Annotated in this window: 116 protein-coding genes (2 of these 116 cut by a window edge); 49 read left to right on the forward strand and 67 right to left on the reverse strand. The window is 60.1% G+C overall.

The genetic code is table 11. The features are described from left to right. The 5 genes from topA to Q0792_RS16130 form a co-directional block, all read left to right on the forward strand. Positions 1–2031, forward strand: the 3' portion of a protein-coding gene (topA, locus tag Q0792_RS16110) for a type I DNA topoisomerase (protein WP_298843052.1). It extends 552 nt beyond the left edge of the window; the window shows 2031 of its 2583 coding nt (coding positions 553–2583); its start codon lies beyond the left edge, outside the window; the stop codon is at positions 2029–2031. Between the two features lie 157 nt (positions 2032–2188). Beyond that, on the forward strand, positions 2189–2884 hold the full coding sequence (locus tag Q0792_RS16115; RefSeq protein WP_298843054.1) for a CoA transferase subunit A: 696 nt from the start codon (positions 2189–2191) through the stop codon (positions 2882–2884). Between the two features lie 14 nt (positions 2885–2898). After that, a complete protein-coding gene (locus Q0792_RS16120; protein ID WP_298843056.1) occupies positions 2899–3945 on the forward strand; it encodes a PAS domain-containing protein in 1047 nt (348 codons plus the stop codon). Positions 3946–3953: 8 nt separating this feature from the next. Then, positions 3954–4580: a 3-oxoacid CoA-transferase subunit B gene (locus tag Q0792_RS16125; RefSeq protein ID WP_298843059.1), complete on the forward strand. Its 627-nt coding sequence runs from the start codon at positions 3954–3956 to the stop codon at positions 4578–4580. Beyond that, positions 4573–4863, forward strand: a complete 291-nt coding sequence (locus Q0792_RS16130; RefSeq protein ID WP_298843062.1) for a GNAT family N-acetyltransferase — start codon at positions 4573–4575, stop codon at positions 4861–4863. The genes Q0792_RS16125 and Q0792_RS16130 overlap by 8 nt, the downstream gene beginning before the upstream one ends. Positions 4864–4865: 2 nt before the next feature. Here Q0792_RS16130 and Q0792_RS16135 read toward each other — a convergent pair whose 3' ends face one another. After that, positions 4866–5675 carry a lytic transglycosylase domain-containing protein gene (locus tag Q0792_RS16135; RefSeq protein WP_298843065.1) on the reverse strand — a complete coding sequence of 270 codons (810 nt, stop codon included), beginning with the start codon at positions 5673–5675 and terminating at the stop codon, positions 4866–4868. Positions 5676–6029: 354 nt separating this feature from the next. On the opposite strand from Q0792_RS16135, the gene Q0792_RS16140 reads away from it, so the two are divergent. The 17 genes from Q0792_RS16140 (at position 6030) to Q0792_RS16220 (ending at position 22481) form a co-directional block, all read left to right on the forward strand. Then, positions 6030–6296: a hypothetical protein gene (locus Q0792_RS16140; protein WP_298843069.1), complete on the forward strand. Its 267-nt coding sequence runs from the start codon at positions 6030–6032 to the stop codon at positions 6294–6296. A 121-nt stretch (positions 6297–6417) separates the two neighbouring features. After that, positions 6418–6597 carry a hypothetical protein gene (locus tag Q0792_RS16145; RefSeq protein ID WP_298843074.1) on the forward strand — a complete coding sequence of 60 codons (180 nt, stop codon included), beginning with the start codon at positions 6418–6420 and terminating at the stop codon, positions 6595–6597. A gap of 248 nt (positions 6598–6845) precedes the next feature. After that, the gene (cpaB, locus tag Q0792_RS16150; protein WP_298843077.1) at positions 6846–7697 is read left to right on the forward strand and encodes a Flp pilus assembly protein CpaB; all 852 of its coding nucleotides are present in this window, start codon (positions 6846–6848) and stop codon (positions 7695–7697) included. A 196-nt stretch (positions 7698–7893) separates the two neighbouring features. Then, positions 7894–9327 carry a type II and III secretion system protein family protein gene (locus Q0792_RS16155; protein WP_298843080.1) on the forward strand — a complete coding sequence of 478 codons (1434 nt, stop codon included), beginning with the start codon at positions 7894–7896 and terminating at the stop codon, positions 9325–9327. A 4-nt stretch (positions 9328–9331) separates the two neighbouring features. Further along, positions 9332–9685, forward strand: a complete 354-nt coding sequence (locus Q0792_RS16160; RefSeq protein ID WP_298843083.1) for a hypothetical protein — start codon at positions 9332–9334, stop codon at positions 9683–9685. A gap of 305 nt (positions 9686–9990) precedes the next feature. After that, positions 9991–11223, forward strand: coding sequence for an AAA family ATPase (locus tag Q0792_RS16165; protein WP_298843086.1), 1233 nt, complete (start codon positions 9991–9993; stop codon positions 11221–11223). 20 nt (positions 11224–11243) lie between these two features. Next, positions 11244–12695 carry a CpaF family protein gene (locus Q0792_RS16170; RefSeq protein WP_298843089.1) on the forward strand — a complete coding sequence of 484 codons (1452 nt, stop codon included), beginning with the start codon at positions 11244–11246 and terminating at the stop codon, positions 12693–12695. Positions 12696–12706: 11 nt separating this feature from the next. Continuing rightward, positions 12707–13669, forward strand: a complete 963-nt coding sequence (locus Q0792_RS16175; protein ID WP_298843092.1) for a type II secretion system F family protein — start codon at positions 12707–12709, stop codon at positions 13667–13669. Between the two features lie 12 nt (positions 13670–13681). Then, entirely contained in the window at positions 13682–14665 is a 984-nt protein-coding gene (locus Q0792_RS16180) for a type II secretion system F family protein (protein ID WP_298843095.1), read from the forward strand. Continuing rightward, the gene (locus tag Q0792_RS16185) at positions 14665–15252 is read left to right on the forward strand and encodes a tetratricopeptide repeat protein (RefSeq protein WP_298843098.1); all 588 of its coding nucleotides are present in this window, start codon (positions 14665–14667) and stop codon (positions 15250–15252) included. The genes Q0792_RS16180 and Q0792_RS16185 overlap by 1 nt, the downstream gene beginning before the upstream one ends. Before the next feature lie 30 nt (positions 15253–15282). Beyond that, positions 15283–16143, forward strand: coding sequence for a tetratricopeptide repeat protein (locus Q0792_RS16190; protein WP_298843101.1), 861 nt, complete (start codon positions 15283–15285; stop codon positions 16141–16143). Between the two features lie 4 nt (positions 16144–16147). Beyond that, on the forward strand, positions 16148–16645 hold the full coding sequence (locus Q0792_RS16195; RefSeq protein ID WP_298843104.1) for a prepilin peptidase: 498 nt from the start codon (positions 16148–16150) through the stop codon (positions 16643–16645). Positions 16646–16726: 81 nt separating this feature from the next. Then, entirely contained in the window at positions 16727–18034 is a 1308-nt protein-coding gene (locus Q0792_RS16200; protein WP_298843107.1) for an ATPase, read from the forward strand. After that, positions 18031–18816 (forward strand): NAD(P)-binding domain-containing protein, encoded by a 786-nt coding sequence (locus Q0792_RS16205; RefSeq protein WP_298843110.1) that lies wholly within the window; start codon positions 18031–18033, stop codon positions 18814–18816. Before Q0792_RS16200 ends, Q0792_RS16205 begins: the two co-directional genes overlap by 4 nt. Before the next feature lie 72 nt (positions 18817–18888). Next, positions 18889–21342, forward strand: coding sequence for a ligase-associated DNA damage response DEXH box helicase (locus Q0792_RS16210; protein ID WP_298843113.1), 2454 nt, complete (start codon positions 18889–18891; stop codon positions 21340–21342). A gap of 39 nt (positions 21343–21381) precedes the next feature. Beyond that, entirely contained in the window at positions 21382–22065 is a 684-nt protein-coding gene (gene pdeM, locus Q0792_RS16215; protein WP_298843116.1) for a ligase-associated DNA damage response endonuclease PdeM, read from the forward strand. Beyond that, the gene (locus Q0792_RS16220) at positions 22062–22481 is read left to right on the forward strand and encodes a PaaI family thioesterase (protein WP_298843119.1); all 420 of its coding nucleotides are present in this window, start codon (positions 22062–22064) and stop codon (positions 22479–22481) included. The genes pdeM and Q0792_RS16220 overlap by 4 nt, the downstream gene beginning before the upstream one ends. 12 nt (positions 22482–22493) lie before the next feature. On the opposite strand, the gene folD is transcribed toward Q0792_RS16220, so the two are convergent. The 17 genes from folD to ruvC all read right to left on the reverse strand — a co-directional run bounded on the left by folD (position 22494) and on the right by ruvC (position 38261). After that, entirely contained in the window at positions 22494–23396 is a 903-nt protein-coding gene (gene folD / locus Q0792_RS16225) for a bifunctional methylenetetrahydrofolate dehydrogenase/methenyltetrahydrofolate cyclohydrolase FolD (protein ID WP_298843122.1), read from the reverse strand. A gap of 13 nt (positions 23397–23409) precedes the next feature. After that, positions 23410–23880, reverse strand: coding sequence for a hypothetical protein (locus tag Q0792_RS16230; RefSeq protein ID WP_298843125.1), 471 nt, complete (start codon positions 23878–23880; stop codon positions 23410–23412). Between the two features lie 98 nt (positions 23881–23978). Further along, positions 23979–25655 (reverse strand): formate--tetrahydrofolate ligase, encoded by a 1677-nt coding sequence (locus Q0792_RS16235; protein WP_298843128.1) that lies wholly within the window; start codon positions 25653–25655, stop codon positions 23979–23981. Positions 25656–25804: 149 nt separating this feature from the next. Next, the gene (locus tag Q0792_RS16240) at positions 25805–26401 is read right to left on the reverse strand and encodes an MOSC domain-containing protein (protein WP_298843130.1); all 597 of its coding nucleotides are present in this window, start codon (positions 26399–26401) and stop codon (positions 25805–25807) included. A 118-nt stretch (positions 26402–26519) separates the two neighbouring features. Then, on the reverse strand, positions 26520–28445 hold the full coding sequence (gene ftsH / locus Q0792_RS16245) for an ATP-dependent zinc metalloprotease FtsH (RefSeq protein ID WP_298843133.1): 1926 nt from the start codon (positions 28443–28445) through the stop codon (positions 26520–26522). Between the two features lie 81 nt (positions 28446–28526). Then, positions 28527–29774 (reverse strand): tRNA lysidine(34) synthetase TilS, encoded by a 1248-nt coding sequence (gene tilS, locus Q0792_RS16250; protein WP_298843136.1) that lies wholly within the window; start codon positions 29772–29774, stop codon positions 28527–28529. Positions 29775–29778: 4 nt separating this feature from the next. Continuing rightward, the gene (ybgF, locus tag Q0792_RS16255; RefSeq protein WP_298843140.1) at positions 29779–30615 is read right to left on the reverse strand and encodes a tol-pal system protein YbgF; all 837 of its coding nucleotides are present in this window, start codon (positions 30613–30615) and stop codon (positions 29779–29781) included. A gap of 4 nt (positions 30616–30619) precedes the next feature. After that, on the reverse strand, positions 30620–31141 hold the full coding sequence (gene pal, locus Q0792_RS16260) for a peptidoglycan-associated lipoprotein Pal (protein ID WP_298843143.1): 522 nt from the start codon (positions 31139–31141) through the stop codon (positions 30620–30622). A gap of 85 nt (positions 31142–31226) precedes the next feature. Then, entirely contained in the window at positions 31227–32492 is a 1266-nt protein-coding gene (gene tolB, locus Q0792_RS16265; RefSeq protein WP_298843838.1) for a Tol-Pal system beta propeller repeat protein TolB, read from the reverse strand. Between the two features lie 62 nt (positions 32493–32554). Further along, a complete protein-coding gene (locus tag Q0792_RS16270) occupies positions 32555–33655 on the reverse strand; it encodes an energy transducer TonB (protein ID WP_298843145.1) in 1101 nt (366 codons plus the stop codon). A gap of 9 nt (positions 33656–33664) precedes the next feature. Beyond that, the gene (gene tolR, locus Q0792_RS16275) at positions 33665–34159 is read right to left on the reverse strand and encodes a protein TolR (protein WP_298843148.1); all 495 of its coding nucleotides are present in this window, start codon (positions 34157–34159) and stop codon (positions 33665–33667) included. Between the two features lie 3 nt (positions 34160–34162). Continuing rightward, a complete protein-coding gene (gene tolQ / locus Q0792_RS16280; protein WP_298843151.1) occupies positions 34163–34858 on the reverse strand; it encodes a protein TolQ in 696 nt (231 codons plus the stop codon). Positions 34859–34958: 100 nt separating this feature from the next. Continuing rightward, on the reverse strand, positions 34959–35354 hold the full coding sequence (ybgC, locus tag Q0792_RS16285) for a tol-pal system-associated acyl-CoA thioesterase (RefSeq protein WP_298843154.1): 396 nt from the start codon (positions 35352–35354) through the stop codon (positions 34959–34961). A 1-nt stretch (position 35355) separates the two neighbouring features. After that, positions 35356–35988 (reverse strand): hypothetical protein, encoded by a 633-nt coding sequence (locus Q0792_RS16290; RefSeq protein WP_298843841.1) that lies wholly within the window; start codon positions 35986–35988, stop codon positions 35356–35358. A 53-nt stretch (positions 35989–36041) separates the two neighbouring features. Continuing rightward, positions 36042–37064 (reverse strand): Holliday junction branch migration DNA helicase RuvB, encoded by a 1023-nt coding sequence (ruvB, locus tag Q0792_RS16295; RefSeq protein ID WP_298843157.1) that lies wholly within the window; start codon positions 37062–37064, stop codon positions 36042–36044. 28 nt (positions 37065–37092) lie between these two features. Beyond that, a complete protein-coding gene (gene ruvA / locus Q0792_RS16300) occupies positions 37093–37758 on the reverse strand; it encodes a Holliday junction branch migration protein RuvA (protein WP_298843160.1) in 666 nt (221 codons plus the stop codon). Beyond that, positions 37755–38261, reverse strand: coding sequence for a crossover junction endodeoxyribonuclease RuvC (gene ruvC, locus Q0792_RS16305; RefSeq protein WP_298843163.1), 507 nt, complete (start codon positions 38259–38261; stop codon positions 37755–37757). The genes ruvA and ruvC overlap by 4 nt, the downstream gene beginning before the upstream one ends. 343 nt (positions 38262–38604) lie before the next feature. On the opposite strand from ruvC, the gene Q0792_RS16310 reads away from it, so the two are divergent. Further along, complete coding sequence (locus tag Q0792_RS16310) at positions 38605–38823, forward strand: DUF1127 domain-containing protein (protein ID WP_298843166.1); 219 nt, start codon at positions 38605–38607, stop codon at positions 38821–38823. Between the two features lie 164 nt (positions 38824–38987). Here the strand turns inward: Q0792_RS16310 and Q0792_RS16315 are convergent, their stop codons facing one another. The 5 genes from Q0792_RS16315 to Q0792_RS16335 all read right to left on the reverse strand — a co-directional run bounded on the left by Q0792_RS16315 (position 38988) and on the right by Q0792_RS16335 (position 45316). Continuing rightward, positions 38988–39332 (reverse strand): hypothetical protein, encoded by a 345-nt coding sequence (locus tag Q0792_RS16315; RefSeq protein WP_298843169.1) that lies wholly within the window; start codon positions 39330–39332, stop codon positions 38988–38990. 103 nt (positions 39333–39435) lie between these two features. Continuing rightward, the gene (locus Q0792_RS16320) at positions 39436–40311 is read right to left on the reverse strand and encodes a 50S ribosomal protein L11 methyltransferase (RefSeq protein WP_298843172.1); all 876 of its coding nucleotides are present in this window, start codon (positions 40309–40311) and stop codon (positions 39436–39438) included. Then, positions 40311–41702: an MATE family efflux transporter gene (locus tag Q0792_RS16325; protein ID WP_298843175.1), complete on the reverse strand. Its 1392-nt coding sequence runs from the start codon at positions 41700–41702 to the stop codon at positions 40311–40313. The genes Q0792_RS16320 and Q0792_RS16325 overlap by 1 nt, the downstream gene beginning before the upstream one ends. After that, positions 41699–42931: an MFS transporter gene (locus Q0792_RS16330; protein ID WP_298843179.1), complete on the reverse strand. Its 1233-nt coding sequence runs from the start codon at positions 42929–42931 to the stop codon at positions 41699–41701. The genes Q0792_RS16325 and Q0792_RS16330 overlap by 4 nt, the downstream gene beginning before the upstream one ends. A 147-nt stretch (positions 42932–43078) precedes the next feature. Next, entirely contained in the window at positions 43079–45316 is a 2238-nt protein-coding gene (locus tag Q0792_RS16335) for a primosomal protein N' (protein ID WP_298843182.1), read from the reverse strand. 75 nt (positions 45317–45391) lie between these two features. On the opposite strand from Q0792_RS16335, the gene fsa reads away from it, so the two are divergent. From fsa to Q0792_RS16360, 5 genes are all read left to right on the forward strand, one after another. Further along, positions 45392–46045 (forward strand): fructose-6-phosphate aldolase, encoded by a 654-nt coding sequence (gene fsa, locus Q0792_RS16340; RefSeq protein WP_298843185.1) that lies wholly within the window; start codon positions 45392–45394, stop codon positions 46043–46045. Between the two features lie 128 nt (positions 46046–46173). Further along, a complete protein-coding gene (locus Q0792_RS16345) occupies positions 46174–46881 on the forward strand; it encodes a DUF484 family protein (RefSeq protein ID WP_298843187.1) in 708 nt (235 codons plus the stop codon). Continuing rightward, entirely contained in the window at positions 46878–47798 is a 921-nt protein-coding gene (locus tag Q0792_RS16350; protein ID WP_298843189.1) for a tyrosine recombinase XerC, read from the forward strand. Before Q0792_RS16345 ends, Q0792_RS16350 begins: the two co-directional genes overlap by 4 nt. A 108-nt stretch (positions 47799–47906) precedes the next feature. Beyond that, a complete protein-coding gene (locus Q0792_RS16355; protein ID WP_298843191.1) occupies positions 47907–48491 on the forward strand; it encodes a cytochrome P460 family protein in 585 nt (194 codons plus the stop codon). A gap of 91 nt (positions 48492–48582) precedes the next feature. Continuing rightward, positions 48583–49278, forward strand: coding sequence for a CDP-alcohol phosphatidyltransferase family protein (locus Q0792_RS16360; protein ID WP_298843193.1), 696 nt, complete (start codon positions 48583–48585; stop codon positions 49276–49278). A 6-nt stretch (positions 49279–49284) separates the two neighbouring features. Here Q0792_RS16360 and Q0792_RS16365 read toward each other — a convergent pair whose 3' ends face one another. Then, complete coding sequence (locus Q0792_RS16365) at positions 49285–49740, reverse strand: methylated-DNA--[protein]-cysteine S-methyltransferase (protein WP_298843195.1); 456 nt, start codon at positions 49738–49740, stop codon at positions 49285–49287. 132 nt (positions 49741–49872) lie between these two features. Between Q0792_RS16365 and Q0792_RS16370 the strand changes: the two genes are divergently transcribed. Together Q0792_RS16370 and Q0792_RS16375 are read left to right on the forward strand one after the other, a co-directional pair. Further along, the gene (locus Q0792_RS16370; protein WP_298843198.1) at positions 49873–50253 is read left to right on the forward strand and encodes a nuclear transport factor 2 family protein; all 381 of its coding nucleotides are present in this window, start codon (positions 49873–49875) and stop codon (positions 50251–50253) included. A gap of 91 nt (positions 50254–50344) precedes the next feature. Beyond that, positions 50345–50809: a hypothetical protein gene (locus Q0792_RS16375; RefSeq protein WP_298843200.1), complete on the forward strand. Its 465-nt coding sequence runs from the start codon at positions 50345–50347 to the stop codon at positions 50807–50809. A gap of 22 nt (positions 50810–50831) precedes the next feature. Here the strand turns inward: Q0792_RS16375 and Q0792_RS16380 are convergent, their stop codons facing one another. The 6 genes from Q0792_RS16380 to Q0792_RS16405 form a co-directional block, all read right to left on the reverse strand. Further along, positions 50832–51101, reverse strand: coding sequence for a hypothetical protein (locus Q0792_RS16380; RefSeq protein WP_298843203.1), 270 nt, complete (start codon positions 51099–51101; stop codon positions 50832–50834). Continuing rightward, positions 51098–54013 (reverse strand): isoleucine--tRNA ligase, encoded by a 2916-nt coding sequence (gene ileS, locus Q0792_RS16385; RefSeq protein WP_298843206.1) that lies wholly within the window; start codon positions 54011–54013, stop codon positions 51098–51100. The genes Q0792_RS16380 and ileS overlap by 4 nt, the downstream gene beginning before the upstream one ends. A gap of 246 nt (positions 54014–54259) precedes the next feature. Beyond that, complete coding sequence (locus Q0792_RS16390) at positions 54260–55876, reverse strand: cyclic nucleotide-binding domain-containing thioredoxin-disulfide reductase (RefSeq protein WP_298843209.1); 1617 nt, start codon at positions 55874–55876, stop codon at positions 54260–54262. A gap of 31 nt (positions 55877–55907) precedes the next feature. Then, positions 55908–56909, reverse strand: coding sequence for a YcjF family protein (locus tag Q0792_RS16395; protein ID WP_298843212.1), 1002 nt, complete (start codon positions 56907–56909; stop codon positions 55908–55910). After that, the gene (locus Q0792_RS16400; RefSeq protein WP_298843217.1) at positions 56909–57358 is read right to left on the reverse strand and encodes a GNAT family N-acetyltransferase; all 450 of its coding nucleotides are present in this window, start codon (positions 57356–57358) and stop codon (positions 56909–56911) included. The genes Q0792_RS16395 and Q0792_RS16400 overlap by 1 nt, the downstream gene beginning before the upstream one ends. Further along, positions 57355–58770: a YcjX family protein gene (locus tag Q0792_RS16405; RefSeq protein WP_298843220.1), complete on the reverse strand. Its 1416-nt coding sequence runs from the start codon at positions 58768–58770 to the stop codon at positions 57355–57357. The genes Q0792_RS16400 and Q0792_RS16405 overlap by 4 nt, the downstream gene beginning before the upstream one ends. 112 nt (positions 58771–58882) lie before the next feature. Between Q0792_RS16405 and truA the strand changes: the two genes are divergently transcribed. Further along, positions 58883–59653 (forward strand): tRNA pseudouridine(38-40) synthase TruA, encoded by a 771-nt coding sequence (gene truA, locus Q0792_RS16410; RefSeq protein WP_298843223.1) that lies wholly within the window; start codon positions 58883–58885, stop codon positions 59651–59653. 11 nt (positions 59654–59664) lie between these two features. Here truA and Q0792_RS16415 read toward each other — a convergent pair whose 3' ends face one another. The 6 genes from Q0792_RS16415 to Q0792_RS16440 all read right to left on the reverse strand — a co-directional run bounded on the left by Q0792_RS16415 (position 59665) and on the right by Q0792_RS16440 (position 65679). Continuing rightward, positions 59665–60156 carry a DUF3726 domain-containing protein gene (locus Q0792_RS16415; RefSeq protein ID WP_298843226.1) on the reverse strand — a complete coding sequence of 164 codons (492 nt, stop codon included), beginning with the start codon at positions 60154–60156 and terminating at the stop codon, positions 59665–59667. Continuing rightward, the gene (locus Q0792_RS16420; RefSeq protein WP_298843229.1) at positions 60153–61805 is read right to left on the reverse strand and encodes a hypothetical protein; all 1653 of its coding nucleotides are present in this window, start codon (positions 61803–61805) and stop codon (positions 60153–60155) included. Before Q0792_RS16420 ends, Q0792_RS16415 begins: the two co-directional genes overlap by 4 nt. Further along, complete coding sequence (locus Q0792_RS16425; RefSeq protein WP_298843232.1) at positions 61802–62782, reverse strand: membrane dipeptidase; 981 nt, start codon at positions 62780–62782, stop codon at positions 61802–61804. Before Q0792_RS16425 ends, Q0792_RS16420 begins: the two co-directional genes overlap by 4 nt. A 344-nt stretch (positions 62783–63126) precedes the next feature. Further along, complete coding sequence (locus Q0792_RS16430) at positions 63127–63837, reverse strand: anti-sigma factor (RefSeq protein WP_298843235.1); 711 nt, start codon at positions 63835–63837, stop codon at positions 63127–63129. Next, positions 63834–64376 carry a sigma-70 family RNA polymerase sigma factor gene (locus tag Q0792_RS16435; protein ID WP_298843238.1) on the reverse strand — a complete coding sequence of 181 codons (543 nt, stop codon included), beginning with the start codon at positions 64374–64376 and terminating at the stop codon, positions 63834–63836. The genes Q0792_RS16430 and Q0792_RS16435 overlap by 4 nt, the downstream gene beginning before the upstream one ends. A gap of 67 nt (positions 64377–64443) precedes the next feature. Further along, on the reverse strand, positions 64444–65679 hold the full coding sequence (locus tag Q0792_RS16440) for an acyl-CoA dehydrogenase family protein (protein ID WP_298843240.1): 1236 nt from the start codon (positions 65677–65679) through the stop codon (positions 64444–64446). Positions 65680–65774: 95 nt separating this feature from the next. On the opposite strand from Q0792_RS16440, the gene Q0792_RS16445 reads away from it, so the two are divergent. From Q0792_RS16445 to hutG, 5 genes are all read left to right on the forward strand, one after another. Then, positions 65775–66812: a phosphotransferase family protein gene (locus tag Q0792_RS16445; protein ID WP_298843242.1), complete on the forward strand. Its 1038-nt coding sequence runs from the start codon at positions 65775–65777 to the stop codon at positions 66810–66812. Further along, positions 66799–67410, forward strand: a complete 612-nt coding sequence (locus tag Q0792_RS16450; RefSeq protein ID WP_298843245.1) for a 2-hydroxychromene-2-carboxylate isomerase — start codon at positions 66799–66801, stop codon at positions 67408–67410. Before Q0792_RS16445 ends, Q0792_RS16450 begins: the two co-directional genes overlap by 14 nt. Before the next feature lie 71 nt (positions 67411–67481). Next, a complete protein-coding gene (locus Q0792_RS16455; RefSeq protein ID WP_298843248.1) occupies positions 67482–68675 on the forward strand; it encodes an FAD-binding oxidoreductase in 1194 nt (397 codons plus the stop codon). A gap of 20 nt (positions 68676–68695) precedes the next feature. Further along, positions 68696–69529 (forward strand): NAD(P)-dependent oxidoreductase, encoded by an 834-nt coding sequence (locus Q0792_RS16460; RefSeq protein ID WP_298843251.1) that lies wholly within the window; start codon positions 68696–68698, stop codon positions 69527–69529. A gap of 42 nt (positions 69530–69571) precedes the next feature. Next, complete coding sequence (gene hutG, locus Q0792_RS16465; RefSeq protein ID WP_298843256.1) at positions 69572–70360, forward strand: N-formylglutamate deformylase; 789 nt, start codon at positions 69572–69574, stop codon at positions 70358–70360. Positions 70361–70396: 36 nt separating this feature from the next. On the opposite strand, the gene Q0792_RS16470 is transcribed toward hutG, so the two are convergent. Then, entirely contained in the window at positions 70397–71665 is a 1269-nt protein-coding gene (locus Q0792_RS16470) for a tetratricopeptide repeat protein (protein WP_298843259.1), read from the reverse strand. Between the two features lie 59 nt (positions 71666–71724). Next, on the reverse strand, positions 71725–73095 hold the full coding sequence (locus tag Q0792_RS16475; RefSeq protein ID WP_298843262.1) for an MATE family efflux transporter: 1371 nt from the start codon (positions 73093–73095) through the stop codon (positions 71725–71727). A 221-nt stretch (positions 73096–73316) separates the two neighbouring features. Between Q0792_RS16475 and Q0792_RS16480 the strand changes: the two genes are divergently transcribed. Both Q0792_RS16480 and Q0792_RS16485 read left to right on the forward strand, forming a co-directional pair. Further along, positions 73317–74600, forward strand: coding sequence for an alpha/beta fold hydrolase (locus tag Q0792_RS16480; RefSeq protein WP_298843265.1), 1284 nt, complete (start codon positions 73317–73319; stop codon positions 74598–74600). Positions 74601–74757: 157 nt separating this feature from the next. Then, on the forward strand, positions 74758–75045 hold the full coding sequence (locus Q0792_RS16485) for a hypothetical protein (protein ID WP_298843267.1): 288 nt from the start codon (positions 74758–74760) through the stop codon (positions 75043–75045). Here the strand turns inward: Q0792_RS16485 and Q0792_RS16490 are convergent. Further along, positions 75042–75650, reverse strand: coding sequence for a carboxymuconolactone decarboxylase family protein (locus Q0792_RS16490; protein WP_298843270.1), 609 nt, complete (start codon positions 75648–75650; stop codon positions 75042–75044). The genes Q0792_RS16485 and Q0792_RS16490 overlap by 4 nt on opposite strands. A 132-nt stretch (positions 75651–75782) precedes the next feature. On the opposite strand from Q0792_RS16490, the gene parE reads away from it, so the two are divergent. Then, complete coding sequence (gene parE, locus Q0792_RS16495; protein WP_298843272.1) at positions 75783–77741, forward strand: DNA topoisomerase IV subunit B; 1959 nt, start codon at positions 75783–75785, stop codon at positions 77739–77741. Positions 77742–77896: 155 nt separating this feature from the next. Continuing rightward, positions 77897–78376 (forward strand): hypothetical protein, encoded by a 480-nt coding sequence (locus Q0792_RS16500; RefSeq protein WP_298843275.1) that lies wholly within the window; start codon positions 77897–77899, stop codon positions 78374–78376. 858 nt (positions 78377–79234) lie between these two features. Here the strand turns inward: Q0792_RS16500 and Q0792_RS16505 are convergent. Then, positions 79235–79633: a cytochrome c gene (locus Q0792_RS16505; protein WP_298843278.1), complete on the reverse strand. Its 399-nt coding sequence runs from the start codon at positions 79631–79633 to the stop codon at positions 79235–79237. A gap of 151 nt (positions 79634–79784) precedes the next feature. On the opposite strand from Q0792_RS16505, the gene Q0792_RS16510 reads away from it, so the two are divergent. Further along, positions 79785–80465 carry a hypothetical protein gene (locus Q0792_RS16510; protein WP_298843281.1) on the forward strand — a complete coding sequence of 227 codons (681 nt, stop codon included), beginning with the start codon at positions 79785–79787 and terminating at the stop codon, positions 80463–80465. Here Q0792_RS16510 and Q0792_RS16515 read toward each other — a convergent pair whose 3' ends face one another. Further along, positions 80466–80867 (reverse strand): c-type cytochrome, encoded by a 402-nt coding sequence (locus Q0792_RS16515; RefSeq protein WP_298843284.1) that lies wholly within the window; start codon positions 80865–80867, stop codon positions 80466–80468. A gap of 100 nt (positions 80868–80967) precedes the next feature. Here Q0792_RS16515 and Q0792_RS16520 point away from each other — a divergent pair, with 100 nt between their 5' ends. Then, a complete protein-coding gene (locus Q0792_RS16520; protein ID WP_298843286.1) occupies positions 80968–81402 on the forward strand; it encodes a DMT family transporter in 435 nt (144 codons plus the stop codon). On the opposite strand, the gene Q0792_RS16525 is transcribed toward Q0792_RS16520, so the two are convergent. The 5 genes from Q0792_RS16525 to proS all read right to left on the reverse strand — a co-directional run bounded on the left by Q0792_RS16525 (position 81386) and on the right by proS (position 86433). Then, a complete protein-coding gene (locus Q0792_RS16525; RefSeq protein WP_298843288.1) occupies positions 81386–82381 on the reverse strand; it encodes an Ldh family oxidoreductase in 996 nt (331 codons plus the stop codon). The two genes, Q0792_RS16520 and Q0792_RS16525, sit on opposite strands and share 17 nt — an antisense overlap. Positions 82382–82457: 76 nt before the next feature. Further along, the gene (locus Q0792_RS16530; RefSeq protein ID WP_298843291.1) at positions 82458–83135 is read right to left on the reverse strand and encodes an ABC transporter ATP-binding protein; all 678 of its coding nucleotides are present in this window, start codon (positions 83133–83135) and stop codon (positions 82458–82460) included. Next, positions 83128–84414 carry a lipoprotein-releasing ABC transporter permease subunit gene (locus Q0792_RS16535; protein WP_298843293.1) on the reverse strand — a complete coding sequence of 429 codons (1287 nt, stop codon included), beginning with the start codon at positions 84412–84414 and terminating at the stop codon, positions 83128–83130. Before Q0792_RS16535 ends, Q0792_RS16530 begins: the two co-directional genes overlap by 8 nt. 54 nt (positions 84415–84468) lie before the next feature. Further along, a complete protein-coding gene (locus Q0792_RS16540) occupies positions 84469–84969 on the reverse strand; it encodes a DUF2937 family protein (RefSeq protein ID WP_298843296.1) in 501 nt (166 codons plus the stop codon). Between the two features lie 69 nt (positions 84970–85038). Beyond that, positions 85039–86433, reverse strand: a complete 1395-nt coding sequence (gene proS / locus Q0792_RS16545) for a proline--tRNA ligase (protein WP_298843299.1) — start codon at positions 86431–86433, stop codon at positions 85039–85041. Positions 86434–86595: 162 nt separating this feature from the next. On the opposite strand from proS, the gene Q0792_RS16550 reads away from it, so the two are divergent. From Q0792_RS16550 to Q0792_RS16565, 4 genes are all read left to right on the forward strand, one after another. Continuing rightward, on the forward strand, positions 86596–87663 hold the full coding sequence (locus Q0792_RS16550) for an AI-2E family transporter (RefSeq protein WP_298843302.1): 1068 nt from the start codon (positions 86596–86598) through the stop codon (positions 87661–87663). Between the two features lies 1 nt (position 87664). Next, complete coding sequence (locus Q0792_RS16555; protein WP_298843304.1) at positions 87665–88345, forward strand: DnaA/Hda family protein; 681 nt, start codon at positions 87665–87667, stop codon at positions 88343–88345. 43 nt (positions 88346–88388) lie between these two features. After that, entirely contained in the window at positions 88389–90563 is a 2175-nt protein-coding gene (locus Q0792_RS16560; RefSeq protein WP_298843307.1) for an RNA degradosome polyphosphate kinase, read from the forward strand. 84 nt (positions 90564–90647) lie between these two features. Continuing rightward, a complete protein-coding gene (locus Q0792_RS16565; protein ID WP_298843310.1) occupies positions 90648–92216 on the forward strand; it encodes a Ppx/GppA family phosphatase in 1569 nt (522 codons plus the stop codon). On the opposite strand, the gene Q0792_RS16570 is transcribed toward Q0792_RS16565, so the two are convergent. From Q0792_RS16570 to Q0792_RS16600, 7 genes are read right to left on the reverse strand one after another with little or no spacing between them, the layout of a single operon-like run. Continuing rightward, positions 92213–92569 carry a hypothetical protein gene (locus Q0792_RS16570; RefSeq protein WP_298843312.1) on the reverse strand — a complete coding sequence of 119 codons (357 nt, stop codon included), beginning with the start codon at positions 92567–92569 and terminating at the stop codon, positions 92213–92215. The genes Q0792_RS16565 and Q0792_RS16570 overlap by 4 nt on opposite strands. A gap of 19 nt (positions 92570–92588) precedes the next feature. Beyond that, positions 92589–93596 (reverse strand): endonuclease/exonuclease/phosphatase family protein, encoded by a 1008-nt coding sequence (locus tag Q0792_RS16575; protein ID WP_298843314.1) that lies wholly within the window; start codon positions 93594–93596, stop codon positions 92589–92591. Next, the gene (locus Q0792_RS16580) at positions 93596–94273 is read right to left on the reverse strand and encodes a molecular chaperone DjiA (protein ID WP_298843317.1); all 678 of its coding nucleotides are present in this window, start codon (positions 94271–94273) and stop codon (positions 93596–93598) included. The genes Q0792_RS16575 and Q0792_RS16580 overlap by 1 nt, the downstream gene beginning before the upstream one ends. Before the next feature lie 46 nt (positions 94274–94319). Then, on the reverse strand, positions 94320–94802 hold the full coding sequence (locus Q0792_RS16585) for a GNAT family N-acetyltransferase (protein ID WP_298843320.1): 483 nt from the start codon (positions 94800–94802) through the stop codon (positions 94320–94322). Continuing rightward, positions 94799–95413: a VOC family protein gene (locus Q0792_RS16590; RefSeq protein ID WP_298843323.1), complete on the reverse strand. Its 615-nt coding sequence runs from the start codon at positions 95411–95413 to the stop codon at positions 94799–94801. Before Q0792_RS16590 ends, Q0792_RS16585 begins: the two co-directional genes overlap by 4 nt. Positions 95414–95422: 9 nt before the next feature. Beyond that, positions 95423–97552, reverse strand: coding sequence for a methylmalonyl-CoA mutase (gene scpA, locus Q0792_RS16595; RefSeq protein WP_298843326.1), 2130 nt, complete (start codon positions 97550–97552; stop codon positions 95423–95425). Beyond that, complete coding sequence (locus Q0792_RS16600; RefSeq protein ID WP_298843329.1) at positions 97515–98450, reverse strand: hypothetical protein; 936 nt, start codon at positions 98448–98450, stop codon at positions 97515–97517. Before Q0792_RS16600 ends, scpA begins: the two co-directional genes overlap by 38 nt. A gap of 164 nt (positions 98451–98614) precedes the next feature. Between Q0792_RS16600 and Q0792_RS16605 the strand changes: the two genes are divergently transcribed. Then, positions 98615–99064, forward strand: coding sequence for a DUF4174 domain-containing protein (locus Q0792_RS16605; protein WP_298843331.1), 450 nt, complete (start codon positions 98615–98617; stop codon positions 99062–99064). A 56-nt stretch (positions 99065–99120) separates the two neighbouring features. On the opposite strand, the gene Q0792_RS16610 is transcribed toward Q0792_RS16605, so the two are convergent. The 8 genes from Q0792_RS16610 to Q0792_RS16645 form a co-directional block, all read right to left on the reverse strand. Continuing rightward, positions 99121–101166: an acetyl/propionyl/methylcrotonyl-CoA carboxylase subunit alpha gene (locus tag Q0792_RS16610; protein WP_298843336.1), complete on the reverse strand. Its 2046-nt coding sequence runs from the start codon at positions 101164–101166 to the stop codon at positions 99121–99123. 120 nt (positions 101167–101286) lie between these two features. Continuing rightward, a complete protein-coding gene (locus tag Q0792_RS16615; RefSeq protein ID WP_298843339.1) occupies positions 101287–101493 on the reverse strand; it encodes a hypothetical protein in 207 nt (68 codons plus the stop codon). Positions 101494–101794: 301 nt separating this feature from the next. After that, positions 101795–102151 carry a hypothetical protein gene (locus tag Q0792_RS16620; RefSeq protein WP_298843341.1) on the reverse strand — a complete coding sequence of 119 codons (357 nt, stop codon included), beginning with the start codon at positions 102149–102151 and terminating at the stop codon, positions 101795–101797. 63 nt (positions 102152–102214) lie between these two features. Beyond that, positions 102215–102355 (reverse strand): hypothetical protein, encoded by a 141-nt coding sequence (locus tag Q0792_RS16625; RefSeq protein WP_298843344.1) that lies wholly within the window; start codon positions 102353–102355, stop codon positions 102215–102217. Positions 102356–102566: 211 nt separating this feature from the next. After that, on the reverse strand, positions 102567–102956 hold the full coding sequence (locus Q0792_RS16630) for a DUF6497 family protein (protein WP_298843347.1): 390 nt from the start codon (positions 102954–102956) through the stop codon (positions 102567–102569). Continuing rightward, positions 102953–103351 carry a cupin domain-containing protein gene (locus Q0792_RS16635; RefSeq protein ID WP_298843350.1) on the reverse strand — a complete coding sequence of 133 codons (399 nt, stop codon included), beginning with the start codon at positions 103349–103351 and terminating at the stop codon, positions 102953–102955. The genes Q0792_RS16630 and Q0792_RS16635 overlap by 4 nt, the downstream gene beginning before the upstream one ends. Beyond that, entirely contained in the window at positions 103348–103743 is a 396-nt protein-coding gene (locus Q0792_RS16640) for a RidA family protein (RefSeq protein ID WP_298843352.1), read from the reverse strand. Before Q0792_RS16640 ends, Q0792_RS16635 begins: the two co-directional genes overlap by 4 nt. Next, a complete protein-coding gene (locus tag Q0792_RS16645) occupies positions 103740–105272 on the reverse strand; it encodes an acyl-CoA carboxylase subunit beta (protein WP_298843355.1) in 1533 nt (510 codons plus the stop codon). The genes Q0792_RS16640 and Q0792_RS16645 overlap by 4 nt, the downstream gene beginning before the upstream one ends. Positions 105273–105454: 182 nt before the next feature. On the opposite strand from Q0792_RS16645, the gene Q0792_RS16650 reads away from it, so the two are divergent. Continuing rightward, positions 105455–106675: a multidrug effflux MFS transporter gene (locus Q0792_RS16650; RefSeq protein WP_298843358.1), complete on the forward strand. Its 1221-nt coding sequence runs from the start codon at positions 105455–105457 to the stop codon at positions 106673–106675. Between the two features lie 116 nt (positions 106676–106791). Beyond that, positions 106792–108192, forward strand: coding sequence for a short-chain fatty acyl-CoA regulator family protein (locus tag Q0792_RS16655; protein ID WP_298843361.1), 1401 nt, complete (start codon positions 106792–106794; stop codon positions 108190–108192). A 77-nt stretch (positions 108193–108269) separates the two neighbouring features. Here the strand turns inward: Q0792_RS16655 and Q0792_RS16660 are convergent, their stop codons facing one another. From Q0792_RS16660 to Q0792_RS16685, 6 genes are all read right to left on the reverse strand, one after another. Further along, positions 108270–108929 (reverse strand): thermonuclease family protein, encoded by a 660-nt coding sequence (locus Q0792_RS16660; RefSeq protein ID WP_367276780.1) that lies wholly within the window; start codon positions 108927–108929, stop codon positions 108270–108272. Between the two features lie 91 nt (positions 108930–109020). After that, positions 109021–110679, reverse strand: a complete 1659-nt coding sequence (gene betA, locus Q0792_RS16665) for a choline dehydrogenase (protein WP_298843847.1) — start codon at positions 110677–110679, stop codon at positions 109021–109023. 116 nt (positions 110680–110795) lie between these two features. Further along, entirely contained in the window at positions 110796–112304 is a 1509-nt protein-coding gene (gene betC / locus Q0792_RS16670; RefSeq protein WP_298843364.1) for a choline-sulfatase, read from the reverse strand. Further along, positions 112301–112876: a transcriptional regulator BetI gene (gene betI / locus Q0792_RS16675; RefSeq protein ID WP_298843370.1), complete on the reverse strand. Its 576-nt coding sequence runs from the start codon at positions 112874–112876 to the stop codon at positions 112301–112303. Before betI ends, betC begins: the two co-directional genes overlap by 4 nt. A 69-nt stretch (positions 112877–112945) precedes the next feature. Then, positions 112946–113851: a DMT family transporter gene (locus Q0792_RS16680; protein WP_298843372.1), complete on the reverse strand. Its 906-nt coding sequence runs from the start codon at positions 113849–113851 to the stop codon at positions 112946–112948. A 39-nt stretch (positions 113852–113890) separates the two neighbouring features. After that, a protein-coding gene (locus Q0792_RS16685; protein WP_298843850.1) for a LysE/ArgO family amino acid transporter crosses the window boundary here: on the reverse strand, positions 113891–114212 show its 3' portion. Its footprint extends 278 nt past the window's final position; the window shows 322 of its 600 coding nt (coding positions 279–600); the start codon falls outside the window, past its right edge — the gene reads right to left on this strand; its stop codon occupies positions 113891–113893.

Genomic DNA, 114212 nt, shown 5'->3' on the forward strand with positions numbered 1-114212 from the left:
ATCGAGGCCTTTCGCAACCGCGAGTACTGGTCCGTCAAAGCCCTGCTTGCGACACCGCGTGGTCAGGAATTTGAGGCAAGGCTGACGGTTCTTGCCGGCAAAAAGCTCGAACGGTTCGACATCGAGAACGAAACCCAGGCTGAAATGGCAGTCCAGGCGATCAGCAGCCGCGATATGACGGTCCGTTCTGTGGAGGCGAAACCTGCCAACCGCAATCCTGCGGCCCCGTTCATGACGTCGACCCTGCAACAGGAAGCCAGCCGCAAATTCGGCATGGGTGCCCGTCAGACCATGAGCACGGCACAGCGGCTGTATGAAGCGGGCTACATTACCTACATGCGGACCGATGGCATCGACATGGCGCCCGAAGCTGTGACTGCAGCCCGTGACGCCATCAAAAGGCTTTATGGTGCAGAATATGTGCCGTCTTCCCCGCGCATGTATAAAAACAAGGCCAAAAACGCCCAGGAAGCGCACGAATGTGTGCGGCCAACGGACATGATGGTCAAAGCGACAGATCTCAAGACGTCCGACGCTGATCAGCGCAGGCTCTATGATCTGATCTGGAAGCGCACCCTGGCCTGCCAGATGGAAGCTGCACGTATGGAACGTACAACCGTCGACGTCGGAAGCGATGACGGGCAGGTCGTTCTGCGGGCCACCGGTCAGGTTGTTCTTTTTGACGGGTTCCTGCGCGTCTACGAGGAAGGCCGCGACGATGTGGTCGATGAGGATGACAAGCGCCTGCCTCAGATCGACGAAGGTGACCGCATGGAAAAGCGCGCGGTCACGCCCGAGCAGCATTTCACTCAGCCGCCACCCCGCTATACCGAAGCGACGCTGGTCAAGCGTATGGAAGAACTGGGGATCGGGCGCCCTTCGACCTATGCCAGTATCGTCACCACCATCCAGGACCGCGAATATGTCCGCAAGGACAAGAACCGGCTGATCCCAGAGGACAAAGGGCGCCTGGTGACGGCTTTCCTTGAAAATTACTTCCGCAAATATGTGGGCTACGGCTTTACGGCTGATCTCGAGGACCAGCTTGACAATGTCAGTGCCGGGGACGCGGATTATAAAGAAGTGCTCACCCGCTTCTGGCGCGATTTTTCAGCAGCCATTGCCGAAACATCTGATCTGCGCATTACGGAGGTGCTGGAAAAGATCAACGAAGTGCTTGAGCCGCACCTCTTTCCGCCCAATGAAGAAGGCACTGACCCGCGTCTGTGCCCCAACTGCGGTGCAGGCCGGTTGTCGATGCGCACCGCGCGGTCCGGTGGTGCGTTCATCGGATGCTCGAACTACCCTGAATGCCGGTATACCCGCGCATTTGGCCCGCCCGGCGAGGAAGACGACAGCGGAATTCCGCCCGAAGGTAAGGTTCTGGGCGAGGACGCCGGGGATAAAATTTATGCGTTCAAAGGTCGTTTTGGCCCCTACGTCCAGCGCGGCGAGGTTACCGAAGAAGACAAAAAGCCACCGCGCCAGTCGATCCCCAAGGACTGGCCGCCAGAGCAGGTCGACCTGCCGCAGGCCGTCCAGCTGCTGTCACTGCCGCGCGAAATCGGCCCCCACCCTGAAGATGGCGTGCCGGTCTGGGCGAATATCGGACGGTATGGTCCTTACATCAAACACGCGGCATCAACGTCCGAACGCGGCGGCACCAATGCAAACCTTGAAAGCATTGATGAAGTCTGGACCGTTGGCATGAACCGCGCGGTGCAGCTGCTGGCGGAAAAGGTTGCCAGCCGGGGTGGGCGCGGTGCACCGGCAAAAACCCTGCGCGATCTGGGCGAACATCCCGACCAGGGCGGCCAGATCAGCATCATGGAAGGCAAATACGGCCCTTACGTGAAGTGGGACAAGGTGAATGCAACGCTGCCCAAAGACAGTGAGCCCGATTCTGTCACCATCGAACAGGCGGTTCTGCTGATCGACGAAAAGGCCGCCAAAAAGGGCACGCGCCGCCGAAAAGCTGCACCGAAAAAGAAAGCCGCTGCGAAAAAAACGACTGCCAAAAAGGCCGGGTGACACCGGGATAAGACCCGCGCGGCGGGCCACTGCCCGAAAGAGCTTTGCGCCCCGCGTGCCCTCGGCTATACTCAGAGTTGAACCTGTCAGTTATAATTGACAGCGGATCAACATCACTGCACAAATCGGGCCAGCCACCCGGACTTAAGGAAGCAAGATGAAGAAAGTGTACGGATCAGCGTCGGAGGCGCTGGATGGAGTATTGCACGACGGTATGACGATTGCCGCCGGCGGGTTTGGTCTGTGCGGCATTCCCGAACTGCTGCTGGCGGCGATCCGCGATGCAGGCACCAAGGACCTGACGTTTGCCTCCAACAATGCGGGCGTGGACGACTTTGGCATCGGTATTCTGCTGCAGACGCGGCAGGTTAAAAAGATGATCAGCTCCTACGTTGGCGAGAACGCGGAGTTTATGCGCCAGTACCTATCGGGCGAGCTTGAGCTGGAGTTTAACCCGCAGGGCACGCTGGCCGAGCGGATGCGCGCAGCCGGCTGTGGCATTCCGGGTTTCTATACGAAGACCGGCGTAGGGACCGTGATCGCCGAGGGCAAGGAACACAAGGACTTCGACGGCGAGACCTATATTCTGGAACGCGGTATTTTCGCGGATCTCAGCATCGTCAAAGCCTGGAAAGCGGATGCCACCGGCAACCTGGTGTTCCGTAAAACAGCCAGAAACTTCAATCCACCGGCTGCGATGTGCGGCAGGGTCTGTGTTGCTGAGGTCGAGGAAATAGTGCCCACCGGTTCACTTGATCCCGATGCAATACACCTGCCCGGTATCTACGTGCACCGCCTGATCCAGGGCGAACATGAAAAGCGCATCGAACAACGTACAACGCGGGCAGCCTGAGACGGGTAGCTGACATGGCAGACACGATTTACAGATCCAATGACGCCGATGAGGACCTGGCGTTCGACGACCGTGGCTTTGAGGGCTTCTCGCGGGCGCAGGTCTCGATGATCATCACTAATCCAAATCTCGAAGACAACCCGATCGTCTATGTCAATGACGCGTTCACGCGGGTATCCGGATACGCCCGAAGTGCCGTAATCGGCCGCAACTGCCGCTTTCTGCAGGGCGAAGATACGGACAAGGCCGCAGTAGATATGCTGCGGGCGGGCATTGAGGCCGAAGACACCGTGTCAGTGGACATCCTGAATTACCGCGCAAATGGTGCCCCGTTTATCAACAGACTGGTTGTATCTCCGATCGTTGATGCAGATGGAACCACTCAGTACTTTATCGGCATCCAGAAAGAGCTGCGTCGCGGCGAGCGCAATCCCGACGCAGACGCCGTAAATGACCAGCTGATGGAAGTGCAGAACCGGGTACAGTCAGATCTGTCTATGATCATCAGCATGATCCGCCAGCAATCGGGCGCCACCTCGGTCCCGGATGATTTCGCAGCACTCAGCCGCCGGATCGAAACACTGCAGCTTCTTTACGAAGAAATGAAGCTGTCAGACACACAGTCCAACCGCGGCACCATTCAGATGGGCAGTTTCATTTCCCGTCTCGCCTGTGCCATCGCCCACACGATGGGGCGTTCCGGTGTGCGCATGAACATGCATATTGAACAGTCAGAAGTGCCGATCGAAGTGGCGACACGTGTCGGGCTGGTAGTGTCCGAACTGCTGACAAATTCGTTTCAGCATGCGTTTGACAGGCTGGACATGGGGCTTGTGGACATACGCATGTCCCAGCTCAGCGCAGGTGGACTGCGTGTGACTGTGTCAGACGACGGCACCGGTATCCCGCGTGATATGCAGTGGCCGTCCGACACGACCGTTGGCGGGCGCATCATCAACGGCCTGATCGAAGGCCTTGAAGGAACGCTTCAGCTGGGCCGCGGTGCTGCAGGAAGCTTTGTCACAATTGACGTGCCGGCAGGCGCATCTCTTTCAGAATAGGACCCGTAATGCCCTGGGATCGCAATCAGATGGCGGCGCGTGCCGCCCAGGAACTTGAAGACGGCTGGTATGTCAATCTCGGGATCGGTATTCCGACACTGGTCAGCAACTACATCCCCGAAGGGATCGAAGTTACCCTGCAGTCCGAAAACGGCATGCTGGGCATGGGCCCCTTCCCGGTCGAAGGCACAGAAGACGCCGACCTGATCAATGCAGGCAAGCAGACGATCACGGAACTGCCCCAGACGGCCTATTTTGATTCTGCTCAGAGCTTTGGCATGATCCGCGGCGGCAAGATTGCCATGGCCATTCTGGGCGCCATGGAAGTGGCCGAGAATGGTGACCTCGCCAACTGGATGATCCCCGGCAAGCTGGTCAAGGGCATGGGAGGTGCGATGGACCTCGTCGCAGGCGTTGGCCGTGTGGTCGTGGTGATGGACCACACGAACAAGCACGGTGACAGCAAGGTACTGCCCGAATGCACCCTGCCCCTGACCGGCAAAGGCGTCGTGGACCGCATTATCACCAACCTTGGTGTGCTGGATGTGGTCGAAGGCGGCCTCCGGATCGTTGAGACCGCCGAGGGGGTATCAGAAGAAGAACTGCGCGCGGCGACACTGGCAACGATTGTCTGATTTCGACATCACCCGTAAACAGGACGGCAGCAAAGGCCGTTATGTGCTGATATCTGACGGTCACGAGGCTGACCTGACCTATTCGGTACTGTCGCCGCAAACGGTCATCGCCGACCACACAGGAGTACCGGACGAACTACGGGGCACCGGCGCCGGGCTGGCGCTGGTGACAAGGCTTGTGGAAGATGCGCGGGCAGAAGGTTTCCGGATCGTGCCACTCTGTCCTTTTGTGAATGCGCAGCGGCGGCGTCATCCGGAATGGGCAGATGCCTTTAACGTCTGATCTCAGTTCAGCCCGGCAAAGACACAGCCGTCAGACACGAGCTCGGGCGGTGTAAGACATAACCCTCTGGCAACCTGAAATGCCGCCAGCACTTTCGGCACGTAATTCCGGGTTTCTGCGTAGGGTGGGACACCGGCGTGTTTGCGCACCGCCCCCTCCCCCGCATTATACCCGGCCAGGACCAGAATCGGATCCCCGCCGAATTCAGACATCAGCCAGTCAAGGTATCTGACCCCACCTTCGATGTTCTGTGAGGGCACCAGTCGGTCTTTGACGCCAAAACGCTCTGCTGTGGCCGGCATCAACTGCATCAGCCCCTGCGCCCCCGCATGGCTCTCTGCATCCGTGCGCCCGGACGATTCCACGGAGATCAGGGCAAGCACCAGAGCCGGCGATACCTGCGTCCCTACCGTGGACTTGAGAATGTCGATACCATTGGAACGCGCGATGGCCTGAAGATGCTGCAAACGGGGTTGGGGAACACCGCCCGTACCCTCAATGATATTCATCGCCATTTCCAGACGACCTGGACCGGCCGCGAAAATCTCAGGCGACACCCGGTCCCAGAACCAGCTGTAGGCGCCCACAGGCTCCTGCGCCCTTGGTACGGGCTCTCCCTCGGGTATCGGCGGTGGTGGCGGCGCAAAGAACTGTTCGGCCGGATCTATCTGCACTGTGATGCGGCGCGCACCCGCTTTGGGCACGCCAACCCGTTTTGCCTCGAATTCAGGAAAAGGTGCCGGCCCTTCGGCGGCAACGGGTGCTCCCGCAAGAACGGCAGCCGCAAGGCTGCATAGGATCATATATTTCATAAGTACTGCCCGGCGGTTGTTTTACCGTATTCTTTGCAGACACTCTCGCAGAGATATGATCATTAAACCAGAGAATCCGGGCCGGTATCGCGGCGATTTCGCCACATTCGGGAGCGTAAAGGCCCCCTGGAACAAGCTAACAAAAAATTAAATTGTTTATTTTCATGATGTTATAATTTTCCTGCTAATTTTTTGCCGGACGGATGCAAAAGTCACATTTGCGGTCAAATTCATGCCCCAATCCCTGGGCTTTATAGCTGCATACCAAGTCGGACAGACCACATGAGAGAAACGGTCACGAGGACGGCGCGGTTTAAACAGTAAAATCTCAATGATCCTTTGGAGGGACATGCCATGATGAAATTTATCAAAAACTTCCGCAAAGACGAAGACGGTGCCGTGACAGTTGACTGGGTTGTTCTGACAGCCGCAGTTGTGGGTCTGGCGATCGCTGCCTATCAGTCCATCGAAGATGGTGCGACAAACCTGACAGAGAACACCGGTTCTTTCCTTGAAGAGCAGGACCCTGGCCTGGCGGCTGGCGGCACCATTCAGGGTGACGCAGGCGGCGACGCTGGTGGCGACGCTGGTGGCGGCGACGCAGGCGCTGTAACTGACTGATCAGACACTGGTCTGACTGGACAACGGTTTTCGGTCTGACCTGACCAAACAGGGCCGCGTTCTGCACGCAGAAGGCGGCCCTTTTTTTGCCCGACCAAATTAGAACAGAAAGCGTCATACAATGTTTAAAGCATTGAGAAAATTCAAGAAGGACGAGGCCGGGGCTGTAACTGTTGACTGGGTTGTTCTGACTGCCGCCGTAGTGGGACTTTCCGTTGCGCTGGTTGTAGAACTGAGAGGCGGGTCTGCGGGCCTGACCGAAAAAACTGAGGAATATCTGACGGATTACGAACCGGGGTGATCCGGACTGCGTCAGACTATGAGAATGCAGAGCGGCACAGGGATGTGCCGCTTTTTTATGTGCCCCGCCCGGTGCTGCAGTGCCAGGACCTGATTATCCACCAGCCCCGATTGTTGCCTGATCAGGCAAAACGCCCCGTCCTGGACATGCGCTGATCCTGAAATTGCCACAATCGGACGTCAGAAACAGATCAGGAATCTTCACACCTGCCACGCGGCAAGGGCGAATAGGAATGACGAGGTAACACAATGCGATTGATTTTCGGTTTAGTACTTCTTGCCGGCCTTGGGCTAGCTGGTGGTGCTGTGTACATGGCAAAGGGCTACATCGGTCAGTATCAGGCCGAGCTGGCAGCTGCCAGAGACAAGCAGCGGCAGATTGTGCCTACAAGCATAGTCTATGTGGCCAAGAATAAGCTGAGCTACGGTGACGTGCTCAAAAAGTCAGACGTGCGCAGCGTGCGCTGGCCGACGAATGCAATTCCGAAAGGCTCATTCACGGACGTGAACGTTCTTTTCCCCGAAGGGGTTGAAGAGCCGAGGCTGATCGTGCGGGCCATGGAACCAGGCGAAGCTCTGATGAAGGTCAAGATCACCGAGCCGGGCGAAGATATCGGCCTGACCACTCGTCTCGAAAAAGGCATGCGCGCCTTTGCGATCCGTGTTGACGTTGCCAGCGGTGTTTCGGGCTTTCTGCGTCCGGGCGACAAAGTTGACGTATACTGGACAGGCTCTGTGGATGTTGGCGGCGGTCGCGAAGAGATCACCCGCCTGATCGAAACCAAGGTCCGGCTGATTGCCGTCGACCAGATCGATGACGAACTGCGCGGCGGTGCCCGCATCGCCCGCACTGTGACCGTTCAGGCGACGCCCGAACAGGTGGCTGCCCTCGCGCAGGCGCAATCGACAGGTAACCTGTCGCTGTCGCTTGTCGGTGCCGGCGACGACACCGAAGTGTCGGAAATCGAAGTCGACCAGGTTTCACTGCTGGGTCTGACAGTGGCAGCACCCAAGGTTGCAGCCCCCGCACCCAAGGTATGCTCGATCCGTACCCGTCGCGGCGCAGAAGTGGTTTCGATCCAGATTCCCTGCACAAACTAAAGCAAATCCAAGTACTTAAACGGGCGCCGCACACCAGTGCGGCGCCCGTTTCTTTTTGGCCTGTTGTAAATTACCCACATAAAGAGACATACAGAACCCGTTGATTATTGAAAAAAAATCAAAATGCGCGCACAGTTATACCCACGCGGGCGATAAAGACCCGGAAACGAGGCGTGATCATACAAGGGCAGGTCACATGAAAATGTATGGAATATTGAAAGCGGCCCTTCTGGGGCTGACGATCAGTGTTAGCCCGCTGGCATTTACTGTGCCGGCGACCGCTAATGCTGAAACGCTCCGTGTGGTGGCGAAAGAGACCAATTCTACTCTTAACGTGCCAATGAACCGCGCGGTTGTGGTTGAAAGCGAAATCCCCTTTGCCGAACTCAGCATTGCCAACCCCGGTATTGCTGACATCTCGTCTTTGTCGGACCGCAGCATATACGTTCTGGGCAAATCGCCCGGAATGACGACGCTGACCCTGCTTGATGCAGCCGGTCAGCTGATTACAAACGTAGAGGTCCGGGTCGCCCCGGATGTCACCGAGTTCAAAGAGCGTCTGCAGCAGATCCTGCCAGGCGAGCGCATCGAAGTCCGCACCGCGAACGACGGCATTGTTCTGTCCGGTACGGTCTCCAGCGCGCAGAAACTGTCACGGGCTCTCGAACTTGCCGCACGCTATGCGCCTGAGCGGGTATCAAACCTCATGTCAGTGGGCGGTGTTCAGCAGGTCATGCTGAAAGTTCGTTTTGCCGAAATGAACCGGTCTGTTTCGAAATCACTGAGTGCATCGCTTGCTGTGAACGACGGTGGCAGCAACCCAAATCAGGCAGCAACCGGTTCCGGTCTTCTGGCTGGTGGTGTTGCGGGTATCATCGGCGGTGTTGTACCGACCGGTGGTGAATCCCAGGGTGCGGTCACTTTCGGCTTCAACCTTGGCTCCACACAGGTCGGCCTGCTGCTTGAGGCACTCGAGCGTAAGGGTGCTGTGCGGTTCCTCGCAGAACCCAATCTTGTTGCCCTGTCCGGTCAGGAAGCAAACTTCCTTGCTGGCGGTGAGTATCCGGTGCCGGTGGCACAGGACAGCGACACAATCAGTGTTGATTTCAAACCCTTTGGTATCGAACTCAACTTTGTGCCGCGTGTTGTTGACGGCGACCTGATCAACCTTCAGCTCTCCGCGGCCGTGTCCTCGCTGGACACAGCGAACGGTGTATCGCTGGGCGGTGGCATTGAAATTGATGCCTTTACCCGTCGCGAGACACAGACCACTGTCGAGATGCGCGACGGCGAGAGCTTTGCCATTGCCGGACTTCTGCAGGACGACTTTACCGACGCAAACAGCCAGGTTCCGTGGCTGGGTGATGTACCGGTGCTGGGTGCCCTCTTCCGCTCATCCGAGTATCAGCGCAGCCAGACGGAACTGGTGATCATTGTAACCGCCCATCTGGTAACACCGACACGCGGCGAGGCCCTGGCCCTGCCGACAGACCGGATCCGTCCGCCAAGTGAGAAGGATCTGTTCCTGAATGGTCAGGTCGTTCAGAACGCCAACGCACCGACCAGAGGTGCCGCGGGTGAAGTCGCCAAGCAGGACTTCAGCGGTTCCTACGGCTACGTGATGGAGTGATCAGATGACAATCAGCATTCAGAAAACACGCACTGTTCTCCTGGGTCTGAGCCTCGTGGCCGTAGCGGCCTGCTCTGACGAACCGGTTGGCAGCGAGCTGAACGGCGGAAATTTCGGTAACGCGACCCTGCACAACCAGCTTGTTCAGACCTGTAAATCCTCAGGTGGCGGCAAGTACGGTGGCGCGGCAAGGGATCCGCTTGTGGTTCTCGATCCGTCCAGCACACCGGCAACACCCGTTTACCGGGTGCACTGCAGCGGTCAGCTTGATGGCAAGTATGCCCTCATCAACTACCGTGAGTACATTGCCAGTGCGACACAGAAAGGCACCACCGAAGAGGCCCAGGCGGCCCAGTAACTACCTCGTATATCGCACGTCGGGGGCGGACCTTTACGGTCCGCCCTTTTTTTGTGGACGGTCCGGTACCCGGTCGCACTCATCTTCACAAAACCCCGCCCAGAAGGGCCATTGTCTCCTGATACCCAACAATTGGGCGGATTAAGCCCTAATCTCGCCCAGATTGCCTGCGACTTTAGTCTCAATGGGACACGTATGCCCGGTGATTTCACCAGGTCGGGCTGTCGCAGAGACCAGTGGGTGGGCTGATTTTGCCCCCTCTCCGTTGCTCTGCCGGCCCTTGGAATGAAGAGGACGACAAGGCAATGAGCAGTACAATGCCACAACCCGATACATCGCTTATCGTGGCCTGCACGGTCAGCCGGGATGTACAGAACTTCGATCTTCTGATCGAAGACATGGAAATGGCGCTGGGTGAAAACTGGGGCGACCTGGGGTTTGCCGAGGCTCTGGCGTTTTTCGGACAGCCCGAAGCGCAGGCTCTTGAATTTATTGCCCTCGCAATGGACGAGACGGACGAGGATAACCTCCCGCTCATGGGGGAAATCATCACCCAGGCCAAAGCACGCAATATCAAAGTTATTCTGATCGCAGAGGATGTGACGCCTGCGTCGCTGCATTCGCTCCTGCGTCAGGGCGCGGATGAGTTTGTCCCCTATCCGCTGCCCGAAAATGAACTGGCCGAAGCGATTGAACGCGTCCGGGCGGCCGAAGAGCTGGCCGCCGCCGGCGCGACACATGCCCTTAAATCCGACAACCACAAGGAAGGCGCGGTGATCGTCGTGCACGGCCTGGCCGGCGGCACCGGCGCAACCACACTGGGCGTAAATCTTGCCTGGGAGCTGGCCACAGCGCAGAAAGAAGACGGGCCAAGCGTATGTCTGCTGGACCTCGATCTTCAGTATGGTGCGGTTGCCACCTATCTCGACCTGCCCCGCCGCGAAGTCGTATATGATATGCTTTCCGACACCGAAGGAATGGACGACGAAATCTTTGGGCAGTCACTGCTGACATTCCAGGACAAGCTCCAGGTGCTTACCGCGCCGACGGACATGCTGCCGCTCGACCTGATGTCCTCTGACGATATCAACCGTATCCTGACAATGGCACGCCGGCACTTTGACTATGTGGTCATTGATATGCCGTCGACACTGGTCACATGGACCGAGGCGGTTCTCAACGCCGCACACGTCTATTTTGCCTCCATCGAAATGGACATGCGCTCTGCGCAGAACACGTTACGTTTCAAGCGCGCGCTCCAGTCCGAGGACCTTCCCATTGAAAAGCTGCGCTACGTCATGAACCGCGCACCAAAATTCACCGATCTTTCCGGCAAAAGCCGCGTCAAGCGTATGGCAGAATCGCTGGGCATCTCGATCGACCTGCTGATGCCGGATGGTGGAAGCCCGATTGTTCAGGCAGCCGACCATGGCATGCCACTTGCAAGCTCAGCGCCCAAGAACCCGCTGCGCAAAGAAATTTCCAAACTGGCCATCTCAATCCTCGAACTGGGATCTGCCGATGTTCAGGCAGCCTGATCCTTTAAAGGAATACGCGCATGTTTTCTAAGTACAAAAAGCCCTCTGCGGCAGCTCCGGCAAGTCAGGTAAATCCGGACGACAAGGTAACCAATATCGTGCCTGCATCTCAGGCTGCAACGACGGCGCCCGCGATCACGCGAAAGGCGCCTCAGGCCGCTCCGGCCCAGGTCGCGCCCGCAGACAAGGAACGCAAGCGCAAGGAACGGATGGGCGAGATCAAACTCGACCTGCACCGCGTGTTGCTGGAAAACCTGAACCTATCGGCACTGGAACACGCGACCGAACAGGATCTGCGCCAGGAAATCAGCGCCATTGCCAGCGAATTCCTTGAAGAACGCAGCATTGTTCTGAACCGCGAGGACCGTCAGACACTGACATCCGAACTCTACGACGAAGTGACGGGTCTTGGCCCGTTGGAAACGCTTCTCAAGGATGAGACGGTCAACGATATTCTGGTTAACGGCCCGCAACAGATTTTTGTGGAACGCGAAGGCAAGCTGGAACTTACCGACATCAATTTTAAGGACGAACGCCACCTGCTCCGGATCATCGACAAGATCGTTTCCGCTGTGGGTCGCCGCGTTGATGAATCAAACCCGTATGTTGACGCCCGGCTCAAGGATGGCTCGCGTTTCAACGCAATGGTCCCGCCCGTTGCGGTTGACGGATCGCTGGTATCAATCCGGAAGTTCAAAAAGGACAAGCTGGGTATTGATGATCTGGTCAGTTTTGGCGCTTTTACCGAAGAGATGGCTGCATATCTGCAAGCTGCTGTGGCCACACGACTTAACATTATCGTCTCTGGCGGTACCGGTTCGGGTAAAACGACAACGCTCAACGCGCTGAGTTCCTTTATCGACAACTCCGAGCGCATCCTGACGATCGAGGATACCGCGGAACTCCAGCTGCAACAGACCCATGTCGGACGGATGGAAAGCCGCCCGCCCAATGTTGAGGGCAAAGGCGAGGTCTCTCCCCGCGATTGTCTGAAGAACGCCCTGCGGATGCGGCCTGACCGGATCATCGTGGGCGAGACCCGTGGCGAGGAAGTGATCGACATGCTCCAGGCCATGAACACCGGTCACGACGGTTCGATGACCACAATTCACGCCAACTCTGCCCGCGATGGTGTCTCCCGTCTGGAGAATATGATTGCCATGGCAGGGATTGAGATGCCGCTGAAAGCGGTACGCTCGCAGATCTCATCTGCTGTGAACCTGATCGTGCAGGCCTCGCGTCTGCAGGACGGGTCGCGTCGCATGACCTCGATCACAGAAGTGACAGGCATGGAAGGAGAGGTGATCTCTATGCAGGAGATCTTCCGGTATCAGCGTGTGGGCCTCACACCTGACAACAAAATCATTGGCCATTTCACTGCCACGGGTGTGCGTTCTGCCTATGCCGAACGCTTCCGCATGTGGGGCTATGATCTGCCGCCGACCATCTATGAACCTGTTGCTGCCGAATAAGGATCAGGAAAATGTCTGCAGAACCAATTATTTATGGCTTGATCTTTATCGGCGTACTTGTACTCGTCGAAGGTCTCTATCTCGTAACCTTCGGGAAATCCATCTCGCTCAACAGTCGGGTGAATCGCCGGCTGGAGATGCTCGACAAAGGCGCGGGCCGCGAAGAAGTGCTCGAAAAGCTGCGCAAGGAAATGCAGCAGCACATGAAGAGCCGTTCCATTCCGCTCTACTCCATGCTGGGCGAAAAGGCGCAGAAAGCTGCGATTGCCTTTACCCCGCAACAGCTCATCGTGATCATGGCCGGTCTTGCGGTCGTCGCTTTCCTGGGGCTGACCGTCGGCACGGCAACATCGTTGCCCGTGCGGATCGTCATGGCCGTGGGGATCGGTGTGGGTGCTGTTTTTTTCTGGGTATCCAGCAAGGCGAACAAACGCCTTGGCATGATCGAGGAGCAGCTGCCTGACGCAGTGGAACTGATGGTGCGCTCACTGCGTGTGGGTCACCCGTTCTCGTCCGCGATCCAGATCGTTTCCAAGGAAATTCAGGATCCTCTGGCCTCGGAATTCGGCATGATCGCCGATGAAGCTGCTTATGGCCGGGATGTCGGTGATGCCCTCAAGGAAATGGCGGAACGCCTCGATATGCAGGATCTGCGCTTTCTGGCGGTGGCTGTGACCATCCAGCAGACTTCCGGTGGTAACCTTGCGGAAATCCTGGCCGGTCTGGCCAAGGTAATCCGGGCGCGCTTCCGCCTTTTCAGACGCGTAAAGGCGATCACGGCCGAGGCCAAATGGTCCGGCAAGTTCCTTTCCGCCTTCCCTATCGTGGCGCTGATCGTGATCAACGTGACCGACCCGCACTACTATGACGAGGTCCGGGATCATGCACTGTTCATTCCGGCCTGTTTCTTTGTGGGGATTTTCCTCGCCGTCAACCTGCTGGTCATGCGCGTACTGACCGACATCAAGGTGTAAGGAGCCGGAACGATGGAAATGTTTGCTACTCTGAACGAGAAGATCATCGACATTCTCGGCCCGCTGGGACCGATGATCCTGCTCGGCACTGTCGGTCTGGTCATGGTGGTTATCACCGTTGCGATGATGCTGTCACAACCCGAAGACCCGATGGAAAAGCTCAAACGGTCTGTGCAGAATCCGAATTCTGACAAGGCGCCCGAAAAGCGCCTGCGCCAGGGCGAACGCAACGAACAGCTGCAGAAATTCGCTTCGTTTCTTGAGCCCAAGGATGTCGCAGAGCTCAGCAAGAAACAGCTGCAGCTGCGCCAGGCGGGATATCAGAGCAAGGACGCGGTGCGTTTCTTCCACTTTGCACAGTTCGCCCTTGGTATTCTGGGACTCATCCTCGCGTTTGTGTACCTTAATCTGCTGGGCGGAGGCGAAGGTTTCAGCACCCAGAAGATGATGGTCTATACGATCATCCCCGGCGCCATTGGCTATTATATTCCGACCTACTGGGTGACGCGCCGCGTGGAGACCCGCAAGGAGGAAATCACTCGTGGTTTCCCGGACAGCCTCGACATGATGCTCGTCTGCGTCGAAGCCGGCCAGTCGCTGGATCAGTGTATTGTCCGGGTGGCCCGCGAACTGCATGCATCCTACCCGGCGCTGGCCCAGGAGTTTGACGTGGTCGCGTACGAGATGAAGGCGGGCAAGGACAAGACCACCGTGCTGAACGATATGGGCGAGCGCTGCGGAGTGCAGGATGTTTCGTCCTTTGTCACCGTGCTGATCCAGTCCGCAACCTTTGGTACCTCCATCGCCGAAGCTCTGCGGGTCTACGCAGCGGAGATGCGTGACAAGCGCGTGATGCGTGCCGAAGAAGCCGCAAACAAGTTGCCAACAAAGATGACCCTTGCCACTATGATGCTGACCGTGCCGCCACTTCTGATCATTCTGGTCGGGCCCTCGGTACACGGCATCACGCAACTGGGGAATATGGGCGTCAACTGATGAACCCAAGGCTCTGGCGGGCCGTTGCGTCCGCCGCCATTGTCACCGCAAGCCTCGGACTTGCCGCCTGTACCACGGGCGGCTTTTCCGCACCTGAGGATCCGGTTTTCGCGCCAGGCGTTGACTACTCGGCTGATGCTGTTGACGGTGTTGAGGTGGGCAACAGGCTGCTTGCGGCCGGTCAGTATGAACTGGCAATAAAATCCTTTAACCGCGCGGCACTGGACCGCGGTGGCATCGACACCGAAATCCTGTCCGGTCTCGGCACAGCCAATCTCGGGCTTGGGCGTCTGGCACAGGCTGAAACGCTTCTGCGGCGCGCAGCGGAGCGTGAGGACGCCCAGCCCTCTGACCTCAACAACCTTGGTGTTGTGCTGATGGAAGCGGGAAAGACCGCCGAAGCCGAACAGTTTTTCCGAAGAGCCTTTGCGCTGGACAATGGCGAAAGTGCCGCAATCCGGGACAATCTGCGCTTAGCACTCGCAAATTCGGAAATTTCTGCTACAAATAATCCACAGGCAAATAATAATGACTACACATTGGTGCGACAGGGCAGAAGCGAATTCACCATCCAGTCGACACCATGACCGAGGCAAGAGCAGGAAAAGGACGCAAAAATGCGCCGACCAGTATATCTGTCCGCCACTCTGGCGGGCGTTATTGCCGTAGCTGCATGTGCACCTACCGGTGATGAAACAGTTGAGCGGGCCTTTCAGGACGTCAACGTAATCGACGAAACCGATCTTTCCGACGTAATGCTGACGGTGGCTGACCCCAACGAGGCCGTCGCGTATTTCAGCCGCACCATCAGGGAAAACCCCGACCGGATCGATATCCGCCGCGGGCTTGCGGTTTCCTATGTGCGCGCCAAACGGTATACCGAAGCTGCGGGCGCATGGAAGCTGGTCACAGAACACCCGGACACTGTGCCGGAAGACAGCGTTAACCGGGCTGACAGCCTGATCCGCTCCGGCGACTGGGCAACAGCCGAAACGGTTCTCGACACGATACCGCCAACCCATGAAACCTTTGGCCGATACCGGCTCGAGGCGATGGTTGCCGACAGCAACGAAGAATGGGACCGGGCTGACAGTTTTTACGAAATCGCAACCGGTCTGACCACAACACCAGCTAACGTGCTGAATAACTGGGGCTATTCCAAGCTGACACGCGGAGATCTGCGTGATGCTGAACGTCTGTTTGGTGAAGCGATCCGCCAGGATGACACGCTCTTTACGGCAAAAAACAATCTGGTGCTCGCCCGCGGCGCGCGCGGTGATTACAGCCTGCCGGTCATTCCGATGACACAGATCGAACGGGCGCAGCTGCTGCACACGATGGGCCTGTCAGCGATAAAACGCGGCGATGTGACCACGGGCAAAGGCCTGCTGCGCGATGCGATAGACACCCATCCGCAGTATTTCGAGCCCGCGGTACGCGCCCTTGAGGCTCTGGATAACAAGACCGCCTCCGGCTGATAAGATGGCACTGTCATCCTTTGCTGCATGGTGGTTCCTGCCATTTGTTGTGCCTGTCTGCCTCTACGTGGCGTGGACGGATCTTGCCCGCATGAAAATCACCAACAAGGCGGTGATGGTGCTCACAGGCATTTTTGTGGTGCTGGGTCCCTTTGTGATGGCAGATCTGCCCCAGTACGGCTGGCAGCTGGGGCAACTGGCGATCATGCTGGTGCTTGGCATTGTACTGAACGCCGCAGGCGCTATGGGTGCAGGCGACGCCAAATTTATCGCGGCATCCGCCCCCTACGTGGCCCTCGGTGACCTTCGGCTGGTCCTGGCGCTTTTCGCGGCAATGCTCCTCGCGGCCTGGTGTACACATCGCATCGCACGCGCAACACCGCTGCGACGCCTGGCACCTGACTGGGACAGCTGGGAGACAGGAAAGCGCTTTCCAATGGGGCTCGCTCTTGGCCCCACGCTTGCCCTCTACTTGTGCCTCGCCGCACTCAATGGTGCCTGAATTAAGCCATTTTTTCCCTTTAGGTGACAGTGTAACGCCCGGTTCCCGCCGGGGAATGGCCTGACGCGAGGGATGACACAGATGAATATGCAGACCGCGAATGTAATGTCGCCACCGCCCCCCCGGACGCTGGACGAAATGCGCCTGCCGACCGTGATGATGCGTGACATTGTGCTCAAAACGATGTTCCGCAAAAACATCGACATGGTCAGTGATCTCAGCAAAGCGATCTGCCTGCCGATCCCTGTGACCCAGGAACTGGTGGACATGGCCCGCACCCAGCGGCTTCTCGAGGCAACGGGAACGCTCAACGCCAACAACGGCAATGAGATGGGCTATCAGCTGACAGAACAGGGCAAGGCGCGTGCGCTCGATGCGCTGGCACAGTCAGAATATTTCGGGGCAATGCCGGTACCGCTGGATGTGTACCGTGAACAGGTCAAGCGGCAGTCGGTGCGCAACCTGCAGGTCACCCGTGACCAGCTGACCGGGGCCATGGGCCACCTCGTTCTGCCCGACAGTCTGCTGGGCCATCTGGGGCCTGCTGTCTCAGCGGGACGGTCGATCCTGATGTACGGCCCGCCAGGAAACGGTAAGTCTTCGATTTCAAATGGTATCCGCGATGCACTGGGGGACAAGGTATATGTCCCGCGCGCGATCGAATACGCGGGTCAGGTGATCACTGTCTATGACCCGATCGTGCATTCGGCCGCCGAAGAGCTGGCTGACAACCCCAACTCCCTGCGCCGTGCAACACCTTATGACATGCGCTATGTAAAGTGCGAGCGACCGACTGTAATCACCGGTGGTGAACTGTCTCTCGACATGCTCGACCTGGTCTATAACCCGACAGCCCGGACCTATCAGGCCCCGCTTCAGCTGAAATCTACCGGCGGTATCTTTATCGTCGATGACCTTGGGCGCCAGAAAGAGCCTCCGCAAAGCATCGTTAACCGCTGGATCGTCCCGCTCGAAGAGAGCAAAGACATCCTGGCGCTGCAGTCCGGTGAGAAATTTGAAGTTCCTTTTGATACGCTGGTAATTTTCTCGACCAACTTCCACCCGAACGAGATCTTTGACCAGGCCGCCCTGCGCCGGATCTTTTTCAAGATCAAGATCGACGGGCCAAGCCAGGAAAACTTCCTGAAGATTTTCGCAATGGTCGCCAAAAAACGGAAAATGCCGCTTGATGAGGCGACGCTGGTTCACCTTCTCAAAGTACGCTACCCGGAAATCGACAACGTCTATGCCAACTACCAGCCGATCTTCCTGATCGATCAGATGATTTCCATCTGCGAATTCGAAGGGATCCCCTACCAGATGTCCCCCGATCTGGTGGATCGGGCATGGGCCAACATGTTCGTCAAGGACGAACACATCGTGAAATGATCGGGGTCGCCGGATGCGGCCGGATGGGCGGTCCGATGCTGACCGCCCTGCGGGCGTCGGGTTTTGACGCGCGCGGCTTTGACATCCGACCACTTGCACTGCCCGGAACCACAACCAGCGCGGCGGAGTTTTCCAGAGGTCTGAAGACACTGATCACCGTCGTCAGGGATATTCCGCAGACCCACAACGTTCTTTTTGGAGAGCAGGCCTTTGCTGCCGTTCCGGGCCTTGAACGCATCCTGATCTGCTCCACTCTCAGCCCGGTTTATGTGGCCGGCTTGCGCGACCTGATCCCATCGCATGTCACTTTGGTTGATGCGCCCATGTCCGGCGCTCAGATCGCAGCTGAGGAAGCGCGCCTGACATTCATGCTGGGTGGGGATACAGCTGAAATCGACGCGGTCCGTCCGATGCTGAATGCGATGGGATCAGCCATTCACGTTATGGGTGCCTTTGGTGCCGGTATGCAGGCGAAGGTACTCAACAACCTGCTCGCGGCCTCCAGCACCGCCATGACGCGTCTGGTGCTCGACTGGGCAGAGAAAAGCGGCCTTGACCCTGAACGCCTTCTGGCCCTCATACATACGTCTTCCGGTCAGAACTGGTTCGCTTCGGGTGGCACAGACATAGAATTCTTCAACGACGGCATGGATGCGGAAAACACCATCGGGATTCTTGTGAAAGACATCGAAAGTGCGCTTGATGCCGCGCCAGCCGGCGCCAACACCGCCCTGCCCCGATGTGTCCGCGACACCATCCGGACACTCAGACCACGCGGCTGAACCCTTCAGGCCGATACACTCCGGGCGCTTTCGGGGCTGGTCCCCAACCCGGCATGCGCTATCGTCCGCCTCATGCACCTGCTCCCCGATACATTCAGAAACTGGTTCAGCAAACGTGGCTGGACAGTTCACCCCCACCAGATGGCAATGCTCGAACGTGCAGACGACCCTGCGCTGCTGCTGATTGCGCCGACCGGTGGCGGCAAGACCCTCGCGGGTTTTCTGCCCACGCTCACCGATCTGTCCGCAACCCCGCACGAGGGGCTGCACACGCTTTACATTTCTCCGCTCAAGGCACTCGCAGCTGATATCAAACGCAACCTGACCACGCCGGTGACCGAGCTGGGGTTACCGATCCGCATTGAGGACCGCACCGGAGACACGCCCGCGAGCCGGAAAAAACGCCAGCGCGCAGACCCGCCGCACATTCTGCTGACGACCCCCGAAAGTCTGGCACTGCTCACAAGTTACGAGGACGCGCCAAGGATGTTTGCCGGGCTTAAGCGCGTCGTGGTGGATGAAATTCACGCTCTGGCAGAGTCCAAGCGCGGCGACCAGTTGATGCTCGCACTGGGGCGCCTGCAGCGCCTGTGCCCGGATCTGCGCCGCGTCGGGCTGTCGGCCACGGTCGATGATCCGCAGGCCATCGCCAGGATGCTCGCCCGTCATCCGGACCCCTGCGAGATCCTGCTGGCAGATCCCGGCCCCGCGCCGGACATCGCCATGCTGACCACGGATGAAGCCCCGCCCTGGGCAGGCGGAAACGCGGCCTATTCGATCCCGGCGGTCCTGGAAGAAGTTCGCAGGCACAAGACGACACTGATTTTTCACAATACCCGCGCACAGGCTGAAATTTTCTTCCACAATCTGTGGCTTGCCAACGATGATGGGTTGCCGATCGGCATCCATCACGGCTCGCTTGACCGCCAGCAACGCGAAAAAGTCGAGGCGGCAATGGTCCGCGGTGATCTGCGCGCCATTGTCTGCACCGGCAGTCTGGATCTTGGCATTGACTGGGGCGACGTGGATCTGGTGATCCAGATTGGCGCTCCCAAAAACGTCAAACGCCTGGTCCAGCGGATCGGCCGTGCCAATCACCGCTATAACGCCCCTTCAAAAGCGCTGCTGGTCCCTGCCAACCGTTTTGAGGTTGTCGAATGTGTTGCAGCTCTTGATGCGGTGCGCGAAGGCGCCCTGGACGGCGAGCCACGTGGTCCGGGGCCGCGTGACGTGCTCTGCCAGCACATCCTTATTACCGCCTGTGCGGGGCCGTTCAGCGCATCCGACCTTTTTGATGAGGTCACCTCGGTCGGGGCATATGCAGATCTGACACGGGACGCGTTCGACAGGTGTCTCGATTTCTGTGCCACCGGCGGCTATGCACTGCGGGTCTATGACCAGTGGCAGAGGCTGTTGCAGAACGCCGACGGGACATGGCAGCTACGCGACCCGCGCGCCGCCCGGCAGATCCGCATGAACATCGGCACCATCCAGGACACAGACACGCTCAAGGTGCGTTTGCGGCGCAGCCGGGGCGGAAAACCACTGGGAGAGATCGAGGAAGGGTTTGCCGCCTCCCTGACACCGGGCGACACCTTCCTGATCGGCGGGCAGATCGTGCGGTACGAAGGCCTGCGCGAAATGACGGTCGAGGTCAGCCGCAATGCTGCAAAAAAGCCAAAGGTCGCCACATTTGCCGGCACAAAGTTCGCAACCTCCACACAACTGAGCGCGCGCGTGATTGACATGTTCCAGCAGCAGGACTGGCCGGACCTGCCCGCGCACACAGCGGACTGGCTGGCTTTGCAGCGGCAGGTCAGCGCCCTTCCCGCCCCCGGACGTCTGCTGATAGAAAGCTTTGCCCATGACGGGCGCGAACAAACGGTTGTCTATGGGTTTGCCGGGCGCAACGGCCAGCAAACCCTGGGTCTGCTGCTGACAAAACGTATGGAGGACGCGGGCCTGAACCCGCTGGGCTTTGTCGCCACGGATTATGCCACACTGATCTGGGGCCTGGACCGTGTAACCGACCCGGCCCCGCTGTTTGAGCTGAACACGCTGCAGGACGGGCTTGAGACCTGGCTTGCGGGTAATGCGGTGATGAAACGCACATTCAGAGCAAGTGCTACAATTGCGGGTCTGATCCAGCGCAATACGCCATCGGCGCGTAAAAACGGGCGACAGGCGACGTTCAGCTCCGACATTCTGTATGACACGCTCCAGAAATATGATCCGGAACACCTGCTGCTCGACATCACGCGCCAGGAAGCATTGCGGGGCCTTGTCGATTTTGGCCGGATCGAGGAAATGGCCGAACGGGTTGCAGGTCGCATCGACCACAGGGAACTGGACCGGGTCAGCCCGCTGGCTGCACCCTTGTTCCTCGAGATGGGTCGGGTGCCGGTCAGGGGCGCCGCAGAGGAACGCCTTCTCGCCGAGGAAGCAGAACGTCTGATGGAGAGTTCAGGGCTCGCACAGATCACGCCGCCACCCGCGGATAAACCCAAATGGCGGATGGGCTACTGACAGCTTGCGCAACAGCTTTAACTGCGGCATGAACAAAGCATGAACTATCACGACATCTCCTTTTCCGGTGCTGCGCTGAAGGCGCTTGGATCAGGGGCGCTCTGGTGGCCGGATCAGGCGCTGCTGTGCGTATCAGACCTGCATCTTGGTAAGTCAGAACGCGTCGCGCGCCGCGGCGGCCAGTCGCTCCCCCCCTATGAGACGCGGGATACGCTCACCCGTCTCGGCGAAGACCTCGCCTTTGCCAATGCGCGTCAGGTGGTCTGCCTTGGCGACAGCTTCGACGATCTGGCCGCCGCTGATGCAATGCCTGACGACGAACGCCTGTGGATCACCAGACTGCAGGCCGGTCGCCGGTGGATCTGGATCGAAGGGAACCATGACCCGGGTCCGGTTGAGTTCGGTGGCACGCACCTGCAGGATCTGACCCTTGGGCCACTGACTTTCAGGCACATCGCGCAGACCGGCACACACGGCGAAATCTCCGGACATTACCACCCTAAAGCATCTGTGCAGACGCGGGGACGCCGGGTAACACGTCCGGCTTTTCTGTTCGACGACAGACGTATGATCATGCCTGCCTATGGTACGTACACAGGTGGCCTGCACGCGCGTGACGCTGCTCTTGCCGATCTTATGCAGCCCGGCACTTTCGCCGTTCTCACCGGCCCGCAGCCTCTGCGCGTGCCCATGCCCATGCCAGGACGGGAGCCAACCGCATGACAGACCCGGAAAACGATCGCATTTCAGCCAGCTTTGGCGCGCAGTCCATGATGGCCACGCTGGGCGCCACGCTTGAGGAAGTTGGACACGGACGGGTCGTTATCCGGGCGCCTATTCTGCCAGGCAGTCAGCAACAACAGGGCTTTGGCCACGCCGGGCTGACATTCTCGATCGGCGACAGCGCGGCGGGCTATGCCGCCCTCACGACGATGCCGCCGGAACAGGAAGTGGTCACCGCTGAGATAAAGATCAACCTGCTGGCTCCCGCCCGCGGTGATTATCTGCGTGCGACCGGCCGGGTGATTAAACCTGGCCGGCGGCTTGTGGTCGTCAGCTCCGAGGTGCATGCGGTCACGGGTGATGACGCGGTACTGATCGCCGTCCTGCAGGGCACGATGGTACCTGTTCTGGCCTGAAACCGCCGTAGTTCAGGCCGTCAGACCTTCCGGCTCGGCCAGACCGTTGGCGCGGCAACATGCGGTCACCGTATTCGCCAGCAGACAGGCAATCGTCATCGGTCCGACACCGCCCGGAACAGGCGTGATTGCACCGGCGACCTCTGCACAGCTTTCATAGTGCACATCGCCGACGAGGCGGGTTTTGCCCTCGCCCCGTTCCGGCGCGTCAAGACGGTTGATGCCCACGTCGATGACGGTAGCACCCGGTTTGATCCAGTCGCCTGGTACCATTTCCGGACGGCCCACGGCGGCTACCACGATATCTGCACGCTGCACAACGTCAGCCAGGTCTTTGGTGCGACTGTGTGCAATGGTTACAGTGCAGCTGTCACCCAGCAACAGTTGCGCCATCGGTTTGCCAACAATGTTACTGCGCCCGATGACCACCGCGTCCATTCCGGAAAGAGAGCCGTGGTGCGCGCGCAGCATCATCAGACAGCCCAGCGGCGTGCAGGGCACCATGCTCTTCTGTCCGGTGCCCAGCAGCCCCACGTTGGAAATATGGAACCCGTCCACGTCTTTTTCGGGGTTGATGGAGTTGATCACCAGATCCTCGTTGAGATGCCCCGGCAATGGCAGCTGGACAAGAATACCGTGGATTTCCGGGTCGTTGTTCAGCTGGTCGACAACCGCCAGAAGGTCGGCTTCGGACGTGTCGGCATCCAGTCTGTGTTCGACAGATTTCATGCCGGCTTCGACGGTCATTTTACCTTTTGAACGCACATAGACCTGGCTTGCCGGATCCTCTCCGACAAGTACGACAGCCAGACCCGGCGTGATACCGTGATCCGCTTTCAGGCGGGTCACATGCTCCGCAACCTTTCCGCGCACCTGTGCTGCAAAGGCTTTTCCGTCTATGGTCGTAGCTGTCATCTGTGTCTTCCTGTTATCTTGAAAAGGTGACCCTGTGGGTCCAGGTTTCACCATCTGTGATCAGCAGTTCGTCAAACTGCATCAGCTGCAGCAGGTCGTAGAACGTAGCGACATACTGAAGTTCTTCCTGACGGAAAAAACCGCCTCTGCGCACCGATACCGTCAGCTGCGCCATCAGGGCCCGCGCACGATAAAGCGTTGAAAAAACGTCATCATCCAACGCCGTCAGGATCAGCGTCGCGGCGTCTTCACCTTTGGCAAAGAACACAAATCGCGGGCTTTCCGGCGCCTCAAGCTGTGCCGTGGTCAGCACATTCACAAAGTCAACGCGCACGGCCTTACCGGCACCCTGGCTGGCACGGATCACCCGGTCAAAAGTCTCCTCAGAGGTAACTTCCGGATAGTAGTATCCAACATAACGGTCTTCGGCGGAAACCGCGCCTGCAAAGACAATGGCAAAGAGAGCAGCGATCAGTCTGGTCATGATGATGTCCTTTTTCAAATCATGTGATCAGCTTGCGGCTGCTTTGCTCAGAGGGCAAGCCTGCTGTCCTCTGAACACTGTCTCGTGAGGCGCTGCGATCAGAACAATCCCTCGACCTCGCCGTCTGCATTCAGGCGGATGCTTTCCGCGGACGGGACGCGCGGCAGGCCAGGCATGGTCATGATCTCACCGCAGATCGCCACCACAAAGCCCGCACCGGCACTCAGACGCACTTCGCGTACAGGGATATCAAAACCTGTGGGCGCACCGCGCTCGTTCGGGTCGGTCGTAAAGCTGTACTGCGTCTTGGCCATACAGACCGGCAGACTGCCATAGCCCTGATCCTCCCAGTCCTTCAGCTGGTTGAGGATTTTCTGATCCATCTGCGCACTGTCCGCGCGGTAGATTTTCGTCGCAATGGTGTTGATCTTGTCCGCAAGGCTCATGTCGTCCGGGTAGATCGGCGCAAAATCCGCTTCGCCCTTTTCAATGGTTTCAACGACCTTGGTGGCCAGATCCGCAGACCCCTCAGAGCCCAGCTCCCAGTGGCGTGACAGAACCGCTTCGGCGCCCTGGCCGGCAACGTAATCTTTGACCGCCTGAACCTCGGCATCTGTGTCGGTCACAAAGTGGTTGATGGCGACAACAACAGGCACACCAAAGGATTTCACGTTTTCGATATGGCGACCGAGGTTCGCGCAGCCATTCCTGACCGCGTCGACGTTTTCGGCACCCAGATCGGCCTTGGCGACACCGCCGTTCATCTTCATTGCACGCACGGTGGCCACAACGACGACACAGGACGGTGCAAGGCCCGCTTTGCGGCATTTGATGTTGAGGAATTTTTCGGCGCCGAGGTCAGCACCAAAACCCGCTTCTGTCACCACATAGTCCGCCAGTTTCAGAGCCGTTGTCGTCGCGATGACGGAGTTACAACCATGTGCGATGTTTGCGAACGGACCGCCATGTACAAAGGCAGGGTTATTTTCCAGTGTCTGCACCAGGTTCGGCTGCATTGCATCTTTCAGGAGCACGGTCATGGCACCGTCCGCTTTGATGTCGCGCGCGAACACCGGCGAGCGGTCACGGCGATAGGCCACGATCATATCGCCCAGACGTTTCTGCAGATCGCTGAGGTCTTTGGACAGGCACAGGATCGCCATGACCTCGGATGCCACCGTGATATCAAAGCCCGCTTCCCGCGGGAAACCGTTGGCCACACCGCCCAGCGATGCTGTGATCTGGCGCAGCGCCCGGTCGTTCATGTCAACCACGCGGCGCCAGACAACGCGGCGTGTGTCAATCTCCAGCGCGTTGCCCCAGTAGATGTGGTTGTCGATCATCGCGCTCAGCAGCGAGTGCGCAGAGGTGATCGCATGAAAGTCGCCTGTGAAATGCAGGTTCATCTCTTCCATTGGCACGACCTGGGCATAGCCTCCCCCTGCTGCGCCGCCTTTCATACCAAAGTTGGGACCGAGCGATGCTTCCCGTATACAGACAGCTGCCTTTTTACCGATCCGATTCAGGCCATCGCCCAGACCGACGGTCGTTGTGGTCTTGCCCTCACCAGCCGGTGTCGGGTTAATGGCCGTCACAAGGATCAGCTTACCATCTGTATTGCCCTGAACCGAGTTGATGAACTTCTGGCTCACCTTGGCCTTGTCATGGCCATAGGGCAGCAGATCATCGCTGCCGATACCCAGCTTCGCCCCGATCTCCTGGATGGGCTGCTTGGACGCGGCGCGCGCTATTTCGATATCGGATTTGTAGGCCATGGAAGAATCCCCCTGAGGTCGCCCGCGTCGGGCAGTGTTGCTGCTCTCTGCATACACAGGCATGCCTGACCCGACAGGGGGTATTTCCGACATTTCCGCTGTCGGTTGCGTCGGCAAAGGCGATGATCGTTTCTTTTCGGAAACGAATGCTACCGACGGGCGGCGTCCAGGTGCGCCCAGACAGGCTGGTCCGGGATGTGCAGTGTCATGCGGTCCCCTACGCTCACACGGCCCTCCCGCTCGACCCAGGCGGTCACGCCACGGCGGTTACGGGCGGCCGGTTTGAACTTTGGGCCAAACTCCGGGTGGTCTTTGGCGATGTCGCGCCCGAGATAGGTACAGGGGCGGTTTTCCATATCGATCACCAGGCAGGCACCGTCAGGCAGCTGCAGGCGCGAGGATGGTGGAACAAGGGTGAAGTCCGGGATGCCTTCGATGACCATCGACGCGCCGAGCAGCTCCGGTGCGATGACCTTCTGACCTGCTTCTGCCGCGATCTGGTCCAGTTCTTCGCGGGACAGGATTGTCAGCTGGCGCACATTGCGGATGGTCGTGCCTCTCGGGTGTTGAGCGAGCGTACGCGAACACGAAGGGCGGGTTGGCCCCCCGTGCATCTCTCCCTCGATCCCGTCAAAGCTGAGGGCGGCTGAGTCCAGCGTTTCGGAACGCAGGTCGGTTTCCTGATCCGTCACCCGACCCAGCCATGTCACTGTTGCGGAAAAGTCGGTTGGTTTCAGCGCGGGCATGGTGGTCTCCGTGGAACAAACAAGTTTCCGCCAGCCTGCAATGCGTATGCGCAAAAGAAAAGGCCCCGCAACCGCGGGGCCCCATGACAATATGTTAGCTGCCGTTCAGCACCATTGATCAGGTCGACGGTTCCGGCTCCAGACCGTCATCAGACGGCGGGGTCTTACGGCTCTTTGATTTTGCCTTGGGAATACCCGTCAGGCTTGGCGCGGAACCGCTGTCCGGCTTGTCGTCTTCATCCGCCGGCGGCACTGGTGGCTGGCCATCCATGACGCGCTGGATCTCATCACCCGTCAGTGTCTCATATTCCAGAAGGCCCTGGGCCAGACGCTCGAACTTCTCTTCGTTCTCCTGAATGAGTTTCAGCGCCCACTCATAACCGTCCTGGATGAACTTCTGGACCTCTTCCTCGATCAGTTCTTTGGTATTCGCCGAAACCGAGAAGCCGGCAGTGTTGCCCTGATACCCCTGCGCGGCCTCTGAATAGTCGATGTTACCGACCTTGTCAGACATCCCCCACTGAAGAACCATCGCCCGGGCAAGGCCCGACGCCTGCATGATGTCGCCCGCAGGGCCGTTTGAAACAGCCTCCGGCCCATACTTAAAGATCTCGGCCGCCTTGCCCGCCATGGTCATCGCAAGACGCTGGTGGCACTCGTCCTTGAACATGTTCAGACGGTCCATCTCCGGCAGGCTCATCACCATACCAAGTGCTCCGCCACGGGGAATGATGGTCGCCTTGTAGACAGGGTCACATTTGGGCAGAAGCATACCCACCAGTGCATGGCCGGCCTCATGGTATGCTGTCATTTCCTTCTGCGCATCGGTCATCACCATGGATCGGCGCTCTGCCCCCATCATGATCTTGTCCTTTGCGCTTTCAAAATCGATCATCGACACAAAGCGCCTGCCTACGCGCGCAGCACCCAGTGCCGCTTCGTTCACCAGGTTGGCAAGGTCTGCACCGGAAAAGCCAGGCGTACCCCGCGCAATGATGCGCAGATCCACATCCGGACCCAGAGGCGTCTTGCGGGCATGCACACCCAGAATCTTCTCGCGGCCTTTGATGTCCGGGTTGCCCACGGTCACCTGACGGTCAAAACGTCCCGGGCGCAGAAGCGCGGGATCAAGAACGTCCTTACGGTTGGTCGCGGCAATGATGATAACACCCTCATTGGCCTCAAAACCGTCCATCTCGACCAGGAGCTGGTTGAGCGTCTGTTCGCGTTCATCGTTACCGCCGCCGTAACCGGCACCACGATGGCGACCGACGGCATCAATCTCGTCGATAAAGACAATACAGGGTGCGTTCTTTTTCGCCTGCTCGAACATATCGCGGACGCGGCTCGCACCGACACCAACGAACATCTCAACAAAATCTGAGCCGGAAATGGTGAAGAACGGTACACCTGCTTCACCGGCAATGGCACGGGCAAGCAGCGTTTTACCGGTACCCGGAGGGCCCTCAAGCAGCGCGCCTTTTGGAATTTTACCACCCAGGCGGCTGAACTTCTGCGGGTTGCGGAGAAACTCGACGATTTCTTCCAGCTCTTCCTTGGCCTCGTCGATGCCGGCGACATCGTCAAAGGTCACGCGGCCATGCTTTTCGGTCAGCATTTTTGCCTTGGACTTGCCAAAGCCCATCGCACCACCTTTGCCACCACCCTGCATCCGGTTCATGAAATAGACCCAGACGCCGATCAGCAGCAGGAAAGGCAGCAAAGACATCAGGAAGGTCTGGAAACCCGACTGCTGTTGCTGTTCTGCGCGGACCGCAACTTCGTTTTCGATCAGCAGCTGTGTAATTTCTGCATCCGCAGGTTTGATCGCGACATAGTCCGTGCCATCAGACTGGCGGAAACGGACCTGTTCACCGTCCAGCGTAACATTGCTGACCTGGCCCGATTCGACCGCATTGACGAACTCGGAATAGCTGATTTCGCGGCTTTGCAGCGTGCTGCCAGGGCCGCTGAAGAGGTTAAACAGCGCAAGGATCAGTAAGAACAGAACGATCCAGAATGCGAAGTTGCGTGCGTTTCCCAAGGAAAATCTCCTAATGCTGCGCTGATTGCGCATCTCGTATCATAGTCGGTTGAGGTAAAGATAGACACTCATCCGCTATCTTCAATGCGATAAAAGTGCCGAAAGCAGGGCAGCTTTTGTGCATTCGGGCCCTGTTTCCCAGTTGCTTACGGTCTGTGCAACAGGCGCTGCCACCAGCGTTTCACCGGTTCTGACTGCCGGTGTAGCCAGCAGCGCGGCGCGCGGCATGCCGGTATCGCGCCAGTTTTCGCAGGTTTTAAGGCCCTCCGGTCCAAGAGCACCCACGCAGGCGCCGCTTGGGGGGGCCGGACCTGTCAGTGTCCATCGATGGTCCCAGACCATGCCTGGTGCGCCCCTGAGGTCCCGAACGACAGCGTACTCGCGAAACATCCACAGGACATCACGTCGCACCAGCCCCTGGGTTCCGGCGGCGGTACCAGCGCCCGCATCCTGCAAAGACGAGAGAAATGCCGCCACAGCGCTGTGCCGCGGCGCATAGCCCCCGCCGTTCATCCACCGCATGACCCCGGTGATCAGCCGCCTCTTGGTCTCGGCGGGCAGTTCCGAAAAAGCCTCCCACGGCAGGCGCACGGCCCCGCCATCAACCGCAATCAGAGAATCCGCGACGCTCAGCATGTGTTGTTGCAGGACCTCGCGGGCATCAGCCATATGCCCCGCGATCATCGCAAGTCGTTTTGCGTCGATACCGAGCGGTGCAAAATCCTGCAAAGCAGTACGGGCACGGATTCGTTCATAATCCGGGTTTTCGTTTCCGGGATCGTCTTTCCAGGCGATGCCCTGGCCTGTCAGGTAATTGCGCAGTTCCTGACGACCGGCGTCCAGAAGCGGGCGCAGCCAGGAAATGCCGTGGGCGTCCCGCCGCGGGGCCATCGCCGAGAGACCGTCCACCCCGGCACCCCGCGCCAGGCGCATCAGAACCGTCTCTGCCTGATCATCCTGCGTATGCCCCAGCGCCACTGCCGTGATACCCCGCTGGCCTGCCCATCCGGCAATCAGCCCGTACCGCGCCTGGCGGGCGGCATCCTGTGTGTTGCCCTTTCCGTCCCACCCGCGCCACTGCAGCGTCTGATGCGCAATGCCCAGTCCGCTGCACAACTGCGAGACAAAAGCGGCCTCTTCCGCCGCCTCTGGACGCAGCCCATGATCGACGGTTACACAAGACAGACCGGCATCACGTACCGGTGCGTGACCGGCCAGCAGATGCAACAGGGCAACTGAATCGCTGCCCCCCGACACAGCAACACCAAGCGGGCCGCCCGGTCCGGCCCGCAAGCCATTCGTCAGTTTTGAGATAAGCGCCGCGTGCACGCGGTTATCCGCAGCCAAGTCTCTGCATTTCGGCCTGCGCTTCGCCCGCTGCCGGATCTTCCGGGAAACGGATCGGGACCTCGCCGAGTGTCACACAGGCCTCGGAGGTCTGTTCCAGCTGCCCCAGGGACCGGCCAAGGCGGAACAGGGCCTGAGCGGCAAGTGGCCCGGTGGGTGCTGCGCCAAAACTTGACAGATAAGCGCGTGCCGCTTCCCGGGTGTTGCCCAGCGCATCGAGCGCTTCGCCGCGGCCCAGATCGGCGCCTGCGGCCAGTGGCCCGCCAGGATAGTTCTGGCTGAAAGCTGCGAACTGGTCTGCGGCTGCCTGATAGTTGCCATCCGCAAGAGCCTGCTGGGCACTTTTGAAATCATCTTCTTCGCCAACCGCGAGTTGCGTCCCGGTGCCCGGGTCCGTAACCGGTGCCGCCGACCCGCCACCCGTTACAGCCTGTCCGCCCCCGGTGTCGCCACCAAGAGTGCTCGTTTCGCCAAGCGATGCGATGTCGCCGCCCTCAAGCTCTACAAGGCGGAACTCCAGATCGCCAATGCGGTTCGTGCCGTCCTCAACAATACGGTTGATCCGGAATTCCAGCTCTTCTGTCTTTGATGTCAGGCGCTGCATTTCGCGCTCGATCACAGCAACGCGTTCCAGAACCGTTTCGCCACCGGTCTGCACAGTCGGTGCGCCGGTCGTGGACAACTCGCGCCGTAACTTCTGCATCTCAACAAACAGCACCGTCAGCTCCTGGCGGATATCAGCCAGCGTTTCGGCATTATCCTGCGCCGCACCCCACGTGGGGAGCAGGCACACACAAAGAGCAATCGCCGCGAACCTGCGCATGGCTTTATCCCGACAGACCACCGGCCAGCACGGTCACCGCGCGGCGGTTTTTGGCATAGCAGGCTTCATTGCTGCAGATTTCGATAGGGCGCTCCTTGCCATAGCTGACCGTCCGCAGACGGTTGCCCGCAACACCGCGGGAAATAAGGTATTCCCGTACCGCATTTGCGCGTCGTGCGCCCAGAGCGACGTTGTATTCCCGCGTGCCCTGCTCATCAGCGTGACCTTCGATCACAGCTGTGAAATCGGTGTTGGAGAGCAGCCATGTCGCCTGGCCGTTGAGCACCGCCTGGCCTTCTGCTGTAACATCAGACTGATCCACAGCAAAAAGAACCCGGTCGCCGACCGTCTGGTTGAAATAGGCTGTGGAGGTCGGATCATTCGCACTGCCCGGCACAATCGCGCCGCTGCCGATGCCCCCGCCGCCTGCGCCGCCGCCGGCATCATTGCCGAAACGGCCCGGGTTGGTACAGGCCGCAAGCGCAAGGCCTGCGACGAGAAGAACGATTTTTCCTGTAAGTTTCATGCTCTCTGCCTCGGGTTTCCAAAAGGGTCTTATTATTTTGTTAATTCTTACCACAGGTCGTGCGGATTGGGAACGGCCTGCTGGCCTACTCCTGCAATGGTGACCATGACGGATCAGAGCCGCCTTCAGGCGTATTCACAGGGCGCAGGTTTCGACCGGTGATGTCGACAGAATACAGCGACGAACGGCCGCTGGCCCCCTGCGTTTCACGGGTAAACATGATGACACGGCCATTGGGCGCCCATGTCGGGCCCTCATCAAGGAACGACGCCGTCAGAAGGCGCTCTTCAGAGCCGTCCGTGCGCATAACACCAATGTGAAAACGGCCACTGTTCTGTTTGGTGAAGGCCACCAGATCACCGCGTGGCGACCACACAGGCGTGCCATACCGTCCCGGACCAAAGGATATCCGCCGCGCCTCGCCGCCGGTGGCCGGCATGATATAGAGCTGTTGCGACCCGGACCGGTCGCTTTCAAAGACAATCTGGCTACCATCCGGCGAGAAGCTCGGCGCTGTCTCAATGGAGGGCGAGGACGTCAGACGCACTGCCTGCCCCCCTGCAAGGCTCATCGCGTAGATGTCCGTGTTGCCACCCTGACTGAGCGAAAACACGATCCGGTCGCCGTCGGGCGCAAACCGTGGTGCAAAGCTCATCGTGCCTTCCTGGCTTTCCAGTGAGCGGCGCTGGACAGACGCGATATCCAGAACATAAATCCGCGGAAACCCGGTTTCATAACTGGTATAGAGCACACGCCGCCCGTCGGGCGAAAAGCGCGGCGCAAGTACGATGTCATCATTCCCGGTCAGGTACTGAACATTCGCGCCATCGTAATCCATGACCGCCAGACGTTTCTGCCGGGCGTCCTTGGGACCGGTTTCAGCGACATAGACCACACGGCTGTCAAAGTATCCGCCCTCGCCGGTAATGCGGCTGTAGACCGCATCTGCCACCTTGTGTGCGATACGCCGCCAGCCATCAGGTGTGCCTGAAAACTGCAGGCCCGATCCAAGCTCGGCGCCGGAGAAAACATCATAAAGCCTGAATTTCACATTCAGCTGGTTGCCCTGGACCGACGCAGCCCCGGTAATCAGCGCCTGCGCATTGATTGCTTTCCAGTCGGCATACTGCACCGGCGCCGCAAAACTGCTGACCGTGCTGATGAATGCATCGGGGGATATCTGTCGAAAAAGACCTGTGCCGCTCAGGTCGGCGGCGATGACCTGGCTGATCTGTGCAGAGAGCGCACCCGCCTCTGCATTTTCAGCCTCAAAAACCGGCAGCGCAAAGGGCAGCGGTTCGATCACACCTTCGGTGATCTCAATCCGAAGCGGCCCGTTGCCCTGCGCCATAACGACCGTAACAGGGCCAGTGATGGCGATGAGCAGACCAAAAAGGAGATTTACCAGTACTCTCATTTGACACGCATCCTTTCGGGATTGAACGTCATCTCAATTTCCTGCCACTGTCCATACTTTTCAGCGGGCAGATCAAATCCGCGTGCGCCGCAACGGATAATCGCGCGGCGGGCGGCCTCAAATGCCTGTCGTGCTGCCGTGTCGTTTCCGCCGGAACTGGAGGCCATGCGGATCGAACTGTTCACGGGCCTGCCATCCTGTGTCATCGACACGGTCACGACGACTGTGGTGCCCAAGGCATCGGTCGACAGCGAACCCACATTCCAGCAGTTTGAAACCGCGACGCGCAGCGCCTCTTTTTCGCCCGACGACAGCGGCGGACCGCTGGGTGTCGCCGGCGCGCTCGACGCTTCGGCAATGGCATCCGCCAGCGCGTCACGTGGTGCATCCTGCGCAGCAGGTGCTTCGGGTGCGGGCGCAGCGGCAGGCTGCGGTGCCGGCGGGGCCTGAGGGCGCGCAGGCGGGCGCAGCGAGGTCGTCATCGTCGTGGCAGGTTTTTCCGCTTCGGTCACGATTTCTGTCGCGGCGGCCTCCGGTGCCGTAGCATCAGCCGGTTCCTGCTGCTCCGAACCGGTATCGTCCTGCGCCACTGCATCCTGCTCTACGGGGTCAGGCAGTGCTTCGGGATCGGGCTGTGCCACGGCTTCGGGCGCCACACGGTCTGCCGCCTGCGGCACTGCGACATCCGCAATATCGGGAGCATCCACAGCGATATCGGCCGGTGGCTGCGGCAGCACAGGTGCCTCATCACTGACGTCCGCCCGGGGTGGCGGCGGGGTGATCTGTGACACGTCGGGAGGTGTTTCGGTCTGAGGTGTTTCAGCAGCTTCAGGCTGGCGCAGCTCCGTTTCCGTATCCGGTGCAACCTCTACTTCCGGCGCATCCGGCGTAATCTCCGGACTGGAAGGCTGGGCCACGTCCGTTACCGACTGCGGTGGCACGTTTGCGGCAAGAAGTGCGGCGTATTCCGCACCGGAAATGACCGCCACCTCGGTCATCTCAAAGGGCAGAGGCTCTGCGGCGAAGACATCGCCAAAAGCGAGCCAGCCCAGCAACACAAGGTGCCCCGCGCCGGAGATATAATGCCCGGTATGCACCGCCGCGGCCTACTGATCCGCCCCTGCGGGCGCATCACGGCCATCCAGTGTCGGCCCGCCGATATCTGTGACCAGACCGATGTTGGAAAAGCCACCGGCATTCAGAGCGCCCATGACTTCCATGACCCGGCTGTAAGGCACAGCACCATCTGCGCGCAGAAAGACCCGGTCCGAGGTCCGCTCGGCAAAAATTGCGCGGAGCTTTGGCACCAGCTCTCCCGGCGCGGTTTCGGTCGTCTGGATCTGAATGGCGCCATCTGCCGTCACGGTGACCGTAAGCGGTTCTTCCTGATCGGTCGGCAGCGCACCTGCCGCGGTCTTCGGCAGTTCCACCGGCACCCCCACCGTCAGCAGCGGGGCGGCCACCATAAAGATGATCAGCAGCACCAGCATGACGTCCACAAAGGGTGTGACATTGATTTCTGCCATCGGCTGGGCACGGGTCGTGCGCCGCCGCCGTTTGCCACCACCTCCGTCGGATTTCTGGATGACCCCTGCCCCCATGGCTCAGCCGTCCAGCTGACGAGAGAGGATCGTGGCGAACTCATCCGCAAAGGATTCGTAGCCATGCAGGATACGGTCTGCATCCGCGCTCAGTTTGTTATAGAAAATCACTGCCGGGATCGCAGCCAGCAGGCCAAGCCCCGTCGCCAGCAAAGCCTCGGCAATGCCCGGAGCCACAACGGCCAGATTTGTATTCTGCTGCTCTGCAATTTCGATAAAGGCGTTCATGATGCCGATCACGGTTCCAAACAGGCCGATGAAAGGCGTCGAGGAACCGACCGTCGCAAGCACCGTCAGACCATTGCGCAGATAGTCCGCCTCTTTGTTGATCGCCACATCCATGGACCGGTCGATCCGCGCCGTCGCGCCGGCAATCAGCCCGCCGTCCTCGCGGTGCGAGCGCTGCCATTCGGTCATCCCCGCGGCGAAAATCTTTTCCGAACTGCCCGATGGTGCCGGGCCGATCTGCTCAAAGAGGCCATCCAGCGGCTCACCGGACCAGAACGCCCTGTCAAAAGCCGCCGCCTCGGCCCGCGCCTTGCGGTACACCATCAGCTTCATAACGATAATCGACCAGGACCAGAAAGAGGCCACGATCAGCATGATCATCACGATTTTTACGATTAAAGTGGCGCGGGCGAACAACCCGAAAAATGAGAAATCAATCTCATGCGCCAGTGCCAGCGTTTCTGCTTCCATGTGCCTGCTCTTTGCCCGTTCCGGTGCGTTGCCGGGTTTTCCCGACCTTGATTGGCGATGAGTGTAGCCCAGCGCAAGCCGGATTGCCATCACTATGGCGTCATGTGGACGGGTGAAGAGGCAACTGGCGGAGTTTTGCTGGCAATCTGGCCGGCCTGCCGCCCGGACCGATACAAACGATTGTTACTTCAGCTGCAAATATCATGTCCGCGCCCCGCAGGACCTTCTGCGACATGACCATCCGCGCGGGCGTCAGCTGGGTCATCGTTGTGACGACTTCAAGCTGATCGTCAAAATGCGCTGAAGCGATATAATCCGCCTCGACCCGGCGCACTGCAAATACGATGCCATCCGCCTTCATCTCCAGCTGATCTATTCCGATCTCACGCACCCAGTCACTGCGCGCCCGTTCAATAAAACGCAGGTAGTTTGCGTAATAGACGATGCCCGCCATATCGGTGTCTTCATAATACACACGTATCGGAAACCGGTGCATATCAGCACGCCTGCCGTGGGGCCTGCAGGCGCGCGCTCAGGCGCAGCGCGTGCGACGGGTCATTTGCCACGGCTGGCATCACCGGATCGTATGCCGCGCGCAGCAATGCTGCAATCGCGGGCCGCAGGATCGTACGGTCGCCGGAAACAGCCAGCGGTGACGTTTTTCTGAACGCCGTATCCGACCACAGAAGAACAGACTGCACGATCTGGCTCAGCGCCAGGGTCTCTGCCGGCACCGCCCCCAGGTTTTCATCCATGCGCAGAAACACGAAACAGGCTTTGATCGCGCCGGCGGCGTCAAAATGGAAAACCCGGTACTGATTGGCATCGGCCTCTTTCAGCCGCGCGACCAGAGGCCCCAGATCATGGATCAGCCGATCGAGGCCAGGCACTTCCGGCAGCTCATCCCACTCCCGGAAAAAGAAGATCATCATATTGCTGCCCAGCTCGGGATCTGTCTCGGCCATCTGGTGCCCGCAGAGTGCCATCACCGCCTCGAGCGCGCCTTTGACGACGCTCAGCGTCTCATCGGTAACACCGAACACCACCGGCGCCACCGGCCGCCCCCAGCGGGCGAAAGCATAGCTGCCATCACTGCGCGTAAAAAGCGCTTCGGTTTCTTCTGTCCTCATCATCCGTTTCTTCTGGTCCAAAAATTCCCCGCCAAAGGCAGCGCGCCGCCCGCTCAGCCACCAAACAGATCGGACTGCGGCTTTGGTGGCGCAAGCCCCAGATGGCTCCAGCCTTTCTGCGCCAGCATCCGCCCGCGTGGCGTCCGCTGGATCAGCCCCTGTTGCAGCAGAAAGGGCTCAATAACTTCTTCCAGCGCGTCCCGGCTCTCGCTCAGCGCTGCACTCAGCGTCTCGATCCCCACAGGCCCGCCAGCATAGTTTTCGGCGATCAGCTGCAGATACCGCCGGTCGGCACCATCGAGGCCGATATTATCCACCCCCAGCCGCGTCAGCGCCATATCTGCCAGCGCCCGGGTCACCCGACCGTCGCCTTCCACCACAGCGAAATCCACCACCCGGCGCAGCAGACGCCCGGCGATCCGTGGCGTACCCCGCGCGCGGCGGGCTATCTCGCGCGCACCCGCCTCATCCGCTGGGGCGCCCAGTTTGCGGGCATTGCGTTCGACGATCACAAAAAGCTCGTCCTCGGTATAGAACTGCAGGCGGGTCGGGATGCCGAAACGATCCCGCAAAGGGGTCGTCAGCAGACCCATCCGCGTTGTGGCCCCCACGAGCGTAAAGGGCTGCAGTTCAATGCGGACTGTGCGCGCGGCCGGCCCCTCGCCGATCACCAGATCAAGCTCAAAATCCTCAAGCGCCGGGTAGAGCACTTCCTCGACAGCCGGGTTCAGCCGGTGAATTTCATCGATGAAAAGTACATCGCGGGCTTCGAGATTGGTCAGGATCGCCGCCAGGTCGCCGGCTCGGGCCAGCACCGGCCCGGACGTCATGCGGAAGTTTACGCCAAGCTCGCGTGCCATGATCTGCGCAAGCGTCGTTTTTCCCAGCCCCGGCGGCCCGTGAAAGAGCGTATGATCCATCGCTTCTTCGCGCTGCCGGGCGGACTGGATGAACACCTTCAGATTGGCCCGTGCCTCTGCCTGCCCGACAAATTCATCCAGCATCTGCGGACGCAGGGCGCGGTCATGGTCCTCGGGCAGCGGCTCTGGCCGTACGGTGGGGTCAATATCTGTCATCGGGTGTCCCGGGGCGTGTCACAGCACTCTACCCTTTGGGTGCCAGAAGTTTCAACGCAGCACGGATCAGATCGGGCGTTCCCGCATCAGGATCAGCGCCTGCGGCCTGAGCCACTGCGCCGGCGGCATCACCCGGCGCGTATCCCAGATTTCCAAGAGCAGAGAGGGCTTCGGCCTGCGCCGATGCATTGTGTTCCTGTACCTGTGCCGCGACAACCGGTTCTGCAGGCTCGATCACTACTTCCGGTTCTGTGCCGGATGTTGCGGCAACCGTGCCTCCCATGGCCATCACCGCCGGCGCCTTGTCCTTGAGATCAAGCACGACGCGCTGCGCAATTTTTGGCCCAACACCTTTTGCCGCTTTGACCGCATTCCAGTCGCCCAGTGCGATGGCGCGGCTGACCCCGTCCGGCCCCAGCGTGCCCAGAATGGCCAGAGACGCCTTTGCGCCGACACCCTGGACGGAGGTCAGGAGCCGGTGCCATTCCTTTTCCACCAGCGTCGTGAACCCGAACAGCTGCAACAGGTCCTCGCGCACCACCAGATCCGTGAAAAGTGCCGTGTGCCCGCCCGCGCCCGGCAGGGCGGCCAGGGTCCGTTCGGAGCAGTACACAAGATATCCCACACCGCGCACGTCGATCAGGACGTGATCGGCGGCGCGATAATCGATGCGGCCGGCAATTCTGCCGATCATGCGCGGGCCCGCGCAATGGCGGTCTCCACGCCGGGCGCACGGGCATGGTGCGCGTGACAGATGGCAATCGCGAGGGCGTCAGCTGCATCCGGGCCGGCGATCCGGGCACCGGGCAGTTGCATCTGCACCATATGCAGCACCTGCGCCTTGTCAGCATGCCCCACGCCGACGACCGTCTTTTTCACACTGTTGGGGGCATATTCGCCAACGGCCAGGCCGGCCTGCGCAGGGACAAGCATGGCTATGCCCCGCGCCTGACCCAGTTTGAGCGTACCTGCGCCATCCTTGTTTACAAACGTCTGCTCGACGGCTGCTGCCTGCGGCGCCCATTGCGCGACAACAAGTGTCAGCTGTTCGTACAGAGAAAGAAGGCGCATCGCCAGATCAGCGCCAGTTGACTGGCAGACACCGTTGGCGACATGGGTGAGTCGGCTGCCCGACACATCAATGATCCCCCACCCGAGGTTCCGGAGCCCCGGATCGATACCGATCACCCGTGTCATAAGCGCTGCCCAGCCTGTTTAATTCGTTTTTTATGCATTAGCACGAAACGCGAACATCCGCAAAGCGCTTCATTATCAGGCAGCCTTTTCCGACAAAAAGAAGGTCGGTCGCTGAAGATATGCTGATTTCGGACCAGAAACGCCGGAAAACCGTCTGTTTGCGACGTTTTTCCCGGGCCTGATTTTCCATTTGTTTACGTGTAGTTAACCAACAACTGACCCATGCAGAAATTGCATAGCGACCATGCGTTTTCACATCTTGCCGAAAAAACGGGCAGGTCCTATCTGCCCCTCACAACACACCGGCATGACCGGTCAACATTCAGATTAAAGGACGGCTCACATGGCTACTTTTGACACATCCCGCACCCACTACGGCTCCGCCACGATCGCAAGCCGTTTCTTCAGCATGATCAACGCTGCCGTTGCAGCTGTTATCGCGTGGAACGATTCCCGCGTGACACGCAATGCGCTGTCCGGCCTCACCGACCGTGAACTCGAAGACATCGGCCTGAGCCGCGCCGACATCGACGGCGTAGCTCAGAATACCCTGATCCGCTGATCTTACTCTGGTCCGCAACCGGATCAGAACCACGAACAGAAAAGCCGCCCCTTCCGGCAGGAAGGAGCGGCTTTTTTACCAATCGGGCGCTGTTGCAGACACCCGCGCACACAACCGGGAACGACCAGGGCCGCATCCCGTACAAACCCCCACGTTCAGTTCTGTCAGGAGAAAAGCCGGATCATCGCCAGAGAAAGAAACTCGGAGACCGGGCCAATCTGCATAATCCACGCACCGATCTGTTCAAACTGCGTACCTGCCGCCATGGCCTCTATGCGCCCGGCATAGGCCAGCGGACCGGTCAGCGTGATCGCAAGCGACTTAAACAGGAAGAACCCGAACACAATGGCGGCAAAAACCCGAAGGCGGGTGTAGGTGCGCCTGCGCGCGGGCACAAGCGTGATGAGCCCGTCGTTGCCAACCTGTGCCGTGTAGCCACCGGCGAGCCGTGCGTGCTTGTCCGCAACGGCGTTAATGCGTTTTTCAAACTGAGCGTATGAATCCGACACTACACTCTCCTGACGATCAGGCCCCCACCGGATCGTTAACAAGATGCTAATGGAATGTGTCCGGATCAAGGCAAAACGGCCGAATGTGGCCAAAATCAGGCAATTATGGCGCGATTCTACCGAGGGTAAGCGTTGTCCAGTCAACAATCTCTTCGCGGTGCACCAGATTGATCCCGGCCTGTGAATAAACATCGATGACCTCGTCAGCCTGCTCATTCAGAATTCCGGACAGAATCGCGTATCCCCCTGTTTTCAGGTGCATCGCCATATCAGGTGCCAGAGCCAACAGCGGGCCCTTGAGGATGTTTGCGAACACCAGGTCAAAGGGCGCTGCCCCCTTCAGTTCCGGATGATCGAAACCCGCCGCCTCGACACAGCGGATTCTGTCGGCCAGCCCGTTGGCAGCAGCATTGCTGCGCGCCACTTCGACGGCGACCTCATCAATATCGCTGGCCAGCACTGTTTCGGGCCATATCCGCGCCGCGGCCATGGCCAGTACGGCAGTACCGCACCCGATATCGGCAACGTTGTGGCCGGTAAAACCGCCCTCTGACAGGCGGTCCAGCGCGCGCAGACAGCCCAGCGTCGTTCCATGATGTCCTGTGCCAAAAGCCATTGCCGCCTCAATCAGCAGAGGCTCCACCCCGTCCGGCACCTTTTCGGCATCATGGCTGCCGTAAACAAAGAAGCGCCCTGCCTCCACCGGCGCCAGTTCGCGGCGCACATGGGCGACCCAGTCCGTTTCCGGCAGTTCAGATACGACGAAGGCGTTCGCACCCAGCGCCGTCGCCAGCAGCATCAGCGCTGTTTCATCCGGGCTTTGCGTGAAATAACCACCGACCTCCCAGAGGCCCGAACCATCCTCAAGCTCGAAAACACCGACACCCGTTGGTTCGGGGATCAGGTTCTCCATGGCCTCACCCAGCTTTTCGGCCGCGGCCTTTCCGGGCAGTGTGGTGAGCGCTGTGTATGTGGGCATTATCGTCTCCGGTATCTGTCCGGGTTCGCGTAGGGCCGTATCGGGGCGGCGTCAAGCACGACCGTCGGCACGTCTCTCAGGCCACAGACAAACCGCCAGCCCCAGACCGCTGCAAAGGTCCCGACAAGCACACCGGCCAGCGCCTGCCCGTAAATGACACCGGGCGCTCCGACGAGGCCTGCCAGCAGCAGTGCAACCGGCAGAGTGACGACACCTTCCTTGATCCAGTTCAGGGCAGTCGAACGCAATGGCCTGCCCAGCGCATTGAACGCCGCATTGGATACAAACAACGCGCCCAGAAAGAGGAACGCACCAACGCCCGCATGCGTGAAGGCCCGCAGTACAACAGCGCCCTGCCCTGCCAGATCAAACCAGTCGATCACCAGAGGCGTCGCGGCAAACAGCAGTGCCCAGGCGGTCAGGGTATAAAGCGCGCAGAAGATCAGCGCATCGCGATAGGTGCTGCGCAGGCGGTCATACTGACCCGCGCCGAAGTTCTGCCCGAATATGCCTCCGATGGACGCTGCAAGCGCAAAAATGCCGCCAAAAGCGACAACAGTCAGACGACCGACCACTGCCCAGGCCGCAACCGCATCATCGCCGAAGGGCGCAATCACCATTGTCAGCAGGTAGTTGCCCACAGGGGTCGCCATCTGGGTGGCGACTGCCGGCAGCGCAACAGCCACATAAACCGGCAGCACCCGGCGCACCGAAGACGCATCCGGCAGTGCGATCAGGTCGAACTGTCGCGCAGCGAACCAGAGCCCAAGCACCAGCAAGGCAAACCGAAACGCCACGAGGCCGATCGCCGCCCCGTCAAGGCCCCAGCCAAGCCAGAAGATCAGCACCGGATCCGTGCTCATCAGCAAGGCGCCCGAGATCAGCGTGATATACATGGCCCGCGCGCCATGTCCGTCGGCACGCAGCACACCGGAGCAGATCAGCCCGATGGCCATCGGCAGGAGCGAGGGGATCGTGATTGCGAGATACCGTGCCGCAAGCCTGGCGGTCTCGCCCGTTGCCCCGGCCATGGCAACCAGGTCATGCCGGAACACGACAATCAGCATGGCAACAATGGCCTGAAACGTCACGGCCATGACCATCGCTGCCCCCGCCTGAACACGCGCCTCCTGCCGTTGTCCCGCACCAATGCTGCGCGACACCATTGCCGTCGCGGCAATCATCAGCCCGACACCGGAGGAAACCGAAAAGAACTGAATGGCAAAAGCAAACCCGATGGCCGCGACAAGCGTCGGATCGCCGAGCCGGGCAATCCAGAAGAGGTTCGCCGCGTCCACGAGGAATACGAAGGTGATGCCGAAGGCCCCTGTCGCCGTCATCCGCACCACATGACCCATGGTCGATCCGGTCAGAAACCGCCCCTCACTCATTCCGCGGGTGCGGCGACGTAGCGGGCAAAAATGGTCTCATTCCCTTTCTCGGGGTGGCGCGGAATCATCATTGCCAGCACAAAGGAAACGCCGGCCATACCTGCGGCAAGGAAGAAGACGGCAGCAGGAGAGGCCAGCCACAACAGTCCCAGCAGCACCGGCAGGAAAACCGCAGCAATGTGATTGATGGTAAAGGCGACCGCCGCCGTTGGAGCGATGTCGCCCGGATCTGCGATTTTCTGAAAGTACGTTTTCAGCGCCAGTGCGAGACCAAAGAAAATATGGTCGATGACGTAAAGTGTCGCCGCTACGACAACACCCCAGCCAAGGTAATAAACGCCGCCATAGCACAAAAACACAGTGACAAGCCCGATATACTCAAACCCCAGCGTGCGCCGCTCACCAAAGTATCCGACCGCGCGGCCCAGCAGCGGGGCAACGGCGATATTGACCACAAGATTGATCAGATAAAGCGTGGTGATTTCATGCACTTCGTAACCGAATTTCTCGACCATCATGAAGCCCGCGAAAACGACAAAGATTTGCCGGCGCGCCCCCGACATGAACTGCAGCGCATAGTAGAGCCAGTACCGCCGCCGCAGGACCATTCTTTTGATCTGCGGATTTGGGGCTTCGAACTGCGGATACGCCGCCATCGCGAAAACCGCGATCAGAACCGTAACGCCACCACCGATCATGTAGACTGTATTGTATGTCAGCCCCAGCGAGTCCCAGAGCGCCATGATTGCCAGATACGCCACCAGTGTCGCCGCAGATCCGGCGGCCAGCAGCCAGCCGAGAACACGCGGCGCTTCTTTTTTGCTGAGCCATTGCAGCTGCAGCGACTGGTTGACCGTCTCATAATAATGAAAACCGACGGAACTGAGCATTGTGATGGTCAGAATTCCCGCCATCGACGGAAACCACGCGGTTACAGCCGTTGCGGCCCCCAGCAGCACCAGCGAGATCAGCCCGAGTACCTGCTCGCGCATGAAAATGATGATCGCAATGACACCCACCGCGAAAAACCCCGGTATCTCCCGCACGGTATGCAGCAACCCAATATCGCCACCGTCAAAGTCCGCCGCTTCGATGACAAAATTGTTGAGCAGCGCAGACCACGTGTTGAAGGCTATGGGCATCGCCAGAGACATCAGGAACAGCAAAGCAACCGGCCGGCGCCAGAGCGGCAGGTCTTTTGCATCTTCAAGGCGGACGAAACGGGCCATGTCTCTCTCTATGCTCTTTGCACCGGCCTTGGCGAGCCACAAATCTGTGTCTGAGCGCACATGAGCTCTGCCAGTCCTGCCCGGGCGCCGGAATTACCGCGTTGCGCGGACCGGTTTCTTTTTCCGCAACCGGGAAAGGCCAGCCCTTCAGTAGAAGCTCTGCGGGTCAATATCCACGGCAACCCGCAGATCTCCCCGCAGCCGCAGCTGCGCAATCCAGCTGCTCAGCGCCTGCTGCAGTGGCGCTGATTTTTCCGCCTTGACCAGCAGCCGGACTCTGTGGCGACCCCGGACGCGGGCGATGGGCGCAGGTGCCGGACCGAAAACCTGCGCTCCGATTGCGCGCAGCGACCTGTCCTGCCGCGCGAGAAGGTTACCGGCATCAAATACCTGCGCCACGTCCGTGCCGCTGAGGATGATGCCTGCCATACGTCCATAGGGTGGGACACCCGCTGCTTCACGCTCGCGCGCTTCGGCAGACCAGAAGCGCTCCTCCTCGCCGCCAAGGATCGCGCGGATCACAGGATGCTCCGGCTGGTAGGTCTGCAAAAGTGCGGTTCCCGGTGCCTCTGCCCTGCCTGCCCGGCCCGCCACCTGACGCATCAGCTGAAAGGTGCGTTCAGCCGCACGCAGATCAGAGCCCTGAAGTCCGAGGTCCGCGTCAATTACCCCCACCAGTGTCAGCGAAGGAAAATTATGGCCCTTGGCCACCAGCTGGGTGCCGATGATGATGTCCGCAGCACCCTCGGCAATTGCACTGATTTCGTCTTTCAGCGCGCGCGCGGTTCCGTACATATCTGAGCTCAGCGTGGCAATCCGCGCCTCGGGGAACAGCGCCGTTGCCTCCTCTCCCAGACGTTCAACGCCCGGCCCCACCGGCGCCAGCCGCCCCTCAACCTCGCACGACGGACACGCATCAGGCATCGGTTTTGTCTCGCCGCACTGATGGCAGACCAGACGTTTCAGAAACCGGTGTTCGACCATGCGGGCATCACAATGGTCGCATCCGATCTGGTGCCCGCAGGCACGGCAAAGCGTAATCGGTGCATAGCCGCGGCGGTTGATAAACAGCATCGCCTGCTCGCCCCGCTCCAGTCGCCGCTCAACCGCCTGACGGAGTGTATCCGATACCCAGCGGTTCGACGGCAGCGTTTCGGCGCGCATATCAATCGCCCGCATCTCCGGCATCACTGCTGGACCGAACCGCGATGGCAGGTCCAGCCGGGTGTATTTGCCTGCTTCGGCGTTGGCCCAGGTCTCAAGCGAGGGCGTGGCTGAGGCCAGCACAACATGCGCGTCACAGATCGACGCCCGCAGCACCGCCATGTCACGGGCATTGTACAGAACCCCCTCTTCCTGCTTGTAAGAGGTATCATGTTCTTCATCGACGACGACCAGGCCAAGGTTCTGATAGGGCAAAAACAGCGCCGAACGTGCACCGATCACCAGCTGCGCCTGCCCTTCGCTTACCATGCGCCAGATACGGCGGCGCTCTGTCATGGTGGCACCCGAGTGCCACTCGGCCGGCCGTGCCCCGAAACGTTCCTCAACACGGGTCAGAAATTCTGCCGTCAGAGCGATTTCCGGCAACAACACCAGCGCCTGACGTCCGGCCCGCAGGGCGGCGGCAACGGCTTCCAGATAGACCTCTGTTTTGCCCGACCCTGTCACACCGCGCAACAATGTGGTTCCGTATTTTTCCGATCTGACGGCTTCGGCGAGCTGCGTGGCACCCGCCTGCTGATCATCTGTCAGATCTTTGCCCGGCAACTCGGGGTTCAGACGGGCAAACGGCAGATCGCGGGGGCTGTCCTCTTCCAGAACGGCGCCCTGGCGGACCAGGCCTTTGACAACCGATGTGCCGACCCCGGCCATCTCCGCCAGCTCCCGCAGTGTAAAGGACAGATCACCATATTCCGCCAGCGCCCCCAGAACCTTGCGGCGTGCAGCGGTCATCTTGTCGGGTTCCGCCGCGCCACGCCGGTAAACCCGGCGCATCGATGGCGGATCACCAAGGCCGGGTGCGCGCGTCGCCAGCCGCAGCATCGCCGGCATCGGCGTCAGCGTGTATTCTGCGGCACGCTCGAGAAAAACGCGCATCTCATCCCGCATTGGCGCCGCATCCAGCACACGGCTGACCGATCTGATTTTTGAAAGGTCGTAATCCCCCTGGCCCGGCCCCCAGACAACACCCAGAACCTTGCGTGGCCCGAGCGGCACTTCGACATAGGCCCCCGGACGACATCCGCCCTCGGGCGCACGATAGTCGAGCGCCCGCCCCAGCGGCTGGGTTGTCAGAACGGCCACAAGTGCGCCCTGGTCATAGAATTCAGGCAGGCTCACCGTGCAGGCTCCGGCTGAAATGGCATTTTCGGGTTTAAGCATGGCAGATCATGCGGTAAAGCCAAGCACAAGACGAAACATGTTAGCGTTCACATCTGAGACCAAAGGGAGCACCCGATGAAATTCTTTGTCGACACCGCCGACACGCAGGCCATCAGCGAACTCAACGATCTGGGCATGGTAGACGGCGTCACAACCAACCCTTCGCTTATCCTCAAATCCGGTCGCGACATTCTGGAGGTCACGAAAGAGATCTGCGACATCGTCACCGGCCCCGTCAGCGCCGAGGTCGTGGCACTGGAAGCCGATGCAATGATCGCCGAGGGCCGCAAACTGGCAGAAATTGCCGAAAACATCACTGTGAAGCTGCCTCTGACATGGGACGGTCTCAAAGCCTGCAAGGTCCTGTCCGGCGAAGGCAAAATGGTCAACGTCACCCTGTGTTTCTCGGCCAATCAGGCGCTGCTGGCCGCCAAAGCCGGCGCGTCTTTCATCAGCCCCTTTATCGGACGGCTCGATGACATCAATCTCGATGGGATGGACCTGATCCAGGACATCCGTACGATCTATGACAACTATGGATTTGAGACAGAAATCCTTGCGGCGTCGATCCGCTCGGTCAACCATGTGCAGGAAGCAGCCCTGATTGGCGCAGACGTGATGACCGCTCCGCCCGAGGTGATCCGCAAGCTGGCCACGCACCCGCTGACGGACAAAGGCCTCGAGCAGTTCATGGCGGACTGGGCAAAAACCGGCCAGAATATTCTCTGAACTGCTGCGCCGTTCACGCGGCGCAGACTTGCCACAGAAAATCTGCCATGGCGAAATTCTCTGAATTCGTGGCAGATTTTTTTTATGCCGCGTGCTATAAGCCGACAAAACAAAAAACCGGGCAGCAGATGACAACCAAACCAAAGATCGAGGACGCACTGCGTGCGGCCATTATCTCGCAACCAGACGTCATTCTGGACGACAAGGACGTGATGAGCGCACTGGTTACGGCCAATGAAAAGGCCATGGGTGCCAACATCATCGACATGCGCGGCATCGCCATGGAACGCCTGGAAGCCCGGCTCGACCGGCTTGAGGACACACACCGTTCGGTGATTGCCGCTGCCTATGAGAACCTTGCAGGGACCAACCAGATACACCGCGCCATTCTTCGGATGCTGGATCCGACGGGTTTTGAGGACTTCCTCAGGGACCTCGGTGGCGAGGTTGCCGAAATCCTGCGCGTTGATCTGGTGCGCCTGGTACTGGAAACGGATCACGCCGATGAGGTTCCGGACCTCGATCAACTGGGCGATATACTGAGCCTTTCCGAACCGGGCTTCATCGCCGGTTATCTGTCACAGGGACGCACCGGCAGCACCCGTCAGGTGACCCTGCGCCAGATACAGGGCGATCCCGGTGGGCTCTATGGCGACAAAGATGGATATATCCGCTCAGAGGCCTGCCTCAAGCTTGATTTCGGACCGGGCCGGTTGCCTGGTATGCTGGTGCTGGGTGCCGAGGATCCGCATATGTTCGGTCCGCAGCAGGGCACCGATCTGCTGTTGTTCTTTGCGGGTGTCTTTGAACGGATCATGCGACGCTGGCTGTCATGACCCTGATCAGCCCGGCAGCACGCGACGCGCTGGAAACCTGGCTGACCCACCAGCAGGCCCTGAAAGGGGCGGCCGAAAATACACTGACCGCCTATCGCGGAGATGTAGTCGAATTTCTCAGCTTTATCACGGCGCATAAAGCCGAGCCCCAGGGACTGCGCGCGCTGGCCTCGGTGTCATTGACCGACATGCGGTCCTGGATGGCGCATTCCCGGTCCTCGGGCGTCAGCCCGCGGTCTCTGGCACGCAAATTGTCCGCGGTGAAGGTGTTTTACCGCTGGCTTGCCGAGCGAGAGGGGTTTGAGCCCACAGCGGTTCTGTCTGTCCGGGCGCCCAAATTCCGCAACAAACTTCCGCGACCGCTGGCCGAGGATGCAGCGCGGAGCCTGATCGACGCCATTGAGCTTCAGTCAGGTACTCCCTGGGTAGCGGCACGGGACGTGGCCGTGGTGACCCTGCTCTGGGGATGCGGCCTCCGGATCTCCGAGGCCCTGTCGCTGAAAGGCGCGGACGCCCCCCTGCCCGACAGCCTGCGGATCACCGGCAAAGGCGGCAAAGAACGGCTGGTCCCCGTACTGCCTGCGGCCCGCGCAGCCGTTGATGCTTATGTCAGGGTCTGTCCCTGGACGCAGGATCCGGACACGGCGCTCTTTCGCGGTGTCCGGGGCGGCGCATTGTCTGCGGGAGCAATCCAGAAAGTTATGGCACGCGCGCGGATGCAGCTGGGCCTGCCATCCAGTGCCACGCCTCACGCGATGCGGCACAGCTTTGCGACACACCTTCTGAACGCTGGTGGTGACCTGCGCGCCATCCAGGAACTGCTCGGGCACGCGTCACTGTCCACCACTCAGGCCTACACCGCCGTTGACACCGCCAGACTGATGGAAGTTTACGACCGTACTCACCCGCGGTCCTGAAAGCCTCACAGCTTCGTGTCAAAAGGTGATGCCCGTTTTCAGGACAGTCCGTGCAAAAGTTCCACGCAGCATACAATTGCATACAACCGCGACCACAGGGACAAAATCATGAAATACACAGCAACCATTCTGGCAGCCACATGTTTCGCCGCACTGGCAGGCAGCGCCTCTGCAGCCGATTGCGCCTACAACGCCGAGGATCCCTTTGATCTGGAGCAATCAGAAGTCGAAGCGCTCTATGACTGCGTCAAGGACAAGATGGCCGAAGGTTATGCAAAAGAGGGCGATGAAGTCGGCTCGGTATACCGGACCTGGGCTGTCACCGCGACGGCACCCGCCGTTCAGGGGGCGCACAGCAAACGCGCTCTGCTGACATTCGCCAATGATATTGCCGCAGAACAGTACCTGAAATTCGAGGAAGAAGGTGTCGTGATGCCGGTTGGTTCAGTACTCGCCAAAGAGAGTGTCACGTTCTCCAAAAAGAAAAAGACCGCGCGCCCGGGTCCGCTCTTTATCATGACCAAGGTTGCCGCCGGCGAAGCACCTGAAACGAACGACTGGGTTTATGGCGGGCTTCAGCCAAACGGCAAGCCGATGAAATTCAAGCAGGCCTTCTGCCATGACTGCCATACCGCCTGGGAAGATCAGGACTATCTGGCCTATCCGGTCGAGGACGTCCGCATCAGCAACTGAGCCCTCCGGAGCAGATCACCGAAGGCCCGCGGCACAGCGCTGCGGGCCTTTTTGTTTTGCATCCCCTGCGCGCTTGCGGCAAGAAGCGTGCATGACTGTGAGGTTCCGCGCCCTGTGCGTACATCTGCTGACGGCAACGGGTGCTGTTTTCGCAATGCTGGCCATGCTGGCCGCCGTCGACGAGAAATGGGACCTGATGTTCCTCTGGCTCGTCGTAGCCTTTTTCGTGGACGGGATCGACGGACCTCTGGCCCGTAAATACCATGTAAAGGTAAATGCGCCGGAATTTGACGGCGTGCTGCTGGACCTGATCATTGACTATCTGACCTACGTTTTCATCCCGGCCTTCGCCCTTTTCAAATCGGGACTGATGGACGGCTGGACGGGCTGGTTTGCGATCATCATCATAACCTTTGCCAGCGCAATGTATTTCGCCGACACGCGCATGAAAACAAAGGATAATTCGTTTTCAGGCTTTCCGGGATGCTGGAATATGCTGGTGCTGGTTATCTTTGCGCTTGAACCGAATTTCTGGGTCAGCCTGGCGCTGGTCAGCGCGCTGGCCGTGGCAATGTTCCTGCCGCTGAAATTTGTGCACCCGGTCCGGACCGAGCGCTGGCGGCTGATCACGCTGCCCATGGCCATTGCCTGGACCTTTTTTGCCGGCTGGGCCGCCTGGGTCGATTTTCACCCTGAAAGCTGGGCACACTGGGGTCTGGTCATCTCCAGCGTCTATCTGACGTTTGCCGGCATCGCACAGCAGATCATTCCGGCCCGCGACATCTGAGCCGCGTCAGATCAGAAATCCGCCTGCCCGCTCATGGCGCAGCAATGCGACCTTTGTCTCCACACCGCCCGCCCCTGAAAAACCCGTCAGGCCTTTTGCGCCCATCACCCGGTGACAGGGAATGATGATCGCAATCGGGTTCCCGCCACAGGCACCCCCGACCGCCTGCGCAGGCGCTGACAACCGTCTGGCGATATCGCCATAGGTCACGGTTTCGCCAAAGGGGATTGCGCGCATTTCAGTGCAGACGGCCTGCTGAAACTCTGATCCGCCCACGCGCAGTGGCAGGTCGAATTCTTCCAGATGACCCGCATCATAGGCGCGCAACTGACGGGCCGCTTCAGTCAGAACCTCTGAGGCCGTCTCCTCTTCTGCCCTGCCCCATGTCAGGCGGGTGATCTCGCCACCGACCTCGGTGAGCACCAGCGATCCGAATTGCGTATCCACAGTGATTTGGCCCATGCACTGATGCTGGCCGGGAAACGTTGTCCGTTCAACCCGAAACCTGTGCATTGAACCATCGGTCTGATTTGTCTGGATTTCGCAATCGCAAGCCGTCACTCTGACCCGGCATTTAAAAAAAGGAGATTTCACATGACGCCGGAAGAAAAGGCAGCCGCCTATACAGCCGCGTGGAATTCAAAGGACGCAGCCCGGGTTGCCGGTCATTTTGCCCCGGAGGCGAGCATTGTGATCAACCGCGGAGATCCTCACAAAGGCCGGACCGCACTGGAAGCCATGGCCGCGGGGTTTCACGCTGAATTCCCTGATCTGCATCTGACCTGCGACGGCATCCGCGCGGGTGGCGATCATATGATCTATCTCTGGACGCTCGAAGGGCACCACGCGGAAACCGGCAATCACTGCAAGGTTGGTGGCTGGGAGGAATGGGACCTTGGGCCAGACATGCAGGTTCTGGCCTCAAAGGGCTGGTTTGATGCAGACGACTATCAGCGGCAGGTCGACGGCGGCTGAGGGCACGCAGCAGAACGGGTCTGGTACTCAAGGTGTAGCGCCGTTCAGAATTGCGCGCTAAAGTGGTATCAAAGGATACAGGACGACCACCGTGACCCAGCTCAGAAAATCTGCACCCGCCAGCCGGAGACCGCGCCATTCGCCCACTGCAAGCCGGGCAGCACCAGGTGTTTCGCTCCGGAAAATGTCGGTACGGGCACAGTCCAGTGCTGCGGTTCAGCGCCTGGTGCAGCTGCGTGCACGGGCCGGTGCGGTCGCGCAACGCGAGGACGACGATGCGATTTCCGTCACCAGCTACACATCAGGCTGGCTGAGCAATGGCCCGTTCTTCGAGCACATCCGTTTCAGCGATGGCAGCTACTGGAGCACTAAGATTGCAGCTTCTAACGGCCGGCACGTTTACCTCGATATCCGCGCGGGCCTGCACAAGGGAGAGGGGTATTCCGTACGCGACGCGGACGGCTACAAGGCAGGAGAAGTCAGATCCTGGCTGATCGGCAGGCACGCGGATCTTGCGGACCACTGGCGCGCCTATCGGGCAGCCGCAACCAAATAGAACCGACGATGCGGGCAGGCACTCATTCCGGATGCCGCTTCAGCCTCCACATTTTGCCATTCTCGTCCTGCTCTGCAACGCCCTCAGCTTCCATCATAGCAAGCAGTGTACGGGAAATATGCCCGACATGTTCCACATGACCCATGTAAATACCGAGTGCCTTTCCGACATCCACATTTCTGAGACCGTCCTGACCTTTGTTTTCTGCGTCAGTCAGAACGAAGTGAACGGCGGCTTTCAGATCTGAAATAGCACGCTGCGCAGTGCCATAGACCTCGCTCCTGCTGTTCATGCCAGAGCCTCGTCACATCGCCCGCAGACGCCCGCGTGGCTGTGACTGCCGACGTCGGGCAGCACCTTCCAGCAACGCGCACATTTTTCACCTTCGGCGCGGGCAAATGCCACAGCCACGCCTGGCACTTCGGGCAAAGTGAAAGCATCCGACGGGGTTGCTTCACCGCTGACGGTGATCTGTGACGTAATACAGATATCACCGAATGGCAGAGCCGAAACCGTCGCACGCAGCGCATCATCGGCCACAAAAACTGTGGGAGCCGCCTCAAGCGAGGCGCCGATGACCTTGTTCGTTCGCTCAATCTCCAGCGCGGCGGTCACGACACGGCGTACGGACCGCACGCCGGACCATTTTGTGGCCAGATCCGGATTGAGCCAGGTGCCCGGCGTTTCGGGGAAATCCACCAGGTGCACCGAGCTGTCATCGCCCGGGAGCCGCTCCAGCCAGACTTCTTCCATCGTGAACACCATGATCGGCGCCAGCCATGTGGTCAGGCGGTGAAACAGCAGATCGAGCACAGTGCGCGCGGCGCGCCGCTGGACGGTATCGCCGTCGCAGTAAAGCGCGTCCTTGCGGATATCGAAGTAGAATGCCGACAGATCCACGGTGGCAAAGGTAAAGACCGCCTGCCAGACACCCTGAAAGTCAAACCGCGCATATCCGTCACGAACGGTCTTATCCAGCTCTGCCAGACGGTGCAGTACCCACTGCTCCAGTTCCGGCATATCCGCCGGCTCCACGCGATCCGCCTGAGAAAAGTCGGACAGCGACCCCAGCATATAACGCATCGTGTTGCGCAGACGGCGATAGCTGTCGGCTGTTCCCTTCAGGATTTCCGGCCCGATCCGCTGATCAAGCGTGTAATCCGTCTGGGCCACCCAGAGCCGCAGAATATCCGCACCATACTGTTTGATCACCTCTTCCGGCACGATCGTGTTGCCGATCGACTTCGACATCTTGAAGCCCTTTTCGTCGAGCGTCATTCCATGCGTGACCACGTTTCGGTAAGGCGCGCGGCCTGTGGTGCCCACAGACTGCAGAAGCGAAGAATGGAACCAGCCGCGGTGCTGGTCGGTACCTTCCATATAGACATCCGCGATACCGTCCTCGGTGCCGTCCGCACGGTCACGGAGGGTAAAGGCGTGGGTAGAGCCTGAATCAAACCAGACATCCAGAATATCCATCACCTGGGTGTAGTCGTCCGGGTTCACGATACCGCCAAGGAACCGGTCTTTGGCGCCTTCCTCGTACCAGGCATCCGCCCCTTCGGCTTCAAAAGCCTCAGTGATCCGCGCATTTACCTCAGGGTTGCGCAGCAGATAGTCATCGTCCGTGGGCAGCGCCCCGTTTTTCGTGAAGCAGGTCAGGGGTACACCCCAGGCGCGCTGACGCGACAGTACCCAGTCGGGGCGTACTTCCATCATCGAATGCAGGCGGTTACGGCCCGATTGCGGTGTCCACTTTACGTTGTCGATCTCGGTCAGGGCACGCTCCCGGATTGTGGTGCCATGCATGTCCTGTCCATCCCCTACCGGCTTGTCGATAGCAGCGAACCACTGAGGCGTATTGCGATAGATCACCGGCGCTTTGGACCGCCATGAATGCGGATAGCTGTGCCTGATCTTGCCGCGCGCCAGCAACCCGCCGACCTCGACCAGCTTGTCGATGACAGCGGCGTTGGCGTTGCCCTCTTTGCCGTTGGGCTTCAGGATCGCCTTTCCCCCGAAAAACGGCAGATCATCACGGAAACGGCCGTCGTCGTTGACGTTGTACGTGATCACCTGCTGCAGCATGCCCAGCTCGCGGTAGAGTTCATATTCCTCCATACCGTGGCTAGGCGCACAGTGAACAAAGCCTGTGCCTTCGGTATCGGTTACAAATTCTGCGGCCCGGAAATCACGGATATCATCCCATTCGCCCTCGCCACCTTCTGCGCCGGCAAGTGGGTGCTGCAGACTGATCTTCTCCAGATCTTCATTGGTGATATCGCAAAGACGCCTGTACATCGTCTCATCCAGGCGCGCGCGGCCCAGAACATCGGCAGCAAGGGCGTCCGCCAGGATATAGCGCTCACCAATGCGCGCCCAGCATTCTTCAGGGCGACCCGTGATCTCGTACAGCCCATAGGAGATGTTCTCGCCGTAAACCACAGCCTTGTTGGACGGCATGGTCCATGGCGTCGTTGTCCAGATCACCACCTGCGCGCTGTCCAGCGTGGCATCACCGGTACCCACGACACGGAACTTCACCCAGACGGTGAAACTCTCCTTGTCGTGGTATTCCACCTCGGCTTCGGCCAGCGCCGTCTGCTCCACCGGCGACCACATCACCGGTTTTGACCCCTGATAGAGGGTTCCGTTCATCAGGAACTTCATGAATTCCTCGGCGATCACGCGCTCGGCATGATAGTTCATCGTCAGATAAGGATCAGCCCAGTTGCCGGTAACGCCCAGACGTTTGAATTCCTCACGCTGGATGTCGACCCAGCCTGCTGCGAACTGGCGGCATTCGCCGCGGAACTCGTTGATCGGAACTTCGTCTTTGTTCTTGCCCTTCTTGCGGTACTGTTCCTCGATTTTCCACTCGATCGGCAGACCGTGGCAGTCCCAGCCAGGAATATAGCGCGCATCAAATCCCATCATCTGGTGCGAGCGCACGATCATATCCTTGATGGTTTTGTTCAGCGCGTGTCCGATGTGCAGATGGCCGTTGGCATAGGGCGGGCCATCGTGCAGCGTAAAGGGCGCACGGCCTTCCTTTTCGCGCAGGCGGTCATAGACCCCCATCTCTTCCCAGCGTTCCAGCCAGCCGGGTTCGCGCCGGGGCAGGCCAGCGCGCATCGGAAAATCGGTGCGGGGAAGGTTCAGAGTGGATTTATAGTCGGGAGACTGAGGCGTATCGGCGCACATTTCGGGCGTCCTTCGGATCGGTGGTGTTCACGGAAAAATAGCAGGTCGGCGCGAGCAACTCAGCACCCTGGCCCGGCGTCTCATGGATCAGAGCGCCGGGGAAATAATTCGTATGATGATCGTGCATGACGAAAACATGCGGCCTTATAGGCAGGCGTGTCAAAATCGACAAGACCAAAGACAGCGCTTCTTCTCACCGGACGTACGCCGGGGGAAAGGCCGGTCCGCACCGGGGGCGCAGCCGCGTCACCGGTTCACGTGGGCCCAGACTTCTGACATCACGACCGATCCCTCGCCCACTGCGGACGCCACCCGCTTTACCGACCCGGCCCGCACATCGCCCACGGCAAACACCCCGGGCAGCGACGTTTCGTACTGGGACCGCCCACCACATTCGGCCCCGGTGCAGACAAACCCGCTTGCATCCAGGTCGACCAGTCCCGACAGCCAGCCGGTATTGGGTGCAGCACCCACCATCACAAAAAGCGATGAGGTCCGAAGATCCCAGTTCTGCCCGGAATTTTTGTCACGGATCGTCACCGCCTCCAGCTGCTCTTCTCCGTGCAGTGCACAGACCTCGGTGCGCGTGTGAATGGTGATCCGCGGATGTGTTTCGAGCCTCTGCAGCAGATAATCCGACATCGAACTGGCCAGCCCGTCGCCACGCACCAGCACATGCACATGTCGTGTTGTGCGCGCCAGAAACATGGCCGCCTGCCCGGCAGAGTTCCCGCCGCCGATCACGGCAACCTCGCTGTCGCGGCACCAGCGCGCCTCGACCTCTGTCGCTGCATAGTAAACGCCCGCGTTCTCCAGCCGCTCCAGACCCTCGAGCGGCATCCGGCGATACTGAACACCGGTAGCAACGATCAGCGCTTTCGCAGATACTTCCTGGCCATCATCCAGTGTCACATGGAAATACTTCTCGGCACACTGGTGCAATGCCTCGACCCGCCGCGGCACCGAGAAACGCGTGCCGAATTTCATCGCCTGCACTTCTCCGCGTCCGACAAGATCGCCACCCGAAATACCAGTAGGGAAACCCATGTAATTCTCAATCCGGCTCGACGTGCCAGCCTGCCCGCCAATCGCCAGGTCCTCCAGCACCAGCGCGCGCAGGCCCTCTGCACCGGCATAGACGGCCGAGGCGACACCTGCGGGACCACCACCTACGATCAGCACGTCAAACGTTCCGGCTTCGCCCAGCCTGAGGTCCATACCCAGTGCTTCGGCCACGGCGCGTGGCGTGGGTGGGTCAATCTTGCGCTCTCTGCCAAAGAGAACACCCGGATGCGCGCGGTCGATCCCGCATTGCGCGGCAAGCTCCATGGCCTCGTCAGAATCTGCGGCAATCTCGCGATAGGGAATGCGGTTGCGCGCAGCGAAACCGGCGACCTGTCGTATGTCGCGGCTGATCTCCGGTCCAATCAGCGTCAGCACGCTGTCAGATTCGCGCAGCGCGCGCTGTCGTCGCGCGGCCAGAACCGTCACGATTATGTCGCTCATCTCCGGCACATCCGACATCAGCTGCAGCATCGCATCGCGCGGCACACACAGCAATTCGCTGTCCACAACCGCCCGCGCGCCTGCCAGAGACACACCGCCGGAGAGGAACTGCAGATCTCCGAAAAACTGTGACGGGCCCAGCGTCGCACTCCCCATCCGCGTCATCGTCCGCGGGTCGACCGCTTCGACCTCTCCCTGCAGTACAAAGTGAAATAGTTCGGTCGCATGGCCCGGCTCCTGGACCATCTCACCCGCGCTGAACTTTATCACTGTGCCGACACGCCGCATCATCGTGACATGCGCGGCCTCAAGCGGCGTGCGCACCATTGTCTTCAGATCGGCAGCAAAACTTTCCATGGGTCACTCCTCACCGCGAAGAGCAACCCGCTCAGGTTTTTCCAGACCCAAAGAGACCGCTCAGACTGTTTCTGATGATATCGCGCACTTTCGGCCGCTTTCCAGTGCCAAACGGCAGAGGACGGCAGACTTCCATTGCAGCAACCCCCACCCGGGCCGTCAGCGCACCATTCACAACGCCTTCGCCAAAGCGACGGGAAAGTCTGCCAAGCAGCGATCCGCCCAGCACCGATTCCAGCATATCGTCGCCCACCGCAACAGCACCCGTTGCAACAAGGTGCGCGGTCACAGCGCGCGCAAGCCGCCAGCTGCCCAGCACCCCTGCCCGGCCGCCGTAGATTTCGGCAATACGCCGGATCATCCGAAGATTTGCCGCCAGAGCTGCAACAACATCCGCCAGAGCCAGTGGGACAAGCGCCGTAACTGTCGCCACCTGACGGGCCGCCGCTTCGACCTCACGGGAGGCCACGGCATCCAGTGGCATCAAAATTTCCGTTTCAGCGACGCGCAGCAAAGCGTCAGCATCCAGCTGATCACCTGCAAGATCTGCAAAACGTTCCCGGCCCCACCGGGTCTCTTCGCGGCCTTTGTAAAGCGCAACCAGCTGTTGTGTGACCTTGCCTGCCGCTTTCAGGTCCTGACTGGCATGGGCCGTATCCGCTGCCCGCCTCAGACCGTCAATCCGGCCCAGCCGCCCGATCGCCGCCAGTTCCCGGAGCACCACCAGCAGCAGAACAGACAGAAAGGCACCGGCGAGCCCGGCAAGACCCCATCCCAGCACAGCATTACGTTCAATCAGTCCGTTGACCACATCCCATGCCGCAAGTGAGGCAAATGCCCCGACCAGAGCCGCCGCCAGTCCCAGAAACCAGCGCCCCAGCCGCGAGGGCGGTCGGGCTGCAATACGGGTGGCGACCTGCATAGCCTGTCCCTGTGGCAGCGCCCCGGCCACGTCGGGTACGGGCGGTGCATCCGCAACCGACGCCTCAGTCTGTTCGTCTTCGAGATCAATCAGAACCGGACCGCGCGCCATCAGCGCTGGTCCCGCGACCACTCAAACCGGATATCCGGCAGGCCGGCATCATTGGTGCTGCCGTCCGTCCGGTCGGTCTGGATAAAACCGCGCAGCCCGTAAAACCGCGTGGCACCGGTGTTGGCGGCATAACTCCACAGGCTCAGTTGCGCGCAGGTGGATTTGGCATCCTCCAGCAGCGCCGTGCCCACACCTTCGTCCTGCGCGTCGGGCAGCACATAAAGCGCATGCACATCCGCTTCCCAGCGGGCGATGAAACCCACCACGCGCCCGTCTTTTTTTGCGACGCGCACCCAGCCTGCCTCGATCATATCGCCGGCATAGCGGATCTCTTCCGCCGCAGTGTGCACGCGCGGCAGCCAGGGCATCTGGTCATTCGTCTTTGACAGAATGTCCCCGATGGCCCCCGCATCCAGGCTGCGTGCATCCGTTATGTGCAGTTCAGTCATAGCCTATCCCCTAAAAGGAATTGGGCCGCGTGATCAAGCCGGATATGTGGCGGCCCGCCGGCAGAGCGCAAAGTAAGCGGCTGGGGTGCGAAATTCATCACACGATAGTCCGCATCGAGCCACTTTTGCGCGCCCTCCCGCGCCGGTGTCAGCAGTTGGCCCGGATCTTCGGGCAGAGCGCCCGGATAAAAAGCCGCGAGCTTTCCCGTCTCCAGCAGCCGTCCCCGGACAACACCGATTTCCGCGCCATCATGCGTCATGGTGTCTTCTGTGGTCGCCCTCAGCGATGCGATTGCCATCGCCTCGGTAGACGCTCCGGCAAAGCGGGCCCGTTCAGAGGCTTCACGCACCAGCGCCCGCATTATCCCCGTCAGCCGCCCGTGCTGGCTGTGATGCAGGTGATCTGCCTTGGTTGCTGCAAACAGAATTTTTTCGACCCGCCGCCCCTGGAATAACCGGGTCAGAAAGGCATTTCTGCCCGGTCGGAACGCCCCCAGGATGTCGGTCATTGCCCCGCGCATGTCCTCGACTGCCTGCGGACCACGGTGGATGGCCCCCAGCGCATCCACCAGCACCACCTGGCGGTCTATCCGCGCGAAATGTTCCTGAAAGAAAGGACGCACGACAGATTTTTTGTACGCTTCAAACCGGCGGGCCATTTCGCGCCGCAGCGAGCCGCGCGGCGCAGTGCCAGATCCGGGCAGCGGCGCAAAGGTCAGCACCGGCGAACCTGCGAGATCACCAGGCAACAGAAAACGCCCCGGCGTACAGTCGTAAAACCCGGCATCCCGCGAGGCGGTCAGGCATTCGGTAAACGCGGCTGCCAGCGCCTGCGCATGGGTTTCATCCAGCGCCGCTTCCGGATCGGTAGCGCCCAGCACTTTCGTCCACGCATCAGCCCCGGGTCGTGTCGACATCCGTGCGAGTGCTGCTGCTGACCAGTCCTCATAGCTCTTGTCGAGCAATGCCAGATCCAGAAGCCACTCGCCGGGGTAATCCACAATGTCCACGTGCAGCGTGCGTGGCCCCTGCAGCCCCGCCAGCATGCCGCCCCGCCGCACCCGCAGCGACAGGCGCAGCTCGGAAACCGCGCGCGTGCTGTCCGGCCAGCGCGGCTCGCGCGCTGTCAGGTTGCTCAGATGACTTTCATATTCAAACCGTGGCACGGTATCGTCAGGCTGCGGCTGCAAAAAGGCGGCCTCGATGCGGCCCTCAGATGCCGCAACCAGATGTGGCATGCGTCCGCGCTCCAGCAGATTGGCCACCAGCGACGTGATAAAAACTGTTTTTCCTGCACGCGCCAGCCCGGTCACGCCTATCCGCACGACCGGTTCAAACAGCGTTTCGCTGACCGTATCCTGCACCGTTTCAACCTGGCGCAGGACCGTATCGGCGAGTGTGGAGATCACCAAAGCCCGACTGCCTCTGCTCTGTTTACTGCCCCCTACATAGGCGCCCAGCCTGGCACACGCCAGCCCGCAAAGGCATTTGACGCAGCCGCTGCGGCGCGTTAGGGGCCTCGCCATGCCCCGCTACGCGCTGAAAATCGAATACCACGGCAAACCCTTTGCCGGCTGGCAGCGCCAGAAAGGACCGGCCACGGTGCAGGAAGCCGTTGAAACCGCGCTGGCCTGCCTGGAGCCCGGACCTTTTACAATTGCTGCAGCCGGCCGCACAGATGCGGGCGTGCACGCGCTTGGACAGGTCGCCCATTGCGACATGGCCCGCGACTGGGATCCGTTTCGCCTGTCAGAGGCTCTGAACTACCATCTCAAACCAGCTCCGGTGGCGGTCACGGCCTGTGCGCGGGTCGCCGATGACTGGCACGCCCGGTTTTCCGCGACCGGGCGACAGTATCTTTTTCGCGTTCTGATGCGCCGCGCACCGGCGACGCATCAGGCCGGGCTGGTGTGGCAGGTCAGGCATGAGCTGGACGTCGACGCCATGCGCGCAGGTGCCGCGCATCTGATCGGGCGGCATGATTTCACCACGTTTCGCTCCAGCATCTGCCAGGCGGACAGCCCGGTGAAAACACTGGACCGGCTCGATGTTGCCGCGGTTGAGACCCCCTTTGGCCCCGAGGTGCATTTCGATGTGCGCGCGCGGTCCTTTCTGCACAATCAGGTCCGCAGTTTCGTCGGAACGCTGGAACGGGTCGGGAACGGTGCGTGGCACTCTGATCAGGTGCGCGGCGCGCTGGAAGCCTGCGACCGAGCGGCCTGTGGCCCGGTCAGCCCGCCCGAAGGTCTGTATCTGCGCCATGTGACCTATCCGACGGACCCCTTCGGCGCCTGACCCCCAGCAGGTCAGTCGTTGTCGTTGAGCCCCGCACCGGCACCCGCTGCTCTTGATGCCTCGCTCTCCGGGACAAAAGTCCGGGCCGCAAGTTCCGACATGCAGGCGATCAGCCCATCGCACCCCGATATCCGGCGCGGCGTGGGGCGCGGTGACGGGCGGGTCAGATCGACCATTATTTTCCAGCGACCATGCCCCGTTTCTGTGGCATCTGCCGCAAACGGCAAAACGGCGACATATGCCCTGATCAGGATGGCGGGGGCGTCACTTCTGAGCTCACCCCCCTGCCGGGCAATTATGCCGTCCAGCGCTGCGGGCAGATCCAGCACCGGGCCGCCAGCCGGCACTGCCGCCAGCGCTGCCTCCAGCGCGGCCGGTGCGCCGCCGGTCATCAGGCAGAAAGCAGCGGCCTCCCCGAACCGCGCGGCCTGGCCTGCGGGCGCACCCGCACCGCGCGCAGCTTTGGTTGCCAGCGCCGCGATCTCTGACGCCGACCAGCTCACCCGGCAAAGACCGGCAACCACCAGTCGTCAGCACCGGGTCCGAGCTCGTCTGCCAGTGGAGCCCCCTGACACAGCGTGATACGCGTCCAGCGGTCAGACTTCGGATCAAACTTTGACGCGCCAAAAAACGACAGCTTGCAGCGCAACATGTCTATTGGCAGGCAGGTTTCCGCAATCAGGTTGTCCTGTATCTCTGCATAGGGGTAGCGCCCGCCCAGGGCGACACGCAACGCTGCCAGAGCATGCTCTGGGTGCCGACCCAGAAAGGCAGAAACAGGTTCATCCTTTGTCTCAAGATCGCCACGCAATGCACTGATACGGCGCGCTATATCCAGTGGGCTTTCCTTCTGAGCACCCTGCTCTTCAAAACGCAGTCCCAGCCGCGGTTCCTGCTTGGCCGCACTGACATACCAGAACTGCCCGCAGTTCTCCCTGCCTGCATAATCGACCCCAAGCGCCCAGCCAAATTCCCTGTCGATGGCTGTGCGCAGTGCGGCGGTACCGGAGAATGGTACCACCATTGCGCCGAATGGATCGCTCATGCAGTCGCTCAGCCCGTCAACCAGATCTCCGAATGGCTCAATGACCAGAGCAGCCATCAGCTCCTGCAGATCCTCACTGCCGCTCTCACAGAGTGCGACAAGCGCTTCGCCCGGCGCATCAGCGGTCTGTGACAGGTTCAGAATCTGCGCCATCCGGCCCTGCCAGTCGCGTTGCAGCCGGTCTATCCGCCCCTGGTGCTCTGCGTCGGGAACCTGCCATTCAGCCAGATGGCGCCCTGCCCGCCGGGCAAGATCACACAGCCTGTCGCGCACAGCAGTATCCGGCGCAGTCACGGCGCGTGCGCGCGCAAGCGCCGTCTCACGCGCCATGACCCAGTTGTTCAGCAACACGGGGTGATTGACGAGAAACGGAGCCATTCCCAGGCCGGTGGAGTTGCCAATCCCCAGGTGCCGCCGCAAATGTCTGTCGAGCCTGGCTCCCCCAATGTGTTCCACCAGGTCATGCGTAAAATGTCTGATCATCCAGACCGTCAGCATCTCTGCCATGAAGGGACCATCAAGACCGGGGCGCTCATCATAAAGCGCCCGGTCGGCGATCCCGAACTTTCCATTCCCGTAAACTGCCGTGGTACGCATCAGATAGCCGGTATTGCGTACCAGCGCCTCGTCGGGCTGTTTTCCCGACCTCAGCCGGTCAACGACATGGCCAAACAGGCGCACAGATTTGTTGGCGCGGCTGAGCACAAGGTCACGCTCCGTGAACCGTGCGGCCTCCTGTTTCGGAGCTGCGTCACAGATGCGCGCAATCTCTGCTGTATCGGGCACCCCGTCATAGAGCACATAGGCCGTGTCCCAGGCGGTTGCGATCACTCTGTCGGTGCGCGCATCTGCCGGCAGATCATTCGAAACAGCGACGAGCGAATACCGGTGTCCGCCCAGATCGATGGAATAAACCGCGTGTCCGAACCCCTGTGCACAGATGTTCCAGACCGGCCGCGTCAACCGGGCCTGCTCGTCAGACAACCGGCGGATCAGCGTGCGCAGAAACGAAAGGCGCGTCGGAAACATTGAACCCATACGGCTCAGCCGCATCACTTTGCCGGGCGGGCGCAGCGGTACCTGCGGGATATCAGGAAAGTCTCTCATGCCGGACCAAAGCTTTCGGAGTAAAACCGATGCCAGTTGCCACCCATAATGCCATTTACATCGTCTTCGGACAGCCCGACAGCCAGCAAACCATTGCGGATATTGCCGAAATCACGGTTGTCCGCGAACCAGGACGGCATCGGCGGGAACCCGGCATTTGTGGCCGAGCCTTCACCATAGTCAATCACCTTTGACCAGCGCCCCACCCGCATCCACTCGACAACACTGTCAGGCTGATCCTGGCACAGGTCGGTGCCGATCCCCAGATGCCGCGCGCCATACCGTTCGGCTGCCTCTGCAATCATGCCACAGAAACTTTCCAGCGTGCAGCCGGTGCCACCGGCCAGATGATGTGGATATACCGAAAAACCCAGCATTCCACCTGACCCCGTCAGCGCGCGAAGAACTGCGTCGGACTTGTTGCGCAATGCCGCGTGCCACCAGTGCGGATTGGCATGAGTAATTGCAATCGGTCGCGTCGAGTGCTCGATGGCCTCCAGCGTGGAGCGTTCAGCGGAGTGGGACATGTCGACGACCATGCCCACACGGTTCATCTCTTTCACCACCTGTCGCCCCATGCGCGTCAGACCGGTATCGTCGTCTTCGTAACACCCTGTCGCCAGCAGCGACTGATTGTTGTACGTCAGCTGCATGAAACGCACACCCAGCTGATGGCAGATTTCTACCAGCCCGATATCATCTTCGATCGGGCTGGGATTCTGGAAACCGAAAAAGATCGCGGTCCGGTTCGTTTCCTGTGCATGCACGACATCAGCCGCAGTGGTGCCCCTGAAGATCAGATCAGGGTGCGTCTCGAACCAGCGGTTCCACTGCTCGAGGTTCAGCACCATCTCGCGAAAGCTCTCGTGATAGGCGATGGTTACATGCACCGCATCAACGCCGCCCTCGCGCATCTGCGCGAAAATCCGGGGTGAGAAACGGGCATATTGCAGGTTGTCGATGACAGGAGTGCGCATGGCAGAACTGTGAAGCGAAACACGTCTGATCTCAATTCAGAAAACGACACATCGATGCACGGAAAGGGCGCATTTATGGCGAGACCGGGCAGAGAAGGCAGCAGATAAGCTTTCGTAAACCCGCCCATCCGGGGAGTTCAATCGACTGCAATCGCCAACATTATTGACAATAAGTGACAATTTCCTGCGATCCAGGTGGGGCGGACAGGCAAATGCCGCATGCATCGCCTGCCCGGTTACTTTAAACCGCAACACTCTTTAACCCGAGCCACAGTCTTCCTCTGCGCCCGGTCATTCAGAGTAACGAAATGCCGGGATAGAAAGTTTCACAATGCTCGGGAATTTTACAGCCCGGAAACGGCGGAGGCGGCCAGAATGTCTCCCGAAGGTGCTCCGGTAGGAGAGCCGCCGGGCGGTTCATCTGAAACGGCCAGCGTCAGAGAGGCCGCCTGAAGCGCCAGTTCGTCGGGTATCTGCACCCAGACCTGAAGCGTGTCCGGCAACACGCCCAGAGAAACCGGTTCGGCGCCCTCGGCCATGGCCCAGATTTCCAGGACACGGCCATCGCGCGCGCCTCCGGCTGTGCGACTGACGACAATGCCGCCGCGTGACGGGTCGTAGACAGCCAGGATCGTCAGACCCTCATCGGCGTTCTCCAGCTGGGCTGCAAAGGACGGAATATCCGGTCCCACATCAACCGTCAGATCATTCAGGCTGATCCAGGCAGCCACGGCAAGGGCTGCAAAACTGATCAGCTGCCACGTGCCGGCACGCTGAAGCAATGGTCGGCGCTCGGCCCCAAAAAGCCTGTGCTTCAGGCGCTTACGTGCCCGGCGCGGCGGCCGGACCGGTTTGATGTCGTCGACAAGAACAGCGAACCTTTCCTGCCACTGCGCCACGGCTGCAATAAAGGCCGGATCAGAACGCAGCGATTCCTGAACCATTCCGGCATCTTCGGGCGGTGTCAGACCCAGCGCATATTCGGCAGCGATGAACTGCATATCCTCATTGTGCGGGCCCATCTCATCCTGCGGCGTATCGGGTGTGTCAGTCATGCGGACATGCACTCCCGAAGCGCGATCAGACCCCGGCGGAGCCACGTCCGCATGGTATTCAGAGGCACGTCAAAACGCGCGGCCAGATCCGCATAGCTCTGTCCGTCAATATAGGCCCCGCGCACCGCTTCACCTTTGTTCTGCTCGAGCCCGTCGAGGCACTTTACAAGTTTCTTCGCTTCTGAGGCGGCAACGGCGGCCTGTTCCGGCGTCGGCCCGGGTGCTGCCAGCACAGTTTCCACAATATCGAGGTCCATGTGTCCGGCCCTGCGCGCGCGCAGCCGGTCAATCGCCGTGTTACGGGCAATGGTAATCAGCCAGGTCATCGGGCTCAGCCCGTTCGCCCTGTAGCGCCCTGCGTTGTTCCAGATTTTCACATAGGCGTCCTGCATCGCGTCCTCGGCCGCGGCCTTGTCATTCAGGACACGCAGGCAAACCGCGAAAAGTTTCGCACTGGTCGCATCGTAAAGCGCCTCAAACGCGGTTTTATCGCGCAAAGCTGTTCTGGTGATCATTTTTTCGATCTTTTTGCGGTTCATCGCTGCTCCCCCCGGGACAGGCGGCATTTAGGGCACCACCTGCGCCGCTGTCAAACAACCAGCATGGTCAGATCTTCTGCTGCGTGTATCTGCGCAACTCGGCACGGGCCACCTGGCGACGGTGTACCGCATCCGGTCCGTCTGCGAACCGCAGCGCGCGTTGCCAGGTCCACGCCATGGCCAGCGGCGTGTCCTGACTGATCCCCTGCCCGCCGTGCATCTGCATCGCCTCATCAATGACTTTGAGCGCCATGCGTGGCGCGACCACCTTGATCTGGCTGATCCAGGGGGCCGCAGCGCGAGCATCGCCCTGATCCATCATCCAGGCGGCTTTCAGGCACAGCATCCGCGCCATCTCGATCTCCATCCGGGCCTCGGCGATAATGTCGAAATTCGCGCCCAGATGCACCAGCGGCTTGCCAAAAGCCTCTTTCTGAAGCGAGCGCCGGCACATCAGTTCAAGCGCCGCCTCGGCCTGACCGACAGAGCGCATGCAGTGGTGAATACGGCCTGGCCCAAGACGCCCCTGGGCAATTTCAAATCCGCGCCCCTCGCCCAGCAGCAAGTCCTTTGCGGGAACACGCACATCTGTAAACCTGATGTGCATGTGTCCGTGTGGTGCATCATCATGCCCAAACACCAGCATCGGACGCAGGATCTCAATACCCGGCGTTTTTGCGTCGACGACAATCATTGAATGACGCTGGTGTTTGGGCGCGTCATCGTCGCCGGTCTGCACCATCACAATGTACACCGCACAGCGCGGATCACCCGCACCACTTGCCCAGTATTTTTCGCCGTTCAGCACGTAATCGTCTCCGTCCCGCACACAGGACATCGCAATGTTCGTGGCGTCAGAACTCGCCACGTCGGGCTCTGTCATCAGATAGGCAGACCGGATTTCTCCTTCGAGCAGTCGCGCAAGCCAGCGCTCTTTCATCTCCGGCGTGCCATAACGCTCAAAAACTTCCATGTTGCCGGTGTCCGGGGCTGAGCAGTTGAACACCTCCGCGGCCAGAGGTGTTTTCCCCATTTCTTCGGCAAAATAGGCGTATTCAACTGTACTGAGCCCGAAACCACGTTCGGAATCTGTCAGCCAGAAGTTCCAAAGACCCTCTGCCTTTGCTTTCGCTTTCAGCCCCTCCAGAATTTCAGACTGCCGGGCGGTATATGCCCAGCGGTCGCCCGTGCCGACCTCGGCATGGTATTCTGCCTCCAGCGGCATCACCTCATCGCGGATCATCTGTGCCACGCGTTCCAGCAGAGCCCGGTTTTCCGGTCGCATCCTAAAGTTCATATCCACTGCATTTCCTCCCGCGCGCATGACGGGGCTTTCCCCGCGCCGCCAGACTTGCTTAGATCGCACGGACTTGTCCATGGGCCGGAAGGGAAAACACGATGCACAGTTTTGACCGGTCTGATCTGGAACGCTGCCTGCAGGAAAACGTCGGGGGATTCTCCACCCTCGATGACATTACAAAATTCTCTGACGGTCAGTCCAATCCGACATACAGGGTGCTCAGCGGGTCAGAAGCTTATGTACTGCGCGCCAAACCGCCCGGCAAACTGCTGAAATCGGCGCATGCAGTCGACCGGGAATACCGGGTCATGCAGGCACTGGCCAGGACAGGAGTACCCGTGCCAAAGGTGTTCTTTCTCTCTGGCGAAGAAAGCCCGCTGGGCACGCAGTTTATGGTGATGGAGCTGATTGAGGGGCGGATCTTCTGGGACCCGGCCCTGCCCGATCAGGAACGCGGCGCGCGACGTCGTATCTATAATGCCATGAACGCGACCCTGGCGCGGCTGCACCGTGTCGACCCCGGTGCAGTGGGCCTTTCCGACTTCGGCAGGCCGGGCAACTATTTCGAACGCCAGGTCGCACGCTGGTCCCGGCAGTATCGCGACAGCGCCACTGACCCACTGCCTGATGCCGACTGGCTGATGGCCTGGCTGGATGATCACATGGTGCCGGATGATGGCGAAAACAGCATCGTGCACGGCGATTACCGTATTGATAACATTATCTTTCACCCGGACCGCGAGGAAATCGCGGCAGTGCTCGACTGGGAACTGAGCACCCTGGGGCATCCACTGGCGGACCTGGCGTATCAGTCCATGCACTGGCGCCTGCCCTATGAGGGCGATTTCCGTGGCCTCGGCAGTGTCGACCGTCACGACGCGGGCCTGCCGGATGAGGACGAATACGTGGCAAGTTACTGCGAACGGCGGGGGATTGACCGGCCCCGCAACTGGGCTTTCTACCTCGTCTTCTCTTATTTCCGCCTGCTTGCGATCCTGCAGGGCGTCTACCGGCGCGGCCTTGAGGGCAATGCCTCCAACCCAGGCGACAGCCACCGCTGGCGAGCAATTATCGAAATGCTGGCGCGAGACGCCCGTGCCCTGGCTCAGAAAGGTGAGCGTTATGAAGACCATTGACTATTTCTACAGCTGCCATTCCGTTTTTGCCTACTTCGGCGCCTGGAGGCTCGAAGAGATCGCCGCAGAAAAACAGGCCCGGATCATACACCGGCCGTTTGACCTGGACCCGGTGATGCAGGCTGCCGGCAGCACGCCTTTCCGGGAACGCAGCACCGCCCACCGCGCCTATTTCTTTGGGCGCGAAATCGCCCGCTGGGCTGAATACCGCAACCTGGCGATCACCGGACGCCGGCCGACATATCACGACAACCCGCTTGCACCGGGGAACGGGATTATCATTGCCGCACAGAATGCCGGAGGCGATGCCGGGGCGCTCTCACGTGCCATCCTCCAGGCGCACTGGAAAGATGACGCGGATATGGCCGATCCTGACACGCTCACTGCACTCGCCGAGGGTCTTGGGATGAATGGACGCGACCTGATGGCCGCAGCCATGTCGGACGCTGTTCAGGCCGAACACGCAGAAAACACCAGAGCTGCCATCGCTGCGGGAGTGTTCGGATCGCCCACATACTTTGTGGATGGCGACATGTTCTATGGTCAGGACCGGCTGGAACTGGTCGCCCGCGCACTGGATACCCCTTTTGCCCGCTGAGGCATCACAACGCTTGACCTGGCGCCCAATCGGGTGTTCCTGAAACCGTCTCAAAACGCAGGCAGGAATATATGACGGCACAGAACAAAAGTTATGACGTGGTGATCGTCGGGGGGGGTATGTACGGTGCCTCCGTGTCGTGGTGGCTCAGCCAGACACCCGGGTTCAGCGGCCGTATCCTGGTGGTTGAGCGTGATCCGACTTATGAGAATGCGGCCACGAGCCATACCAACAGCTGTATGCGCCAGCAGTTTTCCAATCCTGTGAACATCGCGATTTCGCGTTTCTGTGCAGAATTTGTGCGCAACTTCCGCGACTATATGGGGGGCGATCCGGATGTGCCGGAACTGGCAATGCACTGTTTCGGCTACCTTTATCTCGCCGACACGCCCGCCTTTGCAGAGACCCTGCAGGAAAGCCAGAATATCCAGGCCGGTCTCGGCGCCGCCACGCAGTTCATGACCCGCGATGAGATCGCGGCAGCCTGGCCATTCTACCAGCTCGATGACATCGTTGGCGGCAACTACAACGCCGTGGACGAAGGTTATTTCGACGGTGGTACCATGTTCGACTGGTTCCGGCGGATGGGTGCCCGCAACGGCGTCGAATATATCCATGACGAGGTCGTATCGCTGCAAAAGAATGCAGGCCGTATCGACAGTGTCACCCTGAAATCCGGGGCTGTGATCAGCTGCGGCGTTCTGGTGAATGCCGCTGGGACACGCGGTGTCAGGGTCGCCGAAATGGCAGGTATCCAGGTCCCGGTCGAGCCACGCAAACGCTACACCTATATTTTTGACGCAGCTGAACCGCTGGAAAAGGATCTGCCACTGACGATCGATCCCTCGGGCGTGCATTTCCGCACCGACGGGCGGTATTACATGGCGGGCGGTCATGCGGATGAGGATCCGGCCGTTGATCAGGACGACTTCGTGGCCGATCACGGTCTGTGGGAGGAGAAATTCTGGCCCATCATCGCCACCCGCGTTCCGGCTTTCGAGCGGGTGCGGGTGATCAATATGTGGGTCGGCCACTACGACTTTAACACGCTCGACCAGAACGCAATTGTCGGGGCTTCTCCGGAAGTCAGCAACTTTATGTTCCTGAATGGCTTTTCCGGCCACGGTCTGCAACAGGCACCGGCACTTGGCCGGGGGCTGGCCGAACTGATCACAAACGGTGCATACAGCAGCATCGACCTTTCGGCCTTTGGCGCAGGCCGCATACTCGCAGGAGAAAAATTCCTGGAAAAAGCGGTGATCTGATAAATGAACAGGAGTATCACATGAAAATCGTCCTAACAGGTGCCGCAGGCCGGCTCGGCTCTTACCTGCGCGAGCCGCTGGCGGCTATGTGCGACACCCTGGTCAGCACGGACATCGCCGACGAAATCGGCACGCTGTATCCCGGAGAGACCTACGTAAAAGCTGATCTCGCCTCTTATGACCAGATTGCCGCCGTGGTTGAGGGTGCGGATATGGTTGTGCATTTTGGTGCCATCGTGGACGAAAAACCTTTCGAAGAGATGCTCGGCCCCAATTTTGTCGGCTCCTACAACATCTGGGAAGCCGGCTATCAGACCGGTGTCCGCAGGATTGTCTATGCCTCGTCCATCCACGCGGTCGGCATGTATCCAAAGGCAGAATGCATCGATACGGAAGTGCCGCACCGGCCCGATACCTTTTACGGGCTCGCCAAATGCTTCACCGAGGATCTGGGACGTATGTACTGGGACAAACGCGGGATGGAGTCTGTCCATCTGCGTATTCTCAGCTGCACCACGGTTGGCAATGCCCGGGCGCTTGGCTCCTGGCTGAGTTATGACGACCTGATCCAGCTGGTAACCCGCGCTGTGGATACACCGTCGACAGGCTTTGCCGTCATTTATGGCGTATCGGACAATGACCGCCGCCCCGTGGACAATGCGCGGGCATCCTTTCTCGGCTACCGGCCCAAAGACAACGCAGAACAGTTTGCTGCGGAAATACTTGCAAAGGAACCGCCTGCCGATCTCTCGGATCCCGGCCAGATGTGCCACGGTGGCCCCTTTGCCAAATTTGATCTCGGTCAGAGCGCTCTTTCTGTGATGAATATCGACACAACCAAAAAAGACACCTGACGCCCCGCACCACCGCAACAACAGAACACAGGAGCACGCGCCTTGCCGGTAGATGTCACACCCGGAGACAGCCCGCTGATCCTGGCGTTTCCACACAGTTGCTCGGTGGTGCCCGAAATCTATCGCAGGCGACTGAACCCGAACGGGCAGGCCCTGCGTGATACCGACTGGCACGTCGACCGGCTCTACAGTGGTCTGGCACCGGGCGCGACAACGGTGCGGGCCAATTTTCACCGGTACGTTTCTGATGCCAACCGCGATCCCTCCGGCCAGCCCCTTTATCCGGGGCAGCACAACACCGGCCTCGTGCCGCTGACGGATTTCGACGGTCAGCGGATCTGGGACGATCCGCCCACACCGCGCGAAATGGCGACACTCAGGTCCGCCTATCATGTGCCCTATCACGCAGCCCTCAGTCTGCAGATTGCGCGGGTACAGTCGCAGTATGGCTTTGCCGTGCTCTGGGACTGTCATTCGATCCGATCACATATCCCAAAGCTGTTCACCGGTCTGCTGCCCGACTTCAACATTGGCACGGCCAGCGGCGCATCCTGCGACAAAAAGCTGACCGCGCGCATAGAAGCGTTGTGCCGCGCACATGGTCACTACACCGTGGTGGTGGACGGCCGGTTCAAAGGAGGCTGGACCACCCGCCGCTATGGCAATCCTGCCCGGCGCGTGCATGCTGTTCAGATGGAAATCGCCCAGAGCGCGTATCTCGCCTCGGAAAATCCACCGTGGACATATGACGAAGGTAAGGCAGAACGGTTACGCGCTGTGCTCGGGGAACTGCTCACCACAGTGACTGGATGGCGCCCCGACAGCATTTAAATTCAACGGGCTGCACCGCGTACCTCATGTGATACATCAGGCAGGGATACTTGAGGAAAGCAGGGGTCTGCGCAGGGCTGCGATGTCGCGGGCCTCCTGTGCGCGGCCAGCGCGAACGAGGCAGGTCAGAAGGCTCTGTTCGACCATATCACGCTGTGCCCGGCTACCACCTATGCGGGCCAGATCTGCCATTGCCCGCATCATGGAGCCCGAGGCTTCGGACCAGTCCCCGGCAGCCATGGACCGGTAACCTGCCGCCAGATCAGGCACCAGATCCGCCGCCGGACCGGCAGGAGCAGTGATAATCTGCTCAAGGGCTGGCGCGTCGCCTGCCATCGCATGCGCGAGCGCTGCGTGGACATCCACAAATGCATTGCCGGTGGCAGGAAACGCCTGACGGGCATAGGCACTGACAGCCTGCCATCGCCCGTCATCAACCGCCACGCCGGCCAGCGTTGCGCGATGAAGGATCGACACCGTATCCGTCAGGATATTGATCGCCGGACTGGCAGATCCGCTCGCCGGAGCGACAGCTGCATCCACCCGTGTCCACATGCCCTCTGTATCACCCTGCGCCAGCGACCAGAGCGCGGCGTGCCAGTAGAGATGAGAATAGAGAATTCCATCGTTTTCATAACCTTGCAGCCAACTGTTCAGATAAGTCAGCCCCTGATCTGTCGCACCGGCCTCGTACCAGATGTGGCTGCGGACGTGCACGCCGTGTGCATTTTCCGGCTTCTGTGCCAGCGACCGGTCGATCATCTGGTCGGCCTTTTCGATGTTTCCGGTTTCGCAGAGGGCAAAAGCATACTGGCTGGTCATCCACCAGTCAGCGCCATAGTGCGGCAATAATCCGGCGGTAAAGGCCAGAATTTCTGCCTCGCGACCGGGCTTGCCGGAAAAACCGATCAGCCCGAACACCGACGAACACGTCTGCGCCACAAGCGCGTCCCGCGGCCAGGCATCAGTATGCGCCCTGATGGCCCGGTATGCCTGCGGCCCCTGTCCCCGCAGCAGAAGCCCGAAGGCGTTGATATGGCTTGCTTCCCGGTCTGTTGTCCCACTGCTCAGCGCCTCAGCGCGCTCCAGAGCTGCAAGCGCCGCCGCGCCCTGCCCGAGGGCGTGATGCGCCCGTCCCAGCCCCATCCAGCCCAGTGCAAAGCCCGGGTCCTCCCGGGTGACCGCGTCAAAAGCCTCAACCATGCCCGACTGCCCCGCCAGCATCACGCTGGTGGCATGCGCGTAAGCCTCTGCAGCCCGTGCCGACGCTGTCGTTATCCGGTTATCATAGCCGTCTTTCTGCATCGGTCCCTCCCTAAGGTCCGGAATGAGACTGTGGCCGTGCTGCCGGGGCGTCAAGAGGATTATGGACGGTCTGTTTCTTCGCGGAACCGGGGCAGCGCAAATCTCCAGAAGCGGAGGGAAAGCAGCACAGCTGCCATTCCGAGGCCCGCTACAAGCCCCAGCCAGACGCCGACACCGCCCCAGCCAAAGTAAAATCCGAAAAGGTAGGAACAGGGGATACCGAGCAACCAGTAACTTACTGCCGCCAGGATCATGGGCACTCGTGTGTCCTGAATGCCCCGCAGAAGCCCCAGCGCGATCACCTGCGCCCCGTCCACCAGCTGGAAAAATGCAGCTGTAATCAGCAGCAGTGTCCCGATCTGCAGGATTGCATCACGCTGCGGTTCGTCACGCTGCATAAACAGCGACAAAAGCGGTTCGGGCAGGGTCAGAAAGATCACAATCGTCAGTGACGCCGTGATCAGGGACAGCGCAGTCACCGTCAGAGCACCGCGCCGCATATGCGCGGGGTCGCGCCGACCGAGCGCGTTGCCCGCCCGGATCGTGGCCACGTTACTCAGCCCCACGTGCAGCATAAACGTGACAGCCGACAGCTGCACCGCAATGCCATGTGCCGCAAGCGGAACGGTTCCGATCCAGCCCATCATTGTCGCAGAAGCCGCGAACAACCCGGTCTCTGACAGGTTTGTCAGCCCGATGGGCCAGCCCAGCCGGAAAACCCGGCCCATCATCTGAGGATCTGCTTTCCAGAACCTTCTGAAAAGCGCGTGCTCCGGCAACGCGATCTGCACATAGATAACTACGCCGGCCAGTGACACCAGATGGCTGAGTACAGATGCGATCGCAGCCCCCGCGATCCCCAGTTCAGGTGCGCCCCAGTTTCCGAAAATCAGGGCATAGTTCGCCACACCATTCGCCACGGCGCTCAGCACTGTAATCCAGAGCACAATCTGCGTACGCTCAAGCGCCGCGAGGTAGGATTTGAGCACCATGACCAGCAGAGCAGGGAAAACACCCAGGCCCGCGATGCGCAGATAGGCGCCTGCGTCGGCGGCAACACCTGCGCTCTGACCGGTCCAGAGCAGCAACTGTTCAGCTGTGATCATCAGCGGAAGAGCCAGAAGTGCAAACCCGATGCTCAGCCACAGCCCCATACGCGTCGCGCGGCGCACCTGCGTCTGATCGTCTTCTGCGACAAACGACGCCACCAGCGGCATCACTGCCCAGGCAAACCCTGAGCCGAAAATGAACAGGGTAAAAAAGAACGTCGAGCCCAGCGTCACCGCCGCAAGCGCCTCAATACCGTACCATCCAAGCATGACCGTATCGGTCACGCTGATAGCCATCTGAGCCAGATGCCCACCCACCAACGGCAGGCCCAGCCGCAGCACCGCCCGGCTGTGATCAGGGTATGTCATCTGTCTGGCCATGCCCTGCCTTACGCCTGACAGCGGACAAGGAAAAGGGGGCGCGCTGCCCGTCGCAAAAAATCTCCGGCGGGCGTCACCGGGCCTGGTCCCGGACGGCGTACCACAGGCCGGCCTCGCGTTTCCGGCGAGGCCGGCCGCATAAGTGCTTGATCTGTGGCCAGAACCTGTCAATCTGCGGTAGAATTTCGGTGCCACCCGGTGGCACAAGCGAGGATACCAAGATGAGCCGCACCAGCTTTGTTGCAGCCCTGGCCCTTCTGGCCGCAGGTCAGGTGTTGGCAAATCCGGTTGACGAGGTCCGTCCAGACGCCCCCGAACTGGCCCCCTATGGTACTTTTCCGATCGGCGTGCAGACACTGCGGTTTGTGAATCCCGGCCAGATTGACGTGCTGGCTGTAACCGGCGACGACGTGCCACTTTATGACCGTGAACTGACAGTAGAGGTCTGGTACCCTGCGGTCGAAGGCACCCAGCCGGGCGGGTCTTATGATACTGTTCTGCGGGACGGTCAGACACCGGTGACTCTGACCGGCCGTGCGGCACGTGACGCGGAACCGGTCGCCGATGGAAGCTATCCGCTGATCGTGATCAGCCACGGCTATCCCGGCAACCGGTATCTGATGTCGCATCTTGGCGAGAACCTCGCTTCCAAAGGCTATATTACTGTCGCCATCGATCACCGGGACAGCACCTATTCCGATCAGGCCGCCTTTGGCTCTACCCTGCTCAACCGCCCGATCGACCAGCGCTTTGTCATAGATCAGATGGCGGCACTCGAGAGCAACCTGGGCGCGATAACAGACACTTCTGTTGTAGGTGTGATCGGTTACTCCATGGGCGGGTACGGCGCGCTGGTGTTCGGCGGTGCGGGCGTGACGCAGGCCTCGACTGAATACAGCTGGGGTACGCCCAACGGCCTGCTGGCACAGCACCTGTCAGGCAGCGAAAGCCATGCCGCGCTGATCGACCCCCGGGTCAGGGCACTCATCGTTATTGGTCCCTGGGGCCGCAATGCAGGTTTCTGGGATGCCAACACACTGGCGGGACTGGAAAAACCGACACTTATCATGGCGGGCGGATCGGATGATGTTTCGGTCTATGGCGCCATCCGGACGATTTTCGAAGAAGCGCGCGGCACGGAACGACATCTGCTGACCTTCAATCACGCAAACCATAATGCAGCCGCCCCGATCCCGGCACCCAAAGAAAGCCGGGAGCCTGTGGACACTCTCGATTTCGTGCCATTTGAGCATTATGCCGACCCGGTCTGGGACACAGTGCGCATGAACAACATTGCCCAGCACTTTGCCACTGCGTTCTTTGACCTGCATCTGCGCGGCGATGTCTCCCGGCGGCCGTATTTTGATCTGATCCCTGTGTCTGACGACGGGGTAACGGCGCTGGACGAAGAAGCTCTGCCGACGGATGACCATACTTACTGGACTGGCTTTCCCGACAGAACCGCACGCGGTCTGCGGTTCGAAACCCTTGCTGAGGGCGAGTAGGCCCTGTCCTGACACCCGGGCGCAGTTTCACGGCTTTTTCCTGACCGCACGGCATCGTGACTGCGCCGCATGGACATTCCGGCAGAACTCCCCCAGAATTGCTGCCGTTCTGCTGATTGCCAGCCTGTTGCCGGCACAGTCAGACGGGGTACACGACGTGAAAGACACAATCAGTAAACGGCGGGTGGACCCCTTCTCTCTTCTTTCAGAGGCCCTGGAAAACGGGTGGCAGACAATCGACACAATCCCCCGCGCCGGTCAGGGGGAATTTCTGGTGATTACGCTGACCGGACTGCGCTGTCTGGCGCGGACGCGCAGCGCTGAGCCGCGCATCCGCCGGGAAGACGGCTGGGGGCCGCGCCGCACCACTGTTGTGGCCTGTGGCAGCGGCAATTATCTCGGGGCCATAGCCTGGCGCTGGCCGGAAACAAACGGGGACGCCTAGGTATGCCCCCAGTCATCAGGATCCTCTGAATTGCCCGGGCTCAGCCCGATAATATCGCCTTCTGTCGAGCAGCCCAGCCCCAGAACCGTGCGGTTGGCATAGGCAAAATAAGCCACCACCTGATTGATCTCGAGAATCTGCCCGTCGTCCCAGCCGCTTGCCCGCAACGCAAGGACATCCGCCCTGCGCATGTCTCCGGGTGTTTCATTCAGTTTGCGGGCATAGCGCATTGCTGCCTGCTCCGCCGCACTCAGGGGCATGGCACCGACGGCCCCCAGCCGGATTGCCGTCTGGATCGCATCGGAACGTGCATGATCGCCAATCAGCCGCCGCATCCCAGCGAAATGATGCCGCTCGCAGTAATCGCACTTGTTCAGATGCGACACCCAGACCCCCAGCGCCTCCAGAAACCACTTGGGTACAGTATTACCCGAATGGTGCAGAACGTATTTATAGAGGGTCATGTGCCCTTCCATCGTATGCGGTCTCAGGGAATGCGCCATCATAATGTTGTCGACATTATCGCCCGGCCCCCTGATCCGCTCATAGAGCTGTCTCAGCCGCCCCGTCGCCGCCTCAAAGGGCACCGTTGTGATCCAGGTCATCCGTCTGCCTTTTCGTTAACCATTTTCCCGCGCATCTGACCCGCAATTGACGCATAAGGAAAGGGTCCGGGGCTTTCCCCGCCCCTGCCCCTCTGCCATACTTGGCGCAATCACCAAAAGAGGCTCGAGCTTATGCCCAATGATCTGCTGACCGGCACCGCACCAGAAGACTATGATGCCTCCTCTATCGAAGTGCTGGAGGGGCTGGAGCCTGTCCGTAAACGCCCCGGCATGTACATTGGCGGCACCGATGAACGCGCGCTGCACCATCTGGTGGCAGAAGTACTCGACAATTCCATGGACGAGGCCGTCGCGGGCCATGCCAACCGCATCGAGGTCGAGCTGCACGACGACTACGCCGTGACCATCCGCGACAACGGCCGCGGCATCCCGATCGACCCGCACCCGAAATTCCCCGACAAGTCTGCGCTCGAGGTGATCCTCTGCACGCTCCACGCAGGCGGCAAGTTTTCGGGCAAAGCATACGAAACCTCGGGCGGTCTGCACGGTGTCGGCGCCTCGGTGGTCAATGCCCTGTCGGACAGCATGGTCGTCCAGGTCGCCCGCAACAAGGAAGTCTTTGAACAGCGCTTCTCGCGCGGCGTACCGCTGGGACCCGTGGAGAAAGTGGGCACGGCACCCAACCGCCGCGGCACCACCGTCACCTTTCACGCCGACGAGCAGATCTTCGGCTCGCACCGCTTCAAGCCCGCGCGCCTCTTCAAGAGCATCCGCTCCAAGGCCTACCTCTTCTCGGGCGTCGAAATCCGCTGGAAATCCGCGATCAACGACGGCGAAACCCCGACAGAGGCCACCTTTCACTTCCCCGGCGGCCTCTCGGATTACCTGCGCGAGACCCTTGGAACCGCCACGACCTACGCCGATAATCCCTTTGCCGGAACGGTTGATTTCAAAGAGAAATTCGGCGAGGCGGGCAAGGTGGAATGGGCCATCAACTGGACCCCTTCCCGCGACGGTTTCATCCAGTCTTACTGTAACACCGTGCCCACGCCCGAAGGCGGCACCCATGTGGCCGGCTTCTGGGCCGCGATCCTCAAAGGCATCAAGGCTTATGGCGAGCTCAGCAACAACAGAAAGGCCGCCCAGATCACCCGCGAGGACCTGATCTCGGGCGGCTGCGCGCTGGTTTCCTGCTTCATCGCTGACCCGGCCTTTGTGGGCCAGACCAAGGACCGCCTTTCTACCGAGGCCGCGCAGAAAATGACCGAAGGGGCCGTGCGCGACCACTTTGACAACTGGCTGGCGGCGGATACGAAATCCGCCGGCGCCATCCTCGATTTCCTGGTCCTGCGCGCCGAAGAACGCCTGCGCCGCCGTCAGGAAAAGGAAACCGCCCGCAAATCAGCCACCAAAAAGCTGCGCCTGCCCGGCAAACTGACAGACTGCACGTCCAAGGACCGCGCGGGCACCGAGCTTTTTATCGTCGAGGGCGACAGTGCGGGTGGCTCCGGCAAGGGCGCGCGCGACCGCAAAACCCAGGCCCTGCTGCCGCTCAAGGGTAAGATCCTCAACGTGCTGGGGGCGGCCTCGTCCAAACTGGGTTCAAACGCCGAAATCTCGGATCTCTGCGAGGCGCTGGGGTGTGGCATGGGCACCAAATTCAACCTCGATGATCTCCGCTATGACAAGATCATCATCATGACTGACGCGGATGTGGACGGCGCGCATATCGCCTCGCTGCTGATGACGTTTTTCTTTACCCAGATGCGCCCGCTGATTGACGCGGGCCACCTCTATCTTGCCTGCCCACCGCTTTTCCGGCTGACGCAGGGGGCGAAACGGGTCTATTGCCTCGATGAGGCTGAAAAGGACGCCTGGCTGGAAAAAGGTCTGGGCGGCAAAGGCAAAATTGACGTCTCCCGCTTCAAGGGTCTGGGGGAAATGGACGCCAAGGACCTCAAAGAGACCACCATGGACCCAGCGACCCGCAAACTGATCCGCGTGTCGATTGACGAGGATATGCCAGGCGAGACCGGCGATCTGGTCGAGCGCCTGATGGGGAAAAAGCCCGAGCTGCGGTATCAGTACATCCAGGAGAACGCGAAGTTTGTGGAGGAGCTGGATGTTTAAATAACATCTATTCAAGGGGTTAGCTGGTGCCGACGTACATGTCAAGAAGCTACTTTGGAGGAGGGGGACCCTACCAAGTACCGGGTTTTTGTCCGAATTGCGGCCCAGTCATCTGCGGCTTAACCTTCCCGTCTCCGGCAGACGCGAATACAATCATGCACGGCAATGCAGCTAGTTGCCCCAAGTGCGGGAGTTTAGCGGCACTTGAAGACGGAAGATATGATTTCAGAAAACAGGCGCTGCGAATATTGGCTGAGGCCGATATTACAAAGAAACAAGCAAAACAATTCACAAGAAAAATTGAAAAGGCCGCCAATCTAAATTCGCTACCGAAAAGCGTAGCGCCCATCAACCCAGCCCTTGAGCAAGTCGCCGAGCTCGCGATTCAGCAAAACAATCCTCGCTTAGCACTAAGTCAAATAGGACATATTTTGTTCTTTATCGCCGGAGCCGCAGTTTCAAATATTGTAAACGCCGACGAACTCTGGGATCGCTATTGGAAAGGTGAGCTATTCGAAAATCACCAAACTGGCAGCAGCGAGTCAAAACAGAACTTGGCAGACGAGGCCGAAAGAAACACCCCCGATGAAGGAAAGAACAAATCCTCTGACGATTGGAATACAACGGATGTTTGACATAAACGACTACTCCAACATTCAATTCTGAGACTAGCATGCAGCGAAGCGCGTTGCGCTTCCGCCCATTTGACCGAACACAGCGCTAAACGTTTGTTTACAATTCCGCCCGAGGCCCCGCCTCGGGCCGCGCCCGACCTCCCCCACGGGGAGGGCGCATTCTATGCCCCCTCGTTTCTGCGAACCCCTCCGGGCTCAAACGCTCCACTGGAGCGTTTGCAAGACGCCCTCCGGCCCGAGGTCAGGCGCAGCCCGTCCCAACTGTTGCAATGTATCCTTATTGCGCCTGTACAGGGCTCCGCCCGTTCAGCCCTGAAACCTTCCCCCTTGGGAGGGCGCACTGCGTGCCCCCCTGATGCTGCCGCATCGCTCCGGCCTCAAACGTTCCACTGGAACGATTGCAAGACGGCCTCCTTCCCGGGCTAACACGCTGCCCTTTCCATCAGTTCCGCTAAGAAACCGCTACGTCCGTGGCGTTACCTGAGCGAACGCACCACATCTGCGGAAGCACGCCCGTGCTCGTCCCTCACCACCCATGGCACATCATCCACGGGGGGCAAGGGGCGCCCAAAGGCGTCTCACATCGCCATCATATGAACAGCCTCAAAGGCGATCCAGACACCCATCAGGGCCAGAAATCCAATCACAGTCGGTACAACTACACGGGCCATATCGGCGCTCCTTTCCAGGCACCCCGGCGGGGTGCGGTCAGTGCCGCAGCGCGTTCTGCCCTGCGATCTGACCCCCATGTGGCCCCTGCAGACTGACACAAACACCCCCCGCACCGTCACGATATTTCACGCCGTCGGGAGTGCCCTGAAACATCGTGCGCCGGTACCGGTCGCGCACAGTCTGACGCTATTCCTGCAGCCCGCGCAGGTATTCCAGCAGGTCCGCCACCGGCTGCGAGGTCAGCACCGGCTGCCCGGTCTCAGTTTTCAGGATCACATCAGTGCCCTCGAAAAATTCGCCATAGACCGGCATGGGCGAGCCGTGGCTCACCAGCGGATCGCGCCCGTCGATACGCATGATAATACGCTCGACCGGCAACACACCGTCATGCCGCGCTGTCAGCCCCGTCAGGTCCGGCGGCTGCAGCACCAGCGCCGGCGCCATCGGGCCGTTGCCCCGCGCCTCTTCGCCATGACAGGTGGCGCAGTGGCGTGCATAGATCTCGGCCCCGATCACGGCGTCCTGTGCCAAAGCAGCGCCGCCGATCAGCACCAGACCACTCAGAACAGCTGTAAAATTATTCATGATCAGCTCCTTATCCATCCGCTATCAGCATGGCATGCCCTGAGGGCGCGCGCCTTGATCCGGATCAAGCAGCCATTACTCCAAGATGAAAACCACGTGACGGCTGCAGGCACTGCTTGATTGCCGGGCGGGCTTTCTGCACTGATGGGGCATGCGATTATTTGTCATTGCCAGTCTGATTGTTCTGACCGCCTGCGGCCGCCCCCTGACAGAAACAGAGGTGGCTTTCGCCCGCACCATTCACGGCGATACCCTTGATGTGGATCGCGTCCGCCTTGTGGACGGTGCGCCCACGCGAGCGGTGACTTTCCGGCGTGCCGCACGCCCCCGGACCACGTGCCGCGAGCGCATCCTGCCGCCCATCACAGAGGAGGTCGTTACGTCCAAACCTGCGGCTGTGGCGTTTTACAACCGCGTGCTGTTCGACAAAGACTGGTACCTCGATGACTATCTGCCCGACTATCCGGACCGCATCGGGCTGATTGCGGCGATGCTCTTTGCGCATGAACTGACCCACGTCTGGCAGTGGCAGAATCGCCAGGACACCGGATATACCCCGCTGCGGGCTGCTTTTGAGCATGGCGGCGCCAGCGACCCCTACCTCTTTGATCTCAGTAAAGAACCCCGTTTCGCGGATTTCGGATATGAGCAGCAGGGGGCGATTATGGAAGAATTTGTCTGCTGTCGCGCGCTGGACCCCGGCGCGGCCCGCACGCAGCGCCTGCATGCACTGATTTCACAGGCCATGCCGGTTGCGCCACTGCCACAGTCGCGCCCCTATGCGGTCGGCCTGCCCTGGGAGGGGGTTGAAATCGAAGGCATCTGCAGCTGATCAGGGGACCTGCACAGACCGCAGCCAGGCCAGGATCGCGGCCTGCGCCCGCGGTACCCGCGCGACGCCCGGCAGACGTGCGCGGCGTGGGTCTTCCAGTGCGACCAGCGGTGTCATGGCCCGCCCGTCCTGTTCGCCTGTGGCATAGGCCTCGAGTATACCGAGCACACGGGCATCAGGGAATTCCCCGCCCGCGCTGCGCGACAGTACGGTCAGATCGGCCGGTGTCTTGCTGAGCCCGCGCACCCCGGCGCCGCCACCGCCGCGGGCATCACCGCCATGACACAGAGCGCAACTGGCCGCAAAGAGCGCTGCGCCCTCGCGTTCGAGATCGCGCTCTCCCGGCCCACAGGCCGCGAGGACCAGTATCAGTCCCGGAACCGGAAAAGTCAGACGGCGCAAATGAATTCCTCCTTTGTCGGGCCAGCCGTGGAAAACGGCCTTGCCGCTGTCATAGCAGGAGGTCATGCTCGGATTAATGTCAGGTTAAAAGGATCGCTCCATGGCCCAATACGCAATCATTATGACACTGGCCGGCGTAGGCATCCCGATGCTGGCCGCACTGAACGCAGCGCTTGGTCAACGCATCGGATCCCCGGCTGCGGCAGCGACGGTTCTGTTCACAATCGCGTTTCTGTCTTGCCTCGCGGTCATGATCACAACCGGTCCGCAGGCTCTTTCCAAAGTCACCCAGGCCCCCAGATATCTCCTGCTCGCAGGCGTGCTGATCGCGTTTTATGTTCTCAGCATTACCTGGATTGCCCCGGTTTTCGGCGTCGGCAACGCGGTGTTTTTCGTTCTGCTCGGTCAGCTCGTCAGTGCTGCCGCTATTGACCATTTTGGCCTCTTTGGCGCGCGGGTCGCCCCGCTGGACCTGACACGGGCCGCCGGCATCGCCCTGATGGCAGCGGGTGTCTTTGTCACGCAGAAGGTTTAGGCCCGCAGGCAAGCTCTTCGATCTGCGCCCAGACACTGTCTGCAACTTCGACCCGCTCGGCGGCTGTGCGGAACTGACCCGGAATGCGTCCTCCCTCGTCTTCTCCGACCGCTGCGACAAGAGCGTTCATCCGGGTACCGAAGTCCGGCGATACATCGGGATCCATCAGGATGTAGAACTGGCCAAGATCGTGCGGCGCACCCGTGGGAGCTTTGAGTGGTCTGACGTCCCGGGACAGCACAGAACCGGTCATACCGGCCGCGAGGATTTCGGCCATCAGACCGAAGCCCCAGCCCTTGTACCCACCCATCGGAACGAGAGATCCCTGCAGAGCCGCATCCGGATCCGTCGTAGGCCGGCCTTCGGCATCCAGCGCCCAGCCTTCCGGAATGGACTGTCCGGCGGCCTTTGCCATTGTGATTTTGCCAAGTGCGACCGTCGTCGTTGACTGATCAAACTGCATCGCAAGGCCGCCCTCACCGTCTGGCACCGAAAAAGCAATCGGATTTGTGCCGATCACACGACTGCGCCCACCCGGTGGCGCAACAATGGGTGACGCATTGGTGAAACCGATGCCGATCATACCGGCGCGTGCAATCTGCTCGGTGAAATACCCAAGGGACGTACAGGTATGCGCATGGCCGATTGCCAGCGTAGCTGTTCCGAACTGCCTCGCGGCATCAAGTGCTGGCGTCAGACCATGTGCAAATGCCGGTTGTGCAAAACCGTATCCTGCGTTGACGTGCAGTGTGGCAGGACGCGGTGCCGTAACAACCGGAACCGCGGCGCCATCTACCCGGCCACTCAGAAGCTGCAGACAATAGCTTTCGACGTAATACAGCCCGCAGATACGGTTGCCATGCGCCTCTGCAGCCGCAACCGCCCGCGCAACTTCGGTCGCAGCAAATGGTTGGGCACCGTGCTTGCGCAATGCCTCTGCGGTCACCGCTTCAATCGTGGTGATATCGGTTAATGGCATGATTTTCTCCCCGGTTGCGCGCAGATTGCGCCCAGGCAGGCGCCAAGGTCAAGCGCAACACGGCAGCAGGTGCCAGTCAGACAAGCAGGCCGTTTCCGAGCCTGATCTGACGATCCATCCTGACGGCGAGGTCAGGGTTGTGTGTCGCAATCACGGCCGCCAGTCCTGTGTCCCGCACCAGCTGCATCAAGGCTTCGAACACCTGATCCGAGGTTTCCGGATCCAGGTTGCCCGTCGGTTCGTCTGCAAGCAGGAGCGCAGGGCTGTTGGCCAGCGCCCGGCAAAAGGCAACGCGCTGTTGCTCGCCACCGGACAGGGCGGCAGGCCGGTGCGAAGCGCGTGACGCCAACCCAACCGATTCAAGCAGGCCCGTTGCCCGGATATCTGCGTGCGCGCGCGCGACCCCATTCGCCAGCTGTGGCAGAACCACGTTCTCCAGCGCGGAGAATTCGGGCAGCAGGTGGTGAAACTGATAGATAAACCCGACATCCGAACGGCGAACGGCGGTACGGCGACCGTCACCCAGCCCGCTCATTTCTTCACCGGCAATCCGCACAATACCGGTGTCCGGCGTATCAAGCAGGCCGGCAATATGCAGCAAGGTGGATTTACCTGCACCGGACGGCGCAACCAGTGCAACAACCTCTCCGCGCGACACGGTCAGATCGACGCCACGCAGCACGCTGACCTCGCCCGGTTCGCCTGGGTTGTACGCTTTGGCGATGCCCTGCAGCTCCAGCACCGGATCACTCATACCGAAGCGCCTCGACGGGGTTCATGCGCGCGGCACGTCGCGCTGGAAAGAGGGTGACCACAAAGGACAGGCCGAGAGACAGGGCAACCGCAGACAAAACATCCCCGAGGTGCAGCTCTGCGGGCAGTGCATAGATGCCGCGGATAGACGGATCCCAGACGCCGCCGCCCATCATCACGTTCACAAAAGAAAAAATCGGATCAATGAAAATTGCGAAAAGAGAGCCGAGGATCACGCCCATCAGCGTGCCCAGCACACCGGTCGCTGCACCACAGATGAAGAATATCCGCAGCACCGAACCCTCGGTCAGACCCATCGTGCGCAGGATGCCGATATCCCGACCCTTGTTTTTGACCAGCATTATCAGGCCCGAGACGATGTTCATTGCCGCAATCAGTACCAGGATGGACAGGATGATGAACATCACATTGTCCTCGACTTCGAGCGCCCGCAGAAACCCGCCCGACGCATCGCGCCAGGTCCAGACCTGCGCCCGGACGCCCGCAGCCTCCAGCAACGCCGGAGACAGCCCGTCGACGTTCTCGGGGTCTTCGACCATCACCTCGATTTCGTCAGCGCGCCCCTCGCGGTTGAAGAATATCTGCGCCTCCTCAAAAGGCAGATACGCGCGCACACGATCAATGTCATACCGCCCCGCAGAGAAGATGTAGGTTACGTCGTAGGCATTGATGCGCGGCGATGTGCCGAAAGCGGTCTTTACGCCATCCGGCGAGATCAGCCGGATCCGGTCACCGATCCCGACACCGAGTTCCCGGGCCACGCCCGAAGCCAGAGCAATTCCGCTTTCAAAGCTGTTGATATCGCCCAGCGACATTTCCGCATCTGCGATACCCGGCAGGGTCCGCAGGTCGTCTCCGCTGATGCCGTAAAGATCAATGCCTGCATTACTGCCCTGTCCGGCACCCATGACCTGCGCGCGGATCAGCGGTGCCGCACGTGTGACACCGGGGACCTGGCTCAGGCGTTCTGCGAGGGCTTCGTACTCTGAAATGCTCCGGTCGATCCGGCCAGCGGCGGTGACTTCACCCAGCGAATACACCGTGACGTGCGCATTTGCTCCAAGGATCGTGCCGACGAATTCGGCCCGGAAACCCGACCGCACAGCAAGTGTTGCGATCAGGGCAAAAACGGCGAGCGTAATACCGATCAGGCTGATCCAGGTCATCGTGCTGACGCCACCTTCGGCACGGCGCGCGCGCAGATAACGCCAGGCAATCATCCATTCAAAGGCGGCAAAAGGGGCTGTGGTTCGTGCCATCGGTTGTCCTGCAGGGCGTATTTCCGCGCAACGTGGGGCTTTGACCCGGGCGGGTCAAGCAGACTGTTGCACCCGCCGCCGCGGCCAGCCCGGCAGGAGCATAAACAAAAGGCGCAATACCGCCCAGCTCAAAAGGAAACCTGCCATGGCAAACAGCGCCGTCGCCGGGGTCAGTGGCAGTGATGGCCGGAAGGCTGACCAGGCACCGCGCGCCACTTCTGCATCCGTCAGGCGGGCAGCATGATAGGCGCGCATAAAGGGGCCATGGCCGCTCAGAACCACAAGATCCGCACTGAGCGCGGCATGACGCTCAAACGTGCGCTGCATGTCCACGCGCCGGGCCTCAACAAAGGCGGAACCGGTCATCTGCGCAAGAGCCGCATCCCGCGTCAGACCCAGAGCCGCAGCAGACGCATCAAAATCGGCTACGACCTGATCCAGCGCGTCAACCGCGCCGCCCAGTCGCTGAAGATACTGTTGCGAGAACGCGGGAAACTGGGCCGCGCCCAGCGCACCGCTGAGGCTGACTGCGAAGATGGCTGCGCGAAGGATCATACCCTGCTCCTGCTCTCCCCCAGGAGGCATCGGCGGCATCATACCAGACACCGGCGGTGTCGCAAAGCGTCAGATATAGGTGTGGAACGATCGCTGCGCCATCATCTCCACGTGCTCGCCCGGCGCGCTGTGACCACTGTAGATACCGGCCACCGTTTTCACGGCTTCTTCAGGCGGCAGCTCTTCGCTCTCGCCGGTGCGGCGGCTGGTCAGCTCGACCACACCGTTTTTCAGACCGCGTGGCCCAACGGTGATCCGCCAGGGCAGTCCGATCAGATCCATGGTTGCGAATTTGCCACCGGCGCGCTCGTCGCGGTCATCATAGAGCGGGTCGAGCCCGAGCGCTTTGAGCGACGCATAAAGCGCATCACAGGCACCATCCGCCTCGGCATCACCCTGTTTCAGGTTCACGATCCCGCAATGGAACGGTGTAACGCCTTCGGGCCAGATGATACCCTTGTCATCGTGGCTGGCCTCAATAATTGCGCCCAGAAGACGGCTCACCCCGATCCCGTGACTGCCCATATGCACCGGCGTGGCCTTACCGTCCGGGCCCTGCACGGTCGCTCCCATCGCCTCGGAATACTTGGTCCCGAAATAGAAAATCTGTCCAACCTCGATACCACGCGCCGTGCGCCGCCGCTCTTCGGGAATGGCGCTGAAGAGCGCTTCGTCGTGGGTCTCGTCGGTCCGTGCGTAGAGATTGGTGAACTCCTGCATGATCGACTGGCACTGGTCCACATCGTCGAAATTGATCTCGCGGTCACCAAAAGTCAGATCAGTTACGGCGCTGTCATAGAACACCTCCGACTCGCCGGTTTCCGCCAGGACAAGAAATTCATGCGTATCATCCCCGCCAATCGGGCCGCTGTCGGCACGCATCGGAATGGCCTGCAGACCCATCCGCTCGTAGGTACGCAGATAGCTCACCAGATGGCGGTTATAGGCATGCAGCGCATCCTCTTTGGTCAGGTCAAAATTGTACCCGTCTTTCATGTAGAATTCGCGGCCCCGCATGACACCAAACCGGGGGCGCATCTCGTCGCGGAATTTCCACTGGATATGATAGAGCGTCAGCGGCAGATCCTTATAGCTGCCCACATGAGACCGGAAGATGTCGGTGATCATCTCTTCGTTTGTAGGGCCATAGAGCATGTCCCGGTCCTGGCGGTCGCGGATGCGCAGCATTTCGGGGCCATAGGCATCATACCGCCCGCTTTCGCGCCACAGATCGGCAGGCTGCAGCGTAGGCATCAGCATCGGAATATGCCCTGCGCGCTGCTGTTCCTCGTGGACGATGTTCTCGATCTTGCGCAGAACCCGGAACCCAAGCGGCAGCCACGAATAAATCCCGGCGGCATTCTGTTTGATCATTCCTGCACGCAGCATCAGACGATGGCTTACGATCTGCGCCTCCGCAGGATTTTCACGCAGTACAGGCAGGAAATAGCGGGTCAGGCGCATGGTACCGGGTCCTCTGGTCAGAAATCTCCGGACCTGACTATGCCAATCTGTGCGCCCCCGCAATCGGACAATCGGCGCAGCGCTGAGCGGTTTTTCACCCGGCACCCTTGAAGTGGCGGCGATGTTGGGCAATGTGGAACCCTGAACAGATCGGAGACAGAAATGGCCCTGCCCGTAAGAGAACAGGTGATATGGTGGAGTACCGTTGCGGCGGTCTTTTTCATCCTGCTCTGGTTTCTGGGCCACGTGCTGCTGCCTTTTGTCCTCGGTGGCGCGATTGCCTATTTTCTGGATCCGGTCGCTGACCGTCTCGAACGGGTCGGACTGAGCCGCGTTGCCGCCACAGCCGTAATCACCATCGCCGGTGTGCTGATCTTTGTCGTTATGGCCCTGCTGATCGTTCCTACGCTGGTCAGCCAGGCACTGCAGCTTTTCGAGGTGGCGCCGGAATTTGCCCGGACCTTCACAGCCTGGCTCACCGAACGGTTCCCGACACTGCTGGACGAGGGTTCGACCGTGCGGCAATCGATCAACAGCGTTGCCGCAACAATCGAAAGCCGCGGGGCGCAGTTGCTGGAAACCGCGCTGACCTCTGCTGCGTCCCTGCTGAACGTCGTGGTTCTGTTGGTCGTGGTGCCGGTTGTCTCTGTATATCTGCTGCTGGACTGGGACCGGATGGTCGCGCGCATTGACCAGCTTTTGCCGCGTGATCATGCACCGGTAATCCGCCGGCTTGCCAGTGACATCGACAGTACACTGGCGGCATTCATCCGCGGCATGGGTACCGTTTGCCTGATCCTCGGGACTTACTACGCCGTGGCTCTCATGCTTGTCGGGCTGCAGTTCGGCCTGGTAGTCGGGTTCGTGGCCGGGCTTGTGACCTTCATTCCTTACCTCGGCGCTCTCATCGGCGGTGCGCTGGCCATCGGTCTCGCGCTCTTTCAGTTCTGGGGCGACTGGGTCAGCATCGGACTGGTTGGCGGTATATTTGTGATCGGTCAGGTGATCGAAGGCAACGTTCTGACTCCGAAACTGGTGGGCAGCTCGGTGGGTCTGCATCCGGTGTGGCTGATCTTTGCCCTTTCCGTCTTTGGCGCGCTCTTTGGTTTTGTCGGCATGCTGGTCGCGGTTCCGGTTGCGGCAGCCCTGGGTGTCATTACGCGGTTTGGTGTCGAAAAATACCAGAGTTCCCTGCTTTACCGCGGCAGATCCGGACAGGACGACAGCTGACATGGCCGAACAGCTCGGATTTGACCTGCCCGGTGTACCGGCGCTGGGACGCGCGGACTTTCTGGTGGCGCCCTCAAACGCTGTCGCCATCGCAATGATCGAAGGCTGGCAGGGCTGGTCCGGGCGCAAGCTGCTGCTCTCCGGACCGGAGGGATCGGGAAAGACGCATCTGACCCAGGTCTGGGCCGGACTGTCCGGCGCGCAGGTCGTCGCGGCCCAGGACCTTGCCGCAGCAGATGTACCGTTACTGGCCACAGGACATATTGCCGTCGAGGATGTTCATCTGCTCTCCGGCAATTCTGCCGAACAGACCGCACTGTTTCATCTGCACAACATGGTGCTTGCAGAGGGCAACAGCCTGCTCCTGACAGGCTGCGGCGCACCTGCGCACTGGGGAATTGACCTGCCCGATCTCGCCAGTCGCCTGGCAGGCACCACTGTGGCGCAGCTGGAGCCACCTGATGACGCGCTGCTGGCCGCGCTGCTGGCAAAGCTTTTTTCCGACCGCCAGCTTTCTCCGAAACCTGAGGTCATCTCCTATCTGGTCCGCCGCATTGATCGGTCCTTTGCCGGTGCCAGGGAAATAGTCGCAGCGCTGGATGCCGCATCACTTGCCCGCAAATGCGCTGTTACACGCGGACTTGCAGCCACGTTACTGGACAAAGGTGGTCCCTCCGGCTGAAACCTGTCACTGTGACGTTACACATTTCACGCACAAGGCCCGCATGACCCACGCCGATTTTCTGTCAGCTGATTTCCCCGCACCCGTATCCGTTCCGGAGCTTGACCCATGCAGCAAAGCGCGGTTCTTCAATCGCGAACTCAGCTGGCTCGGGTTCAACTGGCGCGTGGTCGAAGAGGCAGAGAACCCCAGGGTTCCGTTGCTCGAACGCCTGCGTTTTCTGTCGATTTCAGCCAATAACCTGGATGAATTCTACACCGTCCGCGTCGCAGGTCTGAGGGAACTTGCCCATGCGGGAAATACGACGCCGGGCGCCGACGGTCTGACCCCGGCAGAGCAACTGGTGCTGATTGACCAGAATGCCCGCAGCCTGATGGAAACACAGCAGAAAGTCCTGGTAACGCTGCTGACGGAAATGGAAGAACAGAATATCTCCGTTCTGCGCAACGGTGATCTGTCTGACGAGGAAAGGGTTTACCTTGAGGACGTGTTCCTGACACAGGTCTTTGCCGTTCTGTCACCTCTGGCGATTGACCCCGCCCACCCTTTTCCGTTTATCCCCAACACAGGCTATGCGCTGGCGCTGCAGCTTGAACGGATTTCTGACAAGCGGCCCCTGCAGGCGCTTCTGCCAATTCCGGCCCAGATCGACCGCTTTATCGCACTTCCCGCACCAGAGGGGCACCACCGTTTTCTGCCGCTGGAAGAACTGCTGGTGATGAATGTTCAGGGGCTGTTCCCGGGTTATCGCCTGATGGATCACTTTGAATTCCGGGTGCTGCGGGACAGCGATCTTGAAGTCGAGGAAGAGGCCGAGGACCTTGTGCGCGAGTTCGAGGTAGCTCTGAAACGCCGGCGCCGTGGCGAGGTCGTGCGGCTGACCCACTCTGCGGGTGCTCCCACGAAACTCAAGGCCGTGATCATGGAAGAGCTTGGCGTTGGCGCCGAGGAAGTCATCGAGATTGATGGCATGATCGGGTCGGCAGATCTCAGCGAACTGGTGCTCGACAGCCGCCCGGACCTTCTGTGGCCCAGCTTTACGCCGCGGGTACCGGAGCGGGTCACTGACTTTGACGGGGACATGCTCGCCGCGATCCGCAACAAGGATATGCTGCTGCATCACCCCTATGAGACCTTCGATATGGTTGTGCGCTTTCTGCAACAGGCAGCGCGCGACCCCAAGGTCGTTGCCATCAAGCAGACGCTGTACAGAACTTCACGCGACAGCCCGATCGTCGAAGCGCTCTGTGAAGCCGCCGAAGAGGGCAAATCGGTCACGGCACTGGTAGAGCTCAAAGCACGCTTTGACGAGGCCGCCAATATACGCCAGTCCCGGCGCCTTGAACGCGCGGGCGCACATGTGGTCTATGGTTTTCTTGATCTGAAAACCCACGCAAAGATCTCGACTGTGGTGCGTCGCGAAGGCAATCAGCTGATTACCTACACGCACTATGGCACAGGCAATTACCACCCGATCACCGCACGGGTTTATACCGATCTGTCCTTTTTCACCTGCGACACACGCCTTGGCCGTGACGCCACGAAAGTGTTCAATTACCTTTCCGGATACGCCCAGCCTGAACAGCTGGACAACCTCGCGATCTCGCCGATATCGCTGAAAACGCGCCTGCTTGAACTGATAGCAGCCGAAGCAGAGCACGCGCGGGTCGGAAAGCCAGCCGTCATCTGGGCCAAGATGAACTCGCTCATCGACAGCGAAGTAATCGATGCGCTCTATGCTGCCAGCCAGGCCGGCGTCAGCATAAGCCTGGTAATCCGGGGCATCTGTGGTCTGCGACCGGGCATCAGCGGTCTGAGCGAAAACATCCGCGTAAAGTCTATCGTCGGCCGGTTCCTCGAGCATTCACGCATCGTGTGTTTTGGCAACGGCGCGGGCCTGCCACATAAAAAAGCGCGCGTATTTATCTCTTCTGCGGACTGGATGGGACGCAATCTGAACCGCCGCGTTGAAACGCTTGTCGAGATCGACAATGCTACGGTCAAAGCGCAGATTGTTGGCCAGATCATGGCGGCCAATCTGGCAGATGTCGCACAGAGCTGGGTCATGAACCCGGATGGTACCTTTATCCGCCCCCCCCTGCAGGAGGGAACCTTTGCCTTTAACTGTCACCGGTTTTTTATGGAAAACCCCTCGCTTTCCGGGCGGGGGTCGGCCGGCGCATCAGATGTTCCCAAACTGACACATACCGAAGACTGACAGGCTTTTTGCCGCGTCCCGTCAGCACCGCATTGACCCAGGCCACGATTTTGCACAGGGTGTCGGCGAAGCTGCGGACACTCTATGAATCAGCACCCGGATACCCCCGCCCCCGTCGCGCAGGATGCGGCACACCCGGACGCGGGGCTTTTCGGCCGTCCGCTTTTTGAGGATCCGAGCGCCCGCGCACTCTCGCGTGTTGGTGTTGTTGACGTCGGATCAAACTCGGTGCGCCTCGTGGTTTTCGATGGCGCCGCCCGGTCACCTGCCTATTTCTACAACGAGAAGATAATGTGTGCGCTTGGCGCGGGCCTGTCTGAATCCGGTGTTCTGAACCCCGAAGGCCGCCTGCGTGCGCTCAGTGCGCTGCGCAGGTTCCAGCACCTGGCGCAGGGCATGGGACTGCCTGCGCTGACGGTTGTGGCCACGGCGGCAGTGCGGGATGCCAGCGACGGTGCGGACTTCTGCGAAGAAGTCAGACGCGAGACCGGCCTGCGGATCTGGGTGATCGACGGGGAAGAAGAAGCCCGTCTTTCAGCTCAGGGCGTCCTGCTGGGCTGGCCGGGGTCTTATGGCCTTGTGTGCGATATCGGCGGCTCGTCGATGGAACTGGCCGAAATCAGCGGTGGCCGCGTCGGCAAACGGATGACATCTTCGCTGGGGCCGCTGAAACTGCGGGATATCTCCGGCGGACGCAAAGGGCGCGAACGACACATTCGCGAGACCCTGGAAAAAATGCGCGACGTCATGGGCGACCAGCGTGACCGGTTGTTCCTTGTGGGTGGTTCCTGGCGGGCGATTGCGCGGATCGACATGCACCGGCGCGGGTATCCGCTGCACGTTCTGCATGAGTACCGGATGACCGCCCGCAGCGTAACCGCAACCGTAAAATATATACAAAGCGCCGATCTGTCCGAACTGCGCAGTGCCTGCGGTATTTCCTCTGCGCGGATGAGCCTTGTGCCTCTGGCGGCTGAGGTTCTCAAGCGGCTGGTGCGCACGTTTCGCCCCAAGGACATCGCACTGTCCAGCTATGGTATCCGCGAAGGCATGCTGTACGAGCAGATGCCGCAGCGGTTGCGCGACCGTGATCCGCTGATCGAAGCCTGCCGGTTCGCCGAAGCCAAGGATGCGCGGATGCCCGGTTTCGGCAAACTGCTCTACGCCTTTATCCATCCGCTTTTCCGCAATGTTCCGGAGGCGCGCCGCAGACTGATCAAAGCTGCGTGCCTGTTGCACGATGTTAGCTGGCGTGCCCATCCCGATTACCGTGCAGAGACCTGTTTTGACAACGCGACCCGCGCCAATCTGGGTGGCCTGAAGCACTCCGAGCGGGTATTTCTGGGGCTCGCACTGCTGCACCGCTATTCCAATAAACGCGAAGGCACGCGGTTTGAGAACCTCTATGAGCTGATCGACGAGAAAACGCGGCTGGATGCCGAGATTCTGGGCAAGGCCATGCGCTTTGGCGCCATGCTGTGGATGACCCAGGATGCCGAACGGGGAACGCTGCGGTGGTACCCCAAAAAGAGACTGCTGGAACTGCGCCTGACCGAAGACATGGTGCCCCTTTTCGGCGAGGTCGCAGAAGCGCGCCTGATGTCACTGGCCGCATCGCTTCAGGCATCTGTGGAAATCAGGCGGAAGCGCTAGAGGTCGATCGACGGAGGCATGGTTTCGTCATCCTCCGGCTTCGGGATTTCCGGAGCCGCCGGTTTGCGCCGGATGATGATATCGCCATTGTCCAGAATTTCGGGGGCTTCATAGACAGACCAGTCCTCGACCTGCCGCATCAGATCAGTCAGCGCGGGGCCCATCTGTGCCATGAAATCTGAAAGCCCTTCGAGAGCAGGTTCCGCCTCCAGCAACAGACCTTCCAGAAACTGTTGCAGACCCCGCTCCATCATTGAGGGCGGTCCCTGTTCTTCTGCCTGTGCCGGGAGCGCCGTCAGCGCAGCGGCGAAAATGATCGCATTCATCTGTGACATAGCGCCAGCATACAGCATCTGCCGCGATTCTCCGATGTCAGATGTCCAGATCAAGCGTCACCGGAAAATGGTCAGAGGCCGTAACCAGTGCCTCGCGCAGTTTGGGGTCGGCCCAGCACTCAGGATCGTCCAGTGGATGCCATATGCGCCAGACAGGCGCGTTATCACGCAGGCTGCCGGACACCATGATATAATCCAGCAGTGCCTGAAGGTACCTTTTTTCCTTTTTGATCCAGAACCTTGACGTGGTAGGCCGGGCACCGAAACGCTGAGACAACGCCTGGGCCGCGTGTGGGTCAAAAAGCGGCAGTCCTCCGTCCTGCCCCAGAACAATTTCGACAGAAGAGCGACCGAACAGACCTTCGAATTCATCAAGGCCGGGACCATCGTTGAGATCGCCCATAACCACAAGCGGGACTCCACCGTCCAGCACCTGGTCAACTCTGGCGCGCAGCCAGATCGCCTGCGCGAGTTGCTTGCGGCGGTTGGCAATGGCCATGCGCATCACATCCGCATCGCTCCTGGCACCATGTGGCGCTTTTGATTTCAGGTGCGCGCCGATCATATGGATGGCCGTCCCGGCGCGGGTCACGACATCCAGTTCCAGCGGCGGTTTGGAAAAACGTACATTGTCCCGCGTCGCATCCACGTCAAGATCAATGCCGAAAACACCGTCAAACCGGGGAACTGCATCTGTGCCGGCGCGGGGCGCGTGACGGACCTGCAGCATCTGCGGATCATAAAGCAACGCGATTTCCTGGCGCGTATCGTTCGAAAATCCGGTCAGCGCCTCGCAGGTCCTGAGCTCATAATGTGCCGCAAAATTTTCCAGCGCGGCAACCGCATTTCGCCGCCCGCCCGTATCGGGTGCCTCGATAACCATCACGGCATCGGCATCCATCGCGCGGAAAACTTTACCCAGAGCATCTGCCTGTGCACCCCGGGTCACCTTGTAGCGCGCGGACCAGTCGCCGTCGGGCACCAGTTGATTGTCATCATTAAAAAGAGTGTTGAACCATTCAACATTATAGGTGGCGACGCGCATCAGCCGCGGCCTTCGATTTCTTCCCAGGCCAGATTGATGTCCGCCATCCTTTTTTGCGCCAGTTGCACGGCCTCTTCGGGAACACCGCGCGCAATCATCGCGTCGGGATGGTTCTCCCGTACCAGTCGCCGCCAGGCCCTGCGTATTTCTTCCTTGGATGTTCCCGGTGCGACGCCCAGAACCGTATAGGGATCCAGCGGTGCGTCTGGGACAAAACGCATTCTCAGCGCATTGAATTCGGTCTCGGGCAGACCGAAAATTTCGGTTACCCGTTCCAGGAATGCGTTCTCGTTGGGATGGTAGAACCCGTCGGCCATGGCAATGTGGAAAAGCCCTTCCAGCAGGTCCCGGAGCGTGTCCGGCTCGGCGCTGAACATTGCGCTGATCCGCGCGGCATAATCCTCGAACCCTGCGACGTCCTGCCGGGCCAGATTGAAAACACGCGCAGCCCCCTGTTCATCGCGCGACGCGATATGGAAGACCTCGCGGAATGCCGTCACTTCGTCCCGCGTGACATGCCCGTCGGCCTTGGCCATTTTGGCCCCCAGCGCGATAACGGCAATCGCAAAAGCCACCGACCGCTCGGGCGGACTGCGCAGACGGTCGAAAACAGCAGACAGCCCCTCGCCGGCTGTCAGTGCTGAGAGTGCGTCAGTGATGCGGGACCAGATCGACATGAGGCGCATCTTATCTGCTGCGCCAGGGTATGTCAGGCCGTCAACGTTACGCGGCGAGAATTTTCTGCATCAGCACAAGATCCAGCCAGACATCGTTTTTCCGACCAACTTCCGGCATCCGGGCGACCTCGGAATACCCTTCACGGCTGTGAAAGGCGATTGCCCTGTGATTGGTCGCACTGATCCCGGCAACCATCGCATGCGCACCCTGCCGGGCAGCGGCGCTTTCGCCCGCGATCAGAAGTTCTCTGGCGATACCGGTTCCTGCGGCTGTCGGAACCACAAGGATCGTGTGTTCAACAGTCGCAACATAACCAGGGCCGGACCGGAACGGACCAAAGGTCATAAAGCCTGCAAAACCGCCATCCTTTTCGGCCACCAGGAATGCGCCCTGTCGCGCGGCACAGATCTGCTGTATTTCCCCGGTTGTCTTTTGCTCGGTCGTGAACGTGTTGAGCGTTTCGCGGATCATGTGGTTCCACAGCGCCGCAATATCTGGCGCATCACCCGGTTGCGGCGACCTGATCATGAGGCCAGTGTTCTGGCGCCACCGGGGGTGGCAAAATCAGCATACAGCCCAACAGATCCGACCTGAAATGCAATGCGGTCATCGTCCAGGTGCGGTGCGAGGGCTGCGGCCAGGTCATCTGCACTGGGATGCTGTATCGTAAGGCGCCGCAACCGCACACCAACCGGTTTCAGCCGTTGCGCCGGGTGAACCGGTGTCTGCCACTCGATCAGTGCCGGCGCACAATTGTCAAAAGGCAGACGACCGTCAGCAGGCACGGCCATTGTCCAGCGAAGATCGCCTCTTTTCAGTTTCACCGGTGCGCCGGGGTCAAACGACAGCGCATCCAGCCCGGCTCTCATATCGTCGCATCGGCAGATCCAGTTTGTCAGACGCGCCGATCCCGAAAAACGGTCCAGATCAAACCATCTGGGGCGGTCGGGTGCAGGTGCGGCGGGGTTCGTTGCGATGGCCTCGAGGTAGAGACCGTCCTCAAGCCCCAGAAGCGTGTTGTGTGTGAAAAACACATCATGCTGCCCACCGGGCTGCATGCGCACGCCCAGCGCCTCTTCGACATGCGCCGTGGCCTCTTCGAGAGTGAGACCGGACACGGCAAGATGGTCAAGCAGCACAGGCGCGCCTCAGGATCTGGCGTCCCGGATCAGCCGCAGGATGTCCTGTGCTGCCTCGGGGATGTTGGTGCCGGGACCAAAGATCGCTTTAACGCCTGCATCGTAGAGGAACTGATAATCCTGCTGCGGAATGACACCCCCGCAGATCACGAGAATATCTCCGGCACCGGCGGCCTCCAGTGCTTTGACGAGCTGCGGTGCAAGGGTTTTGTGGCCGGCGGCCTGACTGCTGATCCCGATCACATGCACGTCGTTGTCGACCGCATCCTGTGCGGCTTCTTCCGGTGTCTGAAAGAGCGGTCCGACGTCAACGTCAAAACCAATGTCAGCAAAAGCCGTCGCAATGACCTTGGCGCCCCTGTCATGACCATCCTGGCCCATTTTGACCACCAGCATACGGGGTCGTCGGCCCTCTTCCTGAGCGAAATCCTCAACGGACTTCTGGATGGCGGCGAACCCTTCATCACCTTCGTATGCCGCACCGTAAACACCGGCCAGTGTTTTGACCTCGGCACGGTGGCGGCCGAATACTTTTTCCATTGCCATGCTGATTTCTCCAACTGTTGCCCTTGCGCGTGCTGCTTCCACCGCAGCCTCCAGCAGGTTTCCACCTTCAGCAGCCCGGCGGCCCAGTTCTTCCAGCGCCGCGTCGCAGGCCGCGGCATCCCGTGTGCCGCGCACCTGGTCCAGACGCGCAATCTGGCTCTTGCGAACGGCAGCGTTATCGATATCGAGAATGTCGATCGGATCTTCCTTGTCGCGACGGTATTTGTTGACCCCTACGATCACTTCAGTGCCCCGGTCAATATTCGCCTGACGGGTCGCCGCGGCCTCTTCAATCCTCAGCTTGGGCATTCCCGATGCGACCGCTTTGGTCATGCCGCCCATGTCCTCAACTTCTTCGATCAGTTTCCAGGCTGCCTCTGCGAGATCGGCTGTAAGCTTTTCGACATAATAGGACCCTGCCAGCGGATCGACGACATTGGTCACCCCGGTCTCTTCCTGAAGAATAAGCTGCGTATTCCGCGCAATCCGGCTCGAAAATTCTGTCGGCAGGGCAATCGCTTCGTCCAGTGCATTGGTGTGGAGCGACTGGGTTCCGCCCAGCACCGCGCTCATTGCCTCATACGCGGTACGCACAACGTTGTTGTACGGGTCCTGTTCCTGCAGCGAGACGCCCGATGTCTGACAATGGGTCCGCAACATCGAGGATCTGGGATTTTTCGGACTGAACTCGGACATGATCCGGCTCCAGAGCAGCCGGGCGGCCCGCAGTTTGGCGGCTTCCATGAAAAAATTCATGCCGATGGCAAAGAAAAAGCTCAGCCGTCCGGCAAATTTGTCCACATCCATGCCGCGCTCAATGGCTGCGCGCACATATTCGCGCCCGTCCGCCAGTGTAAAGGCCAGCTCCTGTACCAGGTTCGCGCCCGCCTCCTGCATGTGATACCCGGAGATCGAAATCGAATTGAATTTCGGCATCTCGTTTGACGTATATTCAATGATGTCGGCGATGATCCGCATCGATGGCTCCGGCGGATAGACATAGGTGTTGCGCACCATGAATTCCTTGAGGATGTCGTTCTGGATCGTACCCGACAGCACAGAGCGGTCATGGCCCTGCTCTTCGCCTGCGACAATGAAATTCGCGAGGATCGGAATAACGGCACCGTTCATGGTCATCGACACCGACACTTTGTCCAGCGGGATCCCGTCAAAGAGGATTTTCATATCCTCAATGCTGTCGATGGCGACGCCGGCTTTGCCCACATCGCCGACCACGCGCTCGTGATCGCTGTCATAACCGCGATGCGTTGCCAGATCGAAGGCAACGGAAACACCCTGCTGACCATTTGCCAGCGCCTGACGATAAAAAGCGTTGCTTTCTTCTGCCGTCGAGAAACCGGCGTACTGCCGGATCGTCCAGGGCCGGCCCGCATACATGGTCGCCTTTACGCCACGGGTGTAGGGCGCTGCACCCGGGATGGTACCCAGATGTTCAAGCCCGGCCACGTCTTCTTCGGTATAGACCGGTTGCACCTCGATGCCTTCGAGGGTTTTCCATGTCAGGTCTTCAACAGGCCGGCCGCGCAGTTCGGCTTCAGCCAGGGCGCGCCATTCGTCCTTTTTCGTGCTCATCTGTGTGTCCTTCCATCCTCGCCCCGGCCGGCTGCGTTTGCGCAGCTCTTGTCCGGGCGTCGTCCTCTGTCAGCGTGGCAAGACCATCCGCACCGGCGGTCAGCCACATAATATCATCCGCATAAAGCTCGCGCAGTGCGGCGTGTTGTTCATTGTCGAACGGGTTCCAGCGCCCCATGCCAAAAGGAAGCTGACCAGTGTTCGCACCATTGTCCTGCAGGGCTCTGCGCAGTTCCGGCAGAGCCGGCGCGCGGTTCAGCCACTGACGGCATGTCTCGCGTGGCGCATTAATCTGTGCACCTGCAGAAAGCAGCGCGTCCGGTCGTCCCGCAAACTGCTCGGCCGGTAATACACGCAGCGGTACACCCGGCAGGGCATGGGAAATATCGGTGATCACATCCCGCCACCCCCGCACAGACTGCGCAATGCGCTGAAGGTCATTCTGTCCGGGCATGGGCTGACCACACGCAATTCCAGCGGCCAGGACAGAGCACCACCACAGATCAAGGCTGCGCACCGACAGCATGACCGCCGATACCTGGCCTTCAAAGGCCTCCGCGCACCTGGAAATCCGCTCTCCGACATCAGGATAGAGCGCACAGGCGCTTATATTCTGCGCGATACTTCCCATCATGTTCTGATCGCTTATGACCAGATGCGATGTCCCACTGCCGCGGGCTTCGTCCAGCATCTGACGGATATGATCTGCCGCCGGCGCCTGCCGCGCGGGCTTCGGCTGTTCCGATGGGAGCAGCCCCGCGGACAGCTCCCGGCGTGCAGGCCCCGGTCCCCGGAATGCAACACCAGCTTGCGCCAGCGGCTCGCAATGGCGGCGCATGTAGTCCTGGAAACCGGTTGTTGCGGTGCGGTGTGCACCCGGATGCAGTGTCACGTCCATGTTGATTTTGCCAGCTGTGCAAGGGCCGCAAGGAACGGCAGATGTGTCGGAACCGCCATATTCATACCCGATAAACCCTTGCTGCAGATTTAATGGGAAAATTGCCGCCCTTGCCCATCGCAACGCGCACAGGCAGGATTATATAGAGAACAGCAGGAGGAACGATGAAAGCAATACTACCCCTTGTTCTCACTGGCATTTTTGCCTTTGCAGGACCTTTGTCAGCAAACGGGGATCCCGAAGAGAATCCCCTGTTTTTCACCATGGATGAGGTCAATTTGAGCCAATTCCAGTGGAAAAACCGACCTGTGGTCGTATTCGCTGATACGGAAAACGACCCTGCTTTCATCGAGCAGATGGAATTGCTGCGCGCCCGCCCGGATGCGCTGCGCGAGCGGGATGTGGTGGTTATCACCGACACAGACCCTGCCGCGCGCTCGGATATCCGCATCAGACTGCGCCCGCGCGGGTTCATGCTGGCTATTCTGGGCAAGGATGGCGGCGTCAAACTGCGAAAACCATTTCCATGGGATGTGCGGGAAATCTCGCGCAGCATCGACAAGATGCCAGTGCGGCAGCGTGAAATCCGCGCGCGCAAAGAAGAGATCCGCTGACACGCCGGGATCCGGGGCTCCGGCAGGCTTATGAAAGCACTTCCCTGCACTGCGGGTTATTCAAACTCCATGATCACGTCATCGACGGCGAGGCTGTCGCCAGCGCCCGCGTTGACTTTGGACACCACGCCCTTGCGCTCGGCCCGCAGGATGTTTTCCATTTTCATCGCCTCGATGGTACAGAGCGCCTGACCCTCCTGAACCTCGTCGCCCACAGCCACGCTGACGGACACAACAAGACCGGGCATCGGACAAAGCAGCATCTTTGACGTATCGGGTGGCAGCTTTTCGGGCATTTTGCGTGCCAGCTCGGCCTGACGGGGCGTGCGGACATGCACTTTCAGGTCAGCGCCCCGGGTCCGGATCCGGAAGCCACCACTGATCTTGCCGACTTTCAGCACGAGCGGGCTGTTATCAACAGTCATCTCTGCCAGCTGATCGCCCGGTGTCCAGTCGCCGGAAACCTTCAGCCCGCCGCCATCGGCAAACCGTACCGTCGAGCCATCAGACTTTGCGTCGATCACCACATCAAAGGACTGGCCACTCAGTCGAACGTTCCAGTCATCACCAACCGTGCGTTCATGATTGTCCATGCGGCCCGATACACGGGCACGGCGCACTTCGGCCACGCGGTGCATCGCAGCGCAGGCGGCGGCAATGCGGCGCAACTCTCTTTCGGGTAGCTCCACACCTTCGAAACCGTCGGGATATTCCTCGGCAATAAAGGCCGTGGTCATATCGCCCGAGACGAATTTCGGATGATCCATAACCGCCGACAGGAATGGCAGATTGTGCCCAATGCCCTCGACCTCAAAACTGTCGAGCGCCACACGCATCTTTTCAATGGCTTCAGCACGGGTCGGCGCCCAGGTGCAGAGCTTGGCAATCATCGGGTCGTAATACATGCTGATCTCACCGCCTTCGTAGACGCCGGTATCATTACGCACGGCCATGTCACCGGCAGGCGCATCTCCCTGCCATGTGCCCTTTTCCAGCAACGGTCCTGCGGCGACCTCTGAGGGAGGGCGATAGCGCGTCAGACGCCCGATCGACGGCAGGAAGCCACGGTAGGGATCCTCGGCATAAAGCCGGTTTTCAATGGCCCAGCCCGTAAGGGTGACATCCTTCTGACCGATCGAGAGTTTTTCGCCGTTGGCCACGCGGATCATCTGTTCGACAAGGTCAACACCTGTGATCAGCTCGGTTACGGGGTGTTCCACCTGCAGACGCGTGTTCATCTCCAGAAAATAAAAGTTCTTGTCGCCATCCACGATGAACTCGACCGTTCCGGCAGACGTGTATCCCACCGCCTGTGCCAGAGCGACGGCCTGCTCGCCCATCGCCCTGCGGGTTGCTTCATCAAGGAAAGGGCTCGGGGCTTCCTCGACAACCTTCTGGTTCCGCCGCTGGATCGAGCACTCCCGCTCGCCCAGATAAATGCCGTTGCCATGCGCATCACAGAGCACCTGGATTTCAATGTGACGCGGCTGGGTCACAAACTTTTCGATAAAGATCCGGTCATCACCAAAGGAATTCGCCGCTTCGTTCTTGGAAGACTGGAACCCTTCGCGGGCTTCTTCGTCATTCCAGGCGATCCGCATCCCCTTGCCGCCGCCGCCGGCGGAGGCCTTGAGCATCACCGGATAGCCGATCTCGGTCGAGATCTTTACGGCTTCATCTGCGTCTCCGATCAGCCCCATATACCCGGGCACCGTCGAGACGCCGGCCTCCTGGGCAATCTTCTTTGAGGTAATCTTGTCTCCCATCTTTTCGATGGCACCCTTGGGTGGCCCGACAAAAGCGACACCCGCCGCATCCAGAGCCTCAGCGAATTTCGCGTTCTCAGACAGAAAACCGTATCCGGGATGAACGGCCCCGGCCCCGCTGTCCTTGATGGCCTGCATCACCTGATCAATCACAATATAGGACTGATTGGCAGGCGGCGGGCCGATATGCACCGCCTCGTCTGCCATCTGCACATGCAGCGCCTGTTTGTCGGCGTCTGAATAGACTGCAACCGTAGTGATGCCCATCTTGCGGGCGGTTTTGATAACACGGCAGGCGATTTCGCCCCGGTTGGCAATCAGGATCTTTTTGAACATCAGATGTCCCTTTTCGATTGTGCAGAGAAATTGGCCTGTGCCCGGCAAGCGGACACGCGAAAGCCGCGCATGGTAACCACACGCGGCCTGTCAGAATCTGGTCTCAGCCGGTCTGAGGTGTCAGTAACATTTGCCGGGATTGAGCTGGCAATAGGCAACGTTGCCCGCTGCGCCGATGGCTGCGCCCTGAAGCGCGCTGCCGCCGGTGATAACGGCCGCACCTGCACCGATAGCGCCACCGCCGATGGCCTGGTCACCGACGGTCTGGCCGCAGGCCGCGAGCGACACGCAGGCCGCGATGGAAAGAATGAGTGTTCTGATGGGCATGATTGTGCTCCTTTTATCTCTCGCTCCGACAGATAAACGCCGGAGCGCTGCTCGGGTTCCCTCAACACGGGATTGTGACACCGCTCCCCCGGCGCGAAAAAGGCGGACAGTACATGGCGCTTAGCGCCGTACTGTCCGCCAGGGGAAGGGGTACGAAGTTTGTACACGGCCGCGCTGCGGGGATACTCGCCTGCGACCGATGGATCAGCAATACGCGCGGGGGTTGAATCGCTCAAGCGGTACGACGGCCGCTTCGCACAATGAGCCATAACCCGCCCGTTGACAGCAACAGGTGGCAAAATCATGCCGATCCCTCCCCGAAAACTTCAGGAAAAGACACCCGCGCGACGGACACATCAATGACCAGCAAAGCTTCATAGCTTTCAGGATCAAAAGGATCCTCAGCCGGAATGACCTCCCGGCCAAACAGCCAGGACAACCGGCCTGCGTCGAGATTACCCCGCTCAAACGGCGCATCGCCGAAATGTTCCCAGAGGGCCTGAAAAAACGCCGCATCCGCACGACGATCCGCAGGCTTCCGGTCGCGGAAGCGCTCGCGCGATACCAGCCGCGTTACGCCACGCGGGTTGAAACGTCTGAGGGTGAACTGATAATCGGTGCCGGCCAGACGGCCGGGAAAACCCTTGTGTTTCAGCACGCTGGCACCCCGCAGGCTGAAACCGGGTTCGGAGCAGACCTGCTGGTCTGCCCCGCAGAGCTCTTACTTGAACTTGCCGGTGTAGGTCGGCTCGGTCGAGATCGGCTCAGGGTCGACCACAACGAATTCTTCCTGCTCCTGCGCGCAGGCCGCCACGAAGGCCGCCGCGCAGAGGACTGCCAGTATTCTGATGCTCTTCGACATCTCTGTCTCCTGTCTTTTTTGCTTTGCTGCCCCGGCGCCGGAAACCGGCCCTCACAGCTGTTGACTGCAGGCGTATGTCCCACACGCCCGCCCGCCAGGATACAACAACGCACCCGTGAATGATACGCGGGCAAAAGGACTGAGCGGATTTGTGACCCGAAAGACTCAACAGAGTCGCAGCGCCGTACATCAGCGGGAATACCAGAGTGCCTCACCATGGATCCTCCCAGATACAGGTGCCTGATGAAACACGAAAAGCATCGACATACTGGGTGACGCTGTCGTCGGTAGCACCGAAAGGCGCCGGCTGGTCAAGCATGGCGACAGACACAACATCAGCCGTCAGCCGGTGCTCGGCCATGTAAGGCAACGCGACGTTCGTGCACAGATGCTCAAAGTCAGCCTCTGCCTGAGCAAAGGTCACGGTACCGCCGGCGCGCGCAATGGCAGGCGCCAGAAACCTGAAACGCAGCCAGGCGTCATCGCCCACCTGATCGATCAGCACCTCAAACAGTTCCACCGCCTGGCCGGACGGCAGGTCACCGGCGATCCGCAAAACGCTGTCAGCAATGGCCGGCCGGTTTTGCAGCGCAACACTCACGGAGCAGCCTCATCTTTTGTATCGAAGGTGGCCGGTGCGGTGATCTCAATCAGTTCAAGATCATCAGAATGCCGTACCTCACGGTGCCTGATCCCGGGCGGCTGCAGAACGCAGGACCCTTCCCGCAACACGTGCTCGCCACTGTCTTCATACTCAAACACAACCCAGCCGCGGGTGACATAAACCATCTGAAAATCCAAATCATGGCTGTGCCAGGCCGCCGGACTTTCCATACCCGGAACTGCGCGGATCACGTGCGCCCCATATGCGCCGCCGGTAGCATCACGAATTCCCAGATCCCGGTATTCAAAGAACGGTCGCAGCCCTGCCCCCTCAAACCGTCCCTCATCGGCATGAGCAATTGTGAACGCCTGGTTTTTCCAGAGCTTGGTCACACCGGCCTCCGGCGTGCCACGCAATCGATCTCGACCAGCGCCCCGACGGCCAGCGCCGTGACACCCACTGTGGTGCGCGCGGGCAGGCGGTCTGCAGGGAAAAAGCTCTTATACGTGTCATTAAAGGCTGCGTAGTCCCGCCCGAACTCCGTCAGAAAACAGCGGCACTGCACCACGTCACTGAGATCAAGACCGAGACCGCGCAGAACTGTCTCGAGGTTCTGCATCACCTGTTGCGTCTGGGCCGCGACACCCTCGGGCAGGGCCGCGTCTGGCGCGCCGGGCACGGTTGGCATCTGGCCGGTCAGAATAACCCAGCCGTCCGCTTCGACCGCATGTGAAAACGGCGCCACATGTTCCGGCGCGTCTGATATGTTGTGAAATTCGGTCACAGCGGAATGTTGTCGTGCTTTTTCCACGGCAACTGCGTCTGCTTATTGCGCAGAGACGCAAAGGCCCGCGCAATCCGCTTGCGGGTGGTGCGCGGCATGATCACCTCGTCCACAAAACCGCGTTCTGCTGCGACGAAAGGATTGGCAAAGCGTTCTTCGTAATCTGCCGTGTGTTTGGCGATCCTGTCAGCATCGCCCAGGTCAGCGCGGTGGATAATCTCCGTCGCCCCTTTCGCCCCCATGACCGCGATCTCGGCCGTTGGCCAGGCATAGTTGAAGTCTGAGCGCAGGTGCTTGGATGACATCACAACATAGGCACCACCATATGCCTTGCGCGTAATGACAGTGACCATCGGAACTGTGGCTTCCCCATAAGCATAAAGCAGTTTGGCACCATGTTTGATCACGCCGCCGTATTCCTGACTGGTACCCGGCAGAAAGCCCGGTACGTCGATCAGTGTCAGGATCGGAATTTCAAAGGCGTCACAGAACCGGACGAAACGCGCGGCTTTGCGCGAACTGTCGATATCAAGACAGCCAGCCAGCACCATCGGCTGGTTGGCAACCACACCCACTGTACGACCTTCGAGACGGATAAACCCGGTGACAATATTTTTGGCGAACTCTTCCTGGATTTCATAAAAATCGCCCTCATCCGCGAGCTTGAGGATCAGCTCTTTCATGTCATAGGGCGTATTGGGGTTTTCCGGCACAAGCGTGTCCAGGGATGGTTCAATCCGGTCAGGTGAGTCGAAAAACGGACGGACAGGTGGCTTTTCACGGTTGTTGGCAGGCAGGAAATCGACCAGGCGACGCACTTCGGCGAGTGCCTCGACATCGTTTTCAAAAGCCGCATCCGCCACGGAGGATTTTCGGGTGTGCGTGCCCGCGCCACCAAGCTCTTCGGCCGTTACCTGCTCGTTGGTCACCGTTTTCACCACATCAGGGCCAGTCACAAACATATAGGAACTGTCTTTGACCATAAAAATAAAGTCTGTCATGGCGGGCGAATAGACCGCTCCGCCGGCACAGGGCCCCATGATCACGCTGATCTGCGGCACAACACCGGACGCGGTAATGTTGCGCTGGAAGACCTCGCCATACCCCGCCAGAGAGTCCACACCCTCCTGGATACGTGCGCCGCCGGAGTCGTTGATTCCGATTATCGGGGCGCCGTTCTGAACAGCCATATCCATGATTTTGCAGATTTTGCGCGCATGGGTTTCGGACACTGACCCACCCAGAACGGTAAAGTCCTGACTGAACACATAGACAAGACGCCCGTTGATTGTGCCCCAGCCCGCAACCACGCCGTCGCCCGCCGGCTTCTGGTTTTCCATGCCGAACTCGGTGCAGCGGTGGGTAACGAACATATCAAATTCTTCGAAGCTGCCTTCGTCCAGCAACAGATCGACGCGCTCGCGCGCCGTCAGCTTGCCACGTCCATGCTGTGCATCAATGCGCTTTTGCCCACCACCGAGGCGCGCTGTCTCGCGGCGCTCTTCGAGTTGACCCAGAATGTCTTTCATAGCCTGCCCCTTGCTGTGACTGGTGGCACCATATACGAGCGAACATTGTGATCGAAGGAAAAAGTCGCATATTTGCAAATCCTTTCCACTGTTATTTGTGCAAATTGCAAATCAGTAAATATGCGGGCTGTGCATACCTGATATGCATGGACATCATTGAAGTCGGTGCCTAGGTTTCGGTGATGCAGAAAGAGCCTGTGATCCGGTTTCTGGACCGGACGACCCCTCCGCACATTACGACACTGATCCTGCTTGCGGGCATGTCGGCAATTGTCATGAACATGTTCCTGCCAAGTCTTCCGAAGATGACGGAGCATTTCCAGACCGATTATGGCGTCATGCAGTTGTCAGTGGCCCTGTATCTGGGCGTGAGCGGCGTTCTGCAGGTGTTTATCGGTCCGATCTCGGACAAGTACGGACGACGGCCTGTCATCCTTGGTGGTCTCGCTGTCTTTCTGCTGGCCACGCTGGGATGTATCTTTGCGCCCACCGTTGAGATTTTCCTGTTTTTCCGGATGTGCCAGGCTGTCGTGGCAACCGCTATGGTGCTGAGCCGCGCAGCAGTGCGTGACATGTTTGATCAGGACCGCGCGGCCTCCATGATCGGATACGTTACGATGGGCATGGCGATCGTGCCCATGGTCAGCCCGATGCTGGGAGGCGTGCTGGATGAGTACTTTGGCTGGAAAGCCAATTTCTGGGCGCTGTTGCTGATGGGGTCTCTGACGCTCTGGCTGGCCTGGGCAGACCAGGGCGAAACTGCACAGGCAAGTGGAAAAACACTGCTGGAGCAGTTCGGCGAATACCCTGAGCTTCTGACATCGCCGCGTTTCTGGGGATATTCACTGGCCGCCGGCTTCTGCTCCGGTGCATTCTTCGCCTACCTCGGCGGGGGTCCTTTTGTTGGCTCGGTCGTTTTCGGCCTGTCACCGGTCTGGGTAGGATTCCTGTTCGGCGCACCTGCAATCGGGTACTTTTTCGGCAATATGTTCACAGGCATGCTGGCTCAGCGCGTGGGCCTGAACCGGCTCGTTCTGATCGGATGCCTGATCAATGCAGGTGGCACAATTCTGTCCTTGGGTATATTTCTGGCCGGGTACGGCACTGCTTTCAGTTTCTTTGGCCTGATGACGTTCGTAGGGCTGGGCAACGGACTGGTAATCCCGAATGCGACGGCAGGTCTGCTCTCGGTGCGGCCTCATCTTGCGGGCACCGCATCCGGCCTCGGAGGCGCAATCATGATCGGTGGAGGCGCCGCGCTGAGCGCACTGGCAGGTGCTTTGCTCGGGCCCGAAACCGGGGCATTGCCACTGCTGTTTATCATGACCGGTACAGCACTGGCCGCTGTTGCCTCCATCCTCGCGGTTTACGCCCGCGAAAGACGGCTTGGAAAAAGCGCCTGAGCACTGCGGCGTTAGTGCATCGTTAACCATGTTGAGCGACCTTGCCCAGGTGGGTTTGCAAAGCTAGCGTGGGCGAATCTGCAAAGCTGCAAACTCTGGAACGAAAGCCTGCCCCTATGGCCAGTCAGAAACTTTACGCCGGCGCGAAACTGCGCGAAGTCCGGACCCGGATCGGGCACACGCAAAAGGATTTCGCAGCACGTCTGGGGGTTTCGCTCCCGTATCTGAATCAGATGGAAAACAACAACCGTCCGGTGTCGACCACGGTTGTTCTGTCTCTGGCGCAGGAATTCGGACTTGATGTCACTGAGCTCAGCGAGGGTGACAGCGAACGTCTGGTCAGTGACATGCGCGAAGCCGTCGCCGACCCGCTTTTTGCCGATGCACCGCCACCGGTCGCGGACCTGCGGCTGGCGGCCTCCAATGCTCCGGCTTTTGCCCATGCATTTCTGGAACTGCACCGCAGCTACAGGCAGATGCAGGAGCGTCTTGCGTCACTTGACGAGGCACTGGGGCGCGAAGACGCACGGGCAACGCCCAGCCCATGGGAAGAGGTGCGGGATTTCTTTCATTACTGCGACAATTACATTGATGCAGTCGACCGCGCAGCCGAGCATTTCACCGGCAAGGAAGGTCACCACCGCAATATCAGAGTCGCAGCAGTCGCAACTCTGGGCAACAGCGGCGTCACAGTAGAATTTGCCGACACCGATCAGCTCAGACATCTGGATGAGGAGACCGGCGTTCTGACACTGTCGAAGCGGGCGCCACCGGAAAGCCAGACCTTTCAGCTGTTGTTACAGGTGGCACTGGTGAAACAGGACGCCCTGCTTGAGGCCACGCTGGATCTGGCCAAATTCCACTCCCGCGAGGCACGTGCCATCGCCAAAATCGGACTGGCCAACTACTTCGCCGGGGCCGCGCTGATGCCCTATGTCGAATTTCAGAAAGTTGCGCGCGAATGCCGGCACGACCTGGAGGTGCTTGCAGGACACTTCGGCGCGTCGGTCGAGCAGGTCGCACACCGGCTGTCGACACTGCAGCGTCCGGGGGCCAAAGGCATTCCCTTTTTCTTTGTGCGGGTCGATCAGGCAGGGACGATCACCAAACGCCACTCCGCAACGCGCCTTCAGTTTGCACGCTTTGGCGGCGCCTGCCCCCTCTGGAACGTACACCGTGCGTTTGAACTGCCCGGGCAGTTTCTGCGCCAGCTGGCGGAAACACCTGACGGTGTGCGTTACATCAGTCTGGCGCGCGATGTCTCAAAACACGCCGGCCGGTATGGCGCGCCGGTGCGCCGGTATGCCATAGCGCTGGGATGCGAGGTCAAACATGCGGATGAACTGATCTATGCGGATGGCATGGACACCAGCCGCGATGCCGCATTCGAGCCCATCGGAATTTCCTGCCGGATCTGCGAACGGACAAACTGTCATCAGCGCGCGGTTCCCCCACTGGAGCGTCCCCTGATCGTCGATCCCAATCAACGCGGTGTGCTGCCTTATCGGGTCGGCTGAATGCCGGCCCGGGCGGACCAGGTCGGGCGCGTGGTTCCGCAGCGCCGGGCACCACCGGCTGTCAGCTGGATATCAGATCAGCGGCGCGCGGCGCGCCAGCCGGCGCTGACCGCCTCCTGAGCTGTGCAGAACCAGCGCTCGCCGTTTTCCGGCCGGATACCGGTGCGTTCGTAGTGGCGCTGGCCTGGCACGTGAAAAATGCGCTCGCCCTTGGATGAGATATTGCCTTTGATCCTGCAGCTGCGATCCGGTGGAATACGCCCGACAGCGCGCGTTTCGCGATACTGCGAGGGCGACTGGACCCGGCTGGCATGAAGCCCGGCATCGCGCACTGCAGCACCCTTTTCTGTCAGGTCATAATCCATCGAATAGCGGCGAAAGGCGAAAGCCAGACCATCGTGAACCAGCGCCTCTCCGATATCCTGACCATCTGTGAAACAGATTGCGACGATCCGGCCATATCTGTCGCGGTCCGTTTCTTCGCAGGTTGTCTGCCTGCCCTCATAACGCGCGCGAACCGTCTCACTGACCCATGCGCCACAATCCCAGCGCTGTCCCTGTTCGGTTTTACAGGTCTGATCCTGTTCAGGTGCGTCGATGCCATGCAGGCGCACACGCGTGTCGCCCACATCAAAGGTATCGCCGTCAATCACACGTACGGTACCGCTGACGCCAGCCATGACTGACACCCCGCTCACCACAACCGCAAAGACGGTTGCGAGTACAAAAAGATCCACTCTACCCACCCTGGCAATATGAGGTGCGGCATCTGCGGCCACAACCGTATTCACCAGGTCTGGTTAAGCGGTTCTCACTGCACCGCGTGTCTCAGCGTTGCGCATGCTCCCATTCCGGATGCACCCAGGGGATGTCATTGGCGCGGGCCAGCGGGTTCCGTCCGAGCAGGTGGTCGGATACCTTCTCACCGGTCATGATCGACGGGGCATTGAGGTTGCCGTTCGTGATCCGCGGAAAGATACTGCTGTCTGCAACACGCAGAGCGTCAACGCCAATAACCCGCGCCTCGGGATCGACAACAGATCCCGGATCATCAGGGCGTCCCATCCGACAGGTCCCGCAGGGGTGATAGGCGCTCTCGGCATGTTCCCGGATCACATCGTCCAGTTCATCGTCCGTGCGGGCCGCTGCACCTGGCTGGATTTCATGCTTCACGAATGGCCGGAAAGCATCCTGCGCGAAAATTTCCCGGGTCAGACGGATGCAACGGCGAAAATCGACCCAGTCCTGATCTGTGGACATATAATTGAACAAAATACGTGGTGCATCCGCGGGGTCGGCCGACCGGAGCGACACCGCGCCCCGCGACGGAGACCGCATCGGCCCGGTATGAGCCTGAAATCCATGTCCTTCCGCCGCAGCCTGACCATCGTATCGCACGGCCATGGGCAGGAAATGGTACTGGATGTCCGGATAGGGAATGCCCGCACGGGACCGGATGAAGGCTGCACTTTCGAACTGGTTCGATGCCCCCATGCCGGTTTTGGTGAAAAGCCATTGCGCGCCGATCACTGCCTTCGACACCAGGTTCCAGTGTTTGTAGAGGGTGATCGGCTGACTGGCCGCCATCTGAATGTACATTTCCAGATGGTCCTGCAGGTTCTGCCCCACGCCCGGCCTGTCAGCGATCAGGTCAATCCCGTGCTCTGCAAGATGCGCGGCGGGGCCAATACCGGACAGCATCAGCAGTTTGGGAGAGTTGATCGAAGACGCCGCCAGAACCACCTCGCGGCGCGCGCGGATGACCTCGGACCGGCCGCCGCGCCGGAAACGCACACCCGTTGCGCGGCCGTCAGTGATTTCGACCTTCTCAGCCAGACCGCGGACGAGTGTACAATTCGGCCGCCGCAGTGCCGGATGCAGATAGGCATTTGCTGCAGACCAGCGCCGGCCTTTCCAGACCGTCTGCTCCATCGGGCCAAAGCCTTCCTGCTGATGACCGTTGTAGTCCTCTGTGACCTCATATCCGGCCTGGGCGCCTGCATCCACAAAGGCCTGGTAAAGCGGGTTACGGCGCGGTCCCCGCGTAACGTGCAGTGGACCATCCGTGCCGCGCCAGGCAGGGTCCCCCCCATGGCCGCCATCGTGCCAGTTTTCCATGCGCCGGTAGTAGGGAAGAACATCGGCATAGGACCAGCCTTCAGCACCCTCCTCTGCCCAATGGTCGAAATCCATGGCGTGACCGCGCACATAGACCATCCCGTTGATGCTCGATGAGCCGCCGACCACCTTGCCACGGGGACAGGCCAGACGCCGTCCGCCCAGATGCGGCTCAGGCTCAGACCGATAGCCCCAGTCGTATCGCTTCATGTTCATCGGATACGACAGCGCTGCAGGCATCTGGATAAACGGGCCCACATCCGTGCCGCCAAACTCGATCACTATCACCGAGGCCCCGGCCTCGCTGAGCCGGTAGGCCATGGCGCAACCCGCACTTCCGGCGCCAACAATTACAAAATCCGCTTCCATCTTCATTCCGTCGTTCTGAATTTGCCGCGCCACAGGCGCCCTGAGAATGGCGTGCGCGTCAGCGCGCCTTCGGATCACCGCGCCGCTGACCGTCACCGGTTAGTTTTCCGGAAAGATCATTCGCCCCGCGGAAAGCGTTTGCTTTCCTCAAGTACGTTCAGATCCATGTGATTGCGCATGTACTGTTCTGAGGCATCCCGCAGGGGCTGATAGTCCCAGGGATAGTAACCGCCCTGGCGCAGCGCTTCGCATACGACCCAGCGTCTGGCCTGGCTCTTGCGCACATCCGCGTCAAAGGCCGCCAGATCCCAGCGCGCCTCTGCCTTTGCCCGCAGGCTCTGCAGCGTGCCCTGGTGCTCCGGCGCTTCTGCCAGGTTTGTCAGCTCATGCGGGTCGGCTTCCAGGTCAAACAGCTGATCGGGATCAAGCGTGCAGCGGTTGTACTTCCATTGTCCGTACCGCAGTGACACCATCGGGGCGTAAGAGGCCTCTGCGGCATACTCGATTGCCACCGGTTCCGTGCGTTCTTTGCCCTGCCCCATGGGCACAAGCGACACACCTGTGGTCCACTCCATCACTTCTTCCATGGAGACCCCGGCAAGGTCACACAAGGTAGGGCAGACGTCGATGTTCGAAACAGCCGTCGTCTGCAATCCTGGTTCCATCGCGGGGGCTGAAATCATCAGCGGAACACGGGACGACCCCTCATAGAACGACATTTTGAACCATAGCCCGCGTTCGCCCAGCATATCGCCATGATCCGAGACAAACAGGATGATGGCCTCCTGACGGGTGTCCTCCAGCGTCTGAAGGATTTCTCCGATCTTGTCGTCCAGATAGCTGATATTGGCGAAATAGGCCTGCCGGGACCGGCGGATATCTTCGCGTGTGATGTCAAAACTGCGCCAGTCGTTCGCATCGAAAATGCGTCTGGAGTGGTTGTCCTGTTCCTCATAGGGGATCGCAGGCACCTGCGGCTCAAGGTGTGCGCAGTTATTGTAGAGGTCCCAGTATTTCCTGCGCGCAACGTATGGATCATGCGGGTGCGTAAAGCTGACGGTAAGACACCAGGGACGGTCATCTGCCCCGCGCGACAGGTCATAGAGCTTGCGTGTCGCGTTAAAGGCGACCTCGTCGTCATATTCCATCTGGTTGGAAATTTCGGCGACGCCCGCCCCCGTGACTGAGCCCATGTTGTGATACCACCAGTCGATGCGCTCGCCGGGTTTGCGGTAATCCGGCGTCCAGCCGAAATCCGCCGGGTAGATGTCGGTGGTCAGCCGCTCCTCGAATCCGTGCAGCTGGTCAGGGCCGACAAAGTGCATCTTGCCGCTCAGACAGGTCTGATACCCCGCGCGGCGCAGGTGGTGTGCATAGGTGGGGATCGACGAGCAGAACTCGGCGGCGTTGTCGTAAACGCCGGTGGCAGAGGGCAGCTGGCCTGACATGAAGGCGGCCCGCCCCGGCGCACAGAGTGGGCTGGCGGTATAGGCGTTGCGAAACCGTGTGGATTTCGCGGCAAGCTTTTTCAGATTTGGCGCATGCAGCCAGTCCGCCGGCCCGTCCGGGAACAGGGTACCGTTCAGCTGGTCGACCATCAGGATAAGAATATTGGGTTTTGTCATTTCCCGCTCCCTATAAGCGTTTCAAGCGCTGCGAGGGCGGCGGCACGCGCCCCGTCTGCACTCTTTGAGCGCGACAGTGCTGCGCGCAGATAGAGGCCGTCGATCAGCGCACCGATCATTTCGGCATGCGCAACGGGATCATCGCTCAGGGGGCGCAGGGCATGGATCAGATTTGACTGAAGCCGTGCCTGATAGAGCCGCAGCAGGCGCAGCGTCTGCGGGTTGGTCTGTGCCTGGGCGTAAAGCGTCATCCAGGCACTGATCGTGGCCGGCGCGAAACAGGACGGCGCAAAGCTGGCATCGATCAGCGCCACAGCCCTGGCGTGGGGTGTTTCTGCTGCCTTCAGAGCGCGGCGTACCTCTGCCCCGAAGTCCCGCAGGATCTGTTGCATAGCCGCCAGAAAAATCTGGTTCTTGCCCCCGAAATAATGGTGCGCAAGTGCGGTGGACATGCCCGCGCGGCGCGCAATCTGGCCGACAGTGACGTCAAGCGACCCGCGCGCACCGATTTCGGCGATTGTCGCCTCAACCAGTGCCGAGCGGCGAATGGGTTCCATTCCGATTTTGGGCACGATCTGATCCTCCGGAGATGCCCTTCCGGCGGTACAGCGTTTTTGATTGACTCGTCAATCAATAAAAAGTCAGACCTTGGTGGCGTTCACCACCGGTGTCGTTCCGTGGCGTTTCACGGCAGCCTCGCGCCAGGTAATGAAGACGACAGAGGCAAGGATTACGACGCCGCCTGTGACGACCCAGACATCCACGGCCTCATCGAACACAAGAAAACCAAGGAGAACCGCCCAGACCAGTTGGGTGAAAGTTACCGGTTGCGTGACGGTCAGAGGCGCAGCTGCAAAAGCCAGCGTCATGGTGTAGTGGCCACCAACAGCGAAACAGGCGACGGCAAAAAGCAGTGCAAGATCTGTCAGCGTTGGCGTGACCCACTCCATCAGCGCAAATGGTGCCAGCACAATCGTGACAAAGATCGACAGCATGGCCACCACGACAGAAGGTTTCACCTCATCCGCCATGACCTTGGCGGTCAGGTATGACCCGCCAAAGGCCAGCGCGGCCCCCAGCATTGCGAAGTGCCCGCTGCTGACCTCACGAAAGCCCGGGCGCAGGATGATCAGCGCGCCGATCAGAGCGGCCAGCACGGCGGCAATCCGGCGGAATGCCAGCTTCTCGCCCAGGAAAAGTGCGGCGCCTATGGTGACATACACAGGTGCCAGGTAGTTCATTGCTGTCACATCAGCGATCGGGATGCGCACCATCGCATAAAACCACAGCATCACGCCGACGCCGTGCATGGCCCCGCGGAGCGTAAACAGGCGCCACTGCCTCGCAGACAACCGTGTCTCGCGCAGCGCACCAATAACCGGCAGCAGGAAAACAAGGCCCAGCAGGTACCTCAGAAAGGCCATTTCGACTGGTGGCAGCCTCGGGCCGATGTACTTTACCAGAGCCGTAACCGCGATAAAGCAAAGGCCGGTGACCAGCATCCAGAAGATACCCATGACCGGACGATGAGGCGTTCTTGTGACCATGCCCCAGAAAGACAGGGTTTGGCACATGTTCGCAAGGGGTCACGACAGAATGAGGCCGGCAGCGATCGCCCACATGGTTGCCGCAATCAGCGCGTCCAGTACCTGCCAGCTGCGCGGCCGCGCAAAGAGCGGTGCGAGCAGGCGCGCGCCATACCCCAGCGCAAAGAAGAACGAGATGCTGCCGACAACCGCACCGGCGCCAAAGTGCAGCCGGTTGTCGTATTGCGCAGAGATCGACCCCAGCAGAACAACCGTATCCAGGTAGACGTGGGGATTGAGCCAGGTCAGCGCGATCAGGGTCAGAAGCGTGCTCCGCAGCGACTGCCCGCCCCGCCCCTCACCGGTCTCAAGCATCTGCCCC

It is taken from the genome of uncultured Roseobacter sp., assembly GCF_947495025.1.
GTDB lineage: Bacteria > Pseudomonadota > Alphaproteobacteria > Rhodobacterales > Rhodobacteraceae > Roseobacter.

Coding starts and splice junctions, on each gene's coding strand:
- Q0792_RS16115 (WP_298843054.1), top strand. CDS start 2,189: ATGAAGAAAGTGTACGGATCAGCGTCGGAGGCGCTGGATGGAGTATTG.
- Q0792_RS16120 (WP_298843056.1), top strand. CDS start 2,899: ATGGCAGACACGATTTACAGATCCAATGACGCCGATGAGGACCTGGCG.
- Q0792_RS16125 (WP_298843059.1), top strand. CDS start 3,954: ATGCCCTGGGATCGCAATCAGATGGCGGCGCGTGCCGCCCAGGAACTT.
- Q0792_RS16135 (WP_298843065.1), bottom strand. CDS start 5,675: ATGAAATATATGATCCTATGCAGCCTTGCGGCTGCCGTTCTTGCGGGA.
- Q0792_RS16140 (WP_298843069.1), top strand. CDS start 6,030: ATGATGAAATTTATCAAAAACTTCCGCAAAGACGAAGACGGTGCCGTG.
- Q0792_RS16145 (WP_298843074.1), top strand. CDS start 6,418: ATGTTTAAAGCATTGAGAAAATTCAAGAAGGACGAGGCCGGGGCTGTA.
- cpaB (WP_298843077.1), top strand. CDS start 6,846: ATGCGATTGATTTTCGGTTTAGTACTTCTTGCCGGCCTTGGGCTAGCT.
- Q0792_RS16155 (WP_298843080.1), top strand. CDS start 7,894: ATGAAAATGTATGGAATATTGAAAGCGGCCCTTCTGGGGCTGACGATC.
- Q0792_RS16160 (WP_298843083.1), top strand. CDS start 9,332: ATGACAATCAGCATTCAGAAAACACGCACTGTTCTCCTGGGTCTGAGC.
- Q0792_RS16165 (WP_298843086.1), top strand. CDS start 9,991: ATGAGCAGTACAATGCCACAACCCGATACATCGCTTATCGTGGCCTGC.
- Q0792_RS16170 (WP_298843089.1), top strand. CDS start 11,244: ATGTTTTCTAAGTACAAAAAGCCCTCTGCGGCAGCTCCGGCAAGTCAG.
- Q0792_RS16175 (WP_298843092.1), top strand. CDS start 12,707: ATGTCTGCAGAACCAATTATTTATGGCTTGATCTTTATCGGCGTACTT.
- Q0792_RS16180 (WP_298843095.1), top strand. CDS start 13,682: ATGGAAATGTTTGCTACTCTGAACGAGAAGATCATCGACATTCTCGGC.
- Q0792_RS16185 (WP_298843098.1), top strand. CDS start 14,665: ATGAACCCAAGGCTCTGGCGGGCCGTTGCGTCCGCCGCCATTGTCACC.
- Q0792_RS16190 (WP_298843101.1), top strand. CDS start 15,283: ATGCGCCGACCAGTATATCTGTCCGCCACTCTGGCGGGCGTTATTGCC.
- Q0792_RS16195 (WP_298843104.1), top strand. CDS start 16,148: ATGGCACTGTCATCCTTTGCTGCATGGTGGTTCCTGCCATTTGTTGTG.
- Q0792_RS16200 (WP_298843107.1), top strand. CDS start 16,727: ATGAATATGCAGACCGCGAATGTAATGTCGCCACCGCCCCCCCGGACG.
- Q0792_RS16205 (WP_298843110.1), top strand. CDS start 18,031: ATGATCGGGGTCGCCGGATGCGGCCGGATGGGCGGTCCGATGCTGACC.
- Q0792_RS16210 (WP_298843113.1), top strand. CDS start 18,889: ATGCACCTGCTCCCCGATACATTCAGAAACTGGTTCAGCAAACGTGGC.
- pdeM (WP_298843116.1), top strand. CDS start 21,382: ATGAACTATCACGACATCTCCTTTTCCGGTGCTGCGCTGAAGGCGCTT.
- Q0792_RS16220 (WP_298843119.1), top strand. CDS start 22,062: ATGACAGACCCGGAAAACGATCGCATTTCAGCCAGCTTTGGCGCGCAG.
- folD (WP_298843122.1), bottom strand. CDS start 23,396: ATGACAGCTACGACCATAGACGGAAAAGCCTTTGCAGCACAGGTGCGC.
- Q0792_RS16230 (WP_298843125.1), bottom strand. CDS start 23,880: ATGACCAGACTGATCGCTGCTCTCTTTGCCATTGTCTTTGCAGGCGCG.
- Q0792_RS16235 (WP_298843128.1), bottom strand. CDS start 25,655: ATGGCCTACAAATCCGATATCGAAATAGCGCGCGCCGCGTCCAAGCAG.
- Q0792_RS16240 (WP_298843130.1), bottom strand. CDS start 26,401: ATGCCCGCGCTGAAACCAACCGACTTTTCCGCAACAGTGACATGGCTG.
- ybgF (WP_298843140.1), bottom strand. CDS start 30,615: ATGCGCAGGTTCGCGGCGATTGCTCTTTGTGTGTGCCTGCTCCCCACG.
- pal (WP_298843143.1), bottom strand. CDS start 31,141: ATGAAACTTACAGGAAAAATCGTTCTTCTCGTCGCAGGCCTTGCGCTT.
- tolB (WP_298843838.1), bottom strand. CDS start 32,492: ATGGCGCAGGGCAACGGGCCGCTTCGGATTGAGATCACCGAAGGTGTG.
- tolR (WP_298843148.1), bottom strand. CDS start 34,159: ATGGGGGCAGGGGTCATCCAGAAATCCGACGGAGGTGGTGGCAAACGG.
- tolQ (WP_298843151.1), bottom strand. CDS start 34,858: ATGGAAGCAGAAACGCTGGCACTGGCGCATGAGATTGATTTCTCATTT.
- ybgC (WP_298843154.1), bottom strand. CDS start 35,354: ATGCACCGGTTTCCGATACGTGTGTATTATGAAGACACCGATATGGCG.
- Q0792_RS16290 (WP_298843841.1), bottom strand. CDS start 35,988: ATGAGGACAGAAGAAACCGAAGCGCTTTTTACGCGCAGTGATGGCAGC.
- ruvB (WP_298843157.1), bottom strand. CDS start 37,064: ATGACAGATATTGACCCCACCGTACGGCCAGAGCCGCTGCCCGAGGAC.
- ruvA (WP_298843160.1), bottom strand. CDS start 37,758: ATGATCGGCAGAATTGCCGGCCGCATCGATTATCGCGCCGCCGATCAC.
- ruvC (WP_298843163.1), bottom strand. CDS start 38,261: ATGACACGGGTGATCGGTATCGATCCGGGGCTCCGGAACCTCGGGTGG.
- Q0792_RS16310 (WP_298843166.1), top strand. CDS start 38,605: ATGGCTACTTTTGACACATCCCGCACCCACTACGGCTCCGCCACGATC.
- Q0792_RS16320 (WP_298843172.1), bottom strand. CDS start 40,311: ATGCCCACATACACAGCGCTCACCACACTGCCCGGAAAGGCCGCGGCC.
- Q0792_RS16325 (WP_298843175.1), bottom strand. CDS start 41,702: ATGAGTGAGGGGCGGTTTCTGACCGGATCGACCATGGGTCATGTGGTG.
- Q0792_RS16330 (WP_298843179.1), bottom strand. CDS start 42,931: ATGGCCCGTTTCGTCCGCCTTGAAGATGCAAAAGACCTGCCGCTCTGG.
- Q0792_RS16335 (WP_298843182.1), bottom strand. CDS start 45,316: ATGCTTAAACCCGAAAATGCCATTTCAGCCGGAGCCTGCACGGTGAGC.
- fsa (WP_298843185.1), top strand. CDS start 45,392: ATGAAATTCTTTGTCGACACCGCCGACACGCAGGCCATCAGCGAACTC.
- Q0792_RS16345 (WP_298843187.1), top strand. CDS start 46,174: ATGACAACCAAACCAAAGATCGAGGACGCACTGCGTGCGGCCATTATC.
- Q0792_RS16350 (WP_298843189.1), top strand. CDS start 46,878: ATGACCCTGATCAGCCCGGCAGCACGCGACGCGCTGGAAACCTGGCTG.
- Q0792_RS16355 (WP_298843191.1), top strand. CDS start 47,907: ATGAAATACACAGCAACCATTCTGGCAGCCACATGTTTCGCCGCACTG.
- Q0792_RS16360 (WP_298843193.1), top strand. CDS start 48,583: ATGACTGTGAGGTTCCGCGCCCTGTGCGTACATCTGCTGACGGCAACG.
- Q0792_RS16365 (WP_298843195.1), bottom strand. CDS start 49,740: ATGGGCCAAATCACTGTGGATACGCAATTCGGATCGCTGGTGCTCACC.
- Q0792_RS16370 (WP_298843198.1), top strand. CDS start 49,873: ATGACGCCGGAAGAAAAGGCAGCCGCCTATACAGCCGCGTGGAATTCA.
- Q0792_RS16380 (WP_298843203.1), bottom strand. CDS start 51,101: ATGAACAGCAGGAGCGAGGTCTATGGCACTGCGCAGCGTGCTATTTCA.
- ileS (WP_298843206.1), bottom strand. CDS start 54,013: ATGTGCGCCGATACGCCTCAGTCTCCCGACTATAAATCCACTCTGAAC.
- Q0792_RS16390 (WP_298843209.1), bottom strand. CDS start 55,876: ATGGAAAGTTTTGCTGCCGATCTGAAGACAATGGTGCGCACGCCGCTT.
- Q0792_RS16395 (WP_298843212.1), bottom strand. CDS start 56,909: ATGGCGCGCGGTCCGGTTCTGATTGATCTCGAAGACGAACAGACTGAG.
- Q0792_RS16400 (WP_298843217.1), bottom strand. CDS start 57,358: ATGACTGAACTGCACATAACGGATGCACGCAGCCTGGATGCGGGGGCC.
- truA (WP_298843223.1), top strand. CDS start 58,883: ATGCCCCGCTACGCGCTGAAAATCGAATACCACGGCAAACCCTTTGCC.
- Q0792_RS16420 (WP_298843229.1), bottom strand. CDS start 61,805: ATGAGAGACTTTCCTGATATCCCGCAGGTACCGCTGCGCCCGCCCGGC.
- Q0792_RS16425 (WP_298843232.1), bottom strand. CDS start 62,782: ATGCGCACTCCTGTCATCGACAACCTGCAATATGCCCGTTTCTCACCC.
- Q0792_RS16430 (WP_298843235.1), bottom strand. CDS start 63,837: ATGACTGACACACCCGATACGCCGCAGGATGAGATGGGCCCGCACAAT.
- Q0792_RS16435 (WP_298843238.1), bottom strand. CDS start 64,376: ATGAACCGCAAAAAGATCGAAAAAATGATCACCAGAACAGCTTTGCGC.
- Q0792_RS16445 (WP_298843242.1), top strand. CDS start 65,775: ATGCACAGTTTTGACCGGTCTGATCTGGAACGCTGCCTGCAGGAAAAC.
- Q0792_RS16450 (WP_298843245.1), top strand. CDS start 66,799: ATGAAGACCATTGACTATTTCTACAGCTGCCATTCCGTTTTTGCCTAC.
- Q0792_RS16455 (WP_298843248.1), top strand. CDS start 67,482: ATGACGGCACAGAACAAAAGTTATGACGTGGTGATCGTCGGGGGGGGT.
- Q0792_RS16460 (WP_298843251.1), top strand. CDS start 68,696: ATGAAAATCGTCCTAACAGGTGCCGCAGGCCGGCTCGGCTCTTACCTG.
- Q0792_RS16470 (WP_298843259.1), bottom strand. CDS start 71,665: ATGCAGAAAGACGGCTATGATAACCGGATAACGACAGCGTCGGCACGG.
- Q0792_RS16475 (WP_298843262.1), bottom strand. CDS start 73,095: ATGGCCAGACAGATGACATACCCTGATCACAGCCGGGCGGTGCTGCGG.
- Q0792_RS16480 (WP_298843265.1), top strand. CDS start 73,317: ATGAGCCGCACCAGCTTTGTTGCAGCCCTGGCCCTTCTGGCCGCAGGT.
- Q0792_RS16490 (WP_298843270.1), bottom strand. CDS start 75,650: ATGACCTGGATCACAACGGTGCCCTTTGAGGCGGCGACGGGGCGGCTG.
- parE (WP_298843272.1), top strand. CDS start 75,783: ATGCCCAATGATCTGCTGACCGGCACCGCACCAGAAGACTATGATGCC.
- Q0792_RS16500 (WP_298843275.1), top strand. CDS start 77,897: ATGCACGGCAATGCAGCTAGTTGCCCCAAGTGCGGGAGTTTAGCGGCA.
- Q0792_RS16505 (WP_298843278.1), bottom strand. CDS start 79,633: ATGAATAATTTTACAGCTGTTCTGAGTGGTCTGGTGCTGATCGGCGGC.
- Q0792_RS16510 (WP_298843281.1), top strand. CDS start 79,785: ATGCGATTATTTGTCATTGCCAGTCTGATTGTTCTGACCGCCTGCGGC.
- Q0792_RS16520 (WP_298843286.1), top strand. CDS start 80,968: ATGGCCCAATACGCAATCATTATGACACTGGCCGGCGTAGGCATCCCG.
- Q0792_RS16525 (WP_298843288.1), bottom strand. CDS start 82,381: ATGCCATTAACCGATATCACCACGATTGAAGCGGTGACCGCAGAGGCA.
- Q0792_RS16530 (WP_298843291.1), bottom strand. CDS start 83,135: ATGAGTGATCCGGTGCTGGAGCTGCAGGGCATCGCCAAAGCGTACAAC.
- Q0792_RS16535 (WP_298843293.1), bottom strand. CDS start 84,414: ATGGCACGAACCACAGCCCCTTTTGCCGCCTTTGAATGGATGATTGCC.
- Q0792_RS16540 (WP_298843296.1), bottom strand. CDS start 84,969: ATGATCCTTCGCGCAGCCATCTTCGCAGTCAGCCTCAGCGGTGCGCTG.
- proS (WP_298843299.1), bottom strand. CDS start 86,433: ATGCGCCTGACCCGCTATTTCCTGCCTGTACTGCGTGAAAATCCTGCG.
- Q0792_RS16550 (WP_298843302.1), top strand. CDS start 86,596: ATGGCCCTGCCCGTAAGAGAACAGGTGATATGGTGGAGTACCGTTGCG.
- Q0792_RS16555 (WP_298843304.1), top strand. CDS start 87,665: ATGGCCGAACAGCTCGGATTTGACCTGCCCGGTGTACCGGCGCTGGGA.
- Q0792_RS16560 (WP_298843307.1), top strand. CDS start 88,389: ATGACCCACGCCGATTTTCTGTCAGCTGATTTCCCCGCACCCGTATCC.
- Q0792_RS16565 (WP_298843310.1), top strand. CDS start 90,648: ATGAATCAGCACCCGGATACCCCCGCCCCCGTCGCGCAGGATGCGGCA.
- Q0792_RS16570 (WP_298843312.1), bottom strand. CDS start 92,569: ATGCTGTATGCTGGCGCTATGTCACAGATGAATGCGATCATTTTCGCC.
- Q0792_RS16575 (WP_298843314.1), bottom strand. CDS start 93,596: ATGCGCGTCGCCACCTATAATGTTGAATGGTTCAACACTCTTTTTAAT.
- Q0792_RS16580 (WP_298843317.1), bottom strand. CDS start 94,273: ATGTCGATCTGGTCCCGCATCACTGACGCACTCTCAGCACTGACAGCC.
- Q0792_RS16585 (WP_298843320.1), bottom strand. CDS start 94,802: ATGATCAGGTCGCCGCAACCGGGTGATGCGCCAGATATTGCGGCGCTG.
- scpA (WP_298843326.1), bottom strand. CDS start 97,552: ATGAGCACGAAAAAGGACGAATGGCGCGCCCTGGCTGAAGCCGAACTG.
- Q0792_RS16600 (WP_298843329.1), bottom strand. CDS start 98,450: ATGGACGTGACACTGCATCCGGGTGCACACCGCACCGCAACAACCGGT.
- Q0792_RS16605 (WP_298843331.1), top strand. CDS start 98,615: ATGAAAGCAATACTACCCCTTGTTCTCACTGGCATTTTTGCCTTTGCA.
- Q0792_RS16610 (WP_298843336.1), bottom strand. CDS start 101,166: ATGTTCAAAAAGATCCTGATTGCCAACCGGGGCGAAATCGCCTGCCGT.
- Q0792_RS16615 (WP_298843339.1), bottom strand. CDS start 101,493: ATGCCCATCAGAACACTCATTCTTTCCATCGCGGCCTGCGTGTCGCTC.
- Q0792_RS16625 (WP_298843344.1), bottom strand. CDS start 102,355: ATGTCGAAGAGCATCAGAATACTGGCAGTCCTCTGCGCGGCGGCCTTC.
- Q0792_RS16645 (WP_298843355.1), bottom strand. CDS start 105,272: ATGAAAGACATTCTGGGTCAACTCGAAGAGCGCCGCGAGACAGCGCGC.
- Q0792_RS16650 (WP_298843358.1), top strand. CDS start 105,455: ATGCAGAAAGAGCCTGTGATCCGGTTTCTGGACCGGACGACCCCTCCG.
- Q0792_RS16655 (WP_298843361.1), top strand. CDS start 106,792: ATGGCCAGTCAGAAACTTTACGCCGGCGCGAAACTGCGCGAAGTCCGG.
- betA (WP_298843847.1), bottom strand. CDS start 110,679: ATGGAAGCGGATTTTGTAATTGTTGGCGCCGGAAGTGCGGGTTGCGCC.
- betC (WP_298843364.1), bottom strand. CDS start 112,304: ATGACAAAACCCAATATTCTTATCCTGATGGTCGACCAGCTGAACGGT.
- Q0792_RS16680 (WP_298843372.1), bottom strand. CDS start 113,851: ATGGTCACAAGAACGCCTCATCGTCCGGTCATGGGTATCTTCTGGATG.